General features: G+C 72.7%; 105 protein-coding genes and 4 tRNA genes (1 of these 109 cut by a window edge). 53 read left to right on the top strand and 56 right to left on the bottom strand.

Annotated features, from left to right (window positions below):
* The 5 genes from ACFVU9_RS02465 to ACFVU9_RS02485 all read left to right on the top strand — a co-directional run.
* Positions 1-246, top strand: the final stretch of a protein-coding gene (locus ACFVU9_RS02465) for a PAC2 family protein (RefSeq protein WP_380445332.1). Its footprint begins 699 nt before the window's first position; 246 of the gene's 945 nt are visible here — the last part of the coding sequence; the start codon falls outside the window, past its left edge; the stop codon is at positions 244-246.
* A 120-nt stretch (positions 247-366) separates the two neighbouring features.
* The gene (locus ACFVU9_RS02470) at positions 367-1371 is read left to right on the top strand and encodes an SGNH/GDSL hydrolase family protein (RefSeq protein ID WP_387589092.1); all 1005 of its coding nucleotides are present in this window, start codon (positions 367-369) and stop codon (positions 1369-1371) included.
* A 162-nt stretch (positions 1372-1533) separates the two neighbouring features.
* Positions 1534-2847, top strand: coding sequence for a deoxyguanosinetriphosphate triphosphohydrolase (locus ACFVU9_RS02475; protein ID WP_380445334.1), 1314 nt, complete (start codon positions 1534-1536; stop codon positions 2845-2847).
* A 60-nt stretch (positions 2848-2907) separates the two neighbouring features.
* The gene (dnaG, locus tag ACFVU9_RS02480; RefSeq protein ID WP_380445335.1) at positions 2908-4809 is read left to right on the top strand and encodes a DNA primase; all 1902 of its coding nucleotides are present in this window, start codon (positions 2908-2910) and stop codon (positions 4807-4809) included.
* A 140-nt stretch (positions 4810-4949) separates the two neighbouring features.
* Entirely contained in the window at positions 4950-6131 is a 1182-nt protein-coding gene (locus tag ACFVU9_RS02485) for a sigma-70 family RNA polymerase sigma factor (RefSeq protein WP_380500205.1), read from the top strand.
* Positions 6132-6140: 9 nt separating this feature from the next.
* Here the strand turns inward: ACFVU9_RS02485 and ACFVU9_RS02490 are convergent, their stop codons facing one another.
* From ACFVU9_RS02490 to ACFVU9_RS02505, 4 genes are all read right to left on the bottom strand, one after another.
* Entirely contained in the window at positions 6141-7175 is a 1035-nt protein-coding gene (locus ACFVU9_RS02490) for a helix-turn-helix domain-containing protein (RefSeq protein WP_387589097.1), read from the bottom strand.
* 427 nt (positions 7176-7602) lie between these two features.
* Entirely contained in the window at positions 7603-9006 is a 1404-nt protein-coding gene (locus ACFVU9_RS02495) for a glutamate decarboxylase (protein WP_380445338.1), read from the bottom strand.
* Positions 9007-9109: 103 nt separating this feature from the next.
* Positions 9110-10543: an FGGY family carbohydrate kinase gene (locus ACFVU9_RS02500; RefSeq protein WP_387589101.1), complete on the bottom strand. Its 1434-nt coding sequence runs from the start codon at positions 10541-10543 to the stop codon at positions 9110-9112.
* A gap of 116 nt (positions 10544-10659) precedes the next feature.
* Positions 10660-10953, bottom strand: a complete 294-nt coding sequence (locus tag ACFVU9_RS02505; RefSeq protein WP_380445340.1) for a hypothetical protein — start codon at positions 10951-10953, stop codon at positions 10660-10662.
* A gap of 243 nt (positions 10954-11196) precedes the next feature.
* Here ACFVU9_RS02505 and ACFVU9_RS02510 point away from each other — a divergent pair.
* A tRNA-Asn gene (locus tag ACFVU9_RS02510) sits at positions 11197-11269 on the top strand.
* A 62-nt stretch (positions 11270-11331) separates the two neighbouring features.
* Positions 11332-11404, top strand: a tRNA-Asn gene (locus ACFVU9_RS02515).
* A gap of 134 nt (positions 11405-11538) precedes the next feature.
* On the opposite strand, the gene ACFVU9_RS02520 is transcribed toward ACFVU9_RS02515, so the two are convergent.
* Positions 11539-12285, bottom strand: a complete 747-nt coding sequence (locus ACFVU9_RS02520; RefSeq protein WP_380445341.1) for a trypsin-like serine peptidase — start codon at positions 12283-12285, stop codon at positions 11539-11541.
* A gap of 138 nt (positions 12286-12423) precedes the next feature.
* The gene (locus tag ACFVU9_RS02525) at positions 12424-13284 is read right to left on the bottom strand and encodes a hypothetical protein (protein WP_380445351.1); all 861 of its coding nucleotides are present in this window, start codon (positions 13282-13284) and stop codon (positions 12424-12426) included.
* A gap of 197 nt (positions 13285-13481) precedes the next feature.
* On the opposite strand from ACFVU9_RS02525, the gene ACFVU9_RS02530 reads away from it, so the two are divergent.
* From ACFVU9_RS02530 to ACFVU9_RS02570, 9 genes are all read left to right on the top strand, one after another.
* Positions 13482-13555, top strand: a tRNA-Ile gene (locus ACFVU9_RS02530).
* Positions 13556-13826: 271 nt separating this feature from the next.
* Positions 13827-14786 (top strand): SPFH domain-containing protein, encoded by a 960-nt coding sequence (locus ACFVU9_RS02535; protein WP_380445342.1) that lies wholly within the window; start codon positions 13827-13829, stop codon positions 14784-14786.
* 14 nt (positions 14787-14800) lie between these two features.
* On the top strand, positions 14801-15025 hold the full coding sequence (locus ACFVU9_RS02540) for a hypothetical protein (protein ID WP_387589105.1): 225 nt from the start codon (positions 14801-14803) through the stop codon (positions 15023-15025).
* A gap of 40 nt (positions 15026-15065) precedes the next feature.
* Positions 15066-15695: a GPP34 family phosphoprotein gene (locus ACFVU9_RS02545; protein ID WP_387589108.1), complete on the top strand. Its 630-nt coding sequence runs from the start codon at positions 15066-15068 to the stop codon at positions 15693-15695.
* 258 nt (positions 15696-15953) lie between these two features.
* Positions 15954-16856: an ABC transporter ATP-binding protein gene (locus tag ACFVU9_RS02550; protein WP_380493417.1), complete on the top strand. Its 903-nt coding sequence runs from the start codon at positions 15954-15956 to the stop codon at positions 16854-16856.
* 31 nt (positions 16857-16887) lie between these two features.
* Positions 16888-17637 carry an ABC transporter permease gene (locus ACFVU9_RS02555; protein ID WP_387589112.1) on the top strand — a complete coding sequence of 250 codons (750 nt, stop codon included), beginning with the start codon at positions 16888-16890 and terminating at the stop codon, positions 17635-17637.
* Positions 17634-18923 carry a sensor histidine kinase gene (locus ACFVU9_RS02560; protein WP_380445352.1) on the top strand — a complete coding sequence of 430 codons (1290 nt, stop codon included), beginning with the start codon at positions 17634-17636 and terminating at the stop codon, positions 18921-18923. The genes ACFVU9_RS02555 and ACFVU9_RS02560 overlap by 4 nt, the downstream gene beginning before the upstream one ends.
* Before the next feature lie 11 nt (positions 18924-18934).
* Positions 18935-19582 carry a response regulator gene (locus ACFVU9_RS02565; protein WP_380445347.1) on the top strand — a complete coding sequence of 216 codons (648 nt, stop codon included), beginning with the start codon at positions 18935-18937 and terminating at the stop codon, positions 19580-19582.
* A 9-nt stretch (positions 19583-19591) separates the two neighbouring features.
* Positions 19592-20509, top strand: coding sequence for a 1-aminocyclopropane-1-carboxylate deaminase/D-cysteine desulfhydrase (locus ACFVU9_RS02570; RefSeq protein ID WP_387589116.1), 918 nt, complete (start codon positions 19592-19594; stop codon positions 20507-20509).
* Positions 20510-20524: 15 nt separating this feature from the next.
* Here the strand turns inward: ACFVU9_RS02570 and ACFVU9_RS02575 are convergent, their stop codons facing one another.
* Together ACFVU9_RS02575 and ACFVU9_RS02580 are read right to left on the bottom strand one after the other, a co-directional pair.
* Positions 20525-22015, bottom strand: a complete 1491-nt coding sequence (locus ACFVU9_RS02575) for an LCP family protein (RefSeq protein ID WP_380445349.1) — start codon at positions 22013-22015, stop codon at positions 20525-20527.
* A gap of 119 nt (positions 22016-22134) precedes the next feature.
* Positions 22135-22602 (bottom strand): MarR family transcriptional regulator, encoded by a 468-nt coding sequence (locus ACFVU9_RS02580; protein ID WP_329931053.1) that lies wholly within the window; start codon positions 22600-22602, stop codon positions 22135-22137.
* Positions 22603-22723: 121 nt separating this feature from the next.
* Between ACFVU9_RS02580 and ACFVU9_RS02585 the strand changes: the two genes are divergently transcribed.
* Both ACFVU9_RS02585 and ACFVU9_RS02590 read left to right on the top strand, forming a co-directional pair.
* Positions 22724-23749, top strand: a complete 1026-nt coding sequence (locus ACFVU9_RS02585) for an NADP-dependent oxidoreductase (RefSeq protein ID WP_387589120.1) — start codon at positions 22724-22726, stop codon at positions 23747-23749.
* Between the two features lie 352 nt (positions 23750-24101).
* The gene (locus tag ACFVU9_RS02590) at positions 24102-24596 is read left to right on the top strand and encodes a DUF3145 domain-containing protein (protein ID WP_359969683.1); all 495 of its coding nucleotides are present in this window, start codon (positions 24102-24104) and stop codon (positions 24594-24596) included.
* Positions 24597-24676: 80 nt separating this feature from the next.
* Here the strand turns inward: ACFVU9_RS02590 and fabF are convergent, their stop codons facing one another.
* The 5 genes from fabF to ACFVU9_RS02615 all read right to left on the bottom strand — a co-directional run bounded on the left by fabF (position 24677) and on the right by ACFVU9_RS02615 (position 29750).
* On the bottom strand, positions 24677-25945 hold the full coding sequence (gene fabF, locus ACFVU9_RS02595) for a beta-ketoacyl-ACP synthase II (RefSeq protein ID WP_380439278.1): 1269 nt from the start codon (positions 25943-25945) through the stop codon (positions 24677-24679).
* A 133-nt stretch (positions 25946-26078) separates the two neighbouring features.
* The gene (locus ACFVU9_RS02600; RefSeq protein WP_380439280.1) at positions 26079-26327 is read right to left on the bottom strand and encodes an acyl carrier protein; all 249 of its coding nucleotides are present in this window, start codon (positions 26325-26327) and stop codon (positions 26079-26081) included.
* A gap of 80 nt (positions 26328-26407) precedes the next feature.
* Positions 26408-27439: a beta-ketoacyl-ACP synthase III gene (locus ACFVU9_RS02605; protein WP_380439283.1), complete on the bottom strand. Its 1032-nt coding sequence runs from the start codon at positions 27437-27439 to the stop codon at positions 26408-26410.
* Between the two features lie 73 nt (positions 27440-27512).
* A complete protein-coding gene (locus ACFVU9_RS02610; RefSeq protein ID WP_380439285.1) occupies positions 27513-28463 on the bottom strand; it encodes an ACP S-malonyltransferase in 951 nt (316 codons plus the stop codon).
* A 90-nt stretch (positions 28464-28553) separates the two neighbouring features.
* Positions 28554-29750 (bottom strand): PucR family transcriptional regulator, encoded by a 1197-nt coding sequence (locus ACFVU9_RS02615; protein ID WP_380439440.1) that lies wholly within the window; start codon positions 29748-29750, stop codon positions 28554-28556.
* A 206-nt stretch (positions 29751-29956) separates the two neighbouring features.
* Here ACFVU9_RS02615 and ACFVU9_RS02620 point away from each other — a divergent pair, with 206 nt between their 5' ends.
* The gene (locus tag ACFVU9_RS02620; protein WP_387589127.1) at positions 29957-30733 is read left to right on the top strand and encodes a pirin family protein; all 777 of its coding nucleotides are present in this window, start codon (positions 29957-29959) and stop codon (positions 30731-30733) included.
* Between the two features lie 41 nt (positions 30734-30774).
* Here ACFVU9_RS02620 and ACFVU9_RS02625 read toward each other — a convergent pair whose 3' ends face one another.
* Positions 30775-31614, bottom strand: coding sequence for a serine hydrolase domain-containing protein (locus ACFVU9_RS02625; RefSeq protein ID WP_387589130.1), 840 nt, complete (start codon positions 31612-31614; stop codon positions 30775-30777).
* 118 nt (positions 31615-31732) lie between these two features.
* Here ACFVU9_RS02625 and ACFVU9_RS02630 point away from each other — a divergent pair, with 118 nt between their 5' ends.
* From ACFVU9_RS02630 to ACFVU9_RS02640, 3 genes are all read left to right on the top strand, one after another.
* Positions 31733-32236, top strand: a complete 504-nt coding sequence (locus ACFVU9_RS02630; RefSeq protein WP_380500217.1) for a MerR family transcriptional regulator — start codon at positions 31733-31735, stop codon at positions 32234-32236.
* The gene (locus ACFVU9_RS02635; protein WP_387589133.1) at positions 32233-33246 is read left to right on the top strand and encodes an aldo/keto reductase; all 1014 of its coding nucleotides are present in this window, start codon (positions 32233-32235) and stop codon (positions 33244-33246) included. Before ACFVU9_RS02630 ends, ACFVU9_RS02635 begins: the two co-directional genes overlap by 4 nt.
* 166 nt (positions 33247-33412) lie before the next feature.
* The gene (locus ACFVU9_RS02640; protein ID WP_387589136.1) at positions 33413-34390 is read left to right on the top strand and encodes a helix-turn-helix transcriptional regulator; all 978 of its coding nucleotides are present in this window, start codon (positions 33413-33415) and stop codon (positions 34388-34390) included.
* 40 nt (positions 34391-34430) lie between these two features.
* On the opposite strand, the gene ACFVU9_RS02645 is transcribed toward ACFVU9_RS02640, so the two are convergent.
* The 7 genes from ACFVU9_RS02645 to ACFVU9_RS02675 form a co-directional block, all read right to left on the bottom strand.
* Complete coding sequence (locus tag ACFVU9_RS02645; protein ID WP_387589138.1) at positions 34431-35648, bottom strand: alpha/beta hydrolase; 1218 nt, start codon at positions 35646-35648, stop codon at positions 34431-34433.
* 212 nt (positions 35649-35860) lie between these two features.
* Positions 35861-36205: an MmcQ/YjbR family DNA-binding protein gene (locus ACFVU9_RS02650; protein WP_380439298.1), complete on the bottom strand. Its 345-nt coding sequence runs from the start codon at positions 36203-36205 to the stop codon at positions 35861-35863.
* 87 nt (positions 36206-36292) lie between these two features.
* Positions 36293-37522 (bottom strand): acyltransferase, encoded by a 1230-nt coding sequence (locus tag ACFVU9_RS02655; RefSeq protein ID WP_387589141.1) that lies wholly within the window; start codon positions 37520-37522, stop codon positions 36293-36295.
* A 38-nt stretch (positions 37523-37560) separates the two neighbouring features.
* Entirely contained in the window at positions 37561-38682 is a 1122-nt protein-coding gene (locus ACFVU9_RS02660) for an alpha/beta hydrolase (protein WP_387589144.1), read from the bottom strand.
* A gap of 117 nt (positions 38683-38799) precedes the next feature.
* Positions 38800-39474 (bottom strand): response regulator, encoded by a 675-nt coding sequence (locus ACFVU9_RS02665; protein ID WP_380439304.1) that lies wholly within the window; start codon positions 39472-39474, stop codon positions 38800-38802.
* Positions 39471-40772, bottom strand: a complete 1302-nt coding sequence (locus ACFVU9_RS02670; RefSeq protein ID WP_387589147.1) for a sensor histidine kinase — start codon at positions 40770-40772, stop codon at positions 39471-39473. The genes ACFVU9_RS02665 and ACFVU9_RS02670 overlap by 4 nt, the downstream gene beginning before the upstream one ends.
* A 106-nt stretch (positions 40773-40878) precedes the next feature.
* Complete coding sequence (locus ACFVU9_RS02675) at positions 40879-41574, bottom strand: TetR family transcriptional regulator (RefSeq protein WP_380439308.1); 696 nt, start codon at positions 41572-41574, stop codon at positions 40879-40881.
* Between the two features lie 229 nt (positions 41575-41803).
* Between ACFVU9_RS02675 and ACFVU9_RS02680 the strand changes: the two genes are divergently transcribed.
* Positions 41804-43408: an MFS transporter gene (locus ACFVU9_RS02680; RefSeq protein ID WP_380500223.1), complete on the top strand. Its 1605-nt coding sequence runs from the start codon at positions 41804-41806 to the stop codon at positions 43406-43408.
* A 130-nt stretch (positions 43409-43538) separates the two neighbouring features.
* Here the strand turns inward: ACFVU9_RS02680 and aceE are convergent, their stop codons facing one another.
* On the bottom strand, positions 43539-46289 hold the full coding sequence (gene aceE / locus ACFVU9_RS02685; RefSeq protein WP_380439312.1) for a pyruvate dehydrogenase (acetyl-transferring), homodimeric type: 2751 nt from the start codon (positions 46287-46289) through the stop codon (positions 43539-43541).
* A 516-nt stretch (positions 46290-46805) separates the two neighbouring features.
* Here aceE and ACFVU9_RS02690 point away from each other — a divergent pair.
* The 5 genes from ACFVU9_RS02690 (at position 46806) to ACFVU9_RS02710 (ending at position 50885) form a co-directional block, all read left to right on the top strand.
* On the top strand, positions 46806-47246 hold the full coding sequence (locus ACFVU9_RS02690) for a DUF3052 domain-containing protein (RefSeq protein ID WP_380439314.1): 441 nt from the start codon (positions 46806-46808) through the stop codon (positions 47244-47246).
* 346 nt (positions 47247-47592) lie between these two features.
* A complete protein-coding gene (locus ACFVU9_RS02695) occupies positions 47593-48051 on the top strand; it encodes a peroxiredoxin (protein WP_380493446.1) in 459 nt (152 codons plus the stop codon).
* 167 nt (positions 48052-48218) lie between these two features.
* Complete coding sequence (locus tag ACFVU9_RS02700) at positions 48219-48794, top strand: TerD family protein (RefSeq protein WP_380439318.1); 576 nt, start codon at positions 48219-48221, stop codon at positions 48792-48794.
* A 237-nt stretch (positions 48795-49031) separates the two neighbouring features.
* A complete protein-coding gene (locus ACFVU9_RS02705) occupies positions 49032-49610 on the top strand; it encodes a TerD family protein (RefSeq protein ID WP_380493449.1) in 579 nt (192 codons plus the stop codon).
* A 174-nt stretch (positions 49611-49784) separates the two neighbouring features.
* Complete coding sequence (locus tag ACFVU9_RS02710; RefSeq protein ID WP_380439323.1) at positions 49785-50885, top strand: DUF475 domain-containing protein; 1101 nt, start codon at positions 49785-49787, stop codon at positions 50883-50885.
* A 99-nt stretch (positions 50886-50984) separates the two neighbouring features.
* Here the strand turns inward: ACFVU9_RS02710 and ACFVU9_RS02715 are convergent, their stop codons facing one another.
* Positions 50985-52190, bottom strand: coding sequence for a DUF2637 domain-containing protein (locus tag ACFVU9_RS02715; protein WP_380500224.1), 1206 nt, complete (start codon positions 52188-52190; stop codon positions 50985-50987).
* A 379-nt stretch (positions 52191-52569) separates the two neighbouring features.
* Here ACFVU9_RS02715 and ACFVU9_RS02720 point away from each other — a divergent pair, with 379 nt between their 5' ends.
* Entirely contained in the window at positions 52570-53310 is a 741-nt protein-coding gene (locus ACFVU9_RS02720) for a Tellurium resistance (protein WP_380439442.1), read from the top strand.
* 152 nt (positions 53311-53462) lie between these two features.
* Here ACFVU9_RS02720 and ACFVU9_RS02725 read toward each other — a convergent pair whose 3' ends face one another.
* Positions 53463-54647, bottom strand: coding sequence for a TerD family protein (locus tag ACFVU9_RS02725; RefSeq protein ID WP_387589153.1), 1185 nt, complete (start codon positions 54645-54647; stop codon positions 53463-53465).
* Positions 54648-55040: 393 nt separating this feature from the next.
* Between ACFVU9_RS02725 and ACFVU9_RS02730 the strand changes: the two genes are divergently transcribed.
* The 3 genes from ACFVU9_RS02730 to ACFVU9_RS02740 all read left to right on the top strand — a co-directional run bounded on the left by ACFVU9_RS02730 (position 55041) and on the right by ACFVU9_RS02740 (position 59735).
* Positions 55041-56243 carry an HpcH/HpaI aldolase/citrate lyase family protein gene (locus ACFVU9_RS02730; protein ID WP_387589155.1) on the top strand — a complete coding sequence of 401 codons (1203 nt, stop codon included), beginning with the start codon at positions 55041-55043 and terminating at the stop codon, positions 56241-56243.
* A gap of 64 nt (positions 56244-56307) precedes the next feature.
* Positions 56308-58899, top strand: coding sequence for a phosphoribosyltransferase (locus ACFVU9_RS02735; RefSeq protein ID WP_387589158.1), 2592 nt, complete (start codon positions 56308-56310; stop codon positions 58897-58899).
* Entirely contained in the window at positions 58899-59735 is an 837-nt protein-coding gene (locus ACFVU9_RS02740; protein ID WP_387589161.1) for an HAD family hydrolase, read from the top strand. The genes ACFVU9_RS02735 and ACFVU9_RS02740 overlap by 1 nt, the downstream gene beginning before the upstream one ends.
* Positions 59736-59826: 91 nt before the next feature.
* On the opposite strand, the gene ACFVU9_RS02745 is transcribed toward ACFVU9_RS02740, so the two are convergent.
* Complete coding sequence (locus tag ACFVU9_RS02745; protein ID WP_380439336.1) at positions 59827-60045, bottom strand: zinc ribbon domain-containing protein; 219 nt, start codon at positions 60043-60045, stop codon at positions 59827-59829.
* 123 nt (positions 60046-60168) lie between these two features.
* Positions 60169-61521 (bottom strand): hypothetical protein, encoded by a 1353-nt coding sequence (locus ACFVU9_RS02750; protein ID WP_387589164.1) that lies wholly within the window; start codon positions 61519-61521, stop codon positions 60169-60171.
* Between the two features lie 162 nt (positions 61522-61683).
* Between ACFVU9_RS02750 and ACFVU9_RS02755 the strand changes: the two genes are divergently transcribed.
* A tRNA-Val gene (locus tag ACFVU9_RS02755) sits at positions 61684-61758 on the top strand.
* 68 nt (positions 61759-61826) lie between these two features.
* On the opposite strand, the gene ACFVU9_RS02760 is transcribed toward ACFVU9_RS02755, so the two are convergent.
* The 18 genes from ACFVU9_RS02760 to ACFVU9_RS02845 form a co-directional block, all read right to left on the bottom strand.
* The gene (locus ACFVU9_RS02760) at positions 61827-62969 is read right to left on the bottom strand and encodes a tyrosine-type recombinase/integrase (RefSeq protein WP_387589166.1); all 1143 of its coding nucleotides are present in this window, start codon (positions 62967-62969) and stop codon (positions 61827-61829) included.
* The gene (locus ACFVU9_RS02765; RefSeq protein WP_387589169.1) at positions 62969-63160 is read right to left on the bottom strand and encodes a helix-turn-helix domain-containing protein; all 192 of its coding nucleotides are present in this window, start codon (positions 63158-63160) and stop codon (positions 62969-62971) included. Before ACFVU9_RS02765 ends, ACFVU9_RS02760 begins: the two co-directional genes overlap by 1 nt.
* A gap of 157 nt (positions 63161-63317) precedes the next feature.
* Positions 63318-64580 (bottom strand): DUF3631 domain-containing protein, encoded by a 1263-nt coding sequence (locus tag ACFVU9_RS02770; RefSeq protein ID WP_387589172.1) that lies wholly within the window; start codon positions 64578-64580, stop codon positions 63318-63320.
* A gap of 85 nt (positions 64581-64665) precedes the next feature.
* Entirely contained in the window at positions 64666-65538 is an 873-nt protein-coding gene (locus ACFVU9_RS02775; RefSeq protein WP_387589175.1) for a bifunctional DNA primase/polymerase, read from the bottom strand.
* A gap of 54 nt (positions 65539-65592) precedes the next feature.
* Positions 65593-65949, bottom strand: coding sequence for a hypothetical protein (locus ACFVU9_RS02780; RefSeq protein WP_387589178.1), 357 nt, complete (start codon positions 65947-65949; stop codon positions 65593-65595).
* A complete protein-coding gene (locus tag ACFVU9_RS02785) occupies positions 65946-66710 on the bottom strand; it encodes a DNA methylase (RefSeq protein ID WP_387589181.1) in 765 nt (254 codons plus the stop codon). The genes ACFVU9_RS02780 and ACFVU9_RS02785 overlap by 4 nt, the downstream gene beginning before the upstream one ends.
* Complete coding sequence (locus ACFVU9_RS02790) at positions 66707-66994, bottom strand: hypothetical protein (protein ID WP_387589183.1); 288 nt, start codon at positions 66992-66994, stop codon at positions 66707-66709. Before ACFVU9_RS02790 ends, ACFVU9_RS02785 begins: the two co-directional genes overlap by 4 nt.
* Positions 66995-67106: 112 nt before the next feature.
* Positions 67107-67601, bottom strand: a complete 495-nt coding sequence (ssb, locus tag ACFVU9_RS02795) for a single-stranded DNA-binding protein (protein WP_387589186.1) — start codon at positions 67599-67601, stop codon at positions 67107-67109.
* 119 nt (positions 67602-67720) lie between these two features.
* Positions 67721-68035 carry a hypothetical protein gene (locus tag ACFVU9_RS02800; RefSeq protein WP_387589189.1) on the bottom strand — a complete coding sequence of 105 codons (315 nt, stop codon included), beginning with the start codon at positions 68033-68035 and terminating at the stop codon, positions 67721-67723.
* Positions 68036-68122: 87 nt separating this feature from the next.
* Positions 68123-70405, bottom strand: coding sequence for a hypothetical protein (locus tag ACFVU9_RS02805; protein WP_387589192.1), 2283 nt, complete (start codon positions 70403-70405; stop codon positions 68123-68125).
* A gap of 5 nt (positions 70406-70410) precedes the next feature.
* Positions 70411-70785 carry a hypothetical protein gene (locus ACFVU9_RS02810; protein ID WP_387589195.1) on the bottom strand — a complete coding sequence of 125 codons (375 nt, stop codon included), beginning with the start codon at positions 70783-70785 and terminating at the stop codon, positions 70411-70413.
* 1 nt (position 70786) lies between these two features.
* The gene (locus ACFVU9_RS02815; RefSeq protein WP_387589197.1) at positions 70787-72712 is read right to left on the bottom strand and encodes a hypothetical protein; all 1926 of its coding nucleotides are present in this window, start codon (positions 72710-72712) and stop codon (positions 70787-70789) included.
* A gap of 130 nt (positions 72713-72842) precedes the next feature.
* Positions 72843-73400: a hypothetical protein gene (locus tag ACFVU9_RS02820; RefSeq protein ID WP_387589200.1), complete on the bottom strand. Its 558-nt coding sequence runs from the start codon at positions 73398-73400 to the stop codon at positions 72843-72845.
* 46 nt (positions 73401-73446) lie between these two features.
* Positions 73447-73677, bottom strand: a complete 231-nt coding sequence (locus ACFVU9_RS02825; protein ID WP_387589202.1) for a hypothetical protein — start codon at positions 73675-73677, stop codon at positions 73447-73449.
* Between the two features lie 14 nt (positions 73678-73691).
* The gene (locus ACFVU9_RS02830) at positions 73692-73901 is read right to left on the bottom strand and encodes a hypothetical protein (RefSeq protein WP_387589204.1); all 210 of its coding nucleotides are present in this window, start codon (positions 73899-73901) and stop codon (positions 73692-73694) included.
* Between the two features lie 18 nt (positions 73902-73919).
* On the bottom strand, positions 73920-75419 hold the full coding sequence (locus ACFVU9_RS02835) for a DUF2637 domain-containing protein (RefSeq protein WP_387589207.1): 1500 nt from the start codon (positions 75417-75419) through the stop codon (positions 73920-73922).
* A gap of 101 nt (positions 75420-75520) precedes the next feature.
* Complete coding sequence (locus ACFVU9_RS02840; RefSeq protein WP_387589210.1) at positions 75521-75919, bottom strand: WhiB family transcriptional regulator; 399 nt, start codon at positions 75917-75919, stop codon at positions 75521-75523.
* The gene (locus ACFVU9_RS02845; RefSeq protein WP_387589213.1) at positions 75916-76164 is read right to left on the bottom strand and encodes a hypothetical protein; all 249 of its coding nucleotides are present in this window, start codon (positions 76162-76164) and stop codon (positions 75916-75918) included. Before ACFVU9_RS02845 ends, ACFVU9_RS02840 begins: the two co-directional genes overlap by 4 nt.
* 953 nt (positions 76165-77117) lie before the next feature.
* On the opposite strand from ACFVU9_RS02845, the gene ACFVU9_RS02850 reads away from it, so the two are divergent.
* Positions 77118-77891, top strand: coding sequence for a helix-turn-helix domain-containing protein (locus ACFVU9_RS02850; RefSeq protein ID WP_387589216.1), 774 nt, complete (start codon positions 77118-77120; stop codon positions 77889-77891).
* Positions 77888-78361 (top strand): NUDIX hydrolase, encoded by a 474-nt coding sequence (locus ACFVU9_RS02855; RefSeq protein ID WP_387589219.1) that lies wholly within the window; start codon positions 77888-77890, stop codon positions 78359-78361. The genes ACFVU9_RS02850 and ACFVU9_RS02855 overlap by 4 nt, the downstream gene beginning before the upstream one ends.
* On the opposite strand, the gene ACFVU9_RS02860 is transcribed toward ACFVU9_RS02855, so the two are convergent.
* The 3 genes from ACFVU9_RS02860 to ACFVU9_RS02870 all read right to left on the bottom strand — a co-directional run bounded on the left by ACFVU9_RS02860 (position 78358) and on the right by ACFVU9_RS02870 (position 81629).
* Positions 78358-78909 (bottom strand): HD domain-containing protein, encoded by a 552-nt coding sequence (locus ACFVU9_RS02860; protein WP_387589222.1) that lies wholly within the window; start codon positions 78907-78909, stop codon positions 78358-78360. The two genes, ACFVU9_RS02855 and ACFVU9_RS02860, sit on opposite strands and share 4 nt — an antisense overlap.
* A gap of 6 nt (positions 78910-78915) precedes the next feature.
* Positions 78916-79350: a GntR family transcriptional regulator gene (locus ACFVU9_RS02865; RefSeq protein ID WP_387589225.1), complete on the bottom strand. Its 435-nt coding sequence runs from the start codon at positions 79348-79350 to the stop codon at positions 78916-78918.
* 176 nt (positions 79351-79526) lie between these two features.
* Positions 79527-81629, bottom strand: coding sequence for a hypothetical protein (locus ACFVU9_RS02870; protein ID WP_387589228.1), 2103 nt, complete (start codon positions 81627-81629; stop codon positions 79527-79529).
* Between the two features lie 1168 nt (positions 81630-82797).
* On the opposite strand from ACFVU9_RS02870, the gene ACFVU9_RS02875 reads away from it, so the two are divergent.
* Positions 82798-83910 (top strand): MrcB family domain-containing protein, encoded by a 1113-nt coding sequence (locus ACFVU9_RS02875; protein WP_387589231.1) that lies wholly within the window; start codon positions 82798-82800, stop codon positions 83908-83910.
* A 237-nt stretch (positions 83911-84147) separates the two neighbouring features.
* Here ACFVU9_RS02875 and ACFVU9_RS02880 read toward each other — a convergent pair whose 3' ends face one another.
* Positions 84148-84789 (bottom strand): hypothetical protein, encoded by a 642-nt coding sequence (locus ACFVU9_RS02880; RefSeq protein WP_387589234.1) that lies wholly within the window; start codon positions 84787-84789, stop codon positions 84148-84150.
* A gap of 484 nt (positions 84790-85273) precedes the next feature.
* On the opposite strand from ACFVU9_RS02880, the gene ACFVU9_RS02885 reads away from it, so the two are divergent.
* The 7 genes from ACFVU9_RS02885 (at position 85274) to ACFVU9_RS02915 (ending at position 94672) form a co-directional block, all read left to right on the top strand.
* Positions 85274-85966 carry a VIT family protein gene (locus ACFVU9_RS02885; protein ID WP_380506526.1) on the top strand — a complete coding sequence of 231 codons (693 nt, stop codon included), beginning with the start codon at positions 85274-85276 and terminating at the stop codon, positions 85964-85966.
* A gap of 85 nt (positions 85967-86051) precedes the next feature.
* Positions 86052-88700 carry an ATP-dependent Clp protease ATP-binding subunit gene (locus ACFVU9_RS02890; RefSeq protein ID WP_387589342.1) on the top strand — a complete coding sequence of 883 codons (2649 nt, stop codon included), beginning with the start codon at positions 86052-86054 and terminating at the stop codon, positions 88698-88700.
* A 115-nt stretch (positions 88701-88815) separates the two neighbouring features.
* Positions 88816-90105 (top strand): sensor histidine kinase, encoded by a 1290-nt coding sequence (locus tag ACFVU9_RS02895; RefSeq protein ID WP_380506523.1) that lies wholly within the window; start codon positions 88816-88818, stop codon positions 90103-90105.
* A complete protein-coding gene (locus tag ACFVU9_RS02900) occupies positions 90102-90779 on the top strand; it encodes a response regulator (RefSeq protein WP_387589239.1) in 678 nt (225 codons plus the stop codon). The genes ACFVU9_RS02895 and ACFVU9_RS02900 overlap by 4 nt, the downstream gene beginning before the upstream one ends.
* Positions 90780-91053: 274 nt before the next feature.
* The gene (locus tag ACFVU9_RS02905; RefSeq protein WP_380439346.1) at positions 91054-91341 is read left to right on the top strand and encodes an SHOCT domain-containing protein; all 288 of its coding nucleotides are present in this window, start codon (positions 91054-91056) and stop codon (positions 91339-91341) included.
* On the top strand, positions 91338-92093 hold the full coding sequence (locus ACFVU9_RS02910) for an ABC transporter ATP-binding protein (protein WP_380493467.1): 756 nt from the start codon (positions 91338-91340) through the stop codon (positions 92091-92093). Before ACFVU9_RS02905 ends, ACFVU9_RS02910 begins: the two co-directional genes overlap by 4 nt.
* Entirely contained in the window at positions 92090-94672 is a 2583-nt protein-coding gene (locus tag ACFVU9_RS02915; RefSeq protein ID WP_387589243.1) for an FtsX-like permease family protein, read from the top strand. Before ACFVU9_RS02910 ends, ACFVU9_RS02915 begins: the two co-directional genes overlap by 4 nt.
* Before the next feature lie 174 nt (positions 94673-94846).
* On the opposite strand, the gene ACFVU9_RS02920 is transcribed toward ACFVU9_RS02915, so the two are convergent.
* From ACFVU9_RS02920 to ACFVU9_RS02930, 3 genes are all read right to left on the bottom strand, one after another.
* Positions 94847-95728, bottom strand: coding sequence for a metallophosphoesterase family protein (locus tag ACFVU9_RS02920; RefSeq protein ID WP_380439352.1), 882 nt, complete (start codon positions 95726-95728; stop codon positions 94847-94849).
* Between the two features lie 125 nt (positions 95729-95853).
* The gene (locus ACFVU9_RS02925) at positions 95854-96138 is read right to left on the bottom strand and encodes a hypothetical protein (protein WP_380439354.1); all 285 of its coding nucleotides are present in this window, start codon (positions 96136-96138) and stop codon (positions 95854-95856) included.
* Positions 96139-96225: 87 nt separating this feature from the next.
* A complete protein-coding gene (locus ACFVU9_RS02930; protein WP_380439356.1) occupies positions 96226-96381 on the bottom strand; it encodes a hypothetical protein in 156 nt (51 codons plus the stop codon).
* Positions 96382-96550: 169 nt separating this feature from the next.
* On the opposite strand from ACFVU9_RS02930, the gene ACFVU9_RS02935 reads away from it, so the two are divergent.
* The 6 genes from ACFVU9_RS02935 to ACFVU9_RS02960 all read left to right on the top strand — a co-directional run bounded on the left by ACFVU9_RS02935 (position 96551) and on the right by ACFVU9_RS02960 (position 103439).
* A complete protein-coding gene (locus tag ACFVU9_RS02935) occupies positions 96551-97237 on the top strand; it encodes a TetR family transcriptional regulator (protein ID WP_387589248.1) in 687 nt (228 codons plus the stop codon).
* A gap of 165 nt (positions 97238-97402) precedes the next feature.
* Positions 97403-98332: a trypsin-like peptidase domain-containing protein gene (locus ACFVU9_RS02940; RefSeq protein WP_387589250.1), complete on the top strand. Its 930-nt coding sequence runs from the start codon at positions 97403-97405 to the stop codon at positions 98330-98332.
* A 139-nt stretch (positions 98333-98471) separates the two neighbouring features.
* Complete coding sequence (locus tag ACFVU9_RS02945; protein WP_387589253.1) at positions 98472-99995, top strand: S28 family serine protease; 1524 nt, start codon at positions 98472-98474, stop codon at positions 99993-99995.
* A 213-nt stretch (positions 99996-100208) separates the two neighbouring features.
* Positions 100209-100916 (top strand): TetR/AcrR family transcriptional regulator, encoded by a 708-nt coding sequence (locus ACFVU9_RS02950; protein ID WP_387589256.1) that lies wholly within the window; start codon positions 100209-100211, stop codon positions 100914-100916.
* Positions 100900-102534 carry an acyl-CoA dehydrogenase family protein gene (locus ACFVU9_RS02955; RefSeq protein ID WP_380439366.1) on the top strand — a complete coding sequence of 545 codons (1635 nt, stop codon included), beginning with the start codon at positions 100900-100902 and terminating at the stop codon, positions 102532-102534. Before ACFVU9_RS02950 ends, ACFVU9_RS02955 begins: the two co-directional genes overlap by 17 nt.
* On the top strand, positions 102531-103439 hold the full coding sequence (locus ACFVU9_RS02960; RefSeq protein ID WP_387589259.1) for an amidohydrolase family protein: 909 nt from the start codon (positions 102531-102533) through the stop codon (positions 103437-103439). The genes ACFVU9_RS02955 and ACFVU9_RS02960 overlap by 4 nt, the downstream gene beginning before the upstream one ends.
* Before the next feature lie 71 nt (positions 103440-103510).
* Here the strand turns inward: ACFVU9_RS02960 and ACFVU9_RS02965 are convergent, their stop codons facing one another.
* Positions 103511-104311: an inositol monophosphatase family protein gene (locus ACFVU9_RS02965; protein ID WP_380439370.1), complete on the bottom strand. Its 801-nt coding sequence runs from the start codon at positions 104309-104311 to the stop codon at positions 103511-103513.
* A gap of 109 nt (positions 104312-104420) precedes the next feature.
* Between ACFVU9_RS02965 and ACFVU9_RS02970 the strand changes: the two genes are divergently transcribed.
* Positions 104421-105413, top strand: a complete 993-nt coding sequence (locus ACFVU9_RS02970) for an Lrp/AsnC family transcriptional regulator (protein ID WP_387589264.1) — start codon at positions 104421-104423, stop codon at positions 105411-105413.
* 93 nt (positions 105414-105506) lie between these two features.
* Here the strand turns inward: ACFVU9_RS02970 and ACFVU9_RS02975 are convergent, their stop codons facing one another.
* Positions 105507-105989 (bottom strand): DUF2269 family protein, encoded by a 483-nt coding sequence (locus ACFVU9_RS02975; protein WP_380439374.1) that lies wholly within the window; start codon positions 105987-105989, stop codon positions 105507-105509.
* A gap of 109 nt (positions 105990-106098) precedes the next feature.
* The gene (locus tag ACFVU9_RS02980; RefSeq protein ID WP_380506488.1) at positions 106099-106818 is read right to left on the bottom strand and encodes a 4'-phosphopantetheinyl transferase family protein; all 720 of its coding nucleotides are present in this window, start codon (positions 106816-106818) and stop codon (positions 106099-106101) included.
* A gap of 251 nt (positions 106819-107069) precedes the next feature.
* On the opposite strand from ACFVU9_RS02980, the gene ACFVU9_RS02985 reads away from it, so the two are divergent.
* Complete coding sequence (locus ACFVU9_RS02985; protein ID WP_387589268.1) at positions 107070-108578, top strand: choice-of-anchor A family protein; 1509 nt, start codon at positions 107070-107072, stop codon at positions 108576-108578.
* Positions 108579-108807: 229 nt separating this feature from the next.
* On the opposite strand, the gene kynU is transcribed toward ACFVU9_RS02985, so the two are convergent.
* A complete protein-coding gene (kynU, locus tag ACFVU9_RS02990; RefSeq protein ID WP_387589345.1) occupies positions 108808-110058 on the bottom strand; it encodes a kynureninase in 1251 nt (416 codons plus the stop codon).
* 14 nt (positions 110059-110072) lie between these two features.
* Complete coding sequence (locus ACFVU9_RS02995; protein ID WP_380439380.1) at positions 110073-110903, bottom strand: tryptophan 2,3-dioxygenase; 831 nt, start codon at positions 110901-110903, stop codon at positions 110073-110075.
* A 238-nt stretch (positions 110904-111141) separates the two neighbouring features.
* Here ACFVU9_RS02995 and ACFVU9_RS03000 point away from each other — a divergent pair, with 238 nt between their 5' ends.
* Together ACFVU9_RS03000 and ACFVU9_RS03005 are read left to right on the top strand one after the other, a co-directional pair.
* The gene (locus tag ACFVU9_RS03000) at positions 111142-111576 is read left to right on the top strand and encodes an Lrp/AsnC family transcriptional regulator (RefSeq protein ID WP_380439382.1); all 435 of its coding nucleotides are present in this window, start codon (positions 111142-111144) and stop codon (positions 111574-111576) included.
* A 106-nt stretch (positions 111577-111682) separates the two neighbouring features.
* The gene (locus tag ACFVU9_RS03005) at positions 111683-112222 is read left to right on the top strand and encodes an NADPH-dependent FMN reductase (protein WP_387589271.1); all 540 of its coding nucleotides are present in this window, start codon (positions 111683-111685) and stop codon (positions 112220-112222) included.
* The last annotated feature ends 49 nt before the right edge of the window (positions 112223-112271 follow it).

A 112271-nucleotide genomic window follows, 5' to 3' on the forward strand; every position in this document is an offset into this window, starting at 1 on the left:
GTGCTCCCGGGCACCGGACTGCGCCGCCGGGTGGACGAGGTCCACGCCGACATCGAGGAGCAGCTGTCCCAGGGGGACGGCGAGTTGCGGTCCGCGATCCGCGGCATGGAGGGCCAGTACGACGCCGTGGCGGGCGCGGAGAGCCGGGAGAGCCTGCTGGCGGAGCCGGTCGACCTGCCCTCGGCGGACGAGCTGGGCCGCCGCTTCGAGCAGTTCCTGGCCGAGCACGAGCGCGGCACGGAATAGGGAACAGCGGGACAGCCGACCGGGAGTCATCCGGCACCCGCCGTTCGTTGGCCCCTGCGGTGCCCGGGGGACGGGTCGCCGCAGCGAGACGACTGCTGCCCCCGGGGGGATGCCATGCCGATGACGACACGCCCGGCCGCCGCCGTGACGGCCGCCGGGCTGGCCGCGGTGCTGCTCGCGGCCTGCAGCTCCGGGAGCGGGTCGGACGGCGCGTACGGGAAGGGCTTCGCGGGCGCGCTGCCCGCTCACGCCCCGGCGACGCCCACGGCCACGCAGACACCCACGCCGACGCCGACTCCGCTCCCCGCCGGGCCCTACGTGGCGCTCGGCGACTCCTACACCGCCGGCATCAAGATCGCCCCGCAGGTCGGCGACCCGAAGGGCTGTGACCGCTCCGGGGTCAACTACCCGTCCCTGGTGGCGAAGGCACTCGGGCTGGCACCCGGCCAGTTCCAGGACGTCAGCTGCAGCGGCGCCCGCACCGGCGACCTCACCAGCCCCCAGCAGACCGACGGCGGCGCCAACCCGCCCCAGCTGGACGCGCTCACCCCGGCCACCCGCCTGGTCACGGTCGGGATCGGCGGCAACGACGCGGGCTTCATGGAGGTCGTCACCCAGTGCGCCAAGGACAACCTGGTGGACGCGGTGAAGGGCCTCGTCGGCAGCGGGCGCGCCGCCTCGCCCTGCCGGGACCGCTACGCCGCCGGCGGCACCGACGAGGTGCAGCGCAAGGTCGACGCGGCCGGTGACCGGCTCGGCCGGGCCCTGAAGGAGATCGGGCGCCGCTCCCCGCAGGCCCGGGTGTACGTGGTCGGCTACCCGGCCCTGCTCCCGGCCGACCCGGCGAGCTGCGGGCCGGTGCTCGGCAGCACCCTCGCCCCCGCCGACCTCGGCTTCCTGGTCGAGAAGGAGCAGCAGCTCAACGGCATGCTCCGCAAGCGCGCGGAGAGCGCCGGCGCGGTCTTCGTGGACGCGGCCACCCCCTCCGCGGGGCACGACATGTGCGCCGGAGGGGCCCGCTGGGTCGAGCCGCCGTTCCCGGCCCCGGGCCTCGCGGCGATCCACCCGAACGCCAAGGGCCAGGAGGCGGTGGCCGCCGTCGTCCTCAAGGCCGTCAAGGGCTGAAGAGGGCTGAACAAGGCTGAACAGGGCTGAAGTGGGCCGAAAGGGCCGAAGGGCCCGAACGGCAGGGCACGGCGCGTACGCAAAGGATTCACGCCCCGGTCCGCGCCCCTTCGCGCGCGGCACACCCCGCGTGTCGGAGGCGCGGCGTACGGTGAAGCCCATATGGACGACACTGCGCACCGCCCCGCCGCCGCCCCCGACCCGTACGACCACGCCGCGGAGGCCCGCTGGGTCCCCGAACCCGACAAGCGTCCCGGTCGCACGGCCTTCCAGCGCGACCGCGCCCGGGTGCTGCACTCGGCCGCGCTGCGCCGCCTGGCCGGCACCACGCAGGTGGTCGCCCCGATGCGCAGCGACTTCCCCCGCACCCGGCTCACCCACTCCCTCGAATGCGCGCAGGTCGGCCGGGAGTTGGGCGCGGCCCTGGGCTGCGACCCGGACCTCGTCGAGACGGCCTGCCTGGCCCACGACATCGGCCACCCGCCCTTCGGCCACACCGGCGAGGAGGCCCTCGACCAGGCCGCCGAGGCCTGCGGCGGCTTCGAGGGCAACGCGCAGTCCCTGCGCATCCTCACCCGGCTGGAACCCAAGCGCTTCGCCCCGCAGGACGAGCAGCCCGCCGCCCGCCTCGCCCCCTGGCCGGGCCGCAGCGTCGGCCTCAACCTGACCCGCGCCGCCCTCGACGCCGCCACCAAGTACCCGTGGACCCACGGCGCCCACCCGGGCGACCCGGCCTCGCCCAAGTACGGCGTCTACGCCGACGACCTGCCGGTCTTCCGCTGGCTGCGGGCGGGCTCCCCGGCCGGGCGCAAGTGCTTCGAGGCCACCGTCATGGACTGGTCCGACGACGTCGCCTACTCCACCCACGACGTCGAGGACGGCCTCCAGGCCGGGCACATCGACCCGGCCGCGCTGCGCGCCCCCGGCGAGCGCGAGGAGCTCTTCAAGGTCGCCGAGCGCTACGCCCGCGACGCCGAGCCCGAGGAGCTCGCCGCCGCCCTCGACCGGCTGCTCGCCCAGGAGTGGTGGCCGCGCTCCTACGACGGCACCGCGCGCGCCCGGGCCGGCCTCAAGGACCTCACCAGCCAGCTGATCGGCCGCTTCTGCCTGGCCGCCGAGCAGGCCACCCGGGCCCGCTACGGCCCCGGCCGGCTGACCCGCTACGCGGCCGAGCTGGTGGTGCCGCGGGACGTCCGGCTGGAGTGCGCGGTGCTCAAGGCGGTCGCCGTCCGCTACGTGATGCAGCGCGACGAGCAGGCCCAGCTGCGGGCCCGCCAGCGGATCGTGATCGCCGAGCTGGCCTACGTGCTGACCGAGCGCGCGCCCGAGGGCCTCGACCCGGTCTTCGCCGCCCAGTACCACGAGGCCGAGGACGACCGGGCGGCCCTGCGGACGGTCATCGACCAGATCGCCACCCTCACCGACGCCTCGGCGCTGGCCCTCCACGCCAAGCTCGTCGGTGCCGCCTGGAAGTAGCGGAGGGAACGGGGGGATCGCGGCCGCCGGAAACCCCGGCCACCCCAGTAGACTTCCGGGGTGGCCGGGCGGATCAGGGACGAAGACGTGCAGGCGGTGCGCAGCGCACTGCCCATCGACGCGGTGGTCGGCGACTACGTACAGCTGACCAACGGTGGCGGCGGCGAGTACAAGGGCGTCTGCCCCTTCCACGACGAGAAGTCCGCCTCCTTCTACGTGAACCCCGCCAAGGGCGTCTTCCACTGCTTCGGCTGCCAGGAGAACGGCGACACCATCGCCTTCCTGATGAAGATCGAGCACTTCACCTTCGCCGAGGCCGTCGAGCGGATGGCCGCCCAGGCCGGCATCACCCTGCGCTACGAGGAGGGCGGCTACAGCCCCCGCCACCAGCAGGGCGAGCGCACCCGCCTGGTCGAGGCGCACAAGGTGGCCGCCGCCTTCTACCAGGAGCAACTGGCCTCGCCGGAGGCGGAGATCGGCCGCCGCTTCCTGGCCGAGCGCGGCTTCGACGAGGAGTCCGCCAAGACCTTCGGCGTCGGCTACGCCCCGGCCGGCTGGGAGCACCTGGTCCGCTACCTGCGCGGCAAGGGCTTCTCGGACAAGGAGATCCTGCTCGGCGGCCTGGCCTCGCAGGGGCAGCGCGGCGGCCTGATCGACCGTTTCCGGGGCCGGCTGGTCTGGCCGATCCGGGACATCGCGGGCGAGGTGGTGGGCTTCGGCGCCCGCCGGCTGCGCGAGGACGACAACGGCCCGAAGTACCTGAACACCCCCGAGACGCCGATCTACAAGAAGTCCCACGTGCTGTACGGCATCGACCTGGCGAAGAAGGAGATCGCCAAGTCCGGCCGCGCGGTGGTGGTCGAGGGCTACACCGACGTGATGGCCTGCCACCTGGCGGGCGTCACCACGGCGGTGGCCACCTGCGGCACGGCCTTCGCCGAGGACCACATCAAGATCATCCGCCGGCTGCTGATGGACACCTCCCAGTACCGCGGCGAGACGGTCTTCACCTTCGACGGCGACGCGGCCGGCCAGAAGGCCGCGCTGCGCGCGTTCGAGGACGACCAGAAGTTCGCCGCCAAGACCTCCATCGCGGTCAGCCCGGGCGGCATGGACCCGTGCGAGCTGCGGCTGGCCAAGGGCGACGACGCGGTCCGCGAGCTGATCGACAACCCGGTCCCGCTGTTCGAGTTCGCGCTGACCTCGGCGGTGGCCCGGCACCGGGTGGACACCCCGGAGGGGCGGTCGGCGGCGCTGGAGGAGGCGGCCCCGATCGTCGCCAAGATCAAGGACCGCTCGATCCAGCACGAGTACGCCGTCCGCCTGGCCGGCATGCTCGGCATCCTGGACGAGCCCTTCGTCGTCCGCCGGGTCTCCCAGCTCGCTCGCTGGGACCGCGAGCGCCAGCAGAACCCGCGCGGCGCCGCCCAGCGCCGCCCGGAGTCCGAGCAGGTCCGCCCGGCCCGGCCCGCCTTCGTGCTGAACCCGCGCGACCCGGCCCAGTTCGTGGAGCGCGAACTGCTCAAGCTGGCGCTCCAGCACCCGGACCTGGTCAGCCCGGCCTTCGACCACTACGGCGAGGACGAGTTCCCGACCGCGCCCTACACGGCCGTGCGGCAGGCGATCGCCAAGGCCGGCGGCGCCGCGTACGGGGCGACCCTGCCGGACTTCACGAGCGCGGTGCGCGAGGCGGCCCCGGACGACCGGGTGCGCTCGCTGGTGACCGAGCTGATCGTGGAGCCGGTGCGCTCGCGCCGCAAGGCGGACGCCGTCTACGCGGGGGAGTTCCTGGTCAAGCTGCGCCTGCTGGCCGTCGACCGGCGGATCGCCGAGGTCCGCGGCTACCTCCAGCGGCTCGGCCCGCGGGCCGACGCCGAGCAGCAGCACGCGGTGCAGACGGAGCTGTGGCAGCTCCAGCAGTACGGGCAGCAGCTGCGCAGCGGGGGCGCCGCGGCGCTCTGACGCGGGCGCGGGCGGCGCGCGGGGCGCGTCCAGAAAGTCGGCGCACGAGTCTCGGCCACGGAGCGTGGCGTACCGCACACTGGAGGGCGTCCCAGCACCGTACAGCGCGGGTCCGCCAGAGTCGCGCGCGCCCCGAGGGGATGCCCGTGGACCAAGGCCTTGCCGCGACGTCCAGTCCGACCGACAGACCGAATCCCCCCGCGCCGCCCGCCGGCCCGGTGCCGATCCCCTGCGAGGAGGCGGACCACGGCCGGGCCGGCGCCCCGCCCCCGGACGGTGCCCGGGTGCCCGCCCAGGGCCGGCCGGAGGGCCACCCCGAAGCCCCGGACGTCCCGGTGCCCGTGGCCGGGGCGGCGACGGAGGTCGATCCCGACGAGGAGCCCGACGACCGGAGCCGTCCCGACACCGGGGGCTCGGCCGCGGACCTGCTCCGCCAGTACCTCCGCGAGATCGGCCGGATCCGGCTGCTCAACGCCGCCGAGGAGGTGGAGCTGGCCCGCCGGATCGAGGCGGGCCTGTTCGCCGAGGAGCGCCTGCACCGCGAACCCCCGCCGCCCGACCCGCTGGCCGACGAGCTGGACTGCCTCGTGGTGCTCGGCCGGATCGCCAAGCGCCGCCTGATCGAGGCGAACCTGCGCCTCGTCGTGTCCGTCGCCAAGCGCTACGTCGGGCGCGGGCTGACCCTGCTGGACCTGGTCCAGGAGGGCAACCTCGGCCTGATCCGGGCGGTGGAGAAGTTCGACTACGCGCGCGGCTACAAGTTCTCCACCTACGCCACCTGGTGGATCCGGCAGGCGATGAGCCGGGCCCTGGCCGACCAGGCCCGGACGATCCGGGTGCCGGTGCACGTGGTCGAGCTGATCAACCGGGTGGTCCGGGTGCAGCGGGCGCTGCTCCAGGAGCGCGGTGTCGAGCCGGGCGCGGCCGACATCGCGACGGCGCTCGAACTGACGGAGGAGCGGGTGCGCGAGCTGCTCCGGCTGGCGCAGGAGCCGATCTCGCTGCACACCCCGGTGGGGGAGGAGGACGACGTCGCGCTCGGGGACCTGATCGAGGACGCCGACGCCGCCTCGCCCGCTGAGTCCGCGACCTTCCTCCTGCTGCGCCAGCACCTGGAGGCGGTGCTGGCCACCCTTGGCGAGCGCGAGCGCCAGGTGGTCCAGCTCCGCTACGGGCTGGACGACGGGCGCCCGCGCACGCTGGAGGAGATCGGCTCGGTGTTCGGGGTGACGCGCGAGCGGATCCGCCAGATCGAGTCGAAGACGCTGGTCAAGCTCCGCGAGCACGCCTTCGCCGCGCAGCTGCGCGGGTACCTCGACTGAGCGGCGCCGCTACGACACGGCCGTGGGAGCGGCGGACGGGCTCGCGGTGGCGTCGGCCGTGGGACTCGCCGTGCCCCCGACCCCCGGGGGCGGCGAGGCGGGTCCGACCGGGATCGGGGTGGACGCCACCATGCCCGCCGGGTCGGACATCGGCGCGATGCACAGGTTGCCCTCGGGCTGGTGCCCGCAGACCTGGAAGGTGACGGCCGGGTCCGCCGCGCTGAGCATCAGCGAGTAGTTGTCGTAGCCGTAGTGGATCAGCGCCTGCTCGCTCTCACCGGTGCTGCTGGTGATGGTCGCGTAGTCCTGCGGCTGGCCTTCGTTGATCGCCGCCCACACGGCCTGGCACTTCTGGCTGTAGCGGAGGTAGATGACGACCTTGCCGATGACGTCGGACTGCAGCGTGCGGGCGTCCTTGCCGCAGCCGGTGTCCTTGGGGTTCTTGTGCGCGCAGCCCATGGCCTGGCAGGTGGGGTCGGACGAGACGGGCTTGGCGGGCACCGTCACGGGGGCGGAGGAGGTGCCGGGGTCCGCGAGGGGCGTCGACGGATCGTCGTGCCGGGTCGCCCGCAGGCCCACCAGGACCAGGACGAGGGCCACCACGGCAGCGCAGGCCAGCAGCGGGGCGGGGCGCCGCCACCAGGCCGTGGCGGGTTCGGGCTCGCCGGCCGGGAGGACCTCGACCGGTTCGGCGGTGTCCTGGACGCCGGCGACCCGCGGAGCGTCCGCGTCCGCGTCGGCCTCGGCGGCCGTGTCCTGCGCACCGGTTTCCGCGCCGGAGGGCCCGGCCACGGCCTGCTGCCAGAGCGCCCGCAGGGCGGGCCCGTCGCACTCGACGGCCCCGATCAGCGCGTCCAGGGCCTGCTCGGTGATGACCCGCTTGCCGTTCAGCCAGCGCTCCCAGGAGGCCCGGCTGTAGTGGGTCCGGGTGGCGAGCTCGGACAGCGAGAGCCCGGCGGCGTCCTTGAGCGTGCGCAGTTCCTCGGCAAGGCTTCGAGCGGGCCCGGTCAGCTCCTCGGGCAGTTGCTTCCAGGCGGAACCCATGCGGCCCTTCCATGCAATCGAGACGGTGGATCGGGAGGATCGATCGGGGGGAGCTCCGGGTGAGGGGGGCTCCGACCCCGGGCCGTTCGGGTGTCTCCGCTTCTCCAACCTCAACCTTCGGCCGTCCCAAACCCCAGGTCCTGGCGCTGAGACGGACCGAAGTGTCTCACAACCCCCGGGGACGCTCGAACAATCGTGTCTCCGTCGTGCACAGTTCTCTAGCCGGTGCGGTTCGCCCACCGGACGCTTCGTTCGGACGCGGACCGTTCAGCGGTCGTCCGTCCGACACCCAGGTCCCGGTACCCCCACCGTCCGGGGCAGCCTCGCGGGGGGAGGCTGCCCCGGATGTACCGGGACGCACGACGGGGAGGGCGCTCCGGCGCCCTCCCCGTCGTGGCCGTTCACTGGGAGGTCCGGCGGGGACGGTTCAGTGGTGGAACCCCGTCCGGGCCGGCACCCCGAGCTCCTTCAGCGGGACGGGCTGGCGCCGCAGCTCGGGCAGCAACCGGCCGAGGTCGGCCAGCAGCAGGTCGGCGAGGTCGCGGGAGAAGCCGTTGCGGCACACGACCCGCAGCACCGACAGGTCCTCCCGGTTCGCCGGGAACGTGTACGCGGGCACCTGCCAGCCGCGCTCGCGCAGGCGCCGGGACACGTCGAACACGTCGAAGGGGACGCCGTCGTCCGTGGTGACGGCGAACACCGGCAGCTGGTCGCCGCGGGTGAGCAGCCGGAAGCCGTCGAGCTCGCCGATCCTCCCGGACAGGTAGGTCGCGACCTCCCGGGACGCGCCCTGGACGGCCCGGAAGCCCTCCCGGCCGAGCCGCAGGAAGGTGTAGTACTGCGCGACCACCTGGGCGCCGGGCCGGGAGAAGTTGAGCGCGAAGGTGGGCATCTCGCCGCCGAGGTAGTTGACCCGGAAGACCAGCTCCTGCGGCAGCGCCTCGTGGTCGCGCCACAGCGCCCAGCCGACGCCGGGGTAGACCAGCCCGTACTTGTGGCCGGAGGTGTTGATCGAGGCGACCCTGGGCAGTCGGAAGTCCCACACCAGGTCGGGGTCGAGGAAGGGCGCCACCATGCCGCCGGAGGCGCCGTCCACGTGCACCGGGACGTCGAGGCCGGTGCGCCGCTGGAGCTCGTCCAGGGCCGCGCAGATCTCGGCGACCGGCTCGTAGGAGCCGTCGAAGGTGGAGCCGAGGACGCCGACGACGCCGATGGTGTCCTCGTCGCACAGCTCGACCGCGCGCAGGGCGTCGAGGTGGAAGCGCTCGCCCTCCATCGGGGCGGTGCGCGCCTCGACCTCCCAGAAGGTGCAGAACTTCTCCCAGCACACCTGGACGTTGACGCCCATCACCAGGTTGGGCCGGGCCCCGGCCGCGTAGCGCTCGGCGTTGCGGCGCATCCAGCGGCGCTTGAGCGCGAGGCCGGCCAGCATGCAGGCCTCGCTGGAGCCGGTGGTGGAGCAGCCGACGGCGGCGTCCGGGTCGGGGGCGTGCCACAGGTCGGCGAGGATCGCCACGCAGCGCCGCTCCAGTTCGGCGGTCTGCGGGTACTCGTCCTTGTCGATCATGTTCTTGTCCAGGCACTCGGTCATCAGCCGGGTGGCCTGCACCTCCATGGAGGTGGTGACGAAGGTGGCCAGGTTGAGCCTGGCGTTGCCGTCCAGCATCAGCTCGTCGTGGATCAGCTGGTAGGCGGTGTCGGCCGGGACGGGGCCGTCGCCGAGGCGGTGCAGCGGCGGCGCCAGCTCCATCGCGCCGAGCGGGTCGGCGGTGGCCACGAACGGGCTGATGCTCAGCCGGCGGTCGTCGCCGGCCCCCTTGTGCAGCGCCATGGGTGCCTGTCGCCCTTCGCTCGGGTGGCCGTGTCCCGTCCCACGCTGCCACCGGGGGCGGGCTGACGCACCTTCATCGGGCGGATCCGCGGAGCCGGACGGCTCAGGCGGCCGTCTCCGGGTGGATCCGCTCCCGGGCGGCCCGGTACTGGCGCAGCACCGCGGAGCCGATCGCCAGGTCCTGGTCGCCCTCGGGCTCGACGGTCTCGGCCCCGGCGAGCTCCCACTGCGGCGGCCCGGGCGTGCCGGCCAACGCCCAGGCGGCCTGCCGGGCGGCCCCGCGGGCGGCGTGGGCGCCCGGCGGGGGGATGACGACGGGGACGCCGAACACCAGCGGGGCCACGTGCCGGACGGCGGGCAGCCGTCCGGCGGTGCCGAGCAGGAACACCCGCTTGATCCCCACGCCCTGGGCGCGCAGGACGTCCAGGGCGTCCGCGATGTTGCAGAGCATGCCCTCGACGGCGGCGCGGGCCAGGTGCTGCGGGGCCATCGACTCGGCCCGCAGGCCGGACAGGGTGCCGGCCGCGTGCGGCAGGGCGGGGGTCCGCTCGCCGTCCAGGTAGGGCAGCAGGACGAGGCCGTACGCGCCGGGGGAGGAGTGCAGGGCGAGGTCGCTCAGCCCGTCGAGGTCCTGGCCGAGCAGGGCGGCGGTGGAGCGGAGGACCTGGGCGGCGTTCAGGGTGGCGACCATCGGCAGGTGGTGGCCGGTGGCGTCGGCGAAGGAGGAGACCAGCCCGGTGGCGTCCACGACGGCCCGGTCGTGCACCGCGAAGATCGTCCCGGCGCTGCCCAGCGAGACCACCGCGTCGCCGGGGCGCAGGCCGAGGCCGAGCGCGGCGGCCATGTTGTCGCCGGTGCCGGCCGAGATCAGCAGGCCCTCGGGGGTGTGCCCGGCGGGCTCGGCGGGGCCGAGGACGTCGGGCAGCTTCAGCTCGTGGCCGAGCGCGAGCTTCACCAGGTCCTGCCGGTACTCGCCGGTGATCGGGGACCAGTAGCCGGTGCCGGAGGCGTCGCCCCGGTCGGTGGTGCGGCGCTTGGGGCTGCCGAGCAGCTGGGAGACCAGCCAGTCGTGCGGCAGCAGCACCTCGGCCACCCGACGGGCGTTGGCGGGCTCGAACTCGGCCAGCCAGCGCAGCTTGGCGATGGTGTACGTCGGCCCGGGGACGGCGCCGATCGCGGCCGTCCAGGCGGCCGGGCCGCCGAGGGCGTCGAGCAGCTTGGCGGCGGCCCCGCTGGAGCGCGGGTCGTGCCAGAGGATCGCGGGCCGCACCAGCACGCCGCCCGCGTCGAGGCCGATCATGCCGTGCTGCTGCGCGCTGACTCCGATCGCGCGGACGCCCTCCAGCAGGCCGTCGGCGGCCGCGTCGCCGAGGGAGTGCAGCCAGACCTGCGGGTCGGCCTCGCCGGCCCGGGTCTCGGTGCCCTCGGGGACGGGGTGCGGAGCCTTCCCGGAGCGCAGCACGGCACCGGTCTCGGCGTCGCACGCGACGATCCGGGTGCGACTGGTCGAGCTGTCTATCCCCGCGACGATGGCCATGTCGAGATCATGCCTCAGCCCGGCCCGGGACGCGTCCGGACCGGGGAGGCCTTTGCCCGTTCGGTACCCGGGGGGCCTGTCTTCGGCCCCCCGGACACCCGGGCTTCACCGGGGTGTCACGGCCGGAAGGTGCCCCAGCCGTCGTCCTCCGGGCGGGCCCGGTTGAAGTACGGCACCCGGTCGGTCACGGCGGCCGGCAGGTGGTCGCCGACCCGGTCCGCGACCGCGCCGGCGGCCTTCCCGGCCACTGCGCCGGCCTGCTGCCTGGCCCGGTCCGTCGCGCCCTGGACCTTGGGGCTCCGGGCGATCTGCCGGGTGACCTTGGCGATCTGGTCGTAGCGTTGGCGCCCGGCCCGGGAGCCAAGGACGTAGCCGGCCGCGAGTCCGACGGCCAACGACAGCTTCCACATGATCGGATTCCACCCTCTCCTGGCGGCCTTCTGCCGCATTGCCCTACCCGTCCGTCGGGACGGCGAACCGTCCGCGTCCCCAGCATCCCCGGGGGGTGCGCCCGGCGCGCGCGGGGCACGCCGCACGGGGCTCCGGGGCGGCGGGGGAAAGCGATTGGCGGACCACCCCCCCGAGTGCGCTAATGTATGTCCCGCAGCGAACGCCGAGGAGCCCGGGGAACCGGGGGCCGGAGCGGAAGCCGATCCCCCATAGCTCAATTGGCAGAGCAGCCGACTGTTAATCGGCAGGTTATTGGTTCGAGTCCAATTGGGGGAGCTCCGGAAGCGGTCCCTCGGGGTCCGTTCTTCCGTCCGTGGTACGGCAGTTGTGTACCGCGATCCCGCATAGCTCAATTGGCAGAGCAGCCGGCTGTTAACCGGCAGGTTTTTGGTTCGAGTCCAAATGCGGGAGCTGCACCGGGTGCGCCCGGTGACTGCTCAGAGCGAAGGCCCCTCGGACGACCGGGGGGCCTTCGTGTTTCCCGCCTACGTGTCGTCTCCGTCACACCGAGCTCTGTCACCCCGGGCCCCGTCACCCCCGGGCCGTCAGGCGGTCGCCTGCTGGTACAGGTCGGAGACCCGGCCGTCGAAGGTGATGCTGTACGACGTGCCGGGGGTGTCCCCGCCCTCCTCGTAGCCGCCGATGACGCCGACGACCGTCCCGCCGGGGGTGACCCACGGGCTGCCGCTGGTGCCGTCGGTGTAGCCGCCGCAGTCGAAGCGCTCCTGGGTGGGGCTCTGCGAGCGGGTCCGGACCGAGCAGGTGATCGGCTCGTCGCGCTCGTTGGGGTAGCCGGTGACCGACACGTCCAGCCCGAAGCCCTGGCCGGTGGCGAGCCGGTTGCCGCCGACGGCGTCCTCGACCTCCCGGCCGTCGACCGGGCGGACGGTGATGAACGCCACGTCGTACTCGGGATCGTCGTCGTCCGCCCAGCGGGGGTCGACGGTGATCGACTGCACCGGCCAACTCCCGTAGGGGGAGTATCCGTTGCGGTAGCCGGGGGTGAACACCAGGCCGTCCAGCAGGCCGACCCTGCGGTTGTGCACGCAGTGCGCGGCGGTCACCAGCAGGTTGTGCCCGGGGCTCTGGACGACGCTGGCCGTGCAGGCCCGCGGGCCCTGCGGGGTGCGGACCGAGAGGGTGCCGATGCGGTCGCGGGCCGCGCTCTGCTGCGCGACCTCGGCGGTGGGCGCCTGGTCCGTCCCGGCGCAGGCGGTGCCGGCGGCGAGCAGCAGGGCCGTCAGCGCGGCCGTCCGTGCGGCGCGCGCGGGCCGTGCCGGGCGGGGGGCCATCGGGGCTCCGTCTCGTTCCTCGGGGCTGGTGCGGGTCCTTCGATCCGCCGTTCGTGAGGAAGATCTACCAGGCCGCGCGCGGCAGCGCCACTGCCGGTCGTTCGATCACACCGCGGCGGGGCGCCCGGACCCGCCCGGCTACTGGGTCGCGCGGTCGTAGAGCGCCTGGACGCGGTCCCCGAAGTAGCTGGTGTACGAGATGTCGGGGTTGTCGCCGCCCTCCTGGTAGCCGCCGATCACGCCGACCACCGTGCCGGTCCTGGTGCTCGGGTCGAAGTCGGTGACCCACGGGCTGCCGCTGGTGCCGCCGGTGTAGTCGGGGCAGTCGATCCGCAGCTGGGTGGGGCTCTGTTCGACGGTGTTGTTGGCGCAGGTGATCGGGACGTCGCTGGTCCCGGGGTAGCCGGTGACCCGCACGGGGAGCTGGTAGCCGAGGTCGACGCCCAGTTTGTTGGCGCCGAGCACCTGCTGCACCTGCTGCCCGTTCTGAGGCCCGACGACGGCGAAGGCGACGTCGACGTCCGGGTCGGCGTGGTCCTTCCAGCCGTCGTCGACGGTGACGGCCACCAGCGGCCAGATGCCGCTCGGGGTGTCGCCGTTGCGGTAGCCGGGCACGAAGACCAGGTCGCTGCGCTGGCCGAGCTTCGGGTCCCAGACGCAGTGCGCGGCGGTGACGACGAGGTTCTGGCCGGCGCTGTCGACCACGCTGGCGGTGCAGAAGTGGTCGCCGTCCGCGTTGCGGGTGAAGACGGCGCCGACCAGGCCGTTGAGCACGGTGGGCCGGGCGGTGCGGGTGATCCCGGTGTGCTTGCCGATCGCGCCCTTGAGGCGCTGGCGGCTCCAGCCGTGGGCGCCGTCCGACGTGGCGGACGAGGCGCCGGGCGAGGCCGGGGCCGAGGTGACGGTCGGGGCGCCGGCGCCGGGCCGGGCCGCCGTGGTGCAGCCGGCCGCCGCCAGCAGCACCAGCACGGTGCCCGCCGCCACTCCCGCCTCACGCATCGTCACCCGCTCAGGCTGCCCGCCCGCCGCCGCGCGTGCCAACCGGACTGGTCCGCACGGAAACCGCGTGCACGCCTGCGCACCCCATGTGCGCCCCCGGCGCGCACCGCGGGTGATCGACCGGCTATGCTGCCCGGGACGGCCTTTCGGGGCCGTCTGCTGCTGCCGTGGCCGACGACCGGCGCGCGCGGCGAACCGGGGCGGTAGCTCAGCCGGTTAGAGCAGGGGACTCATAATCCCTTGGTCGTGGGTTCGAGTCCCACCCGCCCCACCCAGATCGACCGGCCCATCGGGCCGCGGGGTCGCTGACCTGCGAGAACTGTAGGCGAACGGCGACCGTCCGGCGGTGATTACACGCCGAAGTTCACCCGCTCGGTAAGGGCTCGGGAACGTTCCGCTGACGTTCCGGGCGCCTGAGCAGCGCGTTTGCGGTCTCTCGGCCGCCACCTCCCGTCGTTCCGTTCCGGCCCCTGGCCCGCTTGCGCGAAAAGTGATATCACTTTGATTGCTAGGCGGAATCACTCGCTGGAGGAGCCGGTCCCATGACCACACCGCGCATCCCCGTCGACGTCGACGACGAAGACGGCCCCGTCCTGGACCTGCCGGTCCCCAAGATCACCGAACGCCTCATCACCCCCCGCGCCGGCCTGCCGGTCCTCGGGGCCGGCCTGCTCGGGCTGGTCGCGGGCGCCGCCCTGGTCATCGTCGGCGGCGTGCAGATCGCCGGCGGCACCAAGGGCCTCGGCACCGCCCTGGTGGTCGCCGGGCCGGTGCTCGCGCTGGCCTCGCTGGTGGTGCTGGCCGGCCTGACCGTGGTCTCGCCCGGCGAGGCCCGGGTGGTCCAGCTGCTCGGCGACTACCGCGGCACCATCCGCACCGAGGGCCTGAGCTGGGTGAACCCCTTCACCAGCCGTCGCCGGATCTCCACCCGGATCCGCAACCACGAGACCGAGACCAGCAAGGTCAACGACGCCGACGGCAACCCGATCGAGATGGCCGCCGTTGTGGTCTGGCAGGTCGAGGACACCGCCAAGGCCGTGTTCGAGGTCGACGACTACACCGACTTCGTCGCCATCCAGACCGAGACCGCCGTCCGGCACATCGCCGGCAGCTACCCCTACGACGCCCACCGCGAGGGCGAGTTGTCGCTGCGCGACGGCGCCGAGGAGATCACCCGCAAGCTCTCCGCCGAGATCGGCGCCCGGGTCGTGTCGGCCGGCGTGCGGGTCGTCGAGTCCCGGATCACCCGGCTCGCGTACGCGCCCGAGGTCGCCCAGGTGATGCTGCAGCGCCAGCAGGCCGGGGCCGTGGTGGCCGCGCGCAGGCTGATCGTCGAGGGCGCCGTCGGTATGGTCGAGGAGGCCCTGGACCGGCTGGCCGAGCGCGACGTCGTCGAACTGGACGAGGAGCGCAAGGCGGCCATGGTGAGCAACCTCCTGGTGGTGCTCTGCGGAGACCGCGGCACCCAGCCGGTCGTGAACACGGGCTCCCTCTACCAGTAAGGAGCGGCGCGGCGTTGGCGACCGAGCGGAAGAAGATCCTGCTGCGCCTGGACCCGACGGTGCACGACGCGCTGGCCCGGTGGGCGGCGGACGAACTGCGCAGTGCGAATGCACAGATCGAGTTCCTGCTCCGCCGCGCCCTCACCGACGCGGGGCGGATGCCCAGCGGTGCGGCGACGCTTCCCCGGCGCGGCCGACCGCCCAAGGAGAGCCCGGAGGACGGCCCCGACGCCGACTGACCGGGCGGCCCACCCACCCGTCCCCAGCCTGGAGCCCACGATGGACGTGCCCACCACCCTCCCGGAGAAGCTGTACCTGCTGGCCTACGACCCCGAGCGCGGGCGGCACACCGGCACCCTGAACCTCGACCCGGCCCTGCGGGCGGCGGCGCTCACCGAACTCCTCCACCGCGGGCTGATCCGCGACGACGGCCGGCACCCGGTCGGCGTCGACGGCGCGGCCGACGGCCTCGACCCGCTGTCCGCCCGGCTGCTGGAGCAGATTCGCCAGGGACGCCGGCGCAGCTGGAAGAGCTGGATCGGGCGCCAGGGATTTCCGTCGCACATGGTTCGCGACGGGCTCGCGGCCGCCGGCCGGATCCGGGTCGAGAAGCGCCGGGTCCTCAGGATCTTCCCGGTCGCCCGGGTCACCCTGCCGGAGCCCCGGGTGCACAAGGCGTTGGCCTCGGGCATCACGTCGGCGCTGAAGGGCCCGCTCAGCCGGGTCGACCGGGCCGACGCCGCCCTGGTCGCGCTGGCCGACGGCGCCCGGCTGGGCTCGGTCCTGACGCGGCGCCGGCGCCGCGAGTTCCGGGCCAGGATCGACAAGCTGGCCCCCGTCACCGGCCCCATCCGGCGCGCCCTGCGCCGCGCGGTCGACGCCCAGAACTCGGACGGCGGGGCGGGCTGACCCGACCGCACGACCGCACGACCGCACGACCGCACGACCGAACGACCGTACGACCGTGAGCCCGGCCGCCGATCCGGCGGCCGGGCTCCGTGCTGTCCGCCCCCGGCGCCGCCACCCGCCATCCACCGAACGGTTGATCGGCGCTCCACCGCATCGTCCGAGCAATAGGACCGGCTGGTCGATCCGCCGCAAGGCCCCCGCGCGGGAAGCTCGTTGTGAGCCGGGGAGCGCCCGGGACGAACGGGAGGGAGCGGCACGATGGCCGTGATCGAGGTGGCGGGCCTGCGGAAGGCGTACGGGCGGCGCCAGGTGCTGGAGGACGTGTCCTTCACCGTGGAGCGCGGCGAGGTGTTCGGTCTGCTGGGCCCGAACGGCGCCGGCAAGACCACCGCCGTCGAGTGCTGCGAGGGCCTGCGCCGGGCCGACTCCGGGACCGTCCGGGTGCTCGGCCTGGACCCGGTCCGCGACGCGCACAGGCTGCGCCCCCGGATCGGCATCCAGCTCCAGCAGGCCCAGCTACAGGGCGCGCTGCGGGTCGGAGAGGCGCTGGAGCTGTACGCCGCCCTCTACCCGAAGCCGCGGGAGCCGCGCGAGCTGCTCGACGAGTGGGGGCTGGCCGGCGAGGTCCGGACGCCCTTCGACAAGCTCTCCGGCGGCCAGCGCCAGCGGCTGTTCATCGCCCTCGCGCTGGTCGGCGACCCGGAGGTGGCGTTCCTGGACGAGCTGACCACCGCGCTCGACCCGCAGGGCCGCCGGGACACCTGGGAGCTGGTCCGCCGGATCCGCGACAACGGCGTGACGGTGGTGCTGGTCTCGCACTTCATGGACGAGGTCGAGGCGCTCTGCGACCGGGCCGCCGTCCTGGACGGCGGGCGGATCGTCGCCGCCGGCACCCCGGCCGAGCTGGTCGCCCGCTCCGGTACCGGCGGCACCCTGGGCTTCCGTCCCACCGCGCCGCTGGACACCGCCCGGCTGGCCGCCCTGCCCGGGGTCACCGCCGTCGAGGAGCGGGACGGCCGGATCGAGGTCACCGGCACCGGGGACTTCGCCGACGAGGTGACCGGCCTGCTCGCCCGCGAGGGCATCGTCGTCACCGGCCTGCGGATCCGCGAGCACAGCCTCGACGACGCCTACCTCGCCCTCACCCGCCACCACGCCTGAGCCACCGCACTCCAGAAACGGACCCACCGCCATGAACCACACCGTCCACGCCGTCCGCCGCCTGGCCACCGTCGAGGCCCGCCTGTTCCTCCGCGACCCGCTGACCGCGTTCTTCAGCCTGGCCTTCCCGGTCCTGCTGCTGGTCGTCCTCGGCTGCATCCCGGCCCTGCGCCGCACCTCGCCCGACCTGCACGGCATGAGCACCATCCAGCTGTACGCGCCGATCCTGGCCGTCTTCACCCTGCTGCTGCTCGGTCTCAACGGCCTGCCGTCGCTGCTCTCCGCCTACCGCGAGCGCGGCGTGCTGCGCCGGATGTCGGCCAGCCCGGTCCGCCCGGGGCTGCTGTTCGGCGCGCTCGTGCCGATGTACGTCGGCATCGCGACCGTCTCGGTGCTGCTGGTCGTCCTCGGAGGGCTCGCCCTCGGGGTGCCGCTGCCGCGCAAGCCGCTGGGCTTCCTGCTGGCCTTCGTGCTCGCCGCCGCCGCGATGATGTCGGTCGGCCTGCTGATCGCCTCGTTCGTCCCCTCGGCCAAGGCCGGCAACGCGGTCGGCGCCCTCGCCTTCTTCCCGATGATGTTCTTCTCCGGGATCTGGCTGCCCCGCGACATGTCGCCCGCGCTGCTCGACCGGATCGGCGACTTCACCCCGAGCGGTGCCGCCGTCCAGGCCCTCCAGGACTCCTGGAACGGACACTTCCCGCACGCCGTGGGCCTGCTCACACTCGCCGCGTACGCGGTGCTCGCGGGCGCCGCCGCTGCCAAGCTGTTCCGGTGGGAATGATCAAGGAGCCGGCCGCGGACGAGAACACCCTCGGCGACTGGCAGCACCGCCTGGACCGGCTGATCGGCCCGCTGTGCTACGTCGCCCTGCTGATCGCCCTCGCGCTGGCCCTCCTGGTCCCGGTCCCGACCGCGCGCTCCGCCGCCGCCACCCTCCCGGCGGCGGCCGCCGCGTTCCTGTGGCTGGTGCTGCGCTCCGCCCTCGACCGCCGGCCGCTCCCGGACGGGCGCGCCCGCTGGGCCGGTGCCCACTTCGCCGTCCTGCTGGTGCTGATCACCGTCCTGGTGCTGGACAACCCGTACTTCGGGTTCTTCGCCTTCACCGGCTACCTGCACGCCGCCCGGTACCTGCGCGGCCGGGCCCGGATCGCCGGCGCGGCGGCCACCACCGTGCCGAGCGCGCTCTCCCAGACCGGCGGGGTGCTGCCCGCCGGCGCCGCCCAGGTCGGCGGGCTCCTCGCGGTCATGGCCTTCAACCTGGTGGTCGTCGGCGTGATCCTCGCGCTCAGCGAGGTCACCGACCGGCTGAGCCTGCGCCGCAAGGCCGCCAACGCCGAACTCGCCGAGGCCAACCGGCTGCTGACCGAGATGCTCGCCGAGAACGCCGGACTGCACGCCCAGCTCCTGGTCCAGGCCCGCGAGGCCGGGGCCGCCGACGAGCGCCGCCGGCTCGCCCGCGAACTGCACGACACCGTCGCCCAGGGCCTGGCCGGCATCGTCACCCAGCTCCAGGCCGCCGACCTGGCCCGCGAGCAGGACACCCCGGTCGAGCAGTGGCGCCGCCACCTCGACAACGCGGCCGGCCTCGCCCGCGAGAGCCTCACCCAGGCCCGCCGGGCCGTCCACGCGCTGCGCCCGCTGGAACTGGAGCGCGCCGCCCTGCCGGAGGCGCTGGCCGAGCTCGCCGAGCAGTGGCAGGAGCGCAACGGCACGACCGCCGGGCTGACCGTCACCGGCGAGGCCCGCCCGCTGCACCCCGAGGTCGAGGTGACGCTGCTGCGGATCGCCCAGGAGTCGCTCGCCAACGCCGCCAAGTACGCGCGGGCGGGCCGGGTCGGACTGACGCTCTCCTACATGCCCGGCCTCGTCACCCTGGACGTCCGGGACGACGGCGTCGGCTTCGACCCGGCCGCCGAACCGGCCTCCCGGGCCACCGGCGGCGGCTACGGTCTCGCCGTGATGCGCCGCCGCGCCGAGCGCCTCGCGGGCCGGCTCGACCTGGAGACCGAACCGGGCGCCGGCACCACGGTGACCGCGACCCTGCCGGCGATCGGCATCGAGGAATGAGGGGGACCTTCGTGAACGAGGCACCGATCAGGCTGCTGCTGGTCGACGACCACCCGGTGGTCAGGGACGGGTTGCGCGGCATGTTCACCGCCGCCCCCGGCTTCGAGGTGGTCGGCGAGGCCGGCGACGGCGCGGAGGCGCTGCCGCTGATCGCCGCGCTGCTCCCGGACGTCGTGCTGATGGACCTGCGGATGCCGCGGATGGACGGCGTCACGACGATCCGCACGATGGCCGAGCGCGGCCTGACCAGCCGGGTGCTGGTGCTCACGACGTACGACACCGACGCGGACGTGCTGCCCGCCGTCCGGGCCGGCGCGACCGGCTACCTGCTCAAGGACGCGGCCCGCGAGGAGCTCTTCCACGCCGTCCGGGAGGCCGCCCGCGGCGCCTCGGTGATCGCGCCGACGGTCGCCGCCAAACTGCTCGGCCAGGTCCGCGAGCCGGTCCGGGAGGCGCTCAGTCCGCGCGAGGTGGAGGTGCTGGAGCTGGTCGCCTCCGGCGCGACCAACCGGGAGGCCGCGGCCCGGCTGTTCATCAGCGAGGCGACGGTGAAGACCCACCTCATCCACATTTACACGAAGCTCGACGTCAAGGACCGCGCGTCCGCCGTCGCCGCCGGCTACAACCTGGGCCTGCTGACGCCGACGCCGCCTCGGTAACCTGGGACGGTGCTCGAACCCGCTCTGCTGCCGACCCCGCTGGTGGACTGCACCGACGAGGCGCTCGCCCGGGCCGGGGTCGAGCTCCGGCTCAAGCGGGACGACCTCCTGCACCCGGCCGTCCCCGGCAACAAGTGGCGCAAGCTCGGGCCCAACCTGGCGGCGGCGGTCGAGCAGGGCCACACCCGGCTGCTCACCTTCGGCGGCGCGTACTCCACGCACCTGCGCGCGGTCGCGGTGGCCGCCGCGGCGCTGGGGCTGGAGAGCGTCGGACTCGTCCGCGGCGACGAGCTGGCCAGCCGGCCGCGCAACTGGTCGCTGCGGGCGGCCGAGGCGGCCGGGATGGAGCTCGCCTTCCTGTCCCGCACGGAGTACCGCGAGGCGACCGGCCGCAGTGGCTCCGCCGATGCGGAGGGCCGGGCGGCGCTGCAACGGCGGTGGGGCCCGTGCCTGGTGCTCCCCGAGGGCGGTTCCAACGCGCTCGCCGCGATCGGCGCGGCGGCGATCCCGGCCGAGCTGACCGACCTCGGCGCCCGTGACGTCGTCTGCTGTCCGGTCGGCACCGGCGGCACGCTGGCCGGGATCGCGGCGGGCCTGCCGTCCGGTGCCCGGGCGCTCGGCGTGGCGGTGCTGCGCGGCGGCGCGGGTTACCTGGAGGACGAGGTCGCGCGGCTCCACCGGGCCGCGTACGGGCGGGAGTTCGGCAACTGGCGGATCGACCACGCCCACCACGGCGGCGGCTACGGCAAGGTCCGGCCCGAACTCGCCGCCTTCGCCGAGCGGTTCGAGCGCCGACACGGCGTCGCGCTGGAGCGCCGGTACGTCGCGAAGCTCCTGGCCGCCCTCCACGACCTGGCCGCCGAGGGGGAGTTCCCCCGCGGCACCCGTCTGACGGCCGTCGTCACGGGCCTGCCGGACCCGGTCTGAGCCCTGCCCGGCGTCCTACCCGAACGTGAGGTTCGTGCAGGGGTCGGTGTCGGCGTTGCGCTCGTTCTCCGCTATGCCCGTCGGGATCCCGCCGGGCACCGTCGCGGTCGGACTCGGGCTCGCGCCCAGGTCGTTGATCTGGGTGCCGGCCGGCTGGTAGTCGCGGCCGAGGGTGACGGTGACCGCCCCGCTGCCGGGTTCCTCGACGGCCTTGGCCCCCGGGAAGAGGGCGGCCACCTGGTCGGCGGCGGCCTTCAGCGCCGGGTCGTAGGAGACCTGGGTGGTCTGCCGCCCGGGGTCGTTGGCGCCGAGCGTGACGTTCGTGAAGCCGCGCGCCTTGAGCGCCGCCGCGCCGGAGCCGGCCAGGCCCGAGGTGCCGACCCCGTTGACCACGACGACCGGCGCCGCGGCCTGCTCGGGCGCGAGCGGCCCGGCGGAGGCGGACGCCGTCGCGCCGGCGCTCGCGGACGCGGTGGCCGCGCCCGTGCCCGCGGTGCCCTGACCGTCGAGGGTGCGGTCCTCCTTGAGCAGCTTCCACAGGGTGTCCGCGTCGGGCTGCACCAGCCGGACGCGCTCCCCGGCGAAGCGCCAGGGCGCGGTGACGAAGGTGACGTCGGAGAGCTTGATGTCCTGGACGGACCGGGCGAAGTCCACGAGCTTCATCGCGGTGCCGAGGCCCTCGTCCACGGTGAGCGACTTGGTGGCCGCGTCGGCCAGCGGCAGCAGGGTGGGCAGCGAGAAGCCCTGGGCCTGGACCTTCTTGATCATCGAGGAGAGGAAGGCCTGCTGGCGCTTCATCCGGCCTATGTCCGAGCCGTCGCCGATGCCGTGCCGCGTCCTCAGGTAGTCCACCGCGGACTGTCCGGAGAGCTTCTGCAGGCCCTTCTTGAGGTGGATGCCGTACTGGTCGACGTCGTTGGGCACGCAGGCGTCCACGCCGCCGATGGCCTCGGTCATCGCGGCCGCGCCCTTGAAGTCGACCACGACGGTGTGGTCGATCCGCAGGCCGGTGAGGCTCTCGACGGTGTTCTGCGTGCAGGCCGGGTTGCCGTGCGCGAACTGGCCCAGGCTGAAGGCCGAGTTGAACATCTGGTCGTTGCGCGGCCTGGTCCAGGTGCCGTCCTGCAGCTTGCAGGACGGGATCGTGACCAGGGTGTCCCGGGGTATCGAGACGCCGACGGCGTGCTTGTGGTCCGCGTATATGTGCACCAGGATCGCGGTGTCCGAGTTGCCGACGCCCTCGTCGCCGCCGCCGAGCGCGTCGTTGCCGTCGTCCCGGGTGTCCGAGCCGAGCAGCAGGACGTTGACCGGCACCTGGGCACCCGGCGTCGCCGGGGCCGGCGCGGGCGGGCGCTCGGTGGCGACGCCGCCCGCGTCGAATGTGGTGATGTTGTGGTCGAGCCGGTGGTAGAACCAGGCCCCGGCCCCCACGACGGACAGCACCAGGACGGCGGCCAGGCCGATGGCGGTCCGCAGGAAACGCCGCCTGGGCGAGCTGCTGCTCATCCTCGCGGTCCCCCCGTCTTCGTCTGTTGCTGTTCGGTGTTCGAACATTAGACGTTTCGGGAAGGCGTTCGGTTACCTCGGTGAAGGTCCGGGTTCGGCGCCCGCGCCTGTGATGCTGGTCACGCTCCGGGCCCGGAGGCGCCCGTGAGCATCCGTCGGAGCAGGTCGCGCAGGACCGTCCGCTCGTCCTGGCCGAGCGCAGCCAGCGGCTCGCGGGCGAAGTTCAGCGACTCGCGCAACTCCTCGGAGGCGGCGGCGCCGCTGTCGGTGGCGGCGACCAGCTTGACCCGGCGGTCCTGCCGGTCGGCCTCTCTGGTCACGAAGCCGCGGGACTCCAGGCGGTCGACGATGCCGGTGATGTTCGACGGCTCACAGCTGAGCGTCTGGGCGATCTGCCGCATCGGCATCGGCCCCCGGCGCAGGAGGGCGAGCACCTTGGCCTGGGCCCCGGTGAGCGACCGGGCGGCCGCGGCGTCCTCGTACTCGCGGTGGAAGAGCGCGACCAGGTTGGCCATGAGGTCGACGACCTCGCGGGTGATCTCGTCGGGCTGCTGCGGCGTGGCGGCCGCGGTCGGCTGCGTCTCCATGGGGCACAGTCTACCTGAAAAGTTGACAACCTGAACCTTTCATGTCCATCGTTACTTCATTCACTCAACATTTCATGTGTGAGACACCGCCGATCACTCCCAGGAACAAAGGAACAATCCGATGGCAGAGCAGGCAGCGCCGACCACCGCCCGTGAGTGGCACCTCGCCGCGCGTCCGCAGGGCTGGCCGGTCCCGGCCGACTTCGCCCTCGTCGAGGCCCCGGTCCGCACCCCCGGCCCGGGCGAGATCCTGGTCCGCAACGCCTTCCTCTCGGTCGACCCGTACATGCGCGGCCGGATGAACGACGTGAAGTCCTACCTGCCGCCGTTCCGGCTGGGCGAGGCCATGGACGGCGGCGCCGTCGGCTACGTCGTCGCCTCGGAGGCCGAGGGCTTCGCCCCCGGCGACGCCGTGCTGCACGGCCTCGGCTGGCGCGAGTACGCGACCGTCGACGCCAAGCGCGCCGTCAAGGTCGACGCCGCCGCCGCCCCGCTCTCCGCCTACCTCGGCGTGCTCGGCATGCCCGGCCTGACCGCCTACGCGGGCCTGCTCGCCGTGGGCGCCCTCAAGGAGGGGGACAAGGTCTTCGTCTCCGGCGCGGCCGGCGCGGTCGGCTCGCTGGTCGGCCAGATCGCCCGGCTCAAGGGCGCCTCCCTGGTGGTCGGCTCGGCCGGCTCCGCGGAGAAGGTCGCCAAGCTGGTGGACGAGTACGGCTTCGACGCCGCCTTCAACTACAAGGACGGCCCGGTCGCCGAGCAGCTCGCCAAGGTCGCCCCGGAGGGCATCGACCTCTACTTCGACAACGTCGGCGGCGACCACCTGGAGGCCGCGATCGGCGCGCTCGGCGTGCACGGCCGCGCGGTGCTCTGCGGCGCCATCGCCCAGTACAACGACACCGCCGCGCCCGCCGCCCCGCGCAACCTCGCGCTCGCGATCGGCAAGCGGCTGCGCCTGGAGGGCATGCTGGTCGGCGACCACGCCGCGCTCCAGCCGCAGTTCGTCGGCGAGGTCGCGGGCTGGCTCGCGGCCGGTGAACTCCGTTCCGACGAAACCGTGGTGGACGGCTTCGAGAACGCGGTGGAGGCCTTCATCGACCTGCTGCGCGGCGCCAACACCGGCAAGATGGTCGTCCGCCTGGGCGCCTGACCCGTCATCAGGGAATCCGACCGCCCCGCCGCCCGCCCCGGGCGCGCGGGGCGGTTTGCATGCACGGCGCAGGGAGGGGCGTCGCACTACCGTATTCCGGCCGGATCCGAAAGCACGTCATCCATCGTGCGGGGCGGCGCGGTACGGTGGTCCCGCCTGGCGATGGGGCCGTTCGGGGGAGAGATCCGGCCGAGGGGTAGACCTCGTTGAGGATTCGACTAGCATTGAGCGAAAGCCTGTCCGTTTTGCTCAATTTAGTGGCTTAATGTCGGCAAACGTGGGTAACTGTGGATCAACTGCAGGCACGAGGCAGCTGGGGAAGGCGACCCTCGTCCACAGCCTGGAGGTCCCGGTGACGACACGTGGAGTTCTCTACATCCACTCCGCGCCCCGCGCGCTGTGCCCGCACGTCGAGTGGGCCGTCGCGGGAGTGCTCGGTGTGCGGGTGAGCCTGGACTGGATCCGCCAGCCGGTCGCACCCGGACACTGGCGCGCCGAGCTCTCCTGGCAGGGTGAGCCCGGTACGGCCTCGAAGCTCGCCTCCGCGCTGCGCGGCTGGCAGCTGATGCGGTACGAGGTCACCAGCGAGCCCTGCGCCACGGCGGAGGGCGAGCGCTACAGCAGCACGCCCTCGCTCGGCATCTTCCACGCCGTCACGGGCATCCACGGGGACATCCTGATCCCCGAGGACCGGCTGCGCGCCGTCCTGCTGCGCGCCCGCAGCGAGGGGGCCGACCTGGAGGCCGAGATCTCCCGGCTGCTCGGCAAGCCCTGGGACGACGAGCTGGAGCCGTTCCGGTACGCCGGTGAGGGCGCGCCGGTGCGCTGGCTGCACCAGGTGGTCTGACCGCCGGCACGCACCCCCGGAACGACGGAAGGGGCCGGCGCTCACGAAGAGCGCCGGCCCCTTCCGGACGTACGGGCGGGTCAGCGGGTGCGGAAGGCCAGCACCACGTTGTGGCCGCCGAAGCCGAACGAGTTGTTCAGCGCCGCGATCCGGCCCTCGGCGGGCAGCGCGCGGGCCTCGTCGCGCACGATGTCCGCGTCCACGTCGTCGTCGAGCTCCTCGACGTTGATGGTCGGCGGGGCGAGCCGGTTGTAGAGGGCCAGCACGGTGGCGACGGTCTCGATGCCGCCGGCGCCGCCCAGCAGGTGGCCGGTCATCGACTTGGTGGCCGAGACGGCGATGTGGTCCAGGTGCTCGCCGAGCTCCTTGCGCAGCGCCTTCAGCTCGGCGGTGTCGCCCTGCGGGGTCGAGGTGGCGTGCGCGTTGACGTGCACGATCTCGGCCTTGTCGAGGGTGTTGCGGTCGAACAGGTCGGCCAGCGCGCGGGCCACGCCGGCGCCGGTCGGCTCGGGCTGGGCGATGTGGTGGGCGTCCGAGGACAGGCCCTGGCCCACGGCCTCGCAGTAGATCCGGGCCCCGCGGGCCTCGGCGTGCTCGACCGACTCCAGCACGACGACGCCGGCGCCCTCGCCGAGGACGAAGCCGTCGCGGCCCTTGTCGTACGGGCGCGAGGCGCGCTCGGGATCGTCGTTGTTCTTGGACATCGCCATCATGTTGGCGAACGCGGCGATCGGCAGCGGGTGGATCGCGGCCTCGGTGCCGCCGGCCACCACGACGTCGGCGCGGCCGCTGCGGATCATCTCGATCGCGTAGCCGATCGCCTCGGCGCCGGAGGCGCAGGCGGAGACGGGGGTGTGCACACCCGCGCGGGCGCCGACCTCCAGGCCGACGTTGGCCGCCGGGGAGTTGGGCATCAGCATCGGGACGGTGTGCGGGGAGACCTTGCGGGAGCCCTTCTCCTTCAGTACGTCGTACTGGTCGAGGAGGGTGGTCACGCCGCCGATGCCGGAGGCGATGACCGCGCCGAGGCGCTCGGGGGCGAGCTTGGAGGACTCGTCGGTGGCCGGGGTCTCGTAGCCGGCGTCGGCCCAGGCCTCGCGGGCGGCGATCAGCGCGAACTGCGCCGAGCGGTCCAGCTTGCGGGCCAGCGGGCGGGGCAGGATCTCGCCGGGGTCGACCGCGGTGCGGGCGGCGATGCGGACGGGCAGGTCCGCGGCCCACTCCTCGGTCAGGGCCGACACTCCGGAACGGCCCGCCACCAGGTTCTCCCAGGTGGTGGCGGCGTCGCCGCCCAGCGGCGTGAAGGCGCCGATACCCGTGACGACCACGGTACGGTTTTCAGCGGTCACTGGTTCTTCTTCTCTCACGTTGGTGCGGGGTCGGCGGCGAGCCGGGGGGTGGGGCCCGGCCGGGCGCCCGGTGGGGGCGGCCCGGCCGGCGGGTCGGCCGACTCGGCGAGCCGACCGACGATCACGCGACCGCTCAGGCGGCGTTGGTGACGATGTACTCGACGGCGTCGCCGACGGTCTTCAGGTTCTTGACCTCGTCGTCCGGGATCTTGACGTCGAAGCGCTCCTCGGCGGCCACGACGACCTCGACCATGGAGAGCGAGTCGACGTCCAGGTCGTCGGTGAACGACTTGTCGATCTGGACGTCCTCGGTCGGGATGCCGGCGATCTCGTTGACGATCTCGGCGAGACCTTCCAGGACCTCGGCCTTGTCCATAGCCATACTGGCTGCTCCTCTTCGGTGTTGAACGCGTCCGACCGGCGGACGGACGCAGGCTTGCGGATGAGTGGGGCGAAACGCGCCTAGGGGAGCGTAACGACTGCCGCGGCGTACACGAGACCCGCCCCGAACCCGATGATCAGCGCGAGGTCTCCGCTGCGGGCCTCGCCGCTCTCCAGCATGCGCTCCATCGCCAACGGGATGGAGGCCGCCGAGGTGTTCCCGGTTTCGGTGATGTCGCGGGCGACCGGCACCGAGTCGGGCAGCTTGAGGGCCTTGATCATGGCATCGGTGATGCGCATGTTGGCCTGGTGCGGGATGAAGGCGCCGAGCTGGTCGGCGGTGATGCCGGCGGCGTCCAGCGCCTGCTGGGCCACCTTGGCCATCTCCCAGACGGCCCAGCGGAAGACCGTCTGGCCCTCCATCCGCAGGGCCGGCCACTTGGCCTCCTCACCCGCGCCGTTGACGGCGTCGGGCTTGGCGAACGCGGTGTCCCAGGCCTGGGTCTGCGAGATGACGTCCTTCTGCGAGCCGTCCGAGCCCCAGATCACCTTGCCGATGCCGGGGGTGTCGGAGGGGCCGACGATCGCGGCGCCGGCGCCGTCGCCGAAGATGAACGCGGTCGAGCGGTCCGACTGGTCGGTCAGGTCGCTCAGCCGCTCGACGCCGATCACCAGCACGTACTCGGCGCTGCCGCCGCGGATCATGCCGTCGGCCAGGCCCAGGCCGTAGCCGAAGCCGGCGCAGGCGGCCGAGATGTCGAAGGCCGGGGCGGTGCCGCAGCCCAGGCGCTCGGCGATCTCGGTGGCGATCGCGGGGGTCTGCTTGAGGTGCGAGACGGTCGCGACGATGACGCCGCCGATCTGGTCGGGGGCGATCCCGGCCTGGGCGATGGCCTTGCCGGCGGCCTGCACCGACATCTCGGCGACGCTCTCCTCCGGACCGGCCCAACGGCGCTCGGCGATGCCGCTGCGGGTGCGGATCCACTCGTCCGAGGACTCGATCCACTCCAGGACCTCGGAGTTCGGGATCACGCGGACGGGACGGTAACCGCCCACGCCGTGGATCCGTGAGTACTCGGCCCCGGTCGAAGGACGAATCTGCGGCTTGCTCATGCGGCCACCTCGCTGCGCTCGGCGGTCGCTTCGCAAGATGCGCACCTGCCGATCATTCGTTCGCTGCGCTCACTCATGCCTGGCTCTCCTGGTCCTTACCGCCGTGCTCCGCGATCAGCTCGCGAGCCTTGTCGAGGTCGGCGGGGGTCTTGAGGGCGAGCGTCGCCACACCCTTGAGGTTGCGCTTGACCAGGCCGGTGAGCGTGCCCGCGGGGGCCAGCTCGATCACGGCGGTCGCGCCCAGCGCGGCCAGCGTCTCCATGCAGAGGTCCCAGCGGACCGGGTTGGAGACCTGCGACACCAGACGCTCCAGCACCTCGGTGCCGGAGGAGACCACCGCGCCGTCCCGGTTGGAGACGTAGCGCACCTGCGGATCGGCCACGGTCAGGGTCGGGGCCAGCTTCGCCAGCCGCTCGACGCCCGGGGCCATGTGCTCGGTGTGGAAGGCGCCCGCCACCTTCAGCGGGATCAGCCGGGCGCCGGTCGGCGGGTCCGCCTTCAGCGCCTCCAGCTGGGCGAGCGTGCCGGCGGCGACGATCTGGCCGCCGCCGTTGTTGTTGGCCGGGGTCAGGCCGTGCTCGGTCAGCTTGGCCGCGACGGCCTCCGGGTCGCCGCCGAGGACGGCGGTCATGCCGGTCTCGGTGACGGCGGCGGCCTCGGCCATCGCGCGGCTGCGCTCCCGAACGAAGGTCAGCGCGTCGTGGGCGCCGAGCACACCGGCGCCGGCGGCGGCGGTGATCTCACCGACGCTGTGGCCGGCCACGGCGCCGACCAGGGAACGGGCGGCGGTCTCGTCGGGGAAGAGCGCGCGGGCGGTGACCAGGCCGGCGGCGACCAGCAGCGGCTGGGCGACGGCGGTGTCCTTGATCTCCTCCGCGGAAGCCTCCGTGCCGGCGTGCAGGAGGTCGAGTCCGGCGACCTCCGACCAGCCGCTCAGGCGGTCGGCGACACCGTCGACCTCCAGCCAGGGGCTGAGGAAACCGGGGGTCTGGGCACCCTGTCCAGGGGCGACGATTACGAGCACGGTTCAACCCTCTCTCGCCAGGCGCCCGGGGGCGGGTAGGCGACGGTAACGAAGAAAACCATCCGGGATTGTAAGTTCCCTACATCCTGGTCAGCCCTGCTCGCCGACGGACGTCAGTCGGCCGAGGGCCAGGGCGATCCGCAGCGTGAACGCCGATCGAACGTCCGATGGCGCGTAGCCCGTGACGTCGGTCACACGTCGGAGCCGGTAGCGCACCGTGTTCGGGTGGACGAAGAGCATCCGGGCGGCGCCCTCCAGCGAGGAGGCCTGCTCCAGGTAGACGCTCAGCGTCTCCAGCAGGGCTGAGCCCGCCTCGTCGAGCGGTGTGTAGATCTCCTCCACCAGCTGGCGGCGGGCCGCCTCGTCGCCGGCGAGCGCGCGTTCGGGCAGCAGGTCGTCGGCCAGCACCGGGCGGGGGGCGTCCGGCCAGGCGGCGCAGGCCCGCAGGCCGGCCGCGGCGGCGTGCGCCGAACGGGTGGCCGAGAGCAGGTCGGGCACGGTCGGGCCGACCACGACCGGGCCCGGCGCGAACTGGCCGATCAGTGCCCGGGCCGCGTGCACCGGCTCCTTGTCGCCGCCCACCACGACCACCAGGCGCTTGCCCAGGACGCCGGTCAGCACGTTCAGCTTGGCGTAGCGGGCGGCCCGCCGGATCGCCTCGACGACCAGCTCGCTGTCGCCGTCCGGGGCGCTGCCCATCACCACCCGGACCTGGCTCGGCTGGCCCCAGCCGAGCGCCGCGGCGCGCGAGAGCACTCCCTCGTCCGCATCGCCGGAGAGCAGCGAGTTGACGACCAGCGCCTCCAGCCGGGCGTCCCAGGCGCCGCGCGCCTCGGCCGCCTGGGCGTAGACCTGGGCGGTGGCGAAGGCGATCTCCCGGGCGTAGACCAGCACGGACTCGCGCATGTCCGCCTCGTCGCCGGGGGCGGCCACCTCCTCGATGGCCTCCTCCATCACCTCGATCGTGGTGCGGATCAGCTCGACGGTCTGGCGCAGCGTGATCGCCCTGGTCAGCTCGCGCGGGGCGGTGCCGAAGACGTCGGTGGAGATCGCCTGCGCGGCCTCCGGCTGGCGGTACCACTCGGTGAAGGCGGCGATGCCCGCCTGGGCGACCAGACCGATCCAGGAGCGGTGCTCGGGCGGCATCCGCCGGTACCAGCCGAGCTGGTCGTCCATCCGCGCGATCGCGGCGCTGGCCAGCTTGCCCGAGGACTTCTCCAGCCGCTTGAGCGTCGCGGCCCGGCGCTCGGCGCGGTCCGCGGCGTTTCTGCGCTCCTGCGGGGTCAGGCGCGGCGCGGAGCGGCCGGGGCGGTGGCGGCCCGGTGCGGAGGCCGGGGCCTTCCCGCCCGGCGCGGGATTCTCGGTGGGGTCGCTGGTGGCGTCTGAGGAAGCGGCTGGCACAAGGACAAGACTGCCTCACGTGAGTCACTGCTCGTGCACACCCCCCGGCGGAGCGCCGCGGTGGCACCCGTCACACCGGTTACGGTGGGGCCGTGACCGACGCCCCCGCCCGCCCCCGCGCGGACCACCGCCGCACCGCCGAGCGCTACCTCTCCACCCCGGCGGAGGGCGTCGAGACCAGGCACGCGTTCTCCTTCTCGGGGCACTACGACCCGAAGAACACGCACTTCGGCGCGCTGCTCGCCTGCAACGAGGAACTCCTCGCGCCCGGGGCCGGGTTCGACGAGCACAAGCACCGGGACACCGAGATCCTCACCTGGGTCCTGGAGGGCGCGCTGGCGCACCGGGATTCGCACGGCCACAGCGGCGTGGTGCGCCCGGGGATGGTCCAGCACCTGAGCGCGGGCTCGGGCGTGACCCACACCGAGCGCAACGTCGGCGGTGCCGAGGGGCCGGTCCGGTTCGTCCAGATGTGGCTCCAGCCAGACGCGTTCGACGCGCCCCCGGCGTACGGGCTGCGCCGGGTGGAAGCGGCCGCGGGCGGGTTGACGCTGCTGGCCTCCGGGCTGGAGCGCGACGCCGGGGCGGACGTCCTGCGGCTGCGGCGCAGCGACGCCGCGCTCTGGCTGGCGACCGCGGGGCCGTGGCAGCCGCTGCCCCGACTGCCCTCCGCGGCTTGGCGCTACGCGCATCTGACGGCCGGCGCGCTGGGCTACCGGACGGTGCCGGGCCCCAAGGGCGAGGGGCGTTCGATGGTGCCGGGGGACAGCGTGCGGATCACCGGTGACGCGTTCGCGGACCCGTCGGCCGGTGAGACCGGCGCCGAACTCCTGCTGTGGGAGATGCACTCGCCGGTCTCGTACGGCTGACTCGGCCGGCCAGCCCCCGGCAGCCAGGCCAGTCCCGGCAGCTAGGCCGGCCCCGGCAGTTCGGCCAGCACCGCGTCGGACAGCTGCGGCCAGGCCTCGGCCGCCCAGGGGCCGAAGTCCCGGTCGGTGAGGGCGATGCAGGCGGCCCCGGCCGCCGGGTCGACCCACAGGAAGGTGCCGGACTGGCCGAAGTGGCCGAAGGTCGCGGGGGAGTTGGCGGTGCCCGTCCAGTGCGGGGTCTTGCCGTCGCGGATCTCGAAGCCGAGGCCCCAGTCGTTGGGGCGGCGGTGGCCGTAGCCGGGCAGCACGCCGCTGGTGCCGGGGAAGGCGACCTCGCGGGTGGCCCGGTGGACGGTGGACGGGTCGAGCAGCTTGGGGGACTGCAGCTCGGCGGCGAACCGGGTGAGGTCGGCGAGCGTGGACAGGCCGCCCGCGCCGGCCGGGGACTTGTGGGCGGTGTTGACCAGGGTGTCGTGCATGCCCAGCGGCTCGAACACCGCCTCGGCGGCGTAGCGCGAGAACTCGATCCCGGCGGCCGTGGCGAGGGCGTTCGCCAGCGCGTCGAAGCCGGCGTTGGAGTAGAGGCGGCGCTTGCCCGGCTCGCCGAACACCCGGTCCTCGTCGAAGCCGAGGCCGGAGGTGTGGGCGAGCAGGTGGCGGACGGTCGAACCGGGCGGGCCGGCCGGGTCGTCGAGCTCGAAGACTCCCTCCTCCACGGCGACCAGCGCGGCGTAGGAGGTGAGCAGCTTGGTCACCGACGCGAGCGGGAACAGGTGCTGCTGCGGTCCGTGCGAGCCCAGCACCGCTCCGTCCGAGCCCCGGACGACCGCCGCGGCGGCGTGGGGGACGGGCCAGTTCTCGATCATCCGCAAGCTCTCCATGGGCCCGACTCTAACGGGGCTCGAAAGCGGGTGGCGGGACCACCCGGTTGTGAGGCTTGCTTGGAGTGCACTCCAACTAGGTAGCGTCGTCGTCATCACGGCACAGGGGGTATCGGTCATGGCCACACTCGCACCCGTCGAGGTCGATCTGCGGAGCTGTTCCGAGGTGTTCGGCCGGCCGGTCGGCGATCCGGACCGGACTCCGCGGCACACCATCAGCGAGGTCTCGGCGGCCAGTGGACTGACCACGCACACCCTGCGCTGGTACGAGCGGATCGGCCTGCTCGACCCGGTCGACCGCGCGGTCGGCGGCCAGCGCCGCTACTGCGACGCCGACCTGCACCGGCTGGCCTTCCTCGGCCGGCTGCGGCTGACCGGCATGTCGGTGGCGGACATGCTCAGGTACGTCGACATGGCCCGCGAGGGCGAGCGGACGTACGAGGGCCGGCGGCAGCTGCTGGTGACGCAGCGCGAGGAGGTCCGCCAGCGGATCGCCGACCTCCAGGCCACTCTCGCCGTCCTCGACTACAAGATCGATCTCTACGCGGGGAAGATCGCCGACGCCTCCGGCGCACCCGTCCAGTGCCAGTACTACCGAGCAGAGGAAGAGCAGCGAGCATGACGCACCCCGCACTCCCCACCGCCCGACTCGGCGCCGACGGCCCGCTCGTCGGTGTCCAGGGCCTCGGCTGCATGGGCATGAGCGAGTTCTACGGCCCGACCGACACGACCGAGTCGCTGGCCACCCTGGACGCCGCCCTGGAGGCCGGCGTCACCCTGTTCGACACGGCCGACATGTACGGCTCCGGCCACAACGAGGAGCTGATCGGCCCGTTCGTCCGGGCCAACCGCGACCGGGTGGTGATCGCCACCAAGTTCGCCATCGAGCGCAGGGCGGAGGACCCGGGCTACCGCGCCATCCGCAACGACCCCGAGTACATCCGGGCCGCGGTCGACGCCTCGCTGCGCCGGCTGGGTGTCGACGTCATCGACCTCTACTACATGCACCGCCGCGACCCGGCCGTGCCGCTCGCCGAATCCGTGGGCGCCATGGCCGAGTTGGTGCGGGCCGGCAAGGTGCGCCACCTCGGGCTCTCCGAGGTGACCGGGGCCGAGCTGAGCGAGGCGCACGCCGTCCACCCGATCGCCGCGGTGCAGTCCGAGTGGTCGGTGTTCTCCCGCGACGTCGAGCGCTCGGTGGTGCCGGCCGCGGCCGGGCTGGGCGTCGCGTTCGTGCCGTACTCGCCGCTCGGCCGGGGTTTCCTGACCGGCTCCTTCCAGGACGCCGAGCAGCTCCCGGCCGACGACTTCCGGCGCACCCAGCCGCGCTTCACCGGCGCCAACGCGAAGGCCAACGACGCCCTGCTGGAGCCGGTGCGGCGGATCGCGGCGGACCGCGGGGTGACGCCGGCCCAGGTCGCGCTGGCCTGGGTGCACCAGCGGGCGCAGGTGCACGGGCTCACCGTCGTGCCGATCCCCGGCACCCGCAAGCGCACCCGGCTCGCGGAGAACACCGCCGCCGCGACGCTGGAGCTCCACCCCGCCGAACTGGCGCTGCTGGAGCCGGTGGCCGGCCAGGTGGCCGGGGACCGCTACCCGAGCATGGCGAACACGCAGGTCGAGCGCGAGTAACGGCCTTCGGGGCCGGGCGCGTTCGGCCCGGGGGGCTGCGCCGGCTCCCCGGGCCGCTCGCGTACGGCGGGTCAACTCCCGGTAATCGAACGGGATTTCGCATCGGGTGGGCAATCTCCGGGTAAAGCCTGACAACGGCCGTCATGATTGCTGCGATTCTGCTGCCATGAAGGCCGACCGGCTGCTCTCGATCCTCCTGCTGCTGCAGACCCGCGGCCGGATGCCCGCCACGGAACTGGCGGAGCGCCTGGAGGTGTCCGTCCGCACCATCTACCGCGACGTGGAGTCGCTCGCCGCGGCCGGCGTCCCGGTGTTCACCGAGCGCGGCCGGCGCGGCGGCATCGGCCTGCTGCCCGGCCACCGCGCCGACGTCGGCGGGCTGACCGGGGACGAGGCCCGCGCGCTGCTCGTGCTGTCAGCGCGGGGCGCGCACGGCGAGCTCGCGCTGGACGGGGCGCTCGGCTCGGCGCTGCGCAAGGTGATGGCGGCGCTGCCGGCGCCGGAGCCGCCCGCCGGCGGGCGCGGCGGCGAGCGCGTCCTGGTCGACCCGCCGCGCTGGCTGCCGAGCGGGGCCGGCGCCGCTGCCGGGCCGGACCTGGGCGAGCTGCAGTACGCCGTCTTCGCCGACCGGCGGCTGCGCCTGCGCTACCGGCACGGCGGCACGCCGGTGCCGGTGGAGTACACCGTCGACCCGTACGGCCTGGTGAGCCGGGCCGCGCTCTGGTACCTGGTGGCCGACCTGAACGGCGAGCCCCGGCTGTTCCGGGCCGACCGGGTGCTGGCCGCCGAGACGGCCGAGGAGCCGGTGCGCCGCCGCCCCGGGGCGGGGCTCGGCGACGTGTGGGCGGGGCTGCGCGAGCACGTGGAGCGGCGGCCGAACGAGCTGCGGGTGCGGGTACGGGTGCGGCGCGGGCGGCTGGACCTGTTCGTCCGGGTCCACGGCGGGCGGGTCACCGCGCAGCCGCCGGAGGCGGGCGCCGGGCCGGCCGAGGAGTGGGTCGAGCTGGCGATGGCGTTCCCCACGCCGGCCGCCGTCCGCGCGCTGCTCGCCTTCGGCCCGGAGGCCGAGGTGCTGTCCCCGCCCGCCGCCCGTCGGGAACTGGCCCGGGCGGCGGCGGAGGCGCTGAGGCTCTACCAGGAGTAGGGCGTGCCTTTCGCCCCCGGCCTTGAGCTCCCTGCGGGGATCAGGAGTCGGACTGCGGCCGGAGGACGACGTCCTGGTAGTGGCCGAGCGAGATCGCCGCGAAGTTGTGCAGGCTGTCGGTGCCCTCGGTGAAGTAGCCGTTGTGGCCGGCCGCGCGGGCCGAGGAGATCTCCTCGGCGCCGAAGCCGGAGGACGTCGGGTCGGCGCCGTGGCCCAGGCCGCCGACCTCCAGGTACGGGACGTTGCCGATCCAGTCGCTGGGGTTGCGGGTGGCCCACACCTTGACGCCGGTGCCGAGCTCGCTGGTGCTCTGCACGCCCATGCCGGGGCTGCCGAACACCATCATGTCGGTGACGCCGGAGGTGTCGGACGGCGAGGCCGCGGCGCGCGGGATCTCGGGGGCGGCGTCGCCGCAGACCACGGACCCGTAGGAGTGGCACAGCAGGGACGGCGGCGCGTCCGGGCGGGTGGTCTCCTTGAGCCCGGCGAGCAGGCGCTGCAGCCGGGGCGCGCCGATGTCGGCGAGGCGGGAGGTGACGGCGTCCGGGCCGAGGCCGGAGGGGGTGACGTAGCCGGTCCAGGCGATCACCGCGGTGCGGGTCTTGGGGGCCTGCTTGTGCTCCTCGGCGTACAGGGCGCGGGCCATGCCGGCGGGGGAGCGCAGCGGGTCGGCGGCCTGGTCGAAGTGGCCGAGGTCGGCGTCCGAGCCGGGCACCAGGACGGAGACCCGCTCGGCGTCGGCGAGGTCGCCCCACACCTCGGTGACCAGGCCGCGCCCGCGCGGGTCGAAGGCGAGGACCTGGCGGTCGGGGGAGAGCAGGTGCTCGACGTCGTTGGCGCGGGAGACGGCCAGTGCGCGGGCGTCGGAGTCGAGCTTGGGGTCGTTGGCGCGGGCGCGGGCGGCGTCGCGCTCCTCGGTGAGGGCGATCCGGTTGGCGCGGTAGCGCAGGTCGAGCGGGGCGCCGTCGAAGTTGCCGACGACCAGCGGGTACTGCCGGATCAGCCGGTCGAGCTCGGTGGGGGCCAGCGAGGCGAAGAACTCGGCGGCGGCGGCCGGGGTGGTGGTGGCCGGGTCGGGCAGGCCGCGGCCGAAGGAGTGGTCCTGGACCCAGGCGGCGCTGCCGGCCGGGGGCGTGCTGATCGCCAGCTGCTCGGTGGAGGCGGCGGCCGCGGCGGCCGAGGCGCCGGCGTCGGCGAGGACCGCGAAGCCCGCGAACGCCCCGATCAGTACACGCTTCCAGCGTCGACGGTTGCGCACCGCACCAACTCCCTTGGGCCCGTCACCATGTCCTGGGCGGGGCCCGAGGGGTGCGTCAGACTGCGAACTTCCCTCCGCAAGCGTAGAGGTCACGGGAGGGTGACGGACACGCCCAAACTGTGGGATGGATCACATGAACCGTGGGTGTCCGGTTCGCGTCTTCCCGTGGTTCGGGACGCCCCGCCGGGCCGGGGGCGCCGTCGTCCCGGGCGTCACCGCGCCCCCTCGTCGAACTCCCTGACGAGTCGCTTCGGCGCGGTGCGCCGCCAGGCCTCGGTGACCAGGTCGCGGAGCTCCTCGGGGTCGACGAGGTCCAGCCGGACGCTCACCCAGCCGTGCCGGCCGACGTAGGGGGCGGACGAGAACACCTCGGGTTCGGCGGCCAGGAGTTCGGCCTGGTCCTCGGGACTGGCCTTGACGGTGACCCGCTCGCCCTCGGGGGAGCCCATCGCGAAGATCCTGGCGCGCACCCGCAGCGTCTCGATCTCCCACGTCGGCTCCTGCGCGGCCTCCGGAAGGGCCAGGGCCATCGCGCGGAACTCGTCGAACGTCACCATGACGGCAGGTTAGAGCACGCCACCGACAACGCGCCCCCGGTGCGCGCCAAGGCGCTCCGGGGGCGCGTGCCGGCTGGGGCGGGCGGGTCACACCACGCCCAGCGCGTACGCGGTGAACAGGGCCGCACCGGCTCCGGCCACGGCCTTCCACGGGCGGGAGAGGGCCGTCCACGGCGCGTCGAACCGCCGGGCGAACCAGCCGATCCCCACCAGCGCGGCCGCGAACAGCGGGAGCAGCGCCAGCCGGGCGGCCACCCAGGTGAGGGAGTCCGGCGCGGTGGTCAGCCCGGGGACGGCGCCGAGGCCGGCGGCGCCGGGCACCGCCACGGCGAGCATCGCGGTCTGGTGCCAGCAGAAGACCGTCATCGCCGACAGGTTGACCACGACCACCGGCAGCCACAGCAGCGGACGGCGGGTCAGCAGCCGGCCCAGGCGCTCCCGCAGCAGGACCGCGGCGCCGCACTGCGCCGCCGCCAGGGCGAGCACCAGCAGGGACGGCGGGTGCGAGTTGGTCCGCTCGACGCCGGGCACGCCGACCATGCTCGCCGGGTAGTGGAACACCAGCAGCAGCGCGGCGAACAGCACGGCGCCGCCGCCCAGCAGGACCCGCGCGGCCCGGCGGTCGAGCCGGCCCCGCGCCCACAGCACGCCCAGCTGGTAGCCGAACAGCCAGCCCGGCAGGATGTTGACCAGCCCGACCCAGGACGGCACCGCCTCCGCCCACGGCCCGTACCGCAGTGCGTCCACCACGGCGACGACGGCCACCAGGAGCCCCGCCGACCACGCGCCGAGCCGACGGGCGGCGGCCAGGCAGACCGAGGTGAGCGCGGTCACCCCCAGGTAGACGGCGATGTACCAGAGCGGCTGCACCACCAGCGTCGCGCCGGTGCGGACGGTGCCGGCCGGGACGCCGAGCCGGGGCAGCAGCGGGATCAGCACCGCCCACACCGCCGTCACGCCGAGCACCGGGCGCAGCAGCCGGACCGTCCGGGCGCGCAGCCAGCCCCCGTAGGTCGTGCCCCTGGCGCGGGCGCGGTCCAGCGAGCGGACCGAGGAGTAGCCGCCGACCAGGAAGAACACCCCGAGCATCTGCAGCACCCAGCTGACCGGGGCGAAGCCGCCGAGGGCGGAGAGCGGGCTGGCGTTGTGCAGGGTGCCGTCGGGGTCGCGGGTGAATCCGCCGAGCATCCAGTGCCCGAGCGGGACGGCGAGCAGGGCGAGGGCGCGCAGGCCGTCGAGGGCGCGGTCGCGGTGCGCGGGGGTGCGGGCGTCGACCTCGTGGGCGGCGCGGCGCAGGGCGGTGAGCGGGTGGGCCATGGCGGTGCTCCTTCTCCGGTTGCGGCGGTCCGGGCTGGTCAGCGGCCCTGCGCGAGGGCGGCGTAGGCGGTGAGCGAGGCGGTGCCGGGGGCGAAGTAGCCGGTGTGGCCGTGCGAGCCGGTGGACGGCAGGGGGCGGGCGCCGAAGTCCGGGCCGGTCGGGTCGGCGCCGTGGCCGAGGCCGAACAGCGAGACGTTGGGCACCCGGCCGATCCAGTCGGAGTCGTTGCGGGTGGTGGCCCAGAGCGGGACGCGGGGGTCGAGGTCGGCGGCGGAGCCGACGCCCATGCCGGGCGAGCCGAGCACCACCACGCCGGAGGCCTGTGCGGGGCCCGGGTGGGCCAGGCCGCAGACGACCGAGCCGTAGCTGTGGCAGAAGACGGTGGCCGGGGCCTCGGGGCGGGTGCTGACGGCGAGCCCGTCGAGCAGCCGGGTCAGCCGGCCGGCGCCGGCGCGGGCCAGGTCCTCGGTGGCGGCGTCCACGCCGAGTCCGACCGGGGTGGTGTAGCCGGCCCAGGCGATGACGGCGGTCGTCCGGCCGGTGGCCTCGTACAGGGACCTCGCCATGCCGGCGGGGGTGCCGTACGGGTCGGCGGCGCGGTCGAAGTTCAGCAGGTCGATGTCGGAGCCGGGGACGACGACGGCGGTGCGACTCGCGCCGGCCAGGTCGCCGTAGACCTCGGCGACCTGGCCGCGGCCGCGCGGGTCGAAGGCGAGGACCTGCCGTCCGCCGTCGAGCAGGGTGCGGTAGCGCTCGGCGCGGGTGCGGGCGGCGGCCTGGTCCTGCGGGGTGAGCGCCGGGTCGGCGGCGCGGGCGGCCTCCCGGTCGCGCTCGGCGGCGAGGGCCAGGGCGTTGGCGTGGTAGCGGAGTCGGACGGGCGCGCCGTCCAGGTTGCCGACCACCAGCGGGTGCCGGGCGGCGAGCGCCTCGCCCTGGGCGGGCGTCAACCGGGCGAAGAACGCGGCGACTTCGGCCGGGTCGGTGGTGGCCGGGTCGGGCAGCCGGAGGCCGAACGCGGTGTCGGCCGTCCACGCGGCGCTGCCGGGCGGCGGGCCGGTGACGGCCTGCTGCGTGTCGGCGGCCCAGCCGCCGGCGCCGAGTACCGCCGCGAGCGCGACCGTGGCGGCGGCGATCGCACGCCTGGCCCGAAACTTTCCCATCTTCCCGTACTCCCTTGTCCGTTGCTCACTGGCGACGGAGAGGAAGGTAGGAACGGGAAGGCCCCGCGGACGTCACACCGCGGGGCCAAGTCGGGGGTGCTACCCCGGTACTACCTGCTACCCACCAGGGGTCACGAGCCCGGACTCGTAGGCGAGCACGACCGCCTGGGCGCGGTCGCGCAGGTCGAGCTTGGCCAGGATCCGGCCGATGTGCGTCTTGACCGTCTGCTCGGCCAGCACCAGGCGGCCGGCGATCTCCTGGTTGGACAGGCCGCGGGCGATCAGCTCCAGCACCTCGGTCTCGCGCGGGGTCAGGCCGTTGAGCCGCACCTTGGGGTCGCGCCGGCGGGCCGGGCGGGTGCGGGCGAAGTCCTCGATCAGCCGGCGCGTCACCGAGGGCGCGAGCAGCGCCTCCCCGGCCGCGACGACCCGCACGGCGGCGATCAGGTCGGCCGGCGGGGCGTCCTTCAGCAGGAAGCCGCTCGCCCCGGCGCGCAGCGCCTCGTACACGTAGTCGTCCACGTCGAAGGTGGTCAGCATCAGCACCTTGGGCCGGTGCGCGCCCGGCACGGCCGGGTCGAGCAGCCGGCGGGCCGCCTCCAGGCCGTCCATGCCGGGCATCCGGACGTCCATCAGGACGACGTCCGGGTGGGTGCGGCCGCTGACCTCCAGGGCCTGCGCGCCGTCCGCCGCGTCCCCCACCACGTCGATGTCGCTCTGGGCGTTCAGCAGTGCGGCGAAGCCGGCCCGCACCATGGCCTGGTCGTCGACGATGATCACGCGGATGGTCATGCGGGTGTCTCCCGGGCGGGGTCGAGGGGCAGGACGGCGGCCACCTTGAAGCCGCCGTCCGGCAGCGGGCCGGTGTCCAGCCTGCCATCCACGAGCCGGACGCGTTCGCGCATGCCGACCAGCCCCTGCCCGGTGCCCTCGGCCGTGGCCTCCAGCGACTCGCGGCGTTCGGGCGGCGGCGCGTTCACCACGGTGACCAGCAGCTCGGGGCCGTCGGCCGTGAGCGACACCCAGGTCCGCGCCCCGGGCGCGTGCCGGACGACGTTGGCCAGCGCCTCCTGGACGATCCGGTACGCGGAGAGGGCGACGGCCTGCGGCACCCGCTCCGCCAGTCCCGGATCCGCCGTCAGCTCGGCCGGCACCCCGGCCCGGCCCACCGTCTCGACCAGCTGGCCGAGTTGCTCCACGCCCGGCTGGGGCGCCGTCTCGGCCGCGCTCTCCTCGCTGCGCAACACCCCCAGCAGGCGCCGCATTTCGGCGAGCGACTCGCGGGCCGAGCCGGCGATCGCGGTGAACTCCTCGACGGCCTCGTCCGGGACGCCGCCGATCCGGTACGGCGCGCTGGCCGCCTGCACCGCGATCACCGACATGTGGTGCGCCACCACGTCGTGCAGCTCGCGCGCGATCCGGGCGCGCTCCTCCAGCAGCGTGCGGCGCTCGCGCTCGGCCTCGCTGATGTGCTCCTGCTCGGTGAGCAGCCGGCGGGCCTCGGCGCGTTCCCGCAGGGCGCCGCCGAGGACCAGGACCGCGCCGCTGAGGGCGATCGCCAGCAGGCTGTTGTCCCCGCCCCAGTCGCGCACCGCGCCGAGCACGGAGAACACGAGGCTCACGGCGGTGGTGGCCAGCCACACCGCGACCAGGGTGCGGCGCGCCTCGCGGAGGGCGAGCGGCACCATCAGCAGCAGGTACCCGACCAGGCTGGTGGCCGGCCAGGGGAAGACCGGCGCGGTCTTGGTGGCCGTGGCGAGCACCACCGCGGCCGTGAGGAGGTCCGTCAGCCCGATCATCCACCAGGCGGGCAGCGGCCGGGCGGGCGCCAGGAGCAGCGGCGCGGTCTGCGCGACGGCGAGGGCCGCCGCGAGCCCGGTGTCGATGCCGTAGTCGTTGGCGAGCACGTTGATGGAGCTGGGCAGCAGCGCGGAGATCGCGGCCAGCGCGAGGACGTACGGCAGGTAGCGCAGCCAGGGCCGGCGTGACTGCGCCAGGAGCGGCGTGTGGTCGGTGGACGGGCTCAGCAGCGCGACGAACAGGGCGCGCGGGGACGGTCGGCGGGGTTTTCCGGTGGGCGGGGCGATCATCCGGCCAGCGTAGGGGCGGGTGGCGCGGTCGGCGTCGGACCGGGGACCGGATCGCGCCTAGTACTCCGGTATGACGCCGGCCATGACTCCGGCGTGACGCCGGGTGCTACGAGCGCCAGTGGCCGGCGAGGGCGGGGCCGAGCTGGTCGAAGTGGCGCTCGATCACGGCGATCATGCCCTCCGGGCCGGCCGGTTCCTGGTCGGCGGTCCAGGAGAGGTGGGCGGCGCGCAGCACGCTGCCGAAGACGGCGGCGAGGACGGTGGGGCGCAGGTCCAGGGCCGGGTCGAGGCCCTCGCGCTCGGCGATCACCTGGACCACGACCCGCTCCTGTTCGGTGACCCGGCGCAGGTGGGCGGCGAGCAGGGTGGGGGTCTCCTCGATCATCCGCATGAGTTCGAGGGCGCTGTGGATGGAGCCGAGGCCGGTGCGCTCGGCGCTCCCGAGGTCGCGCCAGGCCTTGACGATCGAGGCGCGCAGCGCCTGGAGCGGGGTCTCGGCGGCGGGGCGGTGGCGCAGGCACTCGATGAAGTAGTCCTCGGCGTCGGCCATGACGGCGAGCGCGACCTCGTCCTTGTTGGCGAAGTAGCGGAAGAAGGTGCGCTGGGAGACGTCGACGGCGGTGGCGATCTCGTCGACGGTGGTCCGCGCGAAGCCCTGGCCGAGGAAGAGGACATGGGCGGCCTGGACGAGGGCGTCGCGGGTCTGCTGCTTCTTGCGCTCGCGCAGTCCGGGCACCCGCCCCGGCGGGGTGATCGGCGCGGGGCCGGTCGGGGCAGCGGGGTGGGGGGCGTGAGCGGCCATGGCGGGGCCTTCCGGGCGCGGGTGCGGTCGGGGTGGGAGGACAACCTTAGCGGCCTGACAAATGGCAGCACTGGCCAGAAGTCAGTCTTTGCCTATTGTCAGTGGCTGACATAATCTGCCGGAAGTGGCGCCCGTCGGGCCGGGTAGCTCGTGGGGACGGGTGGGCCGGGGCGCCACGACCACGTTCATTCGGCTTCGTTCGCCGCACACGCCCCGTGGAGGGCCCCAGATGAGCCAGTCCGTCGTCAACAACGCCAAGGCGGACGACCCGCCGCAGCGCTCGGCACCGCCGGGGGGTGGGATCAAGGGCCACCCGTGGCTGACCCTGCTGACCGTCGCGGTCGGCGTGATGATGGTCGCCCTGGACGGCACGATCGTCGCGATCGCCAACCCGGTCATCCAGGAGAAGCTGAAGGCCGCGCCGTCCGAGATCCAGTGGGTGACCAGCGGCTACCTGCTCGCGCTCGCGGTCTTCCTGATCACCGCCGGCAAGATCGGCGACCGCTTCGGGCACAAGACCACGTTCCTGGTCGGCGCGGTCGGCTTCGCCGCCACCTCGGCCGCGATCGGCTTCGCCGGCGACATCCGGACCGTGATCGCCTTCCGCGTCCTGCAGGGCCTGTTCGGCGCGCTGCTCCAGCCGGCCGCGCTCGGCCTGCTGCGCGGGGCCTTCCCGGCCGAGAAGCTCAACATGGCGATCGGCATCTGGGGCGGCGTGATCGGCGCCTCCACCGCGGCCGGCCCGATCGTCGGCGGCCTGCTGGTCGAGCACGTCAGCTGGGAGTCGGTGTTCTTCATCAACATCCCGGTCGGCCTGATCGCGCTCGTCCTCGGCCTGCTGGTGCTCCGGGACGTCCGCGCCGAGAACGCCGCCAAGTCCTTCGACGTGCCCGGCATCGTGCTGCTCTCGGTGGCGATGTTCGCCCTCGTCTTCGGCATCATCAAGGCCCCCGAGTGGGGCTGGGGCGACGCGTCCACGCTGCTGCTCCTCGGCGGCGCCGTCGTGCTGATGGTGCTGTTCGCGCTCTGGCAGGGCAGGGCCGGGGAGCCGCTGATCCCGCTCGGCCTGTTCCGCTCGGTGCCGCTGTCGGCGGGCACGCTGCTGATGGTGCTGATGGCCTTCGCGTTCTTCGGCGCGATCTTCTTCGTCACCTTCTACCTGCAGAACGTGCACGGGATGACGCCGGTCCAGGCGGGCGTCCACCTGCTGCCGATGACCGGCATGATGATCGTCGGCTCGCCGGTCGCCGGCATCGCGATCGGCAAGCTCGGCCCGCGCGTCCCGATCGTGGCCGGCATGCTGATCACCACCGCCGCGATGTTCGGCATGTCCACCCTGGACACCGGCTCCGGCACCGGCGTGATGTCGCTGTGGTTCGTCCTGATGGGCCTCGGCATCAGCCCGGTCATGGTCGGCGCCACCGAGGTGATCGTCGGCAACGCCCCGCTGGAGCTGTCCGGTGTGGCCGGTGGCCTCCAGCAGGCCGCGATGCAGGTCGGCGGCAGCCTCGGCACCGCCGTGCTGGGCGCGCTGATGGCCGCCAAGGTCGGCGACGTGCTGCCCGGCAACTGGGCCAAGGCCGGGCTGCCGCCGGTCGAGGGCGCGCAGGCCGAGGGCCTCAAGCAGGCCGCCCAGCTCGGCATCGCCCCGCCGGCCCCGCCCGGCACCCCGCAGCAGGTCGTGGACGGGATGGCCGGCGCGGTCCACCAGTCCTTCGTGAGCGGCATGTCGCTCGCCTTCGCGGTCGCCGCGGTGGTGGCCTTCGGCGCCGCCCTGCTCGGCCTGCTCACCCGCCGCGGCGCCAACGACGCGGGCCCGGCCGTGCACATCTGACCGCCGCGCGCCCGTACGGCGGCCCCGGACTCGGCGGAGTCCGGGGCCGTTCGCGCACCCGGCGCCGCCCCGGAAGGCCGAAGGGCCGGACCCCCTGCGGGAGTCCGGCCCTTCAGTGTCTACGGGCTGATCAGGCGTCGCCGCCGGCGGCGCCCGGGTCGGCCGCGGTCACGTCGAGCAGCTGGTAGCGGTCGACCGCCTCCTTCAGGGCGCTGCGGTCGATCTTGCCCTGCTTGGCGAGCTCGGTGAGCACCCCCAGGACGACCGACTGCGCGTCGATGTGGAAGAAGCGGCGGGCGGCGCCACGGGTGTCGGCGAAGCCGAAGCCGTCGGCACCCAGCGACTGCCACTGACCCGGCACCCAGCGCGAGATCTGGTCCGGCACCGCGCGCATCCAGTCGGACACGGCGACGAACGGACCCTCGGAGCCCTGGAGCTTCTGGGTGACGTACGGGACGCGCTGCTGCTCCTCGGGGTGCAGCAGGTTGAACTCCTCGGCCTCCACCGCGTCGCGGCGCAGTTCGTTCCAGGAGGTCGCGGACCAGACGTCGGCCTTGACGTTCCACTCCTCGGCGAGGATGCGCTGGGCCTCCAGGGCCCACGGCACCGCCACGCCGGAGGCGAGGATCTGGGCCGGGATCTGGCCGGCGGTGGCCGGCGCGTACTTGTGCAGACCCTTGAGGATGCCCTCGACGTCCACGTTCTCGGGCTCGGCCGGCATCTTGATCGGCTCGTTGTAGACGGTCATGTAGTAGAACACGTCCTCGCCGTGCGGGTGCTCGGCACTGGTGCCGTACATCCGGCGCAGACCGTCCTGGACGATGTGCGCGATCTCGAAGCCGTACGCCGGGTCGTACGCGACGACGCCGGGGTTGGTCGAGGCCAGCAGGTGCGAGTGGCCGTCGGCGTGCTGCAGGCCCTCGCCGGTCAGCGTGGTGCGGCCGGCGGTGGCGCCGATCACGAAGCCGCGGGCCAGCTGGTCGGCCATCTGCCAGAACTGGTCGCCGGTGCGCTGGAACCCGAACATCGAGTAGAAGACGTAGACCGGGATCAGCGGCTCGCCGTGGGTGGCGTAGGACGAGCCGGCGGCGATCAGGGAGGCGGTGCAGCCGGCCTCGGAGATGCCGTCGTGCAGCATCTGGCCGGTCGGCGACTCCTTGTAGGCGAGGAGCAGGTCGCGGTCGACCGACTCGTAGGTCTGGCCGAGCGGGTTGTAGATCTTCGCCGACGGGAAGAGCGAGTCCATGCCGAAGGTGCGGTACTCGTCGGGCGCGATCGGCACGAAGCGGTTGCCGATGCCCTTGTCCCGCATGAGGTCCTTGAGCACCCGGACGAACGCCATGGTGGTGGCGATGGTCTGGTTGCCGGACCCCTTCTTGACCGCCTTGTAGGCGTCGTCACCGGGCAGTTCCAGCTTGCGCGGGCGCACCTTGCGGGTCGGCACGTAGCCGCCCAGCTCGCTGCGGCGGTCGTGCATGTACTGGATCTCCTCCGAGTCGCGGCCCGGGTGGTAGTAGGGCGGGTAGCCCTCGTCGAGCTGCTTGTCGGTGATCGGCAGGTGCAGCCGGTCGCGGAAGCGCTTCAGGTCCTCGACCGTCAGCTTCTTCATCTGGTGGGTGGCGTTGCGGCCCTCGAAGTTGGGGCCCAGCGTCCAGCCCTTGACCGTCTGGGCCAGGATGACCGTCGGCTGGCCCTGGTGCTCGCGGGCCGCCTTGAACGCCGCGTAGATCTTCTTGTGGTCGTGGCCGCCGCGACCCAGGTGCTGGATCTGCTGGTCGGTCATGCTCTCGACCATCTTGCGCAGGCGCAGGTCGGAGCCGAAGAAGTGCTCGCGGATGTACTGGCCGGTCTCGGTGGCGTAGGTCTGGAACTGGCCGTCCACCGTGGTGTTCAGCTTGTTGACCAGGACGCCGTCGCGGTCCTGCGCGAGCAGCGGGTCCCAGCTGCGGTCCCAGACCAGCTTGATCACGTTCCAGCCGGCGCCCCGGAACTGGGACTCCAGCTCCTGGATGATCTTGCCGTTGCCGCGGACCGGGCCGTCCAGGCGCTGCAGGTTGCAGTTGACCACGAAGGTCAGGTTGTCCAGGCCCTCGCGCGCGGCCAGGGACAGCTGGCCCAGCGACTCGGGCTCGTCCATCTCGCCGTCGCCGAGGAAGGCGTACACCTGCGAGTCGGAGGTGTCCTTGATGCCGCGGTGCTCCAGGTAGCGGTTCATCCGGGCCTGGTAGATCGCACCGAGGGGGCCGAGGCCCATCGAGACGGTCGGGAACTCCCAGAAGTCCGGCATCAGCCGCGGGTGCGGGTAGCTGGACAGGCCGTACGGGGCCTTCGACTTCTCCTGGCGGAACGCGTCGAGCTGCTGCTCGGTGAGTCGGTCCAGGAGGAAGGCGCGGGCGTAGATGCCGGGGGAGGCGTGGCCCTGGAAGAAGATCTGGTCGCCGGACTCGCCCTCGGCGTCCTTGCCACGGAAGAAGTAGTTGAAGCCGACGTCGTAGAGCGACGCGGAGGAGGCGAAGGTGGCGATGTGGCCGCCCACGCCGATGCCGGGACGCTGGGCACGGGAGACCATGACGGCCGCGTTCCAGCGGGTCGCGTTCAGGATCTTGCGCTCGATCTCCTCGTTGCCGGGGAAGAACGGCTCGTCCTTGGTCGCGATGGTGTTGACGTAGTCCGTGCTGCGCATCTCGGGCACGGCGACACGCTTCTCGCGGGCGCGCTCGATCAGGCGGAGCATCAGGTAACGGGCACGCTCGCGCCCCCGCTCGTCGATGGCCGCGTCAAGCGACTCCAGCCATTCCGCGGTCTCCTCGGGATCGAAGTCCGGGACCTGACTCGGAAGGCCGCCAATGATGATCGGGTTGCGATCGGATCCGGAAGCCACGCTGTTCCTTCACTGTCGGTCGAAACTGAGGTGTGTCGCGCCGCCTCCATCGTGCTACCGCGCTCGGAGATCCGTCATCTCTACCGATCGGTAACCGTTCCGCCTGGTGGGCGGGACGGTCTGGCGGTGAGCGGAACAGGCGTCTTCGCCTGCGTCGCGCACCCCCGGGTGTTACGAAAAGAGGTGGTCCGACCTGGTTTCCCGTCCGCCCGATGGCGGGCGGCCGGGGTGAGGGCCAACAGGAGACTCTACGCCCGCGCACGCGCGGACCCGAATGCCGTTCGCATCTCGGGCATGCGTACGGCCTGTGGGCCGGGACCACCCGAAGCATCCTTGTCCCATGCAGAGAAGGGCAAATCGGTGTGATTCCCGCCACCTCGACCGGCGTGTCCCGGTGCGACACGTCAACCTTTGGAGGGGATCGGGGGTCGGGTACTTGCGCGAACCGCCGCGCCCGTGTGGACTACGGCCACAGCCTCGGCATGGATGCCGAGCCGAATACTGGAGGTTATTCCCGTGAGCGCGACCGCGGACCCCGCGGACAAGTCCAACCCGGCGGCCCGTCTCAACTTCGAGGAGGGCCAGATCGTTCAGGAGCTGGGGTACGACGAAGACACTGACCAGGATCTCCGCGAGGGCATCGAGGAGATCACCGGGACGGATCTCGTCGACGAGGACTACGACGACGTCGCCGACGCCGTCCTGCTGTGGCACCGCGACGACGACGGGGACCTCACCGACGCCCTCGTCGACGCCCTGGAGTACCTGGCCGAGGGCGGCCTCATCTGGCTGCTGACGCCCAAGACCGGCCGCGACGGCCACATCGAGGCCTCGGACATCGCCGACGCGGCCAAGACCGCCGGCCTGTCGCAGACCAGCTCCATCGCCGTCGCCAAGGACTGGGCGGCCACCCGCCTGGCGACCAAGGCCGCCCCGAAGGCGGGCGGCAAGCGCTGACCGCGCACCGAGCCCCGGGCCGCTGAAGAGCCCCGGCCGGGCCCCGTCGGAACTCCTCCGGCGGGGCCCGGCCGTTTTCCGTTCCGGTGTTCCGGTGCTCCGGTGCCGCTCGGTGTTCCGGTGTCGCTCGGCGTACCGGCTGCCAGGCGTCCCGGTGCCGCCCGGCCTCCGGAGTTCCGCCGCTGCGGCCGGACGCCGCGCCGGGGGAGGCGTTCGCCCAGGGCGAACGCCGTCGGCCGTCCGGCGGCCCGCCCTCACCCGTCCGGCCGAACGCACCCGAACGGATGCGAGGATGTTGGCTCGCCGCGCCCGCCGGGCGGCGCCCGCCCGTCAGAAAGGTCCCACCATGGCCGTCGAGGTCGGCACCGGGGCTCCGGACTTCGAGCTCAGGACCCAGCACGGCGAGCTGATCGGGCTCTCGGACTTCCGGGGCGCCAAGGCCGTCGTCCTGGTCTTCTACCCGTTCGCCTTCACCGGGGTCTGCACCGGCGAGCTCGGCGCGATCCAGAAGGAACTGCCGCGGCTGCAGAACGACGCCGTCCAGGTGCTCGGGATCTCCGTCGACTCGCAGTTCTCCCAGCGCGTCTTCGCCGACCGGGAGGGCCTGGACTTCCCGCTGCTCGCCGACTTCTGGCCGCACGGCGAGGTCGCCCGCGCGTACGGCGTGTTCGACGAGGAGAAGGGCTGCGCCCTGCGCGGCACGTTCGTGATCGACAGCACCGGAACGGTCCGGTGGAGCGTCGTGAACGGCCTCCCGGACGCCCGGGACGAGCAGGAGTACCTGCGCGTCCTCGCCTCGCTCTGACGGGCGCGGCCCGGGCCTTCCACGGGTGCGTCGTGGGCCGGCGGGGGAACTTCGAACTACGCTCGGTCCGTTGATCGGGTGGGGCGCGGAGGCCGCCAGGCCGGCTCGTGCCCCGCACCGCACCACCGGGGGCGCGCCGCGCGTGCCTCCCGATTCTTGGAGGACACGTGGGAGTCAGCCTCAGCAAGGGCGGCAACGTCTCGCTCACCAAGGAGGCCCCCGGCCTCACGGCCGTCGTCGTCGGCCTGGGCTGGGACGTCCGGACCACCACCGGCACGGACTTCGACCTGGACGCCAGCGCCCTGCTCTGCAACGACCTCGGCAAGGTGTCCGGCGACGGCAACTTCGTCTTCTTCAACAACCTGCGCAGCCCGGACGGCTCGGTCGAGCACACCGGCGACAACCGCACGGGCGAGGGCGAGGGCGACGACGAGGCGATCAAGGTCAACCTGAGCACCGTCCCGGCCGACGTCCAGAAGATCGTCTTCCCGGTCTCGATCTACGACGCCGAGACCCGCTCGCAGAGCTTCGGCCAGGTGCGCAACGCGTTCATCCGGGTCGTCAACCAGGCCGACAACAAGGAACTCGCCCGCTACGACCTCTCCGAGGACGCCTCGACCGAGACCGCGATGGTCTTCGGCGAGCTGTACCGGGCCGGCGGCGAGTGGAAGTTCCGCGCCATCGGCCAGGGTTACGCCTCCGGCCTGCGCGGCATCGCCCAGGACTTCGGCGTCAACGTCTGATCCGCCGTTCGTCCGACGGGGCGTGCGGCGCCCCGACACCGCGTCACCCGGCCGGGGCGGCCGCGGACCCGAGGGTCCTCGGCCGCCCCGGCTTCGTGCTGTCCGCGGGCGCTGCGAGGATGTGAGTTCAGGAAGTTCAGGCGGCTCAAGGGGGCCGGCCGGGGCCTCGGGCGACTAAACCTGGAACGTCGCGCCGAACAACGCGCCCCGGGAGAAGGCAAGGGAGGAAGAACAGCCATGGTCGTCACACTCGCCAAGGGCGGGAACGTCTCGCTCAGCAAGGCCGCGCCCAATCTGACGCAGGTGCAGATCGGACTCGGCTGGTCCGCCCGCTCCACCACCGGCGCACCGTTCGACCTCGACGCGAGCGCGCTGATCTGCGGTGGGGGCCGGGTGCTGGGGGACGAGTACTTCGTCTTCTACAACAACCTCAGGAGCCCGGAGGGCTCCGTCGAACACCAGGGTGACAACCTCACCGGTGGCGACGACTCCGGCGACGACGAGGTGGTCCTCGTCAACCTGGAACTGGTCCCGGCCCAGGCCGACAAGGTCGTCTTCGCGGTCTCGATCTACGAGGCCGAGGCGCGGCTGCAGAACTTCGGCCAGGTGCGCAACGCGTTCATCCGGGTCGTCGACTCCGTGGACGGCCGGGAGATCGCCCGCTACGACCTCTCCGAGGACGCGTCCAGCGAGACCGCGATGATCTTCGGCGAGCTGTACCGGTACGCGGGCGAGTGGAAGTTCCGCGCGGTGGGCCAGGGTTACGCCTCCGGCCTGCGCGGCATCGCCCTCGACTTCGGCGTCAACGTCCAGTAGGGGGTCGGTGGCAGCGGAGGACGGACCAAGCGCATCCATTCCATGATCACGAAACCGTCATGACGACGGAGGGCAGTGCGGAGGTGACCTGACCGGGCGGCGCCCGGTCGGGGCGTCTCGGGACGAGGCCGCACCTGGGCACGCCCGAAACATCCCGAAAGGTAACCAAGTCCCGTGTTCCTCCGCACTTTCGGCTGGTCGTTCGCGATCACCGCCGTCGGCCTGGCCGCGGCCGGTCTCTTCTGGGGGGCCAAGGGGTTCGGCATCGTGCTGATCCTCTCGATCCTGGAGATCTCCCTGTCGTTCGACAACGCGGTGGTCAACGCCACCGTGTTGAAGCGGATGAACCCGTACTGGCAGAAGATCTTCCTGACCGTCGGCGTCCTGATCGCCGTCTTCGGCATGCGCCTGGTCTTCCCGCTGCTGGTCGTCGGCCTCACCGCGAAGCTCAACCCCGCGACGGTCGTCGACCTCGCGCTGCACTCCGACAAGACGCACGACGGCCTCACCTACGGCCAGTACCTGGCGGCGGCCAACCCGGCCATCGCGGCCTTCGGCGGCGTCTTCCTGCTCATGATCTTCCTGGACTTCGTGTTCGAGGAGAAGGAGCACAACTGGCTGTCCTGGATCGAGCGCCCGCTGGAGAAGGTCGGCAAGCTGGACGCCCTGTCCTCGGTCGTCGCGCTGGTCGCGCTCGTGCTCTCGGCCCGCTTCTTCGCGGCCGAGCACGCCGAGACCGTCCTGCTCGCCGGCGTCCTCGGCCTCATCACCTACCTCGTGGTCGGCGGACTCTCGTCGATCTTCGAGTCGGGCCTGGAGGCCGAGGCCGAGCGCGAGGAGGAGGACGAGAAGGCGGGCAAGTCGCTGATCCAGGTGGGCGGCAAGGCCGCGTTCTTCCTCTTCCTCTACCTGGAGGTCCTGGACGCCTCGTTCTCCTTCGACGGCGTGGTCGGCGCGTTCGCCATCTCCAACGACATCTTCATGATCACGCTGGGCCTCGGCATCGGCGCGATGTACATCCGCTCGCTGACCGTCTTCCTGGTCCGCAAGGGCACCCTGGACGACTACGTCTACCTGGAGCACGGCGCGCACTACGCGATCGGCGCGCTGGCCGGCATCCTGCTGGTCGGCATCAGGTTCCACATCCCGGAGATCGTCACCGGCCTGATCGGTGTCGCCTTCATCGGGCTCGCGCTCGGCTCGTCGATCCTGCGCAACCGGCGCGAGGGCGACGGTGCGGGCGAGGAGAACGAGCTGGTGGGCGCGGACAAGTAGCCCGTCCGCTCCGCCCGTTGTACGCGAAAACGGCCGCCTCCCGGGAATCCGGGGGCGGCCGTTTCGCGTGTCGTGCGCGGGTGCTTAGCCCAGCTCGGCTCAGCCCAGCTGCTGCTCGATGGCGCGCAGCTTGCGCTCCAGGGAGTCCAGCTTCGGCATCGACAGCGTGTCGTCGTCGGCCGTGAGGTCGATCGCCGAGCTGCGGCGGGCGGAGCCCGACGCGTCGAGGGCGGACGACGAGGAGGACGAGGACGAGTACGCGGAGGAGGACGACGAGGACGAGTAGGACGAGGACGACGACGAGTAGGTCGTCGGCGACGAGTAGGAGGACGAGCCGACGGCGGCACGCGGGGTGCGGCCGGAGTCCAGGGCGCTGCGCGAGGAGGGCTCGAACAGGGAGCCCGTGGAGGCGGGGGAGGCGGTGTCCGACCCGGCGGCTAGGGCAGGCTCCGTAGCGGTCGGGCCGTCGCCGGCCGCCGTGAGCGCGGGCAGGTTGCGGCCGCCGCGGGTCCGCGACAGCACGCCGCCCTGGCGCCGGGAGAGCGCCTTCAGCTCGGCCCGCTCGCGGCGGTCGGCGGTGCGGGCGCGCACCTTGGCGTCCTGCTTCGCCTGGCGCTCCTCGCGCACCTCCTCGACCGCCTCGTCCAGGCTGCGGACGTTCTCCAGCAGCATCAGGGACCACGCCGCGTACGTCTCGCGCGGGGCGCGCAGCCAGCGCACGATCCGGATCTGCGGCAGCGGGCGCGGCACCAGGCCCTGCTCGCGCAGCGCGGCCTTGCGGGTCTGCTTCAGCGCCCGGTCGAACAGGATGGCCGCCGAGATCGACATGCCGGAGAAGAACTGCGGGGCGCCGGCGTGACCGAGGCCGCGCGGCGCGTGCACCCAGTTGAACCAGGCCGAGGCGATCGCGAAGACCCAGACCAGCAGGCGCGAGCCGAGCGCCGCGTCACCGTGGCTGGCCTCGCGGACGGCGAGCACCGAGCAGAACATCGCGGCGCCGTCCAGGCCGAACGGGACGAGGTACTCCCAGCCGTTCGACAGGCCCAGGTTCTCCTTGCCGAAGCCCACCAGGCCGTGGAAGGACAGCGCGGCCGCGACGCCGGCGCAGCAGAACAGCAGCGTGTAGGAGGAGATCCCGTAGATCATCTCCTTGCGGCGGCGCCGCTCCTCGCTGCGCTCCCACGAGTCGCCGGACTCGTCCTTCTTCGCGTTCTTGAATCGCAGCGTCGCCATGAGGATGGCGACGAACAGCAGGGCTGCGCCGCCGACGACGGTCCAGACCAGCTGTATGGAGGTCAGGTTCATTGCGGGTCGGGCCTCGGGTTTCCGCAGGGGACAGTTTCACGGGCGAGCGGGGCTGAGCGGTACGGGCGGTCAGGTCCGGTCTTACGGACCGGGCCTGACGGGCCGTCCGTCTCGTTCGTCGCCGCACGGTGTGCCCACCGCGCCCGCGCAGGGGCGGACGGGACACCTGTGCGGCTAGACGATATCGCGTCCGAAGGGGCGGCATGTTACGGGAGGGCGGCTTCCTCCCGCCAATCGGCCCTTCCGCGGACTTCGGTGAACGCGGGGCGGCCGGATCGGGTAGGGGAGGAGGAGGTCGGGGTATCCGACGGCCGGGCCGATGCCCGATCATGGAGCGGCGCACCGTCAGATCGCCTGGCGGGAGCAGGGGGAGGACTGGATGGTCTCGATCTGGGAGTACCTGCGCGGCGACCGGAGCTACACCTTCGACAACCCGGGCGGCCAGCACAAGGTCACCCTCACCAAGTCGGCCCCGCAGCACGCGATCACCGGCGCCGCGGCCACCACCGGCTACCTCTACGTCAACCTGCACTGGACCATGCGCTCCAGCGCCGGCCGCCCCAGCGGGCGGGAGACGCTCAAGCGCTTCTTCAGCCCGCGCATCTTCAGCCCGGTGGAGCCGGCGTCCCAGGTGAACGAACAGGTCAACGTCGACCTCGACCTGGCGTGCATGTACGAACTCACCGACGGCACCCGGGGCGTGGTGCAGCCGCTCGGCAACTTCTTCGGCGACCTGCGGGACCCGCCGTACATCAAGCTCAGCGGCGACGACCAGTACGGGGCGCCGTCGGGCGAGACGATGTACGTGAACCTGGAGAAGAAGGACAAGTTCAAGCGGCTGCTCATCTTCGTCTACATCTACGACGGGACCCCGGCCTTCGAGCAGTCCCACGCGGTGGTGACGATCGTGCCGCAGACCGGGCCGCGGATCGAGATCAAGCTGGAGGAGCGGACCCGGGCGGCGCGGTCCTGCGCGGTGGTGCTGATCGAGAACGCGGGGGACAACCAGCTGACGGTGCGCCGCGAGGTGCGGTACGTCAACGGGTTCCAGGCGGACATCGACCGGCTGTACGGGTTCGGGATGCAGTGGCAGCGCGGGTACAAGAACCAGGGCGACTGAGCGGGGGCGGCCGTGACGGCCGTGACGGCCCCGCCGGGCATTCTGCGGGCTCGGCGGGGCTTCGTTGTGCGGGCTTCGCTGGGTGGGGGTTCGCTCGGCGGGGCTTTGCTGTGCGGGCTTCGCTGTGCGGGTTTCGCTCGGCGGGGTTTCGCTCAGCGGGGCTGGAACTGCGGGCCCTGCGGGGGCAGCGCGAACTCCTCGGCCGGGGGCTGGTTCTGGGTCGTCGGCGCGGCCGGCGGCTGGGGTTGCCGGGGCGGCTGGGCCTGGGGCGGGTAGCCGTAGCCGCCGGGGTGCTGCTGGTGCGGGACCGGTGCCTGCGGCGGGTAGCCGTACCCGGTGCCGGGCTGGGGCGGCGGGTAGCCGTAGCCCTGGGCGGGCTGCTGCTGGGAGGCGTGTCCGGGCGGCGGCGGGTAGCCGTATCCCGTGCCGGGCTGCGGGGGCGGCGGGTAGCCGTAACCGGTGCCGGGCTGCGGGGCGGGGTGCGTGGGTGGCATCGGCGGGGGTGTGTTCGGCGCCGGCGAGCCGGGCGGCGGGGTCATCGTGGGCGGGTTCGCCGGCGGCGGCGGGGGCGCGGCGGGGCCGGCCGTCGGTGCCGTGGCGGGTGGGGGCGGGGTGGCCGCGGCGGCGGATGCCGGGACGGCCGGGGCCAGCGTGAAGGTGCCGGGCTCGGGCCGGGCGGCCGCCGGGCCGGACGTCGGCAGCGGGGTGCTGCGCGGGTCGACGGCGTGGCCGGCGGCGGGCGGCGGGCCGGCCGGTGCGGCGGCGGCCTGCTGGACCGCCTGCTCGGCCTCGTCGTCGACGGTGATGCCGAAGTCGGTCGCCAGCCCGATCAGCCCGGCGCTGTAGCCCTGGCCGACCGCCCGGAACTTCCAGGTGCCCGAGCGCCGGTACAGCTCGCCCACGACCAGCGCGGTGACGGTGTCGGCGTCGGTGATCGCGAACTCGGCGATCGGGGGCCCGCTCTCGCCGGTCGAGGCGTCGAAGAGCAGCACGCGCAGCCCGGTCACCGTGCCGAAGGCGCCGCCCTCGGAGGAGCCCGCCAGCACCACCCGGTCGACGTCGGCGGTCAGCTTGGCGAGTTCGACCTCGACGGTGTCGGTGATCTCGGTGCCGTCCGGGGTCCGCTGCTTGGGCAGGTGGCGCACCAGGCCGGAGGGGTGCCGCGGCTGGTTGTAGAAGACGAAGTCGGCATCCGAACGGACCCTGCCGTCGGTGCCGAGCAGCAGCGCGGACGCGTCCACGTCCGGCGCACCGGGCGTGGCGCTCCAGCGCAGCACGGCGCGGACCGCCGCCGCCGGCAGTGCGATGTTGGCGCCCTTGGCCATCACGTGCGTCATAGCCGACCATCCTGCCTGTTCGCCACCCCTTCGGACAACGTGACCGAAGCAGCCGGGATCGCGCCGGATTTTGCCAAGCCTTGCGTTTGGCCGCCCGCTCCCTGGTGCGATCTGGGCCGGGTCAAGTGGACGATAGCCTTCCGGTGGCCGTGCGGAGCAGGGTGCGGGACCGGTCGTCTTCGGCCGGAAGTCGCCCCCCGGCGCGCGGTGCGTCCGACGGCCGGGCGCACCGGGCGCCCCGGACGGGACGGTACCGGCGGTGCACACGGACGGGTGATCGGGAACCACCGCGACGGGCGGACCGGTTAACTCTCGTGTCGTCCCGCGCCGCCGCGCGCCGCTTCGCACCCCGGAAACGTGCCGGCGGGCGTCGAAACCCCTGAGGAGAGCACCTTGCGCCATTTCGGCCACCTCGCCGACGACGTACGCGGCCGGCTCTTCCTCGAACCGCCCCGGCCGTTCTCCGCCGACGGCGACCCGGCGCTGCTCGCCACCGCCCTCGGCGGGACCCTCTACAGCCCCGCGACGCGGCCCGCCCTGGCCGCCGACATCCGCAAACAGGCTGCTCGGGGGGTGGTCTCGATGGTCCTCTGCCTGGAGGACGCCATCGCCGACCACGAGGTGGACGCGGGGGAACGCAACCTCGTCGAGCAGTTGGGTGACCTGGTCAGGGATTTCACCGACTGCGCACAGTCCCATCCCCTCCTCTTCATCAGAGTTCGCACCCCCTCCCAGATCGTCGATCTCACCCGGCGGCTCGGCGCCGCCGTCGGACTGCTCAGCGGCTTCGTCCTGCCCAAGTTCACCGAGCACGCCGGCGGTGCGTACCTGGCCGCGCTCGCCGAGGCCGAGCACGCCTGCGGGCGGCGGCTGTTCGCGATGCCCGTCCTGGAGTCGCCCGAGCTGGCCCACCTGGAGACCCGGCGCACCCAGCTGTTCGGCATCGCCCGCCTCCTCGCCGAGCACCGCGACCGCGTGCTCGCCGTCCGTCTCGGCGTCACCGACCTCTGCTCCGCGTACGGCCTGCGGCGCTCGCCCGACCTCACCGCGTACGACGTCGCGCTGGTGGCCGGGGTGATCGGCGACGTCGTCAACGTCCTCGGGCGGGCGGACGGCACCGGGCACACGATCACGGGCCCGGTCTGGGAGTACTTCCCGCACCAGGAGCGGATGTTCCGCCCGCAGTTGCGGCGCACCCCGTTCACGTCGTTCACGTCCGGCCCGCGCCAGGGGTCCGGCGCGGGCGAGGGGGTCCGGCGGCGGATCATCGAGCACGACCTGGACGGGCTGATCCGGGAGATCCAACTCGACCGCGCCAACGGACTGTTGGGCAAGACCTGCATCCACCCCAGCCACGTGCCCGCGGTGCACGCGCTCTCCGTCGTCACGCACGAGGAGTACTGCGACGCCCAGGACGTCCTCCGGCAGGAGCGCGGCGGCGGCGGGGTGCTGCGTTCGGCGTACACCAACAAGATGAACGAGGCCCGGCCGCACCGGACCTGGGCGGAGCGGGTGCTGCTGCGCGCCGAGGTGTTCGGCGTGGCGCGGGAGGACGTGGGCTTCGCGGAGTTGCTGGTGAGCACCTTGGACGGGTGAGCGCCTCGTGGACTCGCGAAGAACATGCCGTCGTACCAGTCGTACCAGTGGAAGCGGGACCGCAGTGACAGCACAGCGAACGTGGACCGGCCGTTGGGTCGCCGAGCGGGCCGGGGTCGGCCTGGTCGGCTCCGACCACCTCCCCGACCTCGTCGGCCTCGCCCTCCGCGAGAACCGCAAACGCGCCCACCTGCTGGTCTCCACCGTGCTCGGCAAGCACGTGCCGCAGCGCCCCTCCGTCGTCCACGGCGCCGGACTCGACCTCGGCCTGCGGGTCCGCGCGCTGCTCGGCGCCGAGGCTGCCGCACGCGCCGTCGTCCTCGGGTACGCGGAGACCGCGACGGCGCTCGGCCACAGCGTCGCCGACGGGCTCGACGCGCCCTGCCTCCACTCCACCCGGCGCCCCGTGCCCGGCGTGCGACCGCTCGGCGGCTTCGCGGAGGAGCACTCGCACGCGACCGCGCACCTGCTGCTCCCGGCCGACCCCCGATTCCTCGCCGGTGACGGTCCCCTGGTGCTCGTCGACGACGAGCTCTCGACCGGCACGACCGTCCTCAACACCATCCGCGAACTGCACGCGCGCCATCCGCGCTCCCACTACGTCCTCGTCGCGCTGGTCGACCTGCGCACCGAGGCGGACCGCCGCCGGCTCGCCGACTTCGCCGCCGAACTCGGCGTCCGCCTGGACCTGGTGGCCACCGCCAGCGGCGCCGTCCGGCTGCCCGGGGACATACTCGACCGCGCCGAACGCCTGATAGCCGACGTCGGTCCGGCGCCTGAACTCCCGCCCGCCGCCGCGCCCGCCCCGCTCGTCCGCGTCCCCCTCGACTGGCCGACCGCCCTCCCGGACGGCGGGCGGCACGGCTTCACCCCCGCGGACCGCGCCCGCCTCGACGCCGCCCTGCCCCGCCTGGCCGGGCGGCTGGCCGACGCCCTCGGTGGTGGTCTCGGGGGCAGTCTCGGTGGTGGTCTCGGGGACGGTGACGGTGACGGTGGTGGTGGCGGTCTCGTCGGCGAACTCCCTGACCGGATCCTGGTGTTGGGCTTCGAGGAGCTGATGTACGCGCCGCTGCGGCTGGCCGGTGCCCTCGCCGACCGGCTGGGAGGGGATCGCGTGCGGTACTCGACCACGACCCGCTCGCCCGTCCTCGCCGTCGACGACCCCGGCTACGCCATCCGCACCCGCCTCGCCTTCCCCGCCCACGACGACCCGCAGGACGACGCCCCGCGCGAGCGCTACGCCTACAACGTCGCCCCGGGCGCCGACCCCGACCGCCGCTTCGACGCCGTCGTGCTGGTCGTCGACGACGTCGCCGACACGGCCGCGCTGGCCGAGGGCGAGCGCGCGCTGCTCACGCAGCTGCGGCAGGTCGCCGACCGGGTGGTGCTCGCGGTGCTGCCGTCGTATCGACCGGAGGCTCCCGTGCATCCGTCACTCCCGTTCCCGGAGCCGTCGGCCTTCCCGGAGCCGCTGGCCTTCCCGGAGCCGCTGGCGTTCCCGCAGCCGTTGGCCTTCCCGCAGCCGTTGAGGGGGCCGGGGTTCTCCTCCTACCGCCCCGACGAAGTCGCCTGGCTGCTCAAGGACCTCTCCGGCGTCCCGCTCGAAGCCCCCACCGAGGAGCGCGAGGAGGCCGTCCAGCACGGCGGTGCTCACTACGCAGAGTCGCTCCCGGTCGAGTACCGGCCGAGCCCCGAGTACCAGGAGCTGTACCACCAGGCGCTGCGCGCCTCCGCCCGCCGCATGGCCGTCGCCGTCGGTACCGTCGCCGAGACGCTGCTGCGCGAGCGCGGCCGGGGTCTGGTGCTCGCGTCGCTGGCGCGGGCCGGGACGCCCGTCGGCATCCTGGTGCGCCGCTGGCTCGCCTTCGCGCACGGGTTCGACGCGCCGCACTACGCCGTCTCGATCGTCCGCGGCCGCGGCCTCGACCCCGTCGCGCTGCGCTACCTCGCGGCCCACCACCACGCCTCCGGCGTCGTGTTCGTCGACGGCTGGACGGGCAAGGGCGCGATCACCCGCGAACTCGCCGCCGCCCTGGCCGGCACCTCCTTCGACCCCGGCCTCGCCGTGCTCGCCGACCCCGGCCGCTGCGTGCGCACCTACGGCACCCGGGACGACTTCCTGATCCCCTCCGCCTGCCTCAACTCCACGGTGTCCGGGCTGGTTTCGCGCACCGTCCTGCGCGGCGACCTGATCGGCCCGGACGACTTCCACGGCGCCAAGCACTACACCGAGCTGGCCGACGGGGACGTCTCCGCCGCCTTCCTCGACACCGTGGCCGGCCACTTCGCGGCCGTCCGGGACGAGGTCGCGCTCGCCGCCGGCCGGCTCGCCACCGACCCCGACCGCACGCCCGACTGGGCCGGCTGGGCCGCCGTCGAGCGGATCGCCGCGGAGTACGGCATCGGCAGCGTGAACCTCGTCAAGCCCGGCGTCGGCGAGACCACCCGGGTGCTGCTGCGCCGCGTCCCCTGGCGGGTGCTCGCCCGGCGCGGCGCCGGCGCCGACCTCGACCACGTGCGGCTGCTCGCCGCGCAGCGCGGGGTACCGGTGGAGGAGGTCGACGACTTGCCGTACACGTGCGTCGGCCTCATCCACCCGCGCTACAGTCGGGGAGCAACCGGGGCTTCCGGTACGGCCGTTGTGGGGGAGGCCTGATGCACGCCCGACTCTCCTCGCTGGTCGTCAGCGACCTCGACCGCACCCTCGTCTACTCGAACCAGGCCCTCGCCCTGACCGCCCCCGACCGGCACGCCCCGCGGCTGCTGTCGGTCGAGGTGTACGAGGGCAGGGCGCACTCATTCGTCACCGAACGGGCCGCGGCGCTGCTCGCCGAACTCGCCCGGGAGGCCTGGTTCGTCCCGGCGACCACCCGGACCGTCGAGCAGTACGAACGGGTCAACCTGCCGGGCCCGCAGCAGGGTTGGACCCCCGGGTACGCGATCTGCGCCAACGGCGGGCAACTGCTCGTCGACGGCGTGCCGGACGGCGACTGGCGGGCGGAGATCACCGGCCGGGTCGCCGCCGCCTCGGCGCCGCTCGCCGAGGTCGTCGACCGCCTGGCGCTGGGGGCCGACCAGGAGTGGGTCCACCGGCGGCGCGTCGCCGACGGGTCGTTCGTCTACTGCGTCGTCGAGCGGGCGCGGATGCCGGCGGGCTGGCTCGACGACCTGGCCGGCTGGTGCGCCGAACGCGGCTGGACCGTCTCGCTCCAGGGACGCAAGGTGTACGCCGTCCCGGCGGGGCTGACGAAGAGCGCCGCCCTGGCCGAGGTGGTCCGGCGCACCGGCGCCGGCACCGTCCTCGCCGCCGGGGACTCCCTGCTCGACGCCGACCTGCTGCTCGCCGCCGACGCCGCCTGGCGCCCCGGGCACGGCGAACTCGCCGACCGCGGCTGGACGGCCCCCGGCGTCACCGCCCTGGCGGAGACGGGGGTGGCGGCGGGGGAGGAGATCGTCCGTCGGTTCCTGGCGGGGGTGCGGGGAGCTCTTTAGGGGGCGCTCAGTGGGGCGTTCGGCGGGCTGTTCGGCGGGATGTCCGGCGGGCTGTTCGGCGGGGTGTCCGGCGGGGTGTCCGGCGGGGTGTTCAGCCGCAGCAACCCCCGCCGCAGCAGCCGCCCCCGCCGGAGGGGGCGGACTGCGGTGCGCTGCTGCCGGCGCCGCCCGTGACGGCGACGGCGGACAGCAGCTTCACGGTGTCCTCGTGGCCCTGCGGGCAGACGGCGGGGTCGTTGGCCTGCGCCATCGTGCGGCGCAGTTCGAACGTGGCGCCGCAGGAGCGGCAGCGGAAGTCGTAGCGTGGCATACCCGCAGGGTACCGACGAGCGGGCCGGTCGGGTGGCTCGGCGGTGCGATCCGAGGCCGCCGCGGCTCAGCGGTGGATCCGAGGCCGCCGCGGCTCGGCGGCGTGATCCCTGGTCGCCGCGGATCAGCGATGGGAGCCGAGGTCGCCGCGGATCAGCTCGATCACCCGGGCCGCGGTGTCCCGGGCCGCCGCCAGTTCGGTCAGGAAGAGCCAGTAGTCCGGGTGCCGGCCGCCCTCCTCCAGCGTCGCGAGCGCCCGGTCGATCCGCGCGACCGCCTCGTCCAGCGGCGCGGCGTGCCGCGGGTCCGGCGCGTGCCGGCCGGCCATCGCGAGCCGCTGCGCGTCCCGGACGGCGAAGCGGGCCCGCTCGACCTCCCGGCTCGGGTCGTGCTGCACCTCGTTCAGCTGCCGCAGCCGCTCGTTGACCGCGGCGACCGAGCCGTCCGCGGTGTCCAGCAGGGCGCGCACCGTACCGATCGCGCCGGTCGCGTCCGCCCAGCGCTGCTCGTCGCGCGCCCGCGCCGCCTCCGCCAGCTTCCCCTCCGCCGACCGGCCGGCCTCCGCCACCTGCTCCGGCACCCGCTGCAGGTCCTGCCAGCAGGCCGTGCTGAACCGGCGGCGCAGCTCGCTCAGCGCGGGCCCGACCGTCTCGGCCTTGGTCTCCAGCGCCTGGACACGGGTCCGCAGGCTGGACAGCCGGCGGTCGATCTCCCGCGCGCGCTCGGGCAGCTGCACGGCGTCGGCCGTGATCGCCCCCGCCTGCTGCGCGACGGTCTCCGCCCGCTGCAGCGTCGCCGCCACGCCGTGCCGGGCGGCGCCCTCGTTCAGCCGGCCCAGTTCCGGTGCCAGCTCGGCCAGCCGGGCCGCCAGGTCGTCCGCCCGCAGGCCCGCGGCGCGTGCGGCGTCCAGCGCGTTGCTCGCCGCGAGCAGCGCGCGCTTCGCCTGCTCGACCGCCGGGGTGACCCGCATCAACTGCTGCTCGGCGTGCTGGAGCACCGGCTGGAGACGCTGCAGGAAGTCGTTCAGCTCGGCCCGCGCGGAGCCCAGCTGGCCCCGCACGTCCTCCAGGACGCGCCGGGCCCGGGCCGCCGCGCCGGCGTCCAGCGTCTCGTCGTCCAGGTCGTACGCGTCCAGCGCGGCCAGGTAGTTCACGGTGACCTGGTCGACCCGGCCGGAGATCGCGTCGAAGTCCGCCTGCGTTCGCTGCGAGGTCGCGGCGTTCCCGGCGGCCCGGACGGTCTCCACCGCCAGCTGCACCTCGCGCTGCGTCGAGTCCAGCTCGTAGAACGCCTCCTGCGCGGCGTCCCGCGCCGCGCGGGCGTCCGCCCGCACGCCGTCGCCACCGCGCCGCCCCCACCAGCCGCCGCCACCGCCGGCCGACGCCAGCCCGACCGCGCCCAGCGCGCCGGCCAGCACCACCGGCAGCACCAGCGCCTCGGCCAGCCCGCTCCCCGCCCGACGCCGTCCCACCGACACTGCGCGCTCCCTGCTCCGACCGCTGATCCGCCCGCCATTGTCCCCGATCACCCCACCCCACCGGCACCCCCACCCACCCCACTCCCCGCCCACCCGCACCACACCACCCCCGACGACCAGGTACCCTAGGCAGTCGTCGTGCCCCCACCGGGCCGCGACGGGGGGCGCGTAGCTCAGTGGTAGAGCGCTGCTCTTACAAAGCAGATGTCGGCGGTTCGAAACCGTCCGCGCCCACCAGCACAAAAGGCCCGCAGCGATCATGCTGCGGGCCTTTTGACTGCACTGATTGACGGCAACCACTAATATCAGTCGGTCTTGCGGCGCCTCTTGAGCAAGCGGTCCATGTGGCCGAGAGCCTCCCGCCGGGTCTCCTCCGACACGTGCGTGTAGACGTTCATGGTGACGGCGATCTGCGAGTGCCCGAGGATCTCCATCACCACCCGCGGCGCGACGCCGGCCGCGAACAGGATCGTCGCGCAGCCGTGCCGCGTGTCGTGCAGGCGGATGCGCGGCAGACCGGCGTCAGCTCCGACCCGCTCGAAGGACCGGCTGAGGTTCCGGGGCTCGACCGGCCGACCGGTTCGCGTGGTGAACACGTACCCGGTGTCCTCCCACTCCCGGCCGGCGTCCTCCCGCTGCTTCGTCTGCTGGAACCGTCGCCAGCGCAGTGGAGCGATGCACATCGCCGGCAGCGGGATCGCCCGCGTCCGGCGGTTCTTCGTGCTGTCGGCGTACAGCTCTTTCTGCACCCGCTGAAGCTGGGTTCGAACGGTGAGCTTGCGGCCGTCCAGGTCGATGTCGCTCCAGCGCAGACCCAGGATCTCGCCGCGCCGGAGGCCGAGCGTGATGGCCAGTACGAACGCGGTGTACAGCGGGTCCGGGCGCGCCGCTTCCAGGAAGGTGATCGTCTCGTCCAGCGTCCACGTCTTCATCTCGCGTACCTCCACGCGCGGGGCCGGGACCAGGGTGGCCACGTTTCGGGTGATCAGTTCCTCGCGGCAGGCCGCCGTCAGAGCCGTGCGCAACACGCGGTGCGACTCCTTCGCCGTGGCAGCGGATGTCTCCCGCGCCACGGCGCTGACGAGGCGGCGCACGTCGGGGACGCTCAGCGATTCCAGGCGCTTGGTCCCGATGTGCGGGACCAAGTAACGCCGCACGTGGGTCTCGTACTTGGCGTACGTCGTTTTCTTCCGCTGCGGCCGGATGAACTCCTCCAGCCAGTAGGGGAGCCACTCCGAGAGCTTCTGCGAGCGCGTCGGGGTGGGTACGCCGTCCCGGGCGCGCTTCACCAACTCCTGGCGTTTGGCGTCGCACTCGTCCCAGGTGTCGCCGTAGACAGTCTTGCGCTTGCGGGTGCCGTCCGGCTGCGGCACGTACACGCGCCCCTCGTAACGGCCGTCCTTGCGCTGCCAGATGCTGCCGGCGCCGTTCGGGTTCTTTCGGGCCATCAGGGACGGTTCTCCTCGGTCTTGGTGCGGATGTAGTCGGCGAGGCTGTCGACGGCGATCCGTCGGCAGCGGCCTTCGGTGAAGCTGACGAGCGTCTTGGCGCGGATGAGGTCGTAGACCTTGCTGCGGCTCATCCGGAGTGCGGCCATGACCTCGGGCACGGTCAGGGCTTCGGGGATGGCGGTGGCCATTGGGTGGCTCCCGGGGTTCGAAGCAGCAGAAGGGGCGGAGCCGGGTGGCTCCGCCCCTTTGTGTCCTGGGGTGCCGCTACCGCCGCTACCCCGCTACCGCGCAGGTCAGAGCAGGTGCCGGGGTAGCGGATGTGGTAGCGGTAGCGGATAGGGCGGGTCAGCCGACGGTGCTGAGGTCGGCGGCGGTTTCGGTGGCGGGGGCCGGGTCGGTAGCCGCTACCGCTACCGCTACCTCTCCCGCTACCGGGAAAAGGGCCCTGACCTGGGCGGTAGCGGGAGTAGCGCTGGTAGCGGGGGTTTCGGGGATGGGGGCGCAGTAGCGCGTCCAGGCGTCGGCGAGGTCGGTGGCGTAGTAGCCCTTGGCGACGGCGGTCCCGATCTTGATGTTGCGGGGGCGGATGGGCTGGTTGGTGGCGGTGACGTAGTCGCCGAGCATGCGGGAGAGGGAGCGGGTGTTGAGCGGGCGGCCGTCGAGGTCGGCCCACGGGGCGTCGTCCATGCCGGTGAGGCGTTCGATGATGGTGGCGCTGGTGAGCCGCTCGGCGCCGGCGAAGACGTCGCGCAGGTCGGCGAGCAGGCGCACGCCGACGGAGCCCTTGTCGGTGTCCTTGGCGGCGTTGACGAGTTCGAGGCAGGCGGTACGGGCGCGCTCGGGCCAGTGCCCGCCGGCGGCGTCGGCGACGGCGAGCAGGGGTTCCCAGACGTCGGCGGGCCGGTCGGTGACGCCCTCGGGCATCTCGGGCCACGCGCCGGTGAGCTGTTCGCGGACGGTGTCGGCCCACGCGGCGAGGCGGTCGCGCAGGGCGTGGCCTTCGGCTTCGTTGATGCGCTGCCGGTAGTGTTCGACGGTCTCGTTGGGGGCGCGGCGGCGCATCCGGATGACGATGGAGCGGCTCATGATGGTGTCGGGCAGGTCGCCGAGGCCGGCGAGGACGAGTGCGGCGTAGACGGGGAACTTCTGGACGACGTGGCTGTCGCCGTCGCGGACGCTGCGGATGACGCCGCCGGTGCGGCGGTATCCGGCGTTGATGAGGCCGCGCAGGTCCTCGTTGCCGCTGGCTGCGGCGCCGAAGACGGTGTCGACCTCGTCGAAGAGCACGGTGGGCCGGGCCTGTTCGTCGCAGACGGAGCGGAACAGCGCGGACGGGCTGATGTCGACCGTGGTCAGCGGCCGGGGAACCAGGGTCTCCGTGATCTCCAGCGCGCGGGTCTTGCCGCTGCCGGGCTCGGGGGAGAGGAAGGCGAGGCGGGGGGTGGCCTCGAAGGCGTCCATGAGGTGGGCGTGGGCGTCCCACAGGGTCACGGCGACGTAGGCGGACTCGGAGGGGAAGACGTTGAAGCGGCGGCGGTGGGCCTCGACGGCGTCGAGCAGGGCGGCGCCGTCCTCGGTGGTGGTGACGGGCGGGGTGGGATCGGTCATGCTGGGGTCTCCGGTCTGTGGGCTGGAAGGGAGCGGGCCGCGGTCTTTGGCGAGAGGGCGGCCCGCTTCGGTGTGCTCGGACGGGTCAGATCGGGTGGGCGCCGGCGGCGGTGAAGCCGTTGGTGACGGCGCGGGTGGCGTAGTCGTGGGGGACACCGACGGCGACGGCGGCGTCGATGATGCGCCGGGCGAGGGTGTCCAGGCCGCAGGGGCCGGGGCACCGGTTGTGCTGGGCGGCGAGGAAGCGGGCGACGCCGAAGGCCTGCGAGCCGGCGCCGCTCTCCTCGTGCTCGCGGACCTTGGCGAGGCCGCGTTGCAGGCCGGTGTGGCGGTAGCGGTCGGTGTGGCGGCATCCGCTGTCCACGCTCCGGGCCCAGGCGGTGGCGGAAGAAGAGGCCACCCCGCCGCCGATCCGCGCGAGGGTGGCCTCTTCCTTCCGGGCCAGGGCCCGCACGGATTCGGGGAGCGGGGCCATGGTCCCGGTGCCTTCGCCGAGCCAGCGGGCGTACGCCGCACTGGACTTGATGTCGACGCCGGGCCGGACGGCGTTGGCCGAGGTCATGACGCCCCGGTAGATCCAGTGCTCGCCGCGGGTGGTGGGCACGGTGAGCGTGGCGGGCATGGTCGCGCGGGCCCAGGCGACGGCGTGGGCGTTGTCGAGGTCGAGGACGGTGAGCCCGGCGCCGCCGGGGTGGTAGGCCACCGCCTGGGCTTCGCGCCAGGCCGGGGCCCAGGCGGGGCTGGTCAGGACGGCGGGGTCGGTGGTGGCGGCGGCCCAGGCGTGGCACGGGGCCGGGCACCGGCACGGGCCGTGGGACTTCATGTTCGGTCGGCCGCCGCACGCATTGTCCTTGCAGGTCGGGCAGTTGCCGATCGGGAGCTTGCCCTCGCGCAGCGGCAGGACCGGCAGACCGAACCGGGCGAGGAAGAGGGCGAGTTGGAGGTGGGTGCTGCTCATGCTTCCCTCCGGGAACGGGGCCCGGGGCAGCAGCGCTGCCCCGGGAGGGCTGAGTCAGAACAGGGAGTCCGGCTCGACGGCCGGGGCGGCGGCCTGCCGGGCCTTGACGGCCTTGCGGCGGGTGGCGTCGTGGCAGGCCGGGCACCACGCGGCGAGCGCTGTCTTCGGCAGAGCGGCGGCCTTGTGCGCAGGCAGGAGCAGGTCGGCCGGGTCGGCCGCGGCGGCGAGCAGGCGGACGGGGCCGGTGCCGTGACGGGGGCCGTAGCCGCCGTGGACGGTCTTGCATCGACCGCCGTCCTTGGCGTGGCTGGTGCCGCAGGTACCGCGGCACTGGCAGCGGCCCGCGGCAGCGGCCATCACGGCCTGCCACAGGCCGCCGTTGTCGCCGAGCGGCGGCGTGCGGCCGGTCATGCCGCGACCGCCTCGGCCGCGGCGCAGATCCGGGCGGTGGACTGCTGGCCGATCAGCTCCGTGTAGGCCGGGGGGATGGCCTCGGCGATCTCCCGGCGGTCGGTGGTCCAGTGGATGCCCATGGCCTGCTGCCACTCGGGGACGCTGCCCTTGCCGCCGCCGTTGCCGTAGACCTGGAAGTACCGGCCCTCGTCGGGACTGATGTAGCGGCCGTGTCGGTAGCCGATGGTCAGGCCGCGGTGCGGGATGTGCGCGGGCTGGTCGAGCCGGAGTCCGCCGCCGGCCTCGAAGTTGCGATGCCTGAGCACCCTGAGGCCGAACATCTCGCCGCACAGCGTGAGGTCGATCCTCATGCGCTTGGAGGCGCGGCCGGGGGGCTGCTCGATGACGTAGGGGCGGCCGGTGGACTCCGCCGCGTCGCGGGTGGGTTCGAGCAGGTCCGCGTACCGGTCGCGGCGGTGGGCGTTGGTGCCCGCCGTCAGGGTGCAGTCGTACTGGCAGGGCGGTCCGGCGCTGATCAGGTCGAACCGTCGGCCGAGGGCGCTGATGGTCTCGACCGCGTCGGCGCGCAGGAACGGGAAGGGGTAGCGGGGCTGGTCGAGGATGTCGGCGCCGACGACGTCGAACCCGGCCAGCCAGAAGCCCATGCCAGCGCCGCCGATGTTGCAGTAGGCGTCGAGCACGGTCAGGCCGTTCCACGGCCGCGGGGGCAGCCACTCGGCGGCCGGACGGGCGCCGAGCGCGAGGGCGAGGGCGGTCACCGGCCGCCTCCGTTCTCGGGCTGGTGGTGGTCGAGCCAGGCGAACGCGGAGGTGGTCTGGGCGCGGTTGTAGACGTCGATGGCCGCGCCGGGGACGGTGCCGGGGTGGACGCGCGGGTCGATGAGGCTGGCGTACAGGCGCGTGCCGTGGTGGACGCAGGCCTGGGCGGAGTCGCCGTGGCGGTCGAGGACGGTCACGGCGTCGCGCGGGCCCTCGCAGGGGCTTTCGTCGCCGAGGTGGGCGGCCTCGCAGCGCGGCTGCGGATCGGCGGTGTTTCCGGACATACTGGGGTCCTCTGATCTCTGATGAGGGGTCGGATGGGCCCCGCAGCGGCCGGCTTCTCTGCCAGGATTCGACGGTTGCTGCGGGGTTTGTGCTGCTCGGGGCGCGGTTCGGCTAGAACGGCGGCTCGGTGGGGCCGTCGGCCGGGGCTCCGCCCCATCCACCCGTGGCGACGGGGACCGGGGCGGGGGCGTCGGTGGACCACTGGTCGGCCGGCCGTGCGGCCGGGGCGCCGCCGTTGCGCTGGGCCTTGGTGACCTTGGCGATGGCGAAGCGCAGGCTGGGACCGACCTCGTCGACGTCGAGGCCGAGCATGGAGCGGTTCTCGCCCTGCTCCGTCTGCCAGTTGTGCTGCACCAGGCGGCCGGTGACGACCACGCGCATGCCCCTGGTCAGGGACTCGGTGATGTGCTCGGCCATCTCGCGCCAGGCGGTGGCGCGCAGGAACAGCGCGGTGCCATCCTTCCACTGCCCGCTGGCCTTGTCGTAGGCGCGAGGGGTGGAGGCGATGGTGAAGCGCGCCATGGCCACGCCCTGTGCGGTGAACTGGAGCTTGGGGTCGTCGGTGAGGTTGCCGACGACGGTGATCGGGGTCTCTCCCACGGACACGGTGCCTCCCAGGGCATCGGTGGTGTCGGGAGCGGGTCTGCCCGTCCCCCGCACCACCCGGGCCCCGCCGCTGGCTGCGGCGGTGGTCCGGGTGGCACGGCCGGCCGGGCGGGCCGGGTTCAGTGCTGGTCGGCGTCCTGGGCGAACTCACAGGCGCCGTCGCAGTCGTAGTAGCCGCAACTGCCGCACTCCGGGCAGTGCTCGTGGTGGACGGTGACGACATCCCACGAGTAGTCGTCCCAGACTTCGTCCTCGTAGCCGCTGCCGGTGCCGTGGCAGCCTTCGCACGTCTCGGTGTGGCCGGGGCGGGGGTTGGCCTGTTCCTCCTCGATGCGGCGCCGCTCGTCGGCGACGTCGAGGGCGATCTCTGCCGCCTTCTCCTCCTCGCGGGTCGGGTAGTCGATGCAGTCGTACAGGTCGAAGTCGTCGTCCATGGGCGACCTTTCAGACGTCCGGGGTGACTGGTGTGGGCTGCGACGGCGCGGCTGGTCGGAGGCCGGTAGGTCCGCCGATGGCGGCGTCTACGCCGCGGCGTCGGGGAGGGGCAGGCCGTATTCGCCGGGGGCGTCGGGGTTGCGGACGACGGTGCCGTCCTTGGCCATGCGGCTGAGGGTGTTCTCGACGGTCTTGCGGGTGACGCCGGTCATGCCGGCGATCTGGTCGAGGTGGAGGTACATGACCTCCAGGCCCAGGGGTTCGCGGCATTCGTCGAGGGCGCCGAGGATCTTCTCTTGGGCGGTGGGTTCCTTGGTCAGGGGGATGGCGGTCTCGGAGATGGTCCACGTCTCCCGGAACCCGTCGCCGCCCTTGGCGCCGGTGGCTTCTTCGGCGGCGGGGCCGACGGGGGCGGCGGCGATGGCGTCGCGGTTGTCCCAGGCGGGGAAGTCCCGGGGGGTGGCGATGTCGGCGGGGTTGAAGAGGCCGGCGGCGGTGGGGAGGTGCCAGGCGCGCATCATTTCGGCGCGGTCGTCGGGTCCGGCGACGTAGCCGACGCCGAAGGTGCGGCGGGGGTCGTTCTCGGGGACGGTCGGGTCGTAGATGAGGCTGTCGGTGCCGGTCTTCCAGTAGGCGGGGATCTGGGAGGGGTCGATGCCGTTGAACGTCGGGGGCAGGTCCACGCGGCTCTTCTGGGCGCTGTCGGAGCGCAGGAGGACCAGCGCGCCGCCGTAGAAGACGTTGTCCCGGATCGAGGTGTTGGAGCCCATCTGGTCGAGGTTGAGGATCTGTCCGCACAGCACCACGGGCATGCCGAGGGAGCGGCCCTGGGAGGCGAGGACGGCGATGATCCACGCGGCTTCGGCCTGGTAGGGGCTCTTGTCGCCGAGGAGTTGGGCCATCTCGTCGAGGATCGTGACGACGTAGGGCCGTTCGGGGGTGGGCTCGAAGTTCTTGGCCCGCATCTCGCGCGACTCGGCGACCCGGTGGCAGAAGATCGCGTAGGCCACGCGCAGGGCCCCCATGGCGCCGTCGGGTCCGCAGCCGGCGTAGGCGGCCATGTCCTCGACGTCCGGGTTGCTGCTGCCCTTGGGGTCGGCGTAGATGATCGCCACGCCGTTGACGTGGTAGCTCAGACCGAGGATCTGCAGGACGCCGCCCTTGCCGGAGCCGGTGACGCCGACGACCACGACGTGACGGGCACCGAGTTCGGCGTCGTAGAGCTGGATCCGGCTCGGCTTGCCCGAGACGCCGGTGCCGATCTGCACGAACCCGTTCCTGTTCGCGCGCAGGGTCTCGGCATCGGGCAGGGGCCGGCCGTCCTCCAGCGGGGAACGGTCCATCTTGCGCAGGATGGCCCGGCGCGGGTCGTCGGTGCGCTCGACCGACACCAGCAGCGGCGTGGTCCGCAGGGCGCCGGCGATCGTGTAGAGGTCGGGCACGGCGATGGCGTCGGTGTCCTCGTCCGCCACGATCCACGCGGCGACGCCGCCGGTGGCGGGGTCGTTTACGGCGCCTTCGAGGTGGGTTCCGGGCATGCAGCCGCCCTTGCGGGCGACGCGTCGGAGCCACTGGGCCTCCAGCTCGCCGTACTGCGGCCCGTCCTGCTCGGCGGGGGCGACCAAGCGCACGAGGATGCGCTTGGCACTGTCGTGCGGGCCGGGCGTGATCGTGATCCACGCAGCGGGGATGCGGTAGACGCCGGAGACGGTGGAGGCGCTGACGGTGACCTGCCGGCCGGGCTCGGCCTCGATGACGCCCTCCCACGCGGCGGGCCCGTGCGCGTGCAGCGTGAGGTGCTGGCCAGGGCAGGCACCGAACTCGCCGGAGATGAAGGCGTGCCAGCGCAGCAGCACCTTGTCCACCGGGGTCTCCGGCGCGGGCCCGTCCGCCTGCCCGGCGGGGGCGGCGGGGGCCGGGCGGCTGGTGCCGAGGACCCTGCGCAGGGCAAAGGCGACGAAGCCGGTGGTACCCCACCAGGCGACCGACACCAGACCCGCGAGGGATGGCACGGTCATCCACCCGGCGAGCAGGGCGTCGATCCCCGGGAGGCCCTGGAGGGTCGCGGTCGCGGCGGCGGTCGCGGTCGCGACCGTGGACAGGAAGAACGGGCGGCGGTGGGCCCGCAGGATGTCCCCGCCCGGAACGTCGTCCAACACCCGGTCGGACAGCAGGCCGGCGAAGTTCGCGCCGGCGACCAGCGCGGGCGCGGCCAGGAAGGTGGAGACGGTGGTGGCGGCCTGCGGGTCGAGGAACGGCATCACGGCGGCGGTCACCAGCGGGGCGGCGACCTCGCAGGCGGCGAACGCCTTCTCGCGCGAGGCCTTCGCCACCGGGGCTGCGGCGGGGGCGGTTTCGGGTGTGGTCATTGCTGCTACTCCTGCGTGTACCAGGTGCGGTCGGCCATGGGGACGGGCGAGGAGTCGACGGCCTGCTGGATGCCGTCGTGGTCGGTGCGGGCCTGCGTCTCGGTCGCCGCGGCGGAGCGGCCCGCCTCCTCGGCCGCGCTCTCGTAGGCGATCGCCGCCTGCGAGAGGCCCTGCATGATCCGCGCGACCTCGCGGGTCTCGGCGATCGTGGCGGAGTCGACGTGAAGGGCGGCGATCTGGTCGGCGATCCGGCCGGTCTCCTGGGCTTCCTGCTGCTGGGCCTTGGCCAGGGCCCGGAACGCGGCGGTGTCGCGGCGCAACTCCCGGGACAGTTCCCGCACTTGGCGGACCAGTTCGCGGTGGGTCAGGTCTGCGGGCATGTCAGCCTCCCTGCTGGTCGCGGTAGTAGGCGCGTTCGGCGGGCGTGGTGAGCGGGCTGTCGGCCACGGCCTTGTAGATCACTCCGTGACGCACCCGCACGTTGGTGACCAGCACCTTGGCGGCCTCGGCCGTGCGGGTGGCGCTCTTCTGCGCGGCCTCGGCCTTGTAGCGCAGGACCGCGGCCTGTTCGGCGAGGCGCCGCAGCCGGTTGACCAAGGCGGCACCGCCCTTGACGTCCTTGGCGTCCTCGGCGAGCTTCTGGGCGCGCAGGGCGTGGGAGACGGCGTGCGCGGTGGCGGTCTTGCTGTCCTCGGCGATCTGCCCCAAGAGCTGGGCCTTCTCCTTCATGCGCTGCTCGAACTGCCGCAGCGTGCGCACCTCGCCGCGGCTCATGGTGAGCGGCTGTCCGTGAGCGCCTTTGAAGCTGACGCTCTCCGCGCCGACCGTGACGTCCGTGACGGGGACGGCGGCGGGCTTGTCCTGCGGGCCTGCCTGGGGCGGAACGGCCGGCCGCGGCGGAACGGCGGGTCGGGGCGGCGTGGTTGTGGTGCCGCGGCCCGCGGGGGCGGGTGGCTTCTTCGCCAGGTCCGCGGTCGAGCCGCCGGCCGGGGCCATCGGCGGGACCGCCGGAGTCCCGGGGGCCTGCTTCGGGGTGGTCATGGGTTTCCTCTCTGCCGGGCGCGCGGTGGCCGGGCTTTCGGGCTTCGCGGTGAACGGCGTCTTCGCTCCGCCCGGCACAGGGGCGGGTGGCGGGGCTGCGGGCGGTGTCGGGGTGGCCGGGCGGGCAGCGGTGCCGGGGGTCGTGGCGCGCTCCGTGTCCGTGGCGCTCTTCGCGTCGGCGAACTTGGTGCCCAGGCCCTTGTCGGTCAGGTCCTTGGCGGGGGCGCCGGGCTTCGGGGCGGGCTTCTTGCGGTCCGCGCGGTCGGGCTTGCCGTCCGTCCTGCCGGGCTCGGTGCCCTCGGTCTTCGCCGGGCGGTCCGGCTTCCCGGCGCTGCCGCCGGAGGGGCGGGGCTCGTCGGGGGTCTTTGCCGACTTCCCGGCGGTGCCGCCGGACGGGGTCTCGGGCTTCGTGTCGCCCGCGCCGGTTGCCTTGGCCGGGGTGTCCTTCGACGTGGAGGACTTGGTGGTGCGGGTGTCGCGGTGGTTCTTGTCGTCGCTGCCGGCGCGGGTGGACGTGTCGTCCTTGGACGTCTTGGTGTCGGCGGTCTTGGCATCGGTGGCGGTGCGGTTGTCCTGGTTGGTCTTGGCCGCGGTCGAGGTGTCGGCCTTGGCGTTCTTCGTGTCGGCGGTCTTGGCGTCGGTGGCGTCCGTCTTGCGCACGTCGCGGTTGGCGTTCGTCTTCGCGTCCGTGGCATCGGCCTTCTTGACGTCGCGCTGGTCGCGGCCCTGGTGCTGGCGCTGGTCGCTCTTGTTGTTCAGGTCGGCGAGCTTGGCGTCGCGCTGGGAGCGGTGCTGGGCGCTGTGCTCGTTCTTGGCGAGCCGGTCCGACTTGTTCGTGTTGGTGGTGGTGGCCGACGTGCCGGAGACCCGGGTCTCCTTGACCTCGTGCTGGCGCTTGATGTTGGTCGTGGTGCCGGTGCGGCGCCACCGCTCGGCCAGCGCCCGCACCAAGGTGGCGACGGCGCCCTCGCGCCGCTCGTCCCCACCGGGCCGGCCGTCGGTGGCGCGGTCACCGGTGCCCGCGGCGCGGGTGCGGTTCGGGGTGTCGGGGCTCTGGGCGAGGGCCGCGGTGGTGCCGAGCGGCTCGGCCTGCCGGGCGGGCTCCACCGGGGCGAAGATCTCCCGCAGCGTGCTCGGCGGCGCGGCCGGGTCCGCAGCCGCAGCCCCCGGCGCCCCTGCCGGAGAAGCCGTTTCGGGGGCCACCGTCGGTGGCGCGGGCGGGCGCGGTGGGGGGAGCGGGACGGCGGGCATGGCGGGTGTGGCCATCACAGGTTCCTCACTCTGGGTGACCTCCCACCCACCCCCCACCCAGCGCAAGACAGTCCCCCACGCCCCATGAGCGGGCGGCGAAGACGCTTCTCCGGATGGGGGGTGGGTGGGGGGAGGTCACAATCGGTTACCGGCGGGCGAAGTGCTTCTTCGTCCAGCCGACGGCCACCGCTGTCCCGGCGACCCCGAGCACGACCAGGCCGACGCCGGACGTCGAGCCGTCGTCGCCCCCGTCGGAGGTGACGCTGCGGGAGGTGTTGACCATCCCCGGCGCGTCCACCGCGGGGTAGGCCTTGCCGCACTCCGAGACCGCGTTGTAGGCGTTGCCGGCCTTGGCCACGCACGCCTGCACCGCTTCCCGGCGGGCCTTCTGCACCGGGGTCTCCTGCTCGCCCGCCTTCGCCAGATCGGCGGCCTGCTTCTGCCGCTCCAGCTCCAGCCGCGACGTGTCCAAGGCGATCTGCGCCTTGCGAACCTCCGCCTCGGCCTCGGCCGACGCGTAGTTCGAATAGGCCACCATCCCCGCCGCCGCCAGCACGACCACACCGGCGCCGATACCGGCCTTGGCGCGGGCGGACAACCGGGCGTTCGGGGCGTAAGCGCCGTGCAACGGCGGGGACTTCCACGAGGGGACGGAGGTGATGTCGTAGGCGGGGTCGTTGTAGACCGAATCGTGCTCGGCCACGGTGCACTCCTCTTCTGGATCAGGGGGATGCGGATTCTGCGGGAGGTCAGAGCTGGTAGGGCTCCAGCGAGAAGAACAGGACGGACGCGTCGCGCAGCTGGGGCTCGCGGCGCGCCAGCCACTCCCGGATGCCGAGGTAGGCGTGCTCTCGGGGGCTTCCGGGCGGGAAGGTCGAGTTGCCGGAGCGCGTCGCGATGGCGAAGCCGTTCCCGACGGGGAACTGCAAGGTGATCAGCCACGAGTGGGTGTGCTCGGTGGCCGGGGTGGCGGTGGTCATCGGAAGCCTCCGGTTCAGCGGGTGTGCTGGGTCAGGGAGCCGATCAGCTCGGGGCGGTTGGTGGAGCCGAGCAGGTGGCCGGCGGGGGTGAAGAGGTGCCACCAGCGGACGGTGCCGTCCTCGTTGCTGGTCTGGGCGCAGGTGAAGCCGTGGAGCGGGAAGACGTCCAGGACGCGGGTCTGCTCGAACTCCGGCTCCGGGGCGGGGATGTGGTCGGTGCTCATGGCGGCGGTCTCCCGGTTCTACGCGGTGAGGGCGTGGGGGTTGTAGCCGGAGGCGAGCAGGTCGGCGGCCTCGGCGCGGCGCCCGGAGGCGGTGGCGAGGGAGACGTCGAGGGCCTCGGCGATGGCCTGGAGGGTGACGGCCTCGGGGTTGCCCCCGGCGGCGAGGATCATCCGGGCGACGCGGCGGGTGGCGCGGGCGGCGGGGGTCAGCTTCGCGGCGTCCTCCGCTTCAACCGCGCGCAGCTCGGTTTCAGCGGCGTGCTCGCGGGCTTCAGCGGCACGTCGCCGGGCCTCGGCGGTGGCCTCTTCCTCGGCGGCCTGGGCGCGCTTGGCGGCGGCGGTGTCGCGCTCGGCTTCAGCCTTGCGCCTGGCCGTTTCAGCGACGGCCTCCTCCGTTTCAGCCGCGCGCTTGGCCGTTTCAGCGGCGCGAAGACGGGCGTCCTGGGCGGCCTCCTGCTCGGCCGCGGCGGCGTTCTCCCGGGCGGCGGCCAGGCTCTCCGTTTCAGCGGTGCGCAGCCGCGTTTCAGCGGCGGCGCGCTCCTTTTCAGCGGCGGCCTCGTCGGTTTCAGCGGCACGCAGGCGGGCGTCGGCAGCCTCCTGCTCGGCCGCCGCGGCCTTCAGCTCCTCCTCGGCGTGGTCGATCCGCTCGGCGGCCTCGGCCTCGCGGCCGGCGGCGACAGTCCGGGCGTGGGCGTGGGCCTTGGCGGTGGCCGTCTCGGCACCGACCTCGTACCCCGCGGCCTCCACCCGGCCCGCCGTGCGCAGGCTGGAGATCTGGGTCTCGGCGGCGCGGGCCTCGGCCCGGACGGCCACCTCGGCCTCGAACGCGTCCTTGCGCTCGGTCCGCAGCCGGGCGCGCTCCTCGGCCTCCATCGGCAGGGCCAGGGCCTCGTCCACGCTCAGCCCGAATCGCTGCATGATGAGCGGAAGCAGCAGGTCAGGCGGCACGTTCCTCAGGTCATCGCCGTATTCGCGCTTCAGCATGACCTCGTAGACGAGCAGGTCCTGTTCCAGACGGACGGCCTGGGAGTAGGACACGATGCCGTTCAGGCGCATCCGCCGGTACATCGTGAACGCTCGCCACGGGGCGAGGATCCAGCGGTGCAGCGGCACTCCGTCGCGCTGGTGGCCGGCCTCGATCCGGGTGATCCGGATGACCAGGCGCCGCCCGGCCTCCACCACGGCCACGAACATGACCGGGATGACCGCGTGCATCGCCGTGCCGGTCGGATCCTTCAGCAGCGGCCCGGCCGACGCGGCGTTGAAATAGATCGTCGCGGCGGTGAAACCGTGGGCCAGCAGCCGCAGCATCGGCCACGGGGTGCCCTTGCGGATCAGGTGCAGGTCCATCGCCAGCAGGGCCACGATCCCGGCGTCCACACCGACCGGGAACGCGTAGCTGAAGTCCCCGAAGCCGTGCCTGAAGCCCAGGTCCCGCAGGGCGGCGTAGGAGCCGCTGAAGCCGATGCCGGCGAGCACCGAACCGCCGACCGCGGCCAGGACCGTCAGCCCCAGCATCAGCCTGCCCGGGGCCGTCGCCGACGTGCTTGAAGCGGCGGGCCGCGCAGTTGAAGCGGTCGCGGCCGGAGTTGAAACGGCCGTCGGGGCGATCATCGTCGTCACGCGGCACCCCCGGCGGCGCGCCGCTCGCGGGCGGCGCTCTTCAGGCGGCGCTCGTGCAGCGCGGCGCGCTCGCGAGCGTTCAGCCCGCCGAAGATGCCGTGCTTCTCGTGGCGCTCCAGCGCGAGTTCCAGGCACATCGTGCGCACCGGGCACCCGGCGCAGATCATCTTGGCGCGCCGCTCGGCCCACCGGGCCTTCGCGGCGATGTCCTCCGTGACCTCGGTGTCCTCGTCGGGCTCCGGGTAGAACAGGTCGGAGTCGGCGTCGGTGCAGGCGGCCCCGGACAGGTCACCGTCCGGCGTCGGCCGGTATTCGGCGAGCCGGGTGGCCAGCGGAAGGGAGGGTCGGTGCGGGGCCCGGGTGCCCGTGAAGTACAGCGTGCGGCGAAGGCTCATGCGGCGGCCCTCCAGGTGAGCACCCGGCGGCGCTCGGCCTTGCGCATCAGCCCGGACGCGAACCGCGCCGCCGGGCCCTCCAGGTCCCGCAGCACCTCCTGCGCGACGTCGAGCCGGGCCCGCCGCTCGTCGGCGGACTCACCCTCGACGCCGGCGAACAGCTCGGCTTCGACACCGAAGCCGAAGGCGAGTTCCGCGAACTCGTCCGGCGTCGCGGCATCCTGGCCTGCGACAATCAGTTTCATGGGTTCACCTCGTGTGGTTGGTAGGTGAGCCCGCAGGGCCGCCGCGCGTACCTTGGCCGGGAGCGCGGCGGCCCGCCTGATGCGGGCCCAGCCACTCGTCGAATCACGAGCAGCCGCGGAACCCGGCGCGAGCGCGCCGCCGTGATGGCGGTTGGCGCGCGTCGGGAACCGTAATCGCTGGTGAGCGACCAGAAGCGGTGAGCCCCGCCCGCTGTCAGCGGCGGGGCCGGATATGGGTCTGAGCCGTGCCCATGGGCAGGCTCCTCAGGTCAAAGCCCCTTTCGGGGCTGGCTGTTGGGGTTGCCCGTCCTACGGGCGTCAGGTCTCTCGGGCCTGGTCCGGTGCTTCCTCTCTGCTCAGCACCAGCAGGGCGGCGCACCCCAGAACGGGGTGCTGCGTGGCTCGCTGCCGCCGACGACATCACCCGGTCGCCGCGGGGGCGGTCTGTCTCATCCCGCCACGTGCGTTGGGACTCCGCTGTACTTCCCCACACCCCCGGAGGGGATGGCACGCCATTGCGTAGGGGGAGGGCTTCGTACATCGCGGCGGCTCTCCCCCGGTTCCTCAACCTAGGCGCCCACCGCGACCGCCGACCTCGCGTCGGTCCCGCACGATCACTGTTCAGTTCTCAAGGAGCTGCGCTTCCCTGGCCGACCCTGACGGGCCAACTTCCGGGCGCATTTGCCCAGCTCAGAGCAGCCCAAAGAAGGGCCGTCAGTTCGCCTGCCTCGCCATGCGAGACATGTTGAACATGTCTCTTACGATGCCGAGAAGCCGACGCTTCGTCAAGTCCTTCGCTTGGTTTGGCCGGGGAGTCCCGACCGCGCATCACTAGATTCGGGCCTGTGGCCCTGTCAGAACACGGCGTGCCTGGACGGTTGCGGTCCGGATTCGCTACCGTCAAAGCGTCCCGAATCGTCCAAGCGCCGCAACTTCGTCCAGGGGAGGGCGAGATGGCAAACGAGAGGCTGCGAGGCGCGATCCTCGCGAGCAATCTGCCGCTTGAGAAGATCGCCGAACGACTGGGCGTGAGCACTCGCACTGTCGAGCGCTGGGTGGAAGCGAAGGATGGGCGTCGGCCACATCGGCGCTTCCAGTACGCGCTTGCCAACCTGCTGACCCGGGACCTGTCGGACCTGTGGCCAGACGAGCAGACCAGCAGTGCGGCTGCGGATGCCGGGCGAGCCGAGTTGGTCCGGCTATACCCGCATCGTGCGGTTGTGCCGAAGGAGCTGTGGACATCGCTCTACGCGAAGGCGTCCCGGCATTTCGACTTGGTGGTCTACTCCGGCTTCTGGCTCTCGGAGGACCCGCTGTTCGCCCGGCTCATTCGAGAGAAAGCCCAAGCCGGCGTGCCCGTACGGCTCATGTTGGGCGACCCTGACTGTATCGAGGTCGCCCAACGAGGCGCGGACGAGGGCATCGGACCTGCGATGGCGGGCAAAATCCGCAACGCGTTGGCCAACTATGCGCCGTTGTTCGGTGTCCCGGGAGTCGAGTTCCGACTCCACTCGACCACGCTCTACAACTCGCTCTACCGAGCCGACGACGACCTGCTCGTGAACGGGCATGTCTACGGCGTCGGTGCCTACCTGGCCCCGGTGCTGCACCTCTCCCAGGTGCCTGGCGGCGAGCTGTTCAGTACGTACGCGACGAGCATCGAGCGGATCTGGGAGTCCTCCCGAATCATCACCTCGCCCCAACTCGACAGTGAGGTCGCAGCGTGAGCCGCATCGACTACTTCCATGATCCGGACGCCCCGCCGGCGAACTCCGTCGTGCCCTCGGTCACCGCCGTGGTTACGGACGCCGAGGGCCGGCTGCTGCTGATCCACAAGACCGACAATGACCTGTGGGCGCTCCCTGGGGGCGGGCACGACATCGGCGAGTCCGTGGCTGACACGGTGGTGCGGGAGGTTCTCGAAGAGACCGGGATTGACGTGGAGGTTGCCGCGGTCGTCGGCTTGTATACGGACCCTGGACACGTCATGGCGTACGACGACGGTGAGGTCCGACAGCAGTTCTCCATCTGCTTCAAGGCCCGACCCATCGGTGGCACCCTGCGGACGAGTTCCGAGTCGAAGGAGGTCCGCTGGGTGGATCCAGCGGACCTCGATGACCTAGACATTCACCCGTCTATGCGATTGCGGATCAAGCACGGACTGGAGTCGGCCAGGGTTCAGCCCTACATCGGCTAGGCCGTCGTGCCGACCTGGAACAACCGGCCTTCGACACGGCGGGAGGCTGCGTCGATCTGCGGCTCAGCGCGGCGGATGAACCGGCCGACCACGCTGTCGGGCCCGTACCGACCAACGATCTCCGCGATCCGGTCGGGCGTGGTGGTCGGCGTGCCGTCCGGCGTGGTGGTCATGTCGCAGTAGATCAGAGCGTCAACCAGGTGGGGCTCTTCCAGCGGGAACTCCTCCTCCAGCTCTCGCCGCAGTCCGCGCTCCTCAGCTTCGAGCAGTGCGCACGAGTGATGGGCGACCAGCCGCACGATGCGTTCGTCCACGTTCTCCGCGCGGAGGAACCGAGCGCCGTCGAGCGGGTGAAACCCGGTGTCGACGATCCGCGGCGAGTAGCCCACGTCATGCAGGACGGCCGCCGACTCCAGCATTTCGGCATCCGGACCGAGGATCCCGGCCAGGGCGCGCGCCTTGCCGGCCACCCCCTTGGAGTGGGCCCAACGGCGGGGCAGGTCGGTGGACAGCAGGGACTCGGCAAGGTCGTAGGCCCACACGGGCATCTGCTCCTAGATGTGATTGGCGGGCAGGGAGCGGATGGTCCGGCCCTTCCCATGGCGCACTTCGAGGACCCCGGCGCCCTCCAACTGCGCGAGGGCGCGCCGGACGGTACCTCTCGCTGCACCGGTGGTCTCGGTGAGTTCCTTCTCCGACGGGAAGTTGGCCCCGACGTCGAGCTTTCGGGCAAGGGCGGTGAGCTGGTCGAGTACCGGCACCTTGGGCTCGGCGCGTCCGACGACCCATCCAACGCCGGGCTGCGACCGAATCAGGCCCTCTGCCACGAGCACGTCGAGAGCGCGCTTCACCGTGGTTCGGGCGACGCCGTGTTCCTCCATCAGCTCCGCCTCGGAGGGAAGCGATGTCACTGTGGAGTCTCCACTGATCTCGGTTCGCAGCGCATCGGCGATCCGCAGGTAGGTACCGCGCGGGCTCCGCTCGGGCACTGGTCGCTCCCTTCTCTAGGTCGATACCTAGACAGGATGAACGATTCCGGGGCAAGGCCGCCAGCTTCCGGGCTGTCCGCCCATCGCGGCGACCTCGGGCCAGCGGGGCTGGTTGGGCGCCCGATGATTACGGGGTGAGTCGCTGCAAGCCTCGGATGACATCCCGGTGCGCTCCCTCACCCCCGCTCCATTGCGAGGAATTCATCGACTCGTGCCAGGTAAATACCAGCCATCCCTTCCATTTCCCGCAAAGACGCCACAAGTTGTTCAGACTCCCCGAGGGGCAAGATCGGGCCACTCTCCGCCATCCTGCAACAGTAGACACGGTAATGCTCTGGGCTGGCCAATTCCTTAAACTTGACCGCCACATGCCCCGCCGCGCCAGAGATTACAGGATCATATTCCCGCGAGAATCTCTCGGAGAGTTTTTCGGCCGCATCTAGCAACCCGGCCTCCCGGAAAGAACTGATCATTTCTAGCGGCGCATACGAGCTGTCGATCACTAGATCGGCTACTAGGGTGGCAGCCTTCCCCAAAAGATCAAGGGCAAGGTGACCTAGCCCCATGCTCATCAAATTCCCGGTTAGCGGTCTCAATTTCAATAGGTCTCGGACTTCGACCTCGCCAGTCTGGGCCTGAATCCTCTGCAGCACATCCTCGAAAAGCTGACTATCTCTATGTTTCACCACGGCGCCCAGAAATGCCAAATCCCCGATACTTGCTCCCTTTCTCGCAAGGAATTTCCGCGCGATGACGCTACTCGAATCAAGCGCTTGCTTACTGTTAGCGCAAACTAGGGTCTCGATGAGATATAGCGCGCTACTCGGATCCTCCGAATCGGAGTACACCCACTCTTCTGCCAATGTCATCGAGAACTCTGAAACTGCATCATGAAACCCCCAATCGCCGAGCGTTTCCAGAATTACTGCACACTCGAAGGCGGGGCCAGCTCCCAGAGATGGGATGCACTGACTAATGAACCCGGCCAGCTCACTTACTAGCTCTTCATGATCGGCAACTTCTTGGAGCTGGCAGATCATGAACCCGATATCTTCAGGGTTCGAGTAATCAAGCTCTTCTATTGCCCGATCTAGCAGTTCGCGGACCACTTTTGGGTTGGCTGTCGGGTTCCTGAGCAGGCTTGTAATCGCTACAGGGTCGCCGCATACAGCAAGGGGCTCCCAGAGCCTTGCTGCCAGCGCATCCTTTCCGCGATCTTCGGCGGCCCAAATGATGTCATACGGCAAACTTAGGTCGCCATCCAGCCTGCCCACCGCGCGCCAATAGCTTTCCGGAGCCGGGGAGCGCTTTCGCTCTTGCTGGGCATGCTGAATTAGGTAATCAGCCAGCTTGTATGTGAAATCCCCGCTAGCTCCTCTCTGCGATCTCAGGCGCGCAAGAGGCGCGGTAGCACCCTTGAGCTGCCGCCCTAGTAGATCAGTAGCCTGACTGAACCATTCCGCATCTGTGGCGCCCCACTCCTCTTCCGTAAGATATCCGGGCGCGGCACTGCGCAGGAATTCTGGGGTTGCCGTGTTCAATCCGCTCATCGCCGACCAGTCCATGGCTGTACTAAGCACTGCCCATGCGGTCGGCGAAACTTCGCGGGAGTCTTTGAAGAACTCAAGCAGGGCGGGTCCAGCTGCAAGGTACTGGGTCACTCTTCCATTTGAAAGGTCGACTGCAATTCTTACCCTGCTATCCAGGCGCGCATGCTCCTCTAGCATGGAATTAGGAAAGTCTGGCGTAATGTCAATCCTGTGCGTCATGCCAGAGAGCAGCGCACGGGATTGGCTAAAGCGATCCTCCGCTGGCGATGCTTGGGTCATGACTTCCCGCCAATAAATTGGCCACATGGTCCCAATGAAAAGAGTTTCAGACTTTCGAGACAACGCCACTCGAAGCGACGCGGCGACACGCTCTCCCATGATGGGCGGAAAAAGATAGTCTTGAAGCTCATTGAGCCAGACCACTGTCTTTTCTGGACGCGCCCCACCTTCCAGAAAGGCGAGAAGCGCTTCCGGCTTGCTGGGTGCAATGGGGTGATAAAAGCTCCACCCTTGAGGCAGTTCCTTGATGGCCTCGTATGCAGCCCTCGTCTTTCCGGTTGAGGACCCTCCAACAAGAACAATTAGTTGTGGATTTTTGCCGAGCAGGGCAGAACGGAGGGCGCCGTCGTGTGCGCGCGCCATGTATGCAGGCAAGCCTGCAGGGGCTCCGTCAATTACGATTGGTTTATGCACCTCTAGGGCATAAGGACTGTCCAGGGCCATTTTCAACGAAGTTGTTCCGCCTGCCGGAACGGCGTCACTTCGCTTAGTTCTCTTCTCAGATCGAGCAGCGAGGCGAAGGCGCTCAAAATGTGCCTCCCTCCCAGTTCTGGGAGACTTTTCCCACGCTACCTCGCCTGAATTATTCCAAGATCCCAGGACCCGCACCAGGATGGTAAGTTCTTGTTGTCGAGCAGGAATTGACTTTCCGTTGATCCACTCGTTGACAGAAGAAGTATTCAGGCGTGTCGGAGGGGCTGCCTTCGCGGCTCTACTGATCACCGAGTCCAGTGGTGGCCTTCCTGCAGCTGCGTAGAGGCCTCCCAGCTCCTCTGTGAACCGTTCGATGGCGCCCCTGGAGTCCACCAGCGCTCTCCTTGCCGCTGCCCGTCCGGCATCCGTCTGGCATCCGTCTCCGGATGGTTCTTATGAGTCTCTGACCTGCCGTTTTGTGACTAGCGGCTCCAGAGCCCTTCTGCGTACCTCCACAGTCTGACTCAGCGCAGATCAGTTGCGCAGAGGTACATCGAACCTGGAGGTAGGTCGCTTTGACTGTGCTTGGGCAGATGCCGACTTCGGCCGTCGCGTTGCTCCTCATCTTGACGCTCCTGGGCGTCATCGTGGTCGTAGGCGTAGTTCTTCCTGCGGTGTGGTCCCGGCGCACATACAGGCGTAACGCCGCCCGAGCGGTCCTTGGGATGCTCGTGCAGGTCGTGTCGAAGCAAGGTCGGGTCACCTCGGAAGCAGGTGAGGGAGATACACCCGCGCCCAGCAGGTGAGGCTCCGTTGGGGCGGCGCGCACCTCACCGAAGCCGTCGTGAGGGTGCCTATGGGTCTGACCATGGAGGCTGTCGTGCGCCTACCTCATGGGTGCGGCGCACACCGCCAGCCAGCCCCTCACGGCCCACGTTCTGGGGAGAGCTCTGGGAGAAGATGCTGCGGCTTAGCCGCCACCAGGACTGCCGTAACCAACGGCGTCCGACGCTCTGACCTGCATGTTTGTGCCGTAGCGCAGGTGGCCACTCGGCCCGGACCTCATTCGGGAGGAAGGAGTTGTCGATGCTGCCAGCGCGGAAGGTGGCATTGACCAGAGGTCCCGCCAACGTGCAGGTGGCAGTGCGTGATTTGGGGTACTTACCTGAAGATGCTGTCAGCGGGCGTAGCTACGCTGCCGTGTGTGGATGTCCTCATGGGAGAGGTCCTTGACCTCCAGCGGGTGTGGTCGGCGCAGAACACGACAGAGATGAAGCGCCGCGGCGTGGTTGTCCGTAAGGAGCTGTCAGCTCAGCTGGCGGCTCACGTCGAAGCGATAGCTGAGACCCTGGGGACGCCGGTCGAGGACGTTGGGATCGAGGGGCGGGACGGTACCGGCCTGAAGACGGAGATCCCCTGGACTCGGGTCTTCTCGCAGGACAGGTCTCCGAGCGCGACGACCGGTTGGTACATCGTCTACCTCTTCAGCTCCTCGGGTGACAGGGTCTACCTGTCGCTGAACCAGGGCACAACGGTCTGGACCGGTACGGACTTTGCGCCCCGGAAGCCGGAGGAGTTGCGGGCCCGTGTCGTGTGGGCTCGCCCCTTGATTGCCGCCAGCGCCAGCGCCAGAAATGACCTCGTCCAGAACATCGATCTGCAAGCCCGGAAGTCTCACCTTGGTGCTGGGTACGAGGCCGGCAACGTTGTGGCCATTGAGTACCTGCGCGATCGCATCCCCGACCAGGAGACCCTCATTGCCGATGTTCTCTTCATGACCTCCCTCTTGGCCGAGGTGTACCGGGGTGAGGCGACCGCATTGCACATCCCGGGGGAGGCCGCGCCGGAGGTCCTGGAGACCGTCGAGGTAGCGGCTCGGGCAGCCGGTCGCCGTACCCGCCCGTCGAAGGGCGCGAGGGGCCAGGGCTTCCGACTGACCGTCGACGAGCGGCGCGCCGTCGAGCTGAGGGCGGTGCGGATGGCCACGGACTACTTTGAGGCCCAGGGCTGGGAGGTCAAGGACGTCGGCGCCAAGGAGTCCTTCGATCTGCTCCTCAGCCGGGGCGAGGAGAGGCTCCACGCGGAGGTCAAGGGCACCACTTCCGAGGGAGGCCAGGTCGTTCTGACGAGGGCCGAGGTCGAGCGCCAGCGGGCCTTGGCCCCTCACAATGCCCTGGTCGTTGTGCACTCCATCGACCTTGATCGCACGTCCGCGCTGGCGGTAGCTACGGGCGGGGTTCTGAGCTGTACTTCCCCCTGGACGATCGAGGAGAACGACCTGACGGTCGTCTCCTACCTCTACACGACCGGTCTCTAGTGCGCGGGGCGCGGTCGGTCGCGGGCGCCGGCGTGCGGTGGCTGGGGAGCCAGCAGGATAGGTGAGCCCCAGGACAGGCAGGCCGCCGGGCGGCTGCTCCTCTCGGGGGGCTCCGTTCTAGCGATCGTGGTCGGGGCGCGGGCGGCACCCTCTTGGACCGGTCGCCCGAGGGCGTGCCCGATCGAGGAGGGAGTCGCCCGCCCAGCTGGGGAAGTGCTGACAGGTACGGGGCGGTAGTTAGCTGGCTGTGGGCCTCGAAAGGACTAGTTTCAGGTCCTGGTGCTCGTCCAAGGTCCAATGCCTGCCAGCGGCATCCTCGAAGGTCACCGACGGAGCTTCGCCGCGCAGAAGATCGACGGACGTATGCCACACCTCGAAAAGAAATCGCACGCCTGGTCCGACAACTGGCACGGGAATTGACGCCACTGTCTCTCGAGTGTCAGTGCCACTCTGCGAGATGCGCGTCAGACGTGCAGAACTGGCTGGAATGGAACCAAAGTTCAGACTGGCTGCCTTTATCGGTGAGTCACTTCCATTCTCCACGACAGCGGCAGCACGGAAGTATCCAGGCTTCTCTGGGTCCAGGGCCACAGGGCGCGGAGCCAGGATCACCTGCCGCGCCTGAGCGGAGCGTCGCTCGTCTCGCTCCAACGTGATGACTTCCATCTGTTGCTCAATCAGCTCTGACTGCTTCGAGATGTAGTCCTGCTGTTCCTTGAGCTGCTCGTTCTGACTGGTGAAGGTCTTAACGGCATAGATGCCTGCGACAACCGCCGCTACAGCCGCAGTCCACGTTGGGGCGTCGCCCCAATGGATCTCATGCCTGAGATGGATGGCGACTAGGAGCCCTCCGATGGCGATCACCACACTGATGGCCACGGCTGTCGACTTCCCGCGTCTCATCGCACCCTCCTTGAATGATCAACAGGGCGCATAGGCTAGTTGGGAAGTGGCGACTTCAGCCAGAAGCCGAGCACAGGCGGGGTGCAGGTGGGACGCGCGCATGGCGGCGGTACGTGGTGTCATCAGTCTCACGGGAGCGACCTCTGGACTCCGCTGACGGCAAATCCTGACGGCAACAACGACGTACATGGGGCGGCAGGGAAGTCTGCCAACGTCCGGCCGCAGGGAGGGATGCGCGGCTTCGTTGAGCCTGTTCGAGCGGTCGAACGAGCTTACAAAGCAGATGTCGGCGGTTCGAAACCGTCCGCGCCCACCAGTTGTCTCGAAGGGCCGGTTCAGGAGTCATTCCTGGGCCGGCCCTTCGGCGTTGTGGGGCGTGGTGGTGAGGGGCTCATTTTGGTCCGTCGGGTGGGGGCTGCTGTGGGTGGCGGGGGGTGTTGGGGCGGGTGAGGATCGGGGGGTGGACGAGTCGCGGGCGGCGTTGTCGGCGCGGTTGAACTGGTTGCGGGCCGCGGTGCTCGGGGCCAATGACGGGGTGGTGTCGACCGCGGGGATCGTGACGGGTGTCGCGGGGGCGGCGGGGTCGCGGACGGCGTTGCTGGCGGCGGGGGTCGCGGGGCTGCTCGCGGGGGCGATGTCGATGGCGGCCGGTGAGTACGTCTCGGTCAGCACCCAACGGGACACCGAGCGGGCCGCGTTGGCGAAGGAGCGGCGGGAGCTGGCGGAGGATCCGGAGGGGGAGCTCGACGAGCTGACGGACTACTACCGGGGGAGCGGGCTGACGGACGGGCTCGCCCGTGAGGTGGCGGTGGCGCTGACCGAGCGGGACGCCCTCGCCGCGCACGCGCAGACCGAGCTCGGCATCGACCCGCAGGTGCTGACCGATCCGTGGCAGGCGGCGCTGGCGAGTGCCGCCGCGTTCACCCTCGGGGCGCTGGTCCCGTTGCTGGCGGTGCTGTTGCCGCCGGAGTCGTGGCGGCTGCCGGTGACGGTGGCGGCGGTGGTGGCGGCGCTGACGCTGTCCGGGTGGACGAGCGCCCGGCTCGGCGGGGCGGGTCCGGCGCGTGCGGTGCTGCGCAACGTCGCGGGCGGGCTGCTGGCGATGGCGGTGACGTACAGCGGGGGCGTGTTGTTGGACCGCTTCACCGGGTGAGCGTGCCGGAGCTTCCGGAGGCGGGCCGCCACGGCCTGTGTTTGTGTGGCAGCAAACCGCTTGGGAGAGGTGAGCCGTCGTGACCATGCCCCCGTTCGGATCCAGCGATCCGTTCTCCGACCTGCTCAGCCGGTTCTTCGGGATGAGTCCGCTGGCCTCCCCGCCCGCCGTTCAGCGGGTGCCGATCGGCCGGTTGCTGAGCGAGTCGTCGCAGGAGCTGCTGGCGATGGCGGCGCACCGCGCGGCGGAGGACGGGAGCAGCGACCTCGACACCGCGCACCTGGCCTGGGCGGCCACCCGGGTGGAGCCCTCGCGCCGGATGCTGGAGCGGGCGGGCATCGATCCGGACGAGCTGTCCGCGGACCTGGAGCAGGCGCTGCCGTCCGGCCCCGTGCCGGCGGTGGACGGGCAGCCGGCTCTCACGCCCTCGGCCAAGCGCGCGCTGCTCGCGGCGCACGCCCGTTCGCAGGCGGCGGGGGCGTCGTACATCGGTCCGGAGCACATCCTTGGCGCCTTGCTGGACCAGGAGCGCTCGGGCGCGGGGGCGGCGCTGCGCAACGCGGCGCCCTCGCAGGAGGCGCTGAAGACGGTGCTGGACGGGCGGGGCTTCGGCGGGGAGCGCAGCAGTACGGGCGCGCACCCGAGCGGGACGCCGACGCTCGACGAGTACGGGCGGGACCTCACCGAGGAGGCCCGTTCGGGCCGGCTGGACCCGGTGGTCGGGCGGGCCGAGGAGATCGAGCAGACCGTCGAGATCCTGTCCCGCCGCACCAAGAACAACCCGGTGCTGATCGGCGAGCCGGGCGTCGGCAAGACGGCGATCGTGGAGGGGCTGGCGCAGCGGATCGTCTCGGGGGACGTGCCGCAGAGCCTCAGGGACAAGCGCGTGGTCACCCTGGACCTGACCGCGCTGGTGGCGGGCTCGAAGTACCGGGGCGAGTTCGAGGAGCGGCTGAAGAACGTGATCGACGAGGTCACGGCGGCCGAGAAGAGCGTGGTCCTGTTCCTGGACGAGCTGCACACGGTGGTCGGCGCGGGCGGTGGCGGCGAGGGTTCGATGGACGCCGGCAACATCCTCAAACCGGCCCTCGCGCGCGGCGAGTTGAGCGTGGTCGGGGCGACGACGCTGGACGAGTACCGCAAGCACGTGGAGAAGGACGCCGCGCTGGAGCGCCGCTTCCAGCCCGTGCTGGTGCCGGAGCCGAGCGTCGAGGAGACCGTGGAGATCCTCCGGGGGCTGCGCGACGCGTACGAGGCGCACCACCAGGTGCGGTTCGGCGACGATGCGCTGGACGCGGCGGCGACGCTCTCGGACCGGTACGTCAGTGACCGCTTCCTGCCTGACAAGGCGATCGACCTGCTGGACCAGGCGGGCGCGCGCGTGCGGTTGCGCAGCCTGTCCGGTTCGACCGCGGCGACCTCGGTGCAGGACCGGATCACTAAGCTCAAGCGGGAGTTGGAGGAGGCTGTCGCGGACGAGGAATTCGTGCGGGCCGCCAACCTGAAGACCGAACTGCGGCAGACCGAGGACGAGCTGGCGGCGGTCGCCGAGTCCCGTGAGGAGGTCGTCGCGGTCACCGCGGACGACATCGCGCAGGTGCTCTCCTCCCGGACCGGCATCCCGGTGGCGGAGCTGAACGCGACCGAGCGGGAGCGGCTGCTCAAGCTGGAGGAGCACCTGCACGAGAGGGTGATCGGCCAGGACGAGGCGGTCACCGCGGTGTCCCAGGCGGTGCGCCGCGGCCGGGCCGGGATGGGCGACCCCGAGCGGCCGACCGGTTCCTTCCTCTTCCTCGGGCCGACCGGCGTCGGCAAGACGGAGCTCGCGAAGGCGCTGGCGGCGCTGCTGTTCGGCGACCCGGACCGCATGGTCCGCTTCGACATGAGCGAGTTCCAGGAGAAGCACACCGTCTCCCGGCTGGTCGGCTCGCCGCCCGGGTACGTCGGCTACGACGAGGCCGGGCAGCTCACCGAGGCGGTGCGCCGCAAGCCGTACAGCGTGCTGCTGTTCGACGAGGTGGAGAAGGCGCACCCGGACGTCTTCAACCTGCTGCTCCAGGTGCTGGACGACGGGCGGCTGACCGACTCCCAGGGGCGTACGGTCGACTTCCGCAACACCGTGGTGATCATGACGAGCAACATCGGTTCGCAGCGGATCCTCGACCACGCGGGGAACGTCGACGAGATCCGTGACGACCTCATGCGGGACCTCCGCCTGCACTTCCGGCCGGAGTTCCTCAACCGGATCGACGAGGTGATCGTCTTCCACGCGCTCACGCGCAAGGACCTGTTGTCCGTCGTCGACCTGCTGCTGGAGCGCAGCCGGCGCCGGCTGAAGGCGCAGGACGTGCGGCTGGAGGTGACCGGGGCGGCCAAGGAGTTCCTGGTCAACCGGGGTTACCAGCCGGAGTTCGGGGCCCGGCCGCTGCGTCGGACGATCCAGTCGGAGCTGGACAACCGGGTGTCCAACCTGCTGCTGGACGGCACGGTGCGGGAAGGGGACACGCTGATCGCGGACGTGGGGGAGGGCGGTCTGGTGGTCACACTGGCGCGGCCGGAGCCGTCGGCGACCTTCGACGAGGCGGAGGCGAAGGCGGCGGTCGGGGCCGGGACCGGAGCTGGGACCGGAGCTGGGACCGGAGCCGGGACCGGAGCTGGGACCGGAGCCGGGACTGGGGTCGGGACCGGGGCCAGGGCGGCCGATGCGGAGGCCGGCGCGGCTGCGAGGGGGTGAGCCGCGGCGGCCGGGTCCCGGGCGTGGCCCGCAGGGGCGTACTCCCGGGGGAGTACGCCCGAACGCCACTGGTGGAGGACGCGCGCGGGCGGGGCGCGGGTCTAGCCTTCCGGGCATGATGCCGCCGATGTCCCCGCCGCCGTCGGAGCGGCCGCCCGGTCGGAGCGGGGCCGAGCCCGGTGCCGCGGACGGCCCCACGCCCGCCGACGGTCCGGCCGGGCCGCCGCCCGAGCCGTGGCGTCCGCCGTGGGTGCGGGGTGCCTGGGGCGGCCGGTCGCTGGGGCTCGCGGTGGGCGTCGCCGTGGTGCAGGTGGTCGGGTCGTCGTTCGCCGGGCGGCACCAGAGCGGGCGGGTCCCGCTGGACGCGTTCGGCTACGTCCTGCTGCTGCTCGGCCCGGCCCTGCTGGTGGTGTGCCGCAGCCGGCCGGTGCCGGCGGTGGCGGGCACCTCCGTCGTCACCGCGGGGTACCTGGCCGCCGGGTACCCGTACGGGCCGGTGTTCGCGAGCTGGCTGATCGCCTGCTGCTCGGCGATCGCCTGCGGGCGCCGCAGGGCGGCCTGGGCGGGGATGGTTGGGGTGTACCTGGTGCACGTCCTGGTCACCTTCGTGCTGCCGGACGGCTGGCAGCGCGTGCCGCGCACGGCGTTCTCGTGGCAGCAGGAACTCGGCCTGCTGGCCTGGCTGTTGCTCGTGCTGGCGATCGCCGAGATCATCCGGTTCCGGCGCGAGCGGATCGCCGCCCACCGGGCCTACCGGCAGCAGCTGGAGCAGCGCCGGGCCAACGAGGAACGGCTCAAGATGGCCCGGGAGCTGCACGACATCCTGGCCCACAGCCTGTCGCTGATCAACATCCAGGCGGGGGTCGGGCTCGCGCTGCTGGACCAGCGGCCGGAGGAGGCCCGCGCGGCGCTGGCCACCATCAAGTCGACCAGCAAGGAGGCGCTCGGCGAGGTCCGCCAGGTGCTCGCGACGCTGCGCGGGCCCGGGGCGGCGCCGCGCGGCCCGGCGCCCGGGCTGGCCCGGCTCGACGAACTCACCGACCAGGCCGACCGGGTGGGGCTCACGGCCGAGGTGCACGAGCTGGGCGACCGGCGGCCCCTGAGCGCCGCGGCCGACCTCACCGCCTTCCGGATCGTCCAGGAGGCGCTGACCAACGTCGTCCGGCACTCGGCGGCGCGCGAGGCGGTCGTCGTCCTGGACTGGACGGATCCGGAGGCGCTCGTCGTCAGGGTCGAGGACCCGGGCCCGGCGGTGCTCGGCGACGCCGGCGGATCGGGCAGCGGGCTGGCCGGCATGCGGGAACGGGCGGGCGCGTTCGGTGGCACCATCTCCGCGGGAGCGCTGCCGGGCGGCGGCTTCCGGGTACGGGCGGAGCTGCCGACACCGAAGGCGGAGGGCGAGTGATCCGGGTACTGCTGGCGGATGACCAACTGCTGGTGCGGGCGGGCTTCCGGGCCCTGCTGTCGCTGCAGGACGACATCACCGTGGTCGGGGAGGCGGACGACGGCGAGGCCGCGGTGCTGCTCGCCCGCGAACTCGTGCCGGACGTCGTCCTGATGGACATCCGGATGCCGCGGATGGACGGCCTGGAGGCGACCAGGCGGATCGCCGAGGACCCTTCGCTGTCCTCCGTCCGGGTGGTCGTGCTGACCACCTTCGAGCTGGACGAGTACGTCTTCGAGGCGCTGCGGTCGGGGGCCGCGGGTTTCCTGGTCAAGGACACCGACCCGGCCGACCTGCTCCGCGCGATCCGGGTCGCCGTCGCGGGGGACGCGCTGCTCTCCCCGGGCGTGACGCGGCGGCTGATCGGCGAGTTCGCGGCCCGTTCGAAGGCGCCGGAGGCGGGGCCGGCCGGGCTGGCGGACGTCTCCGGGCTCACCGAGCGGGAGCGCGAGGTGCTGGCGCTCGTGGGGATGGGGCTGTCGAACGAGGAGATCGCTCGGCGGCTGGTGGTGAGCCCGCTGACGGCGAAGACGCACGTCAGCCGGGCGATGGTGAAGCTCGGCGTGAGGGACCGGGCACAACTCGTCGTGCTCGCCTACGAGTCGGGGCTCGTGCGGCCGGGCTGGCTGGGCTGAGCGTCCGGGGCCCGGCGCTCCTCCTGGTGGCCGGGCCGCCCCTGGCCGCCGCCTCTCCGGCGACGTTTCGTCCCTCTCCGGCTACTTCCTCCCGGCTGCTTCCGCTCCGGCTACTTCCTCCCCGGCGTGTCGCAGCCCGCTCGTACTCCCTCGGGAGTACCCCAACTGCCTCTGCCGGTGGGACGCGTGATGAGACCGCCCGGCGGGACGCTCTAGTCACCTCGGGAAACCGCCCGAGGTCCTGGAGGCCTCACGCCGAGGAGATGAACCACCCATGTACACGCTGCTCGCCGACTGGGACGGGCACGGGCCCGGTCCCTGGATCCTGTTCTTCCCGCTGATCTGGATCGCCGTCGTGTTCCTGGTGATCTTCGTACTGCGCCGGACGGTCTGGCGCCGCGGCTGCGGGTACCGCGCGGGCGCCGACCACCCGCTGGCCGTCCTCGGCCGCCGCTACGCCGAGGGCGACATCGACGCCGAGGAGTACCGCTCGAAGCGGGCCGTGCTCAGCGAGTCGCCGCGGTCGCCGCGCGACGGGGCGGGGGGAGGTGCCGGGAAGTGACGACCCTCGACGTCCTGCACGGCACCGCCGCCCGGGTCGCCGACGCCGTGAAGGTCTACGGCGTCGGCGGCACGGAGGTCCGGGCGCTGGACCGCGTCACGGTGGAGTTCCCGGCCGGGCGCTTCACCGCGATCATGGGACCGTCCGGCTCGGGCAAGTCCACCCTGATGCACTGCGCGGCCGGCCTCGACACCCTCACGGCCGGCCGCGCGTGGATCGGGGATACCGAGCTCGGCCCACTGGGCGACCGGCGGCTCACGCTGCTGCGCCGGGAGCGGCTCGGCTTCGTGTTCCAGGCGTTCAACCTGGTGCCCACGCTCACCGTCCGGGAGAACATCACCCTTCCGCTGGACCTCGCCGGGGCCGCCCCCGACGAGGCCTGGCTGACGACCCTCATCGACGTCGTCGGCCTCGGCGACCGGCTGCACCACCGGCCGAGCGAGCTCTCCGGCGGCCAGCAGCAGCGGGTCGCGGTGGCCCGGGCGCTGGCCGGGCGGCCGCAGGTGGTCTTCGCCGACGAGCCGACGGGCAACCTCGACTCCCGCACCGGCGGCGAGGTCCTCGGCCTGCTGCGCCGCGCGGTGGACGAGATGGGCCGGGCCGTCGTCATGGTCACCCACGACCCGACGGCGGCCGGGTACGCCGACGAGGCGCTGTTCCTCGCCGACGGACGCCTGGTGGACCGGATGGAGCGGCCCACGTCCGGGCTGGTGCTGGACCGGATGAAGGCCTTCGAACGGGGGCGGTCGTGACGGTCCTCGACCCGGTCGTGCTGCGCCTCGGCCTGCGCTCGCTGCGCGCTCACAAGCGGCGGCTGGCCGGCACGCTCCTGTCCATCCTGCTCGGCGTCAGCTTCCTCACCGGCACGATGGTGCTGGGCGACACCCTGCGGGCCAACTTCGACACGTTGTTCGCCGATGCCAACGCGGGCACCGACGTCGTCGTGCGCAGCGCCGACGTGCTCGACTCCCCGGGGACGGCCGGCGGTGTCCGGGCACCGGTGGACGCGGCGCTCGCCGACCGGCTGCGCGCCGTGCCCGGGGTCGCGGCCGCCGAGCCGTCCGTCCAGGGCGCGGGCCAACTCGTCGGCGCCGACGGCAGACCGATCGGTGGCCAGGGCCCGCCCACCCTCGCGGGGAACTGGCTCGCCGACGGTCGGCTCAACCCGTACCGGCTGGCCGAGGGCCGGGCACCGGCCGCCCCGGGCGAGGTCGTGATCAACCGGGGGGCCGCCAAGAGCGGTGGGCTGCACGTCGGTTCAACCACCGTGCTGCGCACGCCCGATCCGGTGCCGGTCACCGTCGTCGGCATCGCGACCTTCGGCGCGAGTGCGGACGGTATGGGGCCGAGCACGTTCACGGCGATGACGTTCGCGGACGCCGAGCGCCACCTCACTCCCGAGGGCGCGGGGCAGGCCAGTTCGATCCAGGTCCGCGCGACGGGCGGGGTCTCCCAGCAGGAGCTGGCGGCCCGGATCGCGCCGCGGCTGCCGGCCGGGGTGCAGGCGGTCACCGGCGCGGCGGCCACCCGGGAGAGCACCCAGCAGCTGTCCGGGCGCTTCCTGAGCATGTTCACCACGCTGCTGCTGGTCTTCGCCGGGATCGCACTGCTGGTGGCCACGTTCACCATCCACAACACCTTCGCGATCGTGGTCGCCCAGCGGACGAGGGAGAACGCGCTCCTGCGGGCGCTCGGCGCGGTCCGCGGCCAGGTGCTCGCGGCGACGCTCGCCGAGGCCCTGGCGGTCGGCGTGCTGGCCTCGCTCGGCGGGCTGCTGGGCGGGATCGGGGTGGCGACCGGGCTCAAGGCGCTGTTCTCGGCGCTCGGCTTCGCGCTGCCGACCGGCGGCATGGTGATCAGCACCGCCGCGGTGGTGCTGCCGCTCGCGGTCGGGACGCTGGTCGCGGTGGGCTCGGCGCTGCTGCCCGCCGTGCGGGCCGGGCGGACGGCACCGCTGGCGGCGCTGCGCGAGACCGGCGTCGACCGGGCGGCCCAGGGGCGTTCGGGCGTCCTGCGGGTGCTGCTCGGGGGCCTGCTGATCGCGGGCGGGGTGCCGGCGGCGGTGCTCGGTGCCACGGACGGTCCGTCGGTGCTCCTGACGGCCGGCGGGGCGCTCGCGGTGCTGGTCGGCGTGGTGGTGCTCGGGCCGGTCGCGGCGGCGTTCGCGGTACGGGTCCTGGGCGCGCCACTGCCCCGGCTGCGCGGGGTCTCCGGCACCCTGGCCCGTCGCAACGCGGCCCGCAACCCGCGCCGGACGGCGGCCACGGCGAGCGCGCTCATGATCGGGGTCGCGGTGGTGACGCTGTTCACCGTCTTCGGTGCGTCGATCAAGGCCACCCTGGACGACACGGTCGACAAGTCCTTCGCGGGCGATCTCGCCGCCACCGCACCGTCGTTCGGCGCGGGCGGCAGCGGGATCAGCCCCAAGGCGGCCGACGCGCTCGCGGGACTGCCCGAGGTGCGGCAGACGGTCGGCCTCGGCCGCGGCGTGGCCCGGATCGACGGTCACGGCCGGGTGCTGGACGTCACCGATCCGGCCCGCCTGGTCGGGATCGTCGACCTCGGCCGGGTCGAGGGCTCGCTGGACGCCCTCGGCACGGACGGACTGGCGGTCTCCCGCGGCGAGGCGGAGCAGCAGGGCTGGAAGCTCGGCCAGAGCGTGACGGTCGGCTTCGCGGACGGCGCGAGCGGTCCCTTCACCATCCGCGCGCTCTACGAGGGCGGCGGGCTGGCAGGTGACTACCTGATGACCCGCCAGGCCTGGGCGCCCCACCGGGGGCAGGACAGCGACACCCTGGTCGCGGTCGGGCTGCGGGCCGGCGTCTCCCCGGCGGCCGGCAAGGCGGCGGTGCAGCAGGCGCTGGTCCCGTACGGCGGTCCGCAGGTGCAGGACCGGGCGGAGTACGCGGCGAGTGCGGTCGCCGGGGTCGACACGATGCTCTCGGTGGTCTACGCCCTGCTGGCGCTGGCGGTGCTGATCGCGCTGCTGGGCATCGCCAACACGCTGACGCTGGCGGTGCACGAGCGGACCAGGGAGCTGGGCCTGCTGCGGGCGGTCGGCCAGACCAGGGCGCAGCTGAGGGGCATGGTGCGCTGGGAGTCGGTGCTGGTGGCCGCCTTCGGGACGGTCGGCGGGCTCGGCCTCGGGGCCTTCCTCGGCTGGGCGCTCGTGCGGGCCTCCGACAGCGCGGGGACGGGTTCGTTCGCGATACCGCCGGTGCAACTGGCGGTGGTCCTGACGGCCGGTCTGCTGGCGGGCGCGGTGGCCGGGCTCCGTCCGGCGGGCCGGGCGGCACGGCTGGACATCCTGCGGGCGATCGCCACGGACTGACCGGCGGGAGAGCGCGGGACCACAGGGAGGTGACCGAAGAAGAGCCCAGGCCGGAGAAGGGCCGACAGCGAAGAAGGGCCCAGGACGAGGAAGGGCTCAGCGAAAGGAGAGCCAAGGAACGGACATGGCGAACGCCCCCAGGAGAAGGCACCGACCCGGCACCCGGCCGGGACGTCAGTCCGCCGCCCGCGGGAACACCTCCCGCAGCAGCGGGTCCGGCAGGCCGCGGCGGCGCCACTCGCGCGGGTAGCCGAGCGAGACCTCCTCGAAGGGCACGCCGTCGTAGCTGGTCTTGCGCGGGATGTGGAGGTGGCCGTAGATCATCGCGGCGGTGTTGAAGCGGCGGTGCCAGTCGGCCGTCAGCTCGGTGCCGCACCACTGGGCGAACTCGGGGTACCAGAGGATCTCGGTGGGGTGGCGGACCAGCGGGTAGTGGTTGACCAGGACGAGCGGCAGGTCCGGGTCGCAGGCCGCGAGCCGCTGCTCGGTCAGCCGGACGCGCTCGCGGCACCAGGAGTCGCGGTCCGGGAACGGATCGGGGTGCAGCAGCCGCTCGTCCGCGCACACGATGCCGCTCTCGTAGGCGGCCGCCAGGGACTCCTCCTTGGTGGTCGTGCCCGGCGCACGGAAGGAGTAGTCGTAGAGGAGGAAGAGCGGGGCGACGGCGACCGGCCCGCCGGCACCCTGCCAGACCGGGTACGGGTCCTCGGGGGTGAGCACCCCGAGCCGGCGGCACATGGCGACCAGGTGCTCGTAGCGGGCCACGCCGCGCAGCTGCACCGGATCCTCGGGGTGGGTCCACAGCTCGTGGTTGCCGGGGGCCCACACCACGCGGGCGAAGCGTTCGGCGAGCAGTCCGAGCGCCCACTCGATGCTGGTGGAGAGCTCGGCGACGTCACCGGCGACGATCAACCAGTCGTCGGGGCTGGTGGGTTGGAGCTTCTCCACCAGGCCGCGGTTCTCCTCGTAGGAGATGTGCAGGTCGCTGACGGCGAGCAGCCTCCCGCCCGCCGCGCCGCTCCCCGGCTGCGCTCCGCTGCCGTACTCGGTCGTCACTCCTGCCCCCTGTGGTCACCGGTCGATGCCGCCACAGTACGGGGCAGGGCCGGGTTCGCGGGGCGGAACCGCGGAGCTCAGCGGCGCGCGGGGACGCGGCCGGGCTCAGGAGCTGGGGGTCCGGTTCAGGAGCCGAACTCCATGATCACGCCGTGCGCCGAGACGGTGGTGGCGGTGAAGACGGCGAGCGCGGCGACGCCGAGCACGAGGCCGAGGACCGCCCGGCCACGCCGCCGGGTGCCGCGGACCAGGGCGAGCGTGCCGAGGACGATGGCCAGCGGGCCGAGGACGATGTTGAAGATCAGCAGGCCGGGGAGGCCGAGCAGGAAGGAGGCGACGGCGAGGTTGTCGGCCTCGGTGACGGTCGCTTGGCTCGCGGTGGCCGGCTGGTGGTCGGTGACGGTGCTCATGACGGTGGCGGGTCCTCTCGGGTGAAAGGAGCGGTGAAAGGGGCGGAGAAAGGAGCTGGGTCGGAAGGAGCCGAGGGCGGCAGGGGCTCAGCGCTGCCGCAGGCGGGCGATGCCCTCGCGGGCGCCAAAGGCGAGCAGCCAGGCGGTGATGGCGGCGGAGGCGGTGAGGAAGACCGGGAGCGAGGTGTGTGCGGCGGCGCCGATCAGGACACCCATGGCGACGAGGGCGGAGAGCAGGATCACGGCCGACCAGTCCTTTCCGGTTTCGGCTTCGGTTTCGACGTCGGGTTCGACGTCGGGTTCAGTCTCGGCGTCGAGCCTGACCCCGGTTTCGGTTGACAAGTGTTCACCGAGTTGGCCTCACTCTACGCCGGGCTGGCCAGGTTCGGCAAACAGTTGTTTACTGAATGGCGTGAATCACACCGAGGGGGCCGAGTCGCCCCGGAGCGCAGGGGCCGAGCAGCCCGAGACTGTCGGCGTCAGACAGGCCCAGAAGCAGCAGAGCCGCCGGGCGCTGCTGGATGCAGGCCTGCGCCTGCTGGCCGATCAGAATCTCGCGAGCCTCGGCGTCCGCGAGGTCACCCGCGCCGCCGGGCTGTCGCCGGCCGCGTTCTACCGGCACTTCCCGGACCTCGCCGCGCTCGGCGTCGCGTTGGTCGAGGAGTCGCTGGCGAGCCTGCACCTCATGATCCGCTCGGTGCTCGTCGGGGAGGGCGGCGCCGAGGAGCTGATCGACCGCGCGGTCGACGTCATCCAGCGGCACGTCCGCGAGAGCCGTGCGCACGTGCGCTTCCTCGCGCGCGAGCGGCACGGCGGTGTCCGGCGGGTGCGGGAGGCGATCGACGCCGAACTCGGCCGTTTCGCGGCGGAGGTGGGTGCGGCGCTCGGGCTCCAGCCGGTCTCGGCGGGCTGGAGCGAGGGTGACCTGCGGATGCTCGCCGAGTTGTACGTGGACCACATGGTGTCCACGGCCGCCGCGTTCCTGGAAGCGCTGGAGGCCCAGGAGGCCGATCCGGGCCGCGAAGGGCGGATCGCCGCGACGGCCCGGCTGCAGTTGCGCCTGATCAGCGTCGGTCGGCGCCACTGGCAGAGGAGTTGAGCGCACCGGTCGGCCGGAGTCGATGACCGCGGCCGGGGTGTGCCCCGGCCCTTGCGAGTGGCCTCTCCGTTGACCTCTCCGTTGACCTCTCGGTGGCGGCGGACCTCTTGACATCTAGTCATGTCCGCGACAGCTTTGGTGGACCCCCACACCGAGAGGTCTCTCATGAGGAAGCCGCTCATAGGCATGCTCGCGACGGTCCTGGTCGCCGGAGCCACCACGCTGGCCGGACTGGCCCCGGCGCAGGCCGCCCCCCTTGCGAACGCCCCCCTTGTGAACGCCCCCCTGGCGAACGCCGCCCCCCTTGCGAATGTCGCGACGGGCGCCAAGGGCGCCATCGCCGCCCCCGCCCCGGCGGATGCCGCCGTCGACTTCACCGGCACGGTGGCGCTCGACAACTGTTCCGGGTCGTTGGTCCGGATGCCCGGCTCGGCAGGCAGTGACCCCGCACTCGTCCTGTCCAACGGCCACTGCCTGGAGTCCGGTATGCCCGGTCCCGGTCAGGTGGTCACCGACCAGCCGTCCAGCCGGACGTTCACCCTGCTCGACGGTTCCGGCGCCGACCTCGGCACGCTGAACGCGGTCAAGGTGGTCTACGGCGCCATGACCGACACCGACGTGTCGATCTACCAGCTCGACTCCAGCTACGACACGATCCAGGCGCAGTACGGGATCGCCCCGCTGACCGTCTCCGCCGACCACCCCGCCCAGGGGGCCGACATCCGGGTGGTCTCCGGTTACTGGAAGCGGATCTACTCCTGCTCGGTCGACGGTTTCGCCTACCAACTGCGGGAGGCGGACTGGACGTTCAAGGACTCGGTCCGCTACACGTCCGGCTGCAACGTGATCGGCGGCACCTCCGGCTCGCCGGTGGTCGACGCGAACAGCGGGTTGCTGGTCGCCGTCAACAACACGATCAACGAGAACGGCCAGTCCTGCACGCTGAACAACCCGTGCGAGGTCGACCAGGGCGGCGCGGTGACGGTCCACCAGGGCATCGGCTACGCCCAGGAGACGTACATCATCCCGCCCTGCTTCGGCGCCGGGAACGTCCTCGACCTCACCCTGCCCGGCTGTGCCCTTCCCCGCCCCTGACCAGCACCTTCCGCGATGGGCCGCCCGCCACCCGGCGGGTGGCCCATTCGGCCGTCCACCGGGCGGCCGCCGCACCAACCGCACCGCAGAGTAGTGCCGATGAGGCAGCTGTCATATCCGTTGACCAGATGGAGAGTTGATGAGCACCAGGTTCAGAAGACTGCTGGTTTCCGCCCTGCTGATACCGCTGCTGAGCGCCGGCGGCGGCCTGGCGGCCCCGGCGTTCGCGCAGGCCCCGGCGTTCGCGCAGGGCACGGCCGCGACCGCCGCCCACGCGCAGCGCGACGTGGCCGCCGACCCGACCGCGGACATCAAGGCCCGCCTCGCGGCGATCCCGGGGATGACCATCACCGAGGAGAAGCCGACCGACGCGGACCACCGGTACTTCCTCCTCACCTACACCCAGCCGATCGACCACTTCCGTCCCTGGCTGGGCACATTCCAGCAGCGCATCAGCGTGCTGCACCGCGGCTACGACCGCCCGACCGTCTTCTACACCAACGGCTACACGCTGGGCACCACGCCCTCGCGCACCGAGCCGACCCGGCTGGTCGACGGCAACCAGGTCTCCATCGAGTACCGGTACTTCACCCCGTCGCGCCCGGAGCCGGCGGACTGGACCAAGGCCGGGATCCGCCAGGCGGCCGCCGACTCGCACCGGATCGTGACCGCGCTCAAGGAGATCTACCAGCAGGAGTGGCTCTCCACCGGCGCCAGCAAGGGCGGAATGTCCTCCACCTACTACCGCCGGTTCTACCCGGACGACGTGGCGGGCACGATCGCGTACGTCGCGCCGAACAACACCGACGTGAACGACGACGCGCCGTACTCCGAGTTCTTCCGGAACGTCGGCACCCCCGAGTGCCGGGCCGCGCTCGACGCGGTGCAGCGCGAGCTGCTGGTGCGCCGGGACCGGCTGGAGACGCGCTTCACGGCCGACAACAAGGCGGCCGGCTCGACCTTCGCCGTCGTCGGTTCGGTGGACCGGGCCTACGAGGGCAGCGTGCTCGACGTGGTCTGGGGCTTCTGGCAGTACAGCCTGCAGTCCGACTGCGCGAAGGTCCCGGTGGCGGCCACCGCGACCGACGACGAGCTGTACAAGTGGTTCGACGCGCAGGAGGGCGTGACCAGCTCCAGCGACCAGGGCCTCGCCAAGTACACCGCGTACTACTACCAGGCCGCGACCGAACTCGGCGCGCCCTACTTCGACGTCTCGTACCTGAAGGACCTCCTGCACTACGACTACAAGGAGCTGTACGCGCCCCGCGCGTACGTGCCCAAGGAGATCCCGACCACCTTCAACCCGAAGGCGATGCCCGACATCGACCGCTGGGTGAAGCGCGAGGCCGAGCGGATCATCTTCGTCTACGGCGGCAACGACCCGTGGGGCGCCAAGCCGTTCGAGCTCGGCCGGGGCAGCGACGACTGCTACGTCTACACCGTCCCGGGCGGCAACCACGGCTCCAACATCGGCAAGCTGCCGGCCGAGGAGTCGGCCGCGGCGACCGCCAAGGTGCTGGAGTGGGCCGGCCTGGCCGGTGGCCAGGACGACGCGCGCTCGCTCGCGAAGTCGCAGTCGCAGGCACCGTCGTCGCAGTACCGGATCCCGCCGTTCGGCCCGCTCGACGAGGAGGGCCAGAAGCTGGAGCGCCACCCGCTCTAGTGTCGTAGCCGGGTACCACGCACGCAGGAAGGCCGCCTCCGCTCGGTGAATTCGAGGGGGCGGCCTTTCGCGTCCGGTTCTCGCTCCGGCTTTCGCGTCCGGCTCTCGCGTCCGGCTCTCGCGTCCGGCTCTCGCTCCGGCTCTCGCGTCCGGCCGGAAGCCGCCCCCGCCGAACCCCTCCCCGAAGCAGTGAATCGGTGCTTCAATGCTTCCATGGCCTACCGACGCACCCCCGCCGTCCAAGCCCGTCTGGACGCCCAGCGCGAGGCCGTGCTGCAGGCGGCCGTCGGCCTGCTCGCCGAGCGCGGGTACGGCGGCTGCACGATGGCCGCGGTCGCGGACCGCGCCGGGATCGCCACCGGCAGCGTGTACCAGCACTTCACCAACAAGGCCGAGTTGTCGGTGCAGTTGTTCCGCCGGGTGGTCACGCGCGAGATCGCTGCGGTGAACGCGGCCGTCGCCCGCCGGGAGACGCCCGAACAGCGGATCGCCGCGGTCGTGGAGACGTTCGCCGCCCGTGCCCTGCGCGCGCCACGGCTGGCGTACGCGCTGCTGGTCGAGCCGGCCGACGCGGTCGTGGACGCCGAACGCCTGGTGTTCCGGCGGGCGTTCCGCGACGTGATCGCGGCCGAGATCGCCGCCGCCGTGGCCGCCGGGCGGCTGCCCGCCCAGGACCCGGTGCTGACCGCCGCCGCCCTGGTCGGCGCGGTCGGCGAGGCCCTGGCCGGCCCCCTGGCCGCCGAGCCCGAGCCCGATCTGGCCCGCATGGAGCCCGAGCCCGAGTCGGCCCCCGCCGAGCCCGAGCCGCCCCGCACCACCCCCGCCGGAGCCGGACCCGAACGGACCACCGCCGAGGTGGTCCCCGCCCTGGTCTCCTTCACCCTGCGTGCCCTGGGAGGACGCGATGACAGCGACGCATGAGGTCACCAACCAGGTGCCCCTGCCGTACGGACACGACACCGCCGCCGATCCGACCCTGCTCGCCGCCCTGGACCGGGCCGGCGCCGGCTGGGCCGAGCCCGAGCTGCGCGAGCTCGGCCGACTGGCCGGCTCCGAGCAGGCCGCCGAGTGGGGCCGGCTGGCCAACGAGAACCCGCCGGTGCTGCGCACCCACGACCGCTTCGGCCACCGGATCGACGAGGTCGAGTTCCACCCGGCCTGGCACGAGCTGATGCGCACCGCCGTCTCCCACGGCCTGCACGCCGCGCCCTGGCGGGACGGCCGGCCCGGCGCCCACTCCGCCCGCGCCGCGAAGTTCTTCGTGTGGGGCCAGGTCGAGGCGGGCCACACCTGCCCGGTCTCGATGACCTACGCCGCCGTCCCGGCCCTGCGGGCGAACCCTTCCCTGGCGGCCGAGCTGGAACCGCTGCTGGCCGCCACGGAGTACGACTTCGGGCTGCGCGAGCCGCGCTCCAAGCGCGGGCTGATCGCCGGCATGTCGATGACCGAGAAGCAGGGCGGCTCGGACGTCCGCACCAACACCACCACGGCCACCCCGCACGCGGACGGCACGTACCGCCTGACCGGCCACAAGTGGTTCACTTCGGCGCCGATGTCCGACCTCTTCCTGACGCTCGCCCAGGCGCCGGGCGGGCTCAGCTGCTTCGTGCTGCCGCGCGTGCTCCCGGACGGCGGCCGCAACCGCCTCCACCTGATGCGGCTCAAGGACAAGCTGGGCAACAAGTCCAACGCCTCCGCCGAGCTGGAGTACGACGGCGCGGTGGGCTGGCTGGTCGGCGAGGAGGGCCGGGGCGTGCCGACCATCATCGAGATGGTCAACATGACCCGCCTCGACTGCACCGTCGGCGGCGCCTCCGGCATGCGCTACGGCGCGACCCGGGCCGTCCACCACGCCGTCCACCGGCGGGCGTTCGGCAAGGCGCTGGTGGACCAGCCGCTGATGCGCAACGTGCTCGCCGACCTGGTGGTGGAGTCCGAGGCCGCCACGGCCGTCGCCATGCGGCTGGCCCACGCCACCGACCTCGCCCTGGCCGGGGACGAGAACGAGGCGCTGGTACGGCGGTTGGGGCTGGCCGTCGCCAAGTACTGGGTCTGCAAGCGCGGTCCGGCGCACGCGGCCGAGGCGCTGGAGTGCCTGGGCGGCAACGGCTACGTGGAGGAGTCCGGCATGCCGCGGCTCTACCGGGAGGCGCCGCTGGTCTCGATCTGGGAGGGCTCGGGCAACGTCGCCGCCCTGGACGCGCTGCGGGCCATGGCCAGGCGCCCGGAGAGCGTCGAGGCGTTCCTCGGCGAGCTCGACTCGGCGGCCGGCGCGGACCGCCGCCTGGACGCGGCGGTCGCCGAACTGCGCAAGCAGCTCTCCGACCCGACGGACCTGGAGTACCGCACCCGCCGCCTGGTCGAGGCGATGGCGCTGGCCTTCCAGGGCTCGCTGCTCGTCCGGTACGGCAGCCCGGCGGTGGCCGACGCGTTCTGCGCGACCCGCCTCGGCGGCGACCACGGCGGTGCGTTCGGCACCCTGCCGCCCGGCGTCGACGTCACGGAGATCATTGACCGCGCCCGCCCGGTGCCCGCGTGAACGACCACACCGCGGAAGGCGCCGAGGCGGCGGCCGTCCGGGCGTTCTGGCGGGACCTCGGCCTGCCCGGCCTGATCGATGTCCACACCCACTTCATGCCGCAGAACGTCCTCGACAAGGTGTGGGCGTACTTCGACGCGGCCGGCCCGCTGGTGAACCGCCCCTGGCCGATCACCTACCGGGAGGCCGAGGAGCGGCGCGTCGAGCGGCTGCGGGAGTTCGGCGTCCGCGCGTTCACCTCCATGCTCTACCCGCACAAGCCGGGCATGGCCGCCTGGCTGAACGCGTGGGCCGCGGACTTCGCCGCCCGCACGCCGGACTGCCTGCACACCGCGACGTTCTTCCCCGAGCCCGGGGCGGCGGAGGACGTGGCGCGCGCGATCGACGAGGGCGCCCGGGTGTTCAAGGCACACCTCCAGGTCGGCGGCTACGACCCGGCGGACGCGCGGCTGGACGACGTGTGGGGGCTGCTGGCGGAGAGCGGCACCCCGGTGGTGACGCACTGCGGATCCGGGCCGGTGCCGGGCAAGTTCACCGGTCCGGGGCCGATCGGCGAGGTGGTGGCCCGCCACCCCGGGCTGGTGCTGGTGGTCGCCCACCTCGGCATGCCCGAGTACCGGGACTTCCTCGACCTCGCCGAGCGCCACCCGGCCGTCCGGCTGGACACCACGATCGCGTTCACCGACTTCGCCGAGGCCGACGTCCCGTTCCCGCGTGACGAACTCCCGCGCCTGCGCGGGCTGCAGGAGCGCGTCCTGCTCGGCAGCGACTTCCCGAACATCCCGTACCGGTACGTCCACCAGCTGGATTCGCTGGCCGGGCTGGGCCTGGGGGAGGAGTGGCTGCGGGCCGTCTGCCACGACAACGCGGCGGGTCTGTTCGGTCTCGGCGGCCCGTCCGCGTAGGCCGCCGAACGTCCGCGTGCAGCAGGTCAGTCGACGTCCCCAGCACCCGGACCACGTCCGCGCCCCGCAGGTCAGTCGACGTTCCGCAGCACCCGGACCACGTCCGCGTGCAGTCCGGGCGCGGCGGCGAGGAACCCGTCGGACGCGGCCGTCCAGGCCGCCCCGGCGGTGTCCGTCACCGTCGCGCCCGCCTCGCTCGCGATCAGTGCGCCGGGCAGCAGGTTGGGCGCGTCGGCGCCGTACTCCCAGAACAGCGCGAGGTGCCCGGAGCCGACCTGCGCCACCTGGAGGGCGGTCGGACCGAGGTTGCGCACCGCGACGACGGCGCCGGCCATCGCGGTCAGCGACTCGCCCGCCCGGCGCAGGGCGACCGGGTCGCCGGCGGCGGTCGGCGGCTGGCTGGTCGCCGCGACGGCCGACCCCAGGGTGCGGGGCAGCGGCGCGATCGGCCGCCCGTCCAGGTGGGCGCCGCCGCCGAGCACGGCGCGGTAGGTCCGTCCACCGAGCAGCTCGGGCGCGTGGACCACGGCCAGCACGGCCCGGCCGTCCCGGACGAGCGTCGCGGTGACGGCCCAGTACGGCAGGCCGAGCAGGTACTGCACCGCGCCGTCGGTGGCGTCGCACAGCCACCACTCGCCCTCGGCCGGCACCGCGCCGTCGAACTCGTCGTCCAGCCAACCGGCGTCCGGGCGCAACGAGCCGAGCCGCTCCCGCAGTTCGGCTGCGGCGGGGCCGTCGATCTCGGCGAACCGCGCCACCGCCTCCTCGGCCGTCCGCGCCGGGGTCGGCTCGGTGGGCCGTCGCGCCACCAGCTTCGCGCCGACCTCGCGCACCGCGGCCTCCACACCCTCGGCCAGCGCCCACAGCTCCATCGTCGTACCCCACTCCTGGCCGGACCGTCCGGCCGCACAGGACAAGGAGTACCGTCGGACCGGATGAACAGGACGCTCAACGGGCTCGGAATGATGGAGATCGGACACCATGGACCTATCGACGGCTGATCCGGACACGGCCCTCGACCTCCTCGACCGCCGGCTGGTCTGCGCGCTCCAGGTCGACGGCCGGGCCGAGACCGGCCGGATCGCCGAGGTGCTGGGCGTCTCCGCCCGGACGGTCACCCGCCGCCTGGCCAGGCTGCGCGGGGCCGGCGTGCTGCGGGTGGTGCGGATGCCGGACGTGGAGGACGCGGCCGTCGGCGCGCTGCTGCTGCGCGTGCGGGTGCTGCGCGGCACGGTGGACGCCATCGCGAAGGCGTTGGCCGACCGCCCGGACGTCCCGTTCGTCGACGTGATGCTCGGCGGCCAGGAGATCGGCGCCGTCATGCTGAGCGACGCCGGCGGCCGCGACCGCCTGCTGTACGGGCAGCTGCCCGCGACCGCCGCCGTCACCGAGACCACCACCCACGCCGTCCTGCACGCCTACGCGGACGCCGGGCAGTGGCAGGCCGGATACCTGGACGCGGACGAGGCCGCGGCGCTCGCCCGGCCCGTCGCACCGCGCCCGCGGACGCCCCCGCCGTCGGACGAGCTGGACCACGCGCTGCTGGCCCGGCTCACCGAGGACGCCCGGCAGTCGCACGCCGCCCTCGCCGAGGCCGTCGGCGCACCCGAGTCGACCGTCCGCCGCCGCCTGCACCGCCTCGACGAGTCCGGGCTGCTGCGCACCCACGCGACCGTCGACCCCCGGCTGCTCGGCCTGGCCGTGGACGCCAACCTCTGGCTGGACGTGCCGCCCGGCCGGCTCGCCGAGACCGGCGCGGCCCTGGCCCGGCACCCGCACGTGCACGGGGTGCTCGCGACCAGCGGGCCGACGAACCTGATGGCCGCGGTGTTCTGCCGGGACCACGCGGGGCTCTACCGGTTCGTCACGGACACCCTCGGCCCGCTCGGGGTGACGCGCGCCGAGACGGCGATCGTCGCGCGCGCGGTGAAGCGGGCGGGCGTCCCGCTCCGGAGGCTCGGCCCACAGCGGTGACCGGGCCCACCGGGGCCTCGCCAGCGTCCCGGCGTCCCAAGTGCCCAAGCACCCAAGCGCCCTGGCGCCCCAACGCCCAAGCGCCTACCGGCCTCAGACGCCGGTGCTCGACCCCGGACGGATGACCATCAGCACCACGACGACCGCCCACAGCAGGTTGAAGACGCCGGCCGTCATCGGCAGCATCTTGAGGCCCTTCACGGCCTTGTCGCGCTGCTCGTCCCCGGTCTCCTGGGCGAGCGCGTCGACGGCGGCCTGCTGGCCGGGCAGCACGAAGAGCAGCAGCGAGAGCGCGGCGACCGCGGTCAGGACCATCGAGACGATCAGCCAGGACTGCCCGAGCACGTCCATCACCTGGGCCAGCCCGATGCCCAGCACCGGCACGGCCACCCCCAGCAGCGCGTAGACCTGGGTGATCCGGTGCAGGATCCGCAGCACGCCGGCGTCGGAGGCCTGGTCGGGCCCGCCCGCCAGCGCCGCCTTCGCACGGCGCGGGAACATGCTGACGGCCACCGCGACCGGGCCTATGAACAGGACCGACGCGAGGACGTGCAGGCTCAGCAGGAACTTGGCCATGGCGGGGACACCCTTAATCCGGCGGTGGGCAGCGATTCGGCGGGGCGGCCGCGGTCCGGCGCCCGACCAGGCACGCTAACACCGCTTACCCCGGCGCCCGCCGCGCGGGTCAGGCCCCGGCCGTCAGCTCCACGACCTGCGGCTCGGCGGTGCTGACCGCCGCCACCGCGGCGCCGTGCGCCGGGTCCGTCCAGTCGACGAAGTGCAGGTCCTGGTGGCGGCTGCGCAGCGGTCCGTCCGCCGGGACGGCCAGTGGCAGGTCGGAGAGGTCGACCGCGGCCAGCGTGTCCATGCTGGTCCGCCCGATCTTGATCAGCGACTCCTTGCGCACCCACAGCCGCAGGAAGGCCCGGTCCGGCTCCGGGGCCGCCTGCACCAGGGCGAGCTCGGCCGGCGCGAGCACCCGCTGCGCGACCTCGCCCAGCGAGCGCCCGCGCGCGGCGAGCTCGACGTCGACGCCGACGGGCTCGAAGCCTGCGGCCGCGGCGACCACGCCCCGGGTGTGCGAGAGGCTCACGTGCACGTCCGGGTGGTCCGGGAGGAACGGCTTGCCGTGGTCGGCCCGGCCGCAGTCGGGGCACTGCTGGGCGAGTGCGAGGCCGTCGGCCGGGACGCCGAGGAGCCGGGCGGCGCAGAGCCGGACCAGGAGGTGGCCGGCGGTGAAGTCGACCCGCCCGGTCTCCGTCCGGAAGCGTGCCGCGCGTTGCCGTTCGAGGTCCGTGAGCAGGTGCTCGCCCACCTCGGGGCGGCGCAGGACGGCCTCGGCGGAGGCGACGGCGACGAGCGGGGCGGGCCGGTCCTGGCGCCGGTCGTGGTCCTCGGTGGTCATGTCCCCAACCTAGGCCATGGGCCCGCGCCCCGGGGGCCGGTCGATCCGCTCGGCCGTTCGATGGACACCGGGATCGGATCCGAGGATCCACAGGGTATGAATAGTCCGATTTGTGACGTCATGTCGCGAATACGTGGGATCGCCAGGTAATCACCCGAAGATGGCAGGTTGAGCGACCTGCCTCTTTCCTTGTGTGGAGGAACGCGTCGATGGGTCAGGGCACCGGTACGCCGGATCACAGAACGACCGCCGTGAAGAGACCGCAGGTTCCCGGCCGCCGGGCCGTGCGGATCGCCGTCGCCACGGCCTTCGCCGCGGTGCCGATGGCCGCCGTGCTGTCGGTCGTTTCCGCCGCGCCGCTGGCGCCGCCGCTCGGCGCCTGCACCGGGCCCGACTGCCCGTCCACCTGGCCGCCGCCGAACAACGGCGACTTCACCGGCCGGGACGCCACGATCAACGTCTTCACCGGCGGCGACTACACCGTCAACGGCCGTGCCGCCGAGGCCGAGGGCAAGATCGTCACGCTCGGGGTCCTGACCCTCGACAAGAACGGGGGCGGCGTCTACAACATGGGCGTCGTGGGCGTCGGCTCACGCGTCGTGCCGCCCAACGGCAGCGACTTCGTCACCACCGGCGGCAACGTCGACGTGAAGAGCGGCAACTCGATCCTGATCGGCGGCAGCGACTCCCACGGCCCGGCTTTCGGCAACCTGCGCCACGCGGGCAGCGTCACCGGAACCGTCAGCATCGACCCGATCGGCGAGTCGATCCAGGACCCGAACGCGGCAGCGCCGTACCAGACGGTGCTCACCCAGATCGAGGAGGTCTCGGACTGCGTCGGGCGGGCCACCGCCACGGGCACCGTCGACGTCTCCTCCAGTCAGGCCACCTTCACCGGTGACGGCACCAGCACGAAGCAGGTCTTCAACGTCACCCGGAACCTCGCCTCGCCGACCGGCGGGCAGATCGGCCTGGTGTTCAACAACATCCCGGCCGGGGCCACCGTCGTGGTGAACATGCTCGGCGACAGCCCGGTCATCAACACCTACACGGGCACCGGCCTGGCCGGGGACCAGACCACCGACATGCGCTCGAAGCTGATGTACAACTTCCCGACCGCGACCACGGCGCAGATCCTCGGCAGCGCCCAGTTCCAGGGCTCTGTCCTGGCGGGCAACCCGGGCGGGACGACGACCATCGCCCAGGCGGGCATGAACGGCCGGGTGTACCTCGCGGGCAACCTGATCCACACCGGCACCGGCGGCTACGAGATCCACAGCTACCCGTTCGACGGGGACCTGCCGGAGTGCAAGACCTCGCCGAGCCCGTCGCCGTCGTCCAACTCGCCGTCCCCGTCTCCGACGAACTCGCCGTCTCCGACGAACTCCCCGTCCCCGACGAACTCCCCTTCGCCGACCAGCTCCCCGTCCCCGACGAACTCCCCTTCGCCGACCAACTCGCCTTCGCCGACCAACTCCCCGTCCCCGACGAACTCCCCGTCGCCGTCCCCGACCGCGAGCACCACGTCGCCGTCGGCCACCACCACCTCGCCCTCGGCGAGTTCGTCCACCGCGGGCCCCGTGCCGACCAGCTGGCACCCGACCGGGCACGAGTCCAGCGGTCACCACCACGGTGGCGGTGAGCTGCCGTCGACGGGCGCGGGCAACGCCCCGTTCGTCCTCGGCGCCGCGGGCGTCGGCGCACTCGCCCTCGGCGGCCTCGCCGTGATGGTCGCCCGCCGCCGCGGCCGCCACAGCTGACCACCCCCACGGCACGACGGGCCGCCCGGTCACTCCCGACCGGGCGGCCCGAGCCGTGCCGGCGGCCGTCGGCGAGCGTATGACGAGGCCGGAACGCGAGGGGCCGGCCACCGGTCGTGCGGTCAGCGTCCCGCGAGGAACCGGTCCATGGCCTTCGTCGCTGCCCCACGACGCGGGCAGGGAGCGCCCGTTCCCGGCCGGATCCCCCGGCCGGGAAGCCCGGGCCCGGTCAGGTCACCTCGCCCCGGCGGGAGAACCGTTCCTGCCGCCACTCGCCGCTCTCCAGCACCTCCGCCAGATGCTGTGCCGCGTCCCAGACGTCGACGTGGGACAGGTAGAGCGGGGTGAACCCGAAGCGCATCAGGTCCGGCGCGCGGAAATCCCCGATCACGCCGCGCGCGATCAGCGCCTGCACTACCGGGTAGCCGTCGGCGAACCGCAGCGCGACCTGGCTGCCGCGCCGGGCGTGCTCGCGCGGGGTCGCCACCTCGATCCCGTCCAGGCCCTCGACCAGCGCGATGAACAGGTCGGTCAGCGCGAGGCTCTTCGCCCGCACGGCGGCCAGGTCGGCGCGCTCCCACACGTCCAGGCTGGCGCCCAGCGCGGCCTGGCCGAGCAGTGACGGCGAGCTGCACAGGAAGCGCCCGATGCCCTCCTTGGGGTCGTACCCGGGCTCGAACGCGAACGGCCGCGCGTGGCCGAACCAACCGCTCAGCGGCTGCACCGGACCGGCCGCCAGGTGCCGCTCGGCGACGTACAGGAAGGCCGGCGCGCCCGGGCCGCCGTTCAGGTACTTGTAGGTGCAACCGATCGCGAAGTCCGCGCCCGAGGCGCCGAGTTCGACCGGCAGTGCGCCCACCGAGTGGCACACGTCCCAGATCATCAGCGCGCCCGCGGCCTGCACGCGCGCGGTGATCCCGGGCATGTCGAGCAGCTCCCCGGTGCGGTAGTCCACGTGGGACAGGACGACGGCGGCGACGTCCCCGTCCAGGTGCGCGTCCAGCTCCTCCGGGCGGATCAGCACGCTGCGCGCGCCCTCGACCAGGCCGGTCACGCCCTCGGCGATGTAGAGGTCGGTCGGGAACGCCTCGGCGTCGCCGAGCACCGTGCCGCGCCCCGGGCGCAGCCGCAGCGCCGCCGAGAGCACCTTGAACAGGTTCACGGAGGTGGTGTCGCAGACCGCGACCTCGTCCGCGCCGGCCCCGACCAGCGGTGCGATCCGGCGGCCGAGCGCGTACGGCTGCTCGAACCAGCCGGCGTCGTTCCAGCTGCGGATGAGGTCGCGGCCCCACTCCTCCTCGACCACCTGGCGCACCCGCTCGGGCGTGCGCACCGGCAGTGCGCCCAGCGAGTTCCCGTCCAGGTAGATCACCCCGTCCGGCAGTGCGAACTCCTTGCGGAACGCCGCCAGCGGGTCGACGGCGTCCAGCGCCGCGCACTCCTCGCGCGTGAGCGCACCCGTGATCTTGCCCGTGCCCATGTCCTGCCTCTCGCTCACATCTCGTCCCGGATGGACCACAGCTCCGGGAACACGTCCTGGTCGGCCGACTTGCGCAGCCAGGTCAGCCCGCTGGAGCCGCCCGAGCCGGGCTTGGCGCCCATCGTGCGGCGGACCGCGTTCAGGTGGCGCTGGCGCCACCGGGTGACCCGCTCGGCGACGTCCAGCAGCGCCTCGGCGAGCGGCTGGAGGCCGGCGAACTCCGGCTCGGCGTACACCCGGCGCCAGGCCGCCTCGACCTCGGGGGAGGCGTGGTGGCGCTGCTCGGACGGCAGGTGCGGGACGGTCAGTCCGCGGCGGGCGAGCACGGCCAGCGCGTCGTCGTACAGGCTGGGGGCACGCAGCGCCTCGGCCAGCTCGTCGCGGGTGCGCGGCGCGTCCGCGTACATGTTCAGCAGCGCGGCGTTCTTGTTGCCGAGCAGGAACTCCAGGTGCAGGAAGGCCGAGGACTGGAAGCCCGAGGCCTCGCCGAACAGCGCGCGGAAGGAGTTGAACTCCTGCGGTGTCATGGTGGCGAGCAGGTCCCAGGACTCGGTCAGCACGTCCTGGACGTGCGTGCCGCGCCGCAGGGCGGCGAGCGCCGCCGGCAGGTCGTCCTCGCGCAGTGCCTGCTGGGCGAGCGTCCACTCGTGCCGCAGCAGGTCGAACAGCAGCTCCATCACCTGCGTGGTGACGATGAACGACATCTCGGCCGGCGCCTTGCTGAGCGGGTGCTGCAGGCCGTGCAGCTCGTCCAGGCGCGCGTAGCGGGCGTACGGGGTCCCCCGACCCGGTTCCTCGCCCCCGACGAATGACAGGCTGGGCGTCTCCACCGTGTCGTGCCCCATCCCGATCCCTCCTGACGGCCGGGCACCACGGCCCGGGCCCGGTGACCAGACGGACGGCCTGGTTCCACCGGGGGCCCCATTGTGCGGCGGTGTCGGCCCCGGATTGAATGGCCTCCGGGTACCGCAACGGGCCCTCGGGCTGTTGTTCGCGAGGCGTTGTGCCGATTCCCTTTACGATCGGCAAGACCGCCGATTCCAGCCACTCGCACGCCACGTGCACAGCACTCCGGGAGCCGCCATGGACGCCGTCGACCGCCGCCTGCTGGCCGAGCTCCAGGCCGACGCCAGGCTCTCGTACAACGAACTCTCCCGCCGGGTGAGCCTGTCCGCACCCGCGGTGGCCGAACGGGTCCGCCGGCTGGAGGCGGACGGTGTGATCACCGGCTACCACGCCCACGTGGACCTTCCCCGCGCCGGGCTGCCGATCACGGCGCTGGTCCAGATCCAGTGCTACGGCCCGCGCTGCGTGCTGCGGGACCCGGAGGTGGCGAACTGGCCCGAGGTGCTCCAGCTGCACCGGGTCACCGGCGGGGCCTGCTGCGTGCTGCTGGTCGCGGCGCCCACGATGGCCGAGTTCGAGCGGCTGTGCGACCGGCTCGGCGGCTACGGCCAGCCGTCGAGCTCGATGATCCTCTCCAGCCCGGTGCCGTGGCGCACGGTCGTCGTGCCGTGACTCCCGTGACTCCCGTGACTCCCGTGACGCCCATGGCTCCCGTGACTCCCGTGGCCGTGGGGAAAACCCCTCCCCGGTCCCGGGACCGGGGAGTAGGTTCCTCGGCATGCCGAACGAGCGTCACATCCTGCTTCTGACCGGGAGCCTCCGCGCCGGATCCTCCAACGAGACGGTGCTGCGGACGGCCGAGGCCCTCGCCGCCGGGGCCCCGGGCCTGCGCGCCACCTACTTCGAGGGGCTGGCCGACCTCCCGCACTTCAACCCCGACCACGACACCGATCCGCTGCCGGAGGCGGTGGCCGCGCTGCGCGCCGCGGTCGAGGCCGCCGACGCGCTGCTGATCTGCACGCCGGAGTACGCGGGCACGCTGCCCGGTTCGTTCAAGAACCTGCTGGACTGGACGGTCGGCGGGGTCGAGATCTCCGACAAGCCGGCGGCCTGGATCAACTGCGCCGCCCCCGGCCGCGGCGAGGGCGCCGAGGCCACCCTGCGCGCCGTCCTGGGCTACACCGGCGCGGCCGTCGTGGACGAGGCCTGTGTCCGGATCCCGCTGGACCGCGGGGCGGTCGGTGCGGACGGCCTGATCGCCGACCCGCTGGCGCGGGAGCGGATCGGCGAGGTGCTGACCCGCCTCGCCGCGGCCTGACGGCGCGGCCGGCCGGGCCCGGCGCCCTTCAGCGCCGCCGGGCCCGGCG

This window comes from Kitasatospora sp. NPDC057936, assembly GCF_042887525.1.
GTDB lineage: Bacteria > Actinomycetota > Actinomycetes > Streptomycetales > Streptomycetaceae > Kitasatospora.

What these genes read in the sequence shown, in the direction of transcription:
- ACFVU9_RS02470 (WP_387589092.1), top strand. Translation starts at nt 367, where the DNA reads ATGACGACACGCCCGGCCGCCGCCGTGACGGCCGCCGGGCTGGCCGCG.
- ACFVU9_RS02475 (WP_380445334.1), top strand. Translation starts at nt 1,534, where the DNA reads ATGGACGACACTGCGCACCGCCCCGCCGCCGCCCCCGACCCGTACGAC.
- ACFVU9_RS02485 (WP_380500205.1), top strand. Translation starts at nt 4,950, where the DNA reads ATGCCCGTGGACCAAGGCCTTGCCGCGACGTCCAGTCCGACCGACAGA.
- ACFVU9_RS02490 (WP_387589097.1), bottom strand. Translation starts at nt 7,175, where the DNA reads ATGGGTTCCGCCTGGAAGCAACTGCCCGAGGAGCTGACCGGGCCCGCT.
- ACFVU9_RS02495 (WP_380445338.1), bottom strand. Translation starts at nt 9,006, where the DNA reads ATGGCGCTGCACAAGGGGGCCGGCGACGACCGCCGGCTGAGCATCAGC.
- ACFVU9_RS02500 (WP_387589101.1), bottom strand. Translation starts at nt 10,543, where the DNA reads ATGGCCATCGTCGCGGGGATAGACAGCTCGACCAGTCGCACCCGGATC.
- ACFVU9_RS02505 (WP_380445340.1), bottom strand. Translation starts at nt 10,953, where the DNA reads ATGTGGAAGCTGTCGTTGGCCGTCGGACTCGCGGCCGGCTACGTCCTT.
- ACFVU9_RS02520 (WP_380445341.1), bottom strand. Translation starts at nt 12,285, where the DNA reads ATGGCCCCCCGCCCGGCACGGCCCGCGCGCGCCGCACGGACGGCCGCG.
- ACFVU9_RS02525 (WP_380445351.1), bottom strand. Translation starts at nt 13,284, where the DNA reads ATGCGTGAGGCGGGAGTGGCGGCGGGCACCGTGCTGGTGCTGCTGGCG.
- ACFVU9_RS02535 (WP_380445342.1), top strand. Translation starts at nt 13,827, where the DNA reads ATGACCACACCGCGCATCCCCGTCGACGTCGACGACGAAGACGGCCCC.
- ACFVU9_RS02545 (WP_387589108.1), top strand. Translation starts at nt 15,066, where the DNA reads ATGGACGTGCCCACCACCCTCCCGGAGAAGCTGTACCTGCTGGCCTAC.
- ACFVU9_RS02550 (WP_380493417.1), top strand. Translation starts at nt 15,954, where the DNA reads ATGGCCGTGATCGAGGTGGCGGGCCTGCGGAAGGCGTACGGGCGGCGC.
- ACFVU9_RS02555 (WP_387589112.1), top strand. Translation starts at nt 16,888, where the DNA reads ATGAACCACACCGTCCACGCCGTCCGCCGCCTGGCCACCGTCGAGGCC.
- ACFVU9_RS02560 (WP_380445352.1), top strand. Translation starts at nt 17,634, where the DNA reads ATGATCAAGGAGCCGGCCGCGGACGAGAACACCCTCGGCGACTGGCAG.
- ACFVU9_RS02575 (WP_380445349.1), bottom strand. Translation starts at nt 22,015, where the DNA reads ATGAGCAGCAGCTCGCCCAGGCGGCGTTTCCTGCGGACCGCCATCGGC.
- ACFVU9_RS02580 (WP_329931053.1), bottom strand. Translation starts at nt 22,602, where the DNA reads ATGGAGACGCAGCCGACCGCGGCCGCCACGCCGCAGCAGCCCGACGAG.
- ACFVU9_RS02585 (WP_387589120.1), top strand. Translation starts at nt 22,724, where the DNA reads ATGGCAGAGCAGGCAGCGCCGACCACCGCCCGTGAGTGGCACCTCGCC.
- ACFVU9_RS02600 (WP_380439280.1), bottom strand. Translation starts at nt 26,327, where the DNA reads ATGGCTATGGACAAGGCCGAGGTCCTGGAAGGTCTCGCCGAGATCGTC.
- ACFVU9_RS02605 (WP_380439283.1), bottom strand. Translation starts at nt 27,439, where the DNA reads ATGAGCAAGCCGCAGATTCGTCCTTCGACCGGGGCCGAGTACTCACGG.
- ACFVU9_RS02625 (WP_387589130.1), bottom strand. Translation starts at nt 31,614, where the DNA reads ATGGAGAGCTTGCGGATGATCGAGAACTGGCCCGTCCCCCACGCCGCC.
- ACFVU9_RS02630 (WP_380500217.1), top strand. Translation starts at nt 31,733, where the DNA reads ATGGCCACACTCGCACCCGTCGAGGTCGATCTGCGGAGCTGTTCCGAG.
- ACFVU9_RS02635 (WP_387589133.1), top strand. Translation starts at nt 32,233, where the DNA reads ATGACGCACCCCGCACTCCCCACCGCCCGACTCGGCGCCGACGGCCCG.
- ACFVU9_RS02640 (WP_387589136.1), top strand. Translation starts at nt 33,413, where the DNA reads ATGAAGGCCGACCGGCTGCTCTCGATCCTCCTGCTGCTGCAGACCCGC.
- ACFVU9_RS02650 (WP_380439298.1), bottom strand. Translation starts at nt 36,205, where the DNA reads ATGGTGACGTTCGACGAGTTCCGCGCGATGGCCCTGGCCCTTCCGGAG.
- ACFVU9_RS02655 (WP_387589141.1), bottom strand. Translation starts at nt 37,522, where the DNA reads ATGGCCCACCCGCTCACCGCCCTGCGCCGCGCCGCCCACGAGGTCGAC.
- ACFVU9_RS02660 (WP_387589144.1), bottom strand. Translation starts at nt 38,682, where the DNA reads ATGGGAAAGTTTCGGGCCAGGCGTGCGATCGCCGCCGCCACGGTCGCG.
- ACFVU9_RS02665 (WP_380439304.1), bottom strand. Translation starts at nt 39,474, where the DNA reads ATGACCATCCGCGTGATCATCGTCGACGACCAGGCCATGGTGCGGGCC.
- ACFVU9_RS02670 (WP_387589147.1), bottom strand. Translation starts at nt 40,772, where the DNA reads ATGATCGCCCCGCCCACCGGAAAACCCCGCCGACCGTCCCCGCGCGCC.
- ACFVU9_RS02675 (WP_380439308.1), bottom strand. Translation starts at nt 41,574, where the DNA reads ATGGCCGCTCACGCCCCCCACCCCGCTGCCCCGACCGGCCCCGCGCCG.
- ACFVU9_RS02680 (WP_380500223.1), top strand. Translation starts at nt 41,804, where the DNA reads ATGAGCCAGTCCGTCGTCAACAACGCCAAGGCGGACGACCCGCCGCAG.
- ACFVU9_RS02695 (WP_380493446.1), top strand. Translation starts at nt 47,593, where the DNA reads ATGGCCGTCGAGGTCGGCACCGGGGCTCCGGACTTCGAGCTCAGGACC.
- ACFVU9_RS02705 (WP_380493449.1), top strand. Translation starts at nt 49,032, where the DNA reads ATGGTCGTCACACTCGCCAAGGGCGGGAACGTCTCGCTCAGCAAGGCC.
- ACFVU9_RS02715 (WP_380500224.1), bottom strand. Translation starts at nt 52,190, where the DNA reads ATGAACCTGACCTCCATACAGCTGGTCTGGACCGTCGTCGGCGGCGCA.
- ACFVU9_RS02720 (WP_380439442.1), top strand. Translation starts at nt 52,570, where the DNA reads ATGGTCTCGATCTGGGAGTACCTGCGCGGCGACCGGAGCTACACCTTC.
- ACFVU9_RS02725 (WP_387589153.1), bottom strand. Translation starts at nt 54,647, where the DNA reads ATGACGCACGTGATGGCCAAGGGCGCCAACATCGCACTGCCGGCGGCG.
- ACFVU9_RS02740 (WP_387589161.1), top strand. Translation starts at nt 58,899, where the DNA reads ATGCACGCCCGACTCTCCTCGCTGGTCGTCAGCGACCTCGACCGCACC.
- ACFVU9_RS02745 (WP_380439336.1), bottom strand. Translation starts at nt 60,045, where the DNA reads ATGCCACGCTACGACTTCCGCTGCCGCTCCTGCGGCGCCACGTTCGAA.
- ACFVU9_RS02760 (WP_387589166.1), bottom strand. Translation starts at nt 62,969, where the DNA reads ATGGCCCGAAAGAACCCGAACGGCGCCGGCAGCATCTGGCAGCGCAAG.
- ACFVU9_RS02765 (WP_387589169.1), bottom strand. Translation starts at nt 63,160, where the DNA reads ATGGCCACCGCCATCCCCGAAGCCCTGACCGTGCCCGAGGTCATGGCC.
- ACFVU9_RS02770 (WP_387589172.1), bottom strand. Translation starts at nt 64,580, where the DNA reads ATGACCGATCCCACCCCGCCCGTCACCACCACCGAGGACGGCGCCGCC.
- ACFVU9_RS02775 (WP_387589175.1), bottom strand. Translation starts at nt 65,538, where the DNA reads ATGAGCAGCACCCACCTCCAACTCGCCCTCTTCCTCGCCCGGTTCGGT.
- ACFVU9_RS02780 (WP_387589178.1), bottom strand. Translation starts at nt 65,949, where the DNA reads ATGACCGGCCGCACGCCGCCGCTCGGCGACAACGGCGGCCTGTGGCAG.
- ACFVU9_RS02790 (WP_387589183.1), bottom strand. Translation starts at nt 66,994, where the DNA reads ATGTCCGGAAACACCGCCGATCCGCAGCCGCGCTGCGAGGCCGCCCAC.
- ACFVU9_RS02800 (WP_387589189.1), bottom strand. Translation starts at nt 68,035, where the DNA reads ATGGACGACGACTTCGACCTGTACGACTGCATCGACTACCCGACCCGC.
- ACFVU9_RS02805 (WP_387589192.1), bottom strand. Translation starts at nt 70,405, where the DNA reads ATGACCACACCCGAAACCGCCCCCGCCGCAGCCCCGGTGGCGAAGGCC.
- ACFVU9_RS02810 (WP_387589195.1), bottom strand. Translation starts at nt 70,785, where the DNA reads ATGCCCGCAGACCTGACCCACCGCGAACTGGTCCGCCAAGTGCGGGAA.
- ACFVU9_RS02815 (WP_387589197.1), bottom strand. Translation starts at nt 72,712, where the DNA reads ATGGCCACACCCGCCATGCCCGCCGTCCCGCTCCCCCCACCGCGCCCG.
- ACFVU9_RS02825 (WP_387589202.1), bottom strand. Translation starts at nt 73,677, where the DNA reads ATGACCACCGCCACCCCGGCCACCGAGCACACCCACTCGTGGCTGATC.
- ACFVU9_RS02830 (WP_387589204.1), bottom strand. Translation starts at nt 73,901, where the DNA reads ATGAGCACCGACCACATCCCCGCCCCGGAGCCGGAGTTCGAGCAGACC.
- ACFVU9_RS02835 (WP_387589207.1), bottom strand. Translation starts at nt 75,419, where the DNA reads ATGCTGGGGCTGACGGTCCTGGCCGCGGTCGGCGGTTCGGTGCTCGCC.
- ACFVU9_RS02840 (WP_387589210.1), bottom strand. Translation starts at nt 75,919, where the DNA reads ATGAGCCTTCGCCGCACGCTGTACTTCACGGGCACCCGGGCCCCGCAC.
- ACFVU9_RS02845 (WP_387589213.1), bottom strand. Translation starts at nt 76,164, where the DNA reads ATGAAACTGATTGTCGCAGGCCAGGATGCCGCGACGCCGGACGAGTTC.
- ACFVU9_RS02850 (WP_387589216.1), top strand. Translation starts at nt 77,118, where the DNA reads ATGGCAAACGAGAGGCTGCGAGGCGCGATCCTCGCGAGCAATCTGCCG.
- ACFVU9_RS02860 (WP_387589222.1), bottom strand. Translation starts at nt 78,909, where the DNA reads ATGCCCGTGTGGGCCTACGACCTTGCCGAGTCCCTGCTGTCCACCGAC.
- ACFVU9_RS02890 (WP_387589342.1), top strand. Translation starts at nt 86,052, where the DNA reads ATGCCCCCGTTCGGATCCAGCGATCCGTTCTCCGACCTGCTCAGCCGG.
- ACFVU9_RS02895 (WP_380506523.1), top strand. Translation starts at nt 88,816, where the DNA reads ATGATGCCGCCGATGTCCCCGCCGCCGTCGGAGCGGCCGCCCGGTCGG.
- ACFVU9_RS02905 (WP_380439346.1), top strand. Translation starts at nt 91,054, where the DNA reads ATGTACACGCTGCTCGCCGACTGGGACGGGCACGGGCCCGGTCCCTGG.
- ACFVU9_RS02925 (WP_380439354.1), bottom strand. Translation starts at nt 96,138, where the DNA reads ATGAGCACCGTCACCGACCACCAGCCGGCCACCGCGAGCCAAGCGACC.
- ACFVU9_RS02940 (WP_387589250.1), top strand. Translation starts at nt 97,403, where the DNA reads ATGAGGAAGCCGCTCATAGGCATGCTCGCGACGGTCCTGGTCGCCGGA.
- ACFVU9_RS02945 (WP_387589253.1), top strand. Translation starts at nt 98,472, where the DNA reads ATGAGCACCAGGTTCAGAAGACTGCTGGTTTCCGCCCTGCTGATACCG.
- ACFVU9_RS02950 (WP_387589256.1), top strand. Translation starts at nt 100,209, where the DNA reads ATGGCCTACCGACGCACCCCCGCCGTCCAAGCCCGTCTGGACGCCCAG.
- ACFVU9_RS02955 (WP_380439366.1), top strand. Translation starts at nt 100,900, where the DNA reads ATGACAGCGACGCATGAGGTCACCAACCAGGTGCCCCTGCCGTACGGA.
- ACFVU9_RS02965 (WP_380439370.1), bottom strand. Translation starts at nt 104,311, where the DNA reads ATGGAGCTGTGGGCGCTGGCCGAGGGTGTGGAGGCCGCGGTGCGCGAG.
- ACFVU9_RS02970 (WP_387589264.1), top strand. Translation starts at nt 104,421, where the DNA reads ATGGACCTATCGACGGCTGATCCGGACACGGCCCTCGACCTCCTCGAC.
- ACFVU9_RS02975 (WP_380439374.1), bottom strand. Translation starts at nt 105,989, where the DNA reads ATGGCCAAGTTCCTGCTGAGCCTGCACGTCCTCGCGTCGGTCCTGTTC.
- ACFVU9_RS02980 (WP_380506488.1), bottom strand. Translation starts at nt 106,818, where the DNA reads ATGACCACCGAGGACCACGACCGGCGCCAGGACCGGCCCGCCCCGCTC.
- kynU (WP_387589345.1), bottom strand. Translation starts at nt 110,058, where the DNA reads ATGGGCACGGGCAAGATCACGGGTGCGCTCACGCGCGAGGAGTGCGCG.
- ACFVU9_RS02995 (WP_380439380.1), bottom strand. Translation starts at nt 110,903, where the DNA reads ATGGGGCACGACACGGTGGAGACGCCCAGCCTGTCATTCGTCGGGGGC.
- ACFVU9_RS03000 (WP_380439382.1), top strand. Translation starts at nt 111,142, where the DNA reads ATGGACGCCGTCGACCGCCGCCTGCTGGCCGAGCTCCAGGCCGACGCC.
- ACFVU9_RS03005 (WP_387589271.1), top strand. Translation starts at nt 111,683, where the DNA reads ATGCCGAACGAGCGTCACATCCTGCTTCTGACCGGGAGCCTCCGCGCC.